Origin of the sequence: Streptomyces mangrovi, assembly GCF_900114215.1 — a bacterium.
GTDB lineage: Bacteria > Actinomycetota > Actinomycetes > Streptomycetales > Streptomycetaceae > Streptomyces > Streptomyces barkulensis.
The window spans coordinates 286186-400835 of record NZ_FOSG01000003.1 but is presented as its reverse complement, the minus strand read 5'-3'; the positions used below and the strand labels follow the sequence as shown (position 1 = coordinate 400835).

Genomic DNA, 114650 nt, shown 5'->3' with positions numbered 1-114650 from the left:
GACGGCGACTACGACGGCTGGAAGCTGGTCGCCGGCGACCGCACCGCCGACTTCACCGGCCGCGACGCCTACGGCGCCTTCGCCTGGGTCAGGCCGGCCGACGGCGAGGGCAGGGTGTCCTTCACCATCACCAAGGACGGGGAGGCGGACGGACCCGAGCGCACCGTCGACCTGGCCAGGACCGGCGAGGTGTGGGTCGAGCAGGGCGGCGACGAGACGCTGTCCGAGCGCCCCGAGGACGTCTACCCGCCGCAGGACGGGAAGAAGGCCGTACTGCACTACCACCGCACGGACGGCGACTACGACGGCTGGGGCCTGCACACCTGGACCGGCGCCGCCGAGCCCACCGACTGGTCCAAGCCCCTGACGCCGGTCGAGGAGGACGCCTTCGGCGTCACCTTCGAGGTGCCGCTGGCCGAGGGCGCGACCTCGCTGAGCTACATCATCCACAAGGGCGACACCAAGGACGAGAACGCCGACCAGTCACTGGACTTCGCCACCCACGGCCGCGAGGTCTGGAAGCTGTCCGCCACCCCCGGCTACCTGCTGCCCACCACCGGCAGCGCGCCCGACCTGGACCTGGGCGGGGCCGAGGCCCAGTGGATCGACCGGGACACCGTCGCCTGGAAGGTCAAGGCCACCGACGCCACCAGCCAGCAGCTCGCCTACGACACCCGCGGCACCATCGCGGTCGAGGACGGCGCACTGAACCACGAGGGCCGCTGGCTGCGGCTGAACCCCGTGCCCGGCGGGCTGAGCGACGCGCAGAAGGAGAAGTACCCGCACCTGAAGGACTACCCGGCCTTCCGTATCGACCCCCGCGACCGCGACCGGGTGCGCACCGCCCTGCGCGGCCAGATCGTCGCCACCCAGCGCAACACCGAGAGCGCGCTGCTGGCGGCGACCGGCGTGCAGATCCCCGGTGTGCTGGACGACCTCTACGGCGCCAGGGCGGCCGGGGCCGACCTCGGCCCGGTCTTCGACCGCAAGGGACGCCCCACCCTGTCGGTGTGGGCGCCCACCGCGCAGCGGGTCTCCCTCGAACTCGACGGCCGCACCGTGCGGATGCGCCGCGACGACGCCACCGGCGTGTGGAGCGTGCGCGGCAACCGGAGCTGGACGGGCAAGCCGTACCGCTACCACGTGACGGTCTGGGCGCCCTCGGTGGGCAAGGTGGTCACCAACAAGGTCACCGACCCCTACTCCACCGCCCTGACCACCGACTCGGAGAAGAGCCTGGTGGTCGACCTGGCCGACCCGAAGCTGGCCCCCAGGGGCTGGAAGAAGCTGGACAAGCCGGCCCCGACGCCGCTGCGCGACGCGCAGATCCAGGAGCTGCACATCCGCGACTTCTCCGTCGCCGACCCCACGGTGAGCGAGAAGCACCGCGGCGGCTACCTGGCCTTCACCGAGGCTTCCGCCGACGGCATGAAGCACCTCGGGAAGCTGGCGGACGCGGGCACCTCCCACGTCCACCTGCTGCCCTCGTACGACATCGCCTCCATTCCCGAGCGCGCCGCCGAGAGGGCCGAACCCGCCTGCGACCTGGCGGCCCTGCCCGCCGACTCCGGCGAGCAGCAGGAGTGCGTCGGGAAGATCCGCGACAAGGACGCCTACAACTGGGGCTACGACCCGCTGCACTACACCGTGCCCGAGGGCTCGTACGCCACCGACGCCGACGGCACCACCCGCACCGTCGAGTACCGCGAGATGGTCAAGAGCCTCAACGAGGCCGGACTGCGGGTCGTGCTGGACGTGGTCTACAACCACACCATGGCCGCCGGGCAGGACGAGCAGTCCGTCCTGGACCGCATCGTGCCCGGCTACTACCACCGCCTGCTGGCCGACGGCACGGTGGCCACCTCCACCTGCTGCGCCAACACCGCGCCCGAGCACACCATGATGGGCAAGCTCACGGTCGACTCCATCGTCACCTGGGCCAGGCAGTACAAGGTGGACGGCTTCCGCTTCGACCTGATGGGCCACCACCCCAAGGCCAACATCCTGGCCGTCCGCGAGGCGCTGGACGCGCTCACGCCCGAGAAGGACGGCGTCGACGGCAGAAGCATCATCCTCTACGGCGAGGGCTGGAACTTCGGCGAGGTCGCCGACGACGCCCGCTTCGTCCAGGCCACGCAGAAGAACATGGCCGGCACCGGCATCGCCACCTTCTCCGACCGGGCCCGCGACGCGGTGCGCGGCGGCGGCCCCTTCGACGCCGACCCCGGTGTCCAGGGCTTCGCCAGCGGCCTGTACACCGACCCCAACTCCTCGGACGCCAACGGCAGCCGGGCCGAGCAGAGGCAGCGGCTGCTGCACTACCAGGACCTGATCAAGGTCGGGCTGTCCGGCAACCTCGCCGACTACACCTTCACCGACACCTCCGGCAGGCGGGTCACCGGCTCGCAGGTCGACTACAACGGCTCACCGGCCGGATACGCCGGCGCCCCCGGCGAGGCGCTCGCCTACGCCGACGCCCACGACAACGAGACCCTCTACGACGCCCTGGCGTTCAAGCTGCCCGAGGACACTCCGGCCGCCGACCGGGCCCGTATGCAGGTGATCGCCATGGCCACCGCCGCCCTCTCCCAGGGACCGGCCCTCAGCCAGGCGGGCAGCGACCTGCTGCGCTCGAAGTCGCTGGACCGCAACTCCTACGACTCCGGCGACTGGTACAACGCCGTCCACTGGAACTGCGAGGCCGGCAACGGCTTCGGCCGCGGACTGCCGCCGGCCTGGGACAACGAGGACAAGTGGCCGTACGCGAAGCCGCTGCTGACCCTGGCCGAGCTCTCCCCGTCCTGCGGGCAGATCCAGGGCGCCTCCGCCGCCTACCGCGATCTGCTGGAGATCCGCTCCACGGAAGAGGTCTTCAGCCAGTCCACGGCGGCCGGGGTCCAGCGGGCGCTGTCCTTCCCGCTGTCGGGGAAGGAGGAGACCCCGGGCGTGATCACCATGCGACTGGCGGACGGCGACCGCGATCTGGTGGTCGTCCTCAACGCCACCCCCGAGCGGCGGACGCAGACCGTCTCCTCGCTCGCCGGCGCCTCCTACGCACTGCACCCGGTACAGGCGAAGGGATCCGACACGGTGGTCCGCGGCGCAGCCTTCGAGAGCGGCAAGGGCGCCTTCACGGTGCCGCCGCGCACGGTGGCGGTGTTCGCCGCACGGTGAACCGCGCGGTGACCCGCGCGGGGCGGTAGACGAAGAACACCTGGGGGCGGGGCCGTCGGCGGACGGCCCCGCCCCCAGGCGCGTCCTACCCGCGATCCCCCACCCGCCGGCCGTCCCGGCCGGTGCTCAGTCCCACCAGAACGACCACAGACTCCGGCCGGTCAGCCATCTGTCCGCGTAGCGCGAGATCGATCCGGCGCCCTGCCGCACCACCGAGGGGCAGAACGCGTAGTGCTCGGCCGCCACCGGCAGGGCCTGGGCCCTGGTGCGGGGCGGGTCCGGCACCGACAGGTGCAGCACGTCCGGCTCCAGCGCCACCACCCGGGTGCCGAAACGCTCCTCCCAGGAGCGCAGCACCGCGCCGTACCCCTCGAAGTCCTCGCCGGACGCCAGGGTGCCCGACCAGCCGATGGCGGCGGGTATGTCCGCGCTCCGTGCCGCCGGGACCAGCGCCGCCCGCGGGCGGCGCAGGGTGCCGCGCGTCACCAGCGCGCGGGCCGCCCCGGCCGCCGCGGCGTCCGGGTCGCCGCCCGCACGCGAGGGGGGCGCGAGCTCGGGCGGGCGTGTACCGTACGGCCGCAGCGCCGGTATCCCCCCGGCCCTGCGGCCGCCCGGCTCCCGCGCGGCGTGCCGCCGCCACCAGGCGGCCAGCACACCGGCGGCGCCCGTCCCGGTGCCGGTCCCGCCGCGACCGCCTCCACGACCGTCCCCGCCCCGCGGCGGGGGAAGCAGATCGTCCTCCACCGCGGTCCCGCGGACGTGCGTGCCCAGCAGCACGGGCCACAGCCCGGTGGCGTCCCGCACCGGGAGCAGCCGCTCCCAGCCGTCCGGCCCGGCGGGCGCGTCGGCGCGCCACAGCAGCGGCTCGGGCAGTCTGCCGAGCACCGTCCGGTCGACCAGCGTGCCCGGCGGCAGCGCCGCCGATGCCGCGAGCGAGCGCAGGTTCGGTGCCTTGGTGCTCGGTCCACGGGTCACATGAGTCACGGCCTCGAAACTACCCGTCGCCGGCCCTCCCGGGAACGAGTGTCAGCAGCCTGGTCACCAGTTCCGCGAACGGGCCGTCGGGGGGTTCCTGATCCACGACGCGGCGGAGCACTCCGGCCGTCTCCTCGTCGAACGCGGCCGTCACCGCGGCCAGCGCCAGCAGATCGTGGACGAGCTGCCGCTCCAGTTCCCGGCGCGGTATCGAGCGGTCGGCCAGCCAGCTGAGCGCCGTGGTCTCGGCGACACCGACCCAGGTGCGGATCACCAGGGCCATGCGGGGCCCGGGGTCGGTGAGTTCCAGGTGGGCCAGGAGCTGCTCGTACGCGACCTGCCGCACCTCCTCGACCACGGCCTCGCTGCGCACCGAACCGCCGCGCAGCAGCGCCGAGAAGCCCGGCGCGTGCTCCTCGGCGAAGTCGAAGTAACGCCCCATCACCAGCAGCAGCCGCAGACTGAACGGGCCCTCGTGCGGTACGTGGAAACGGGCGGACAGCTCGTCGGCCGCCCGCCGTACCGCCGCCTCGTAGAGGCTGTACTTGCCCGGGAAGTAGTGGTAGACCAGCGGCCTCGATATCCCCGCCGCGGTGGCGATGTCGTCGATGGAGACGTCCTCGGGCGGACGGTCGCTGAATAACCTCAGTGCGACGTCGATCAGTTGCTGCCGACGCTCCTCGACACCCATCCTGCGGCGTACCCCGGTGGTCATGGGAACACCCTAGCGAGCGCCGCGCGCCACCGGCCGCTCCGTCCGCCTGCGGAGACGGGCGGGAGGCGGCCGGGAGGCGGCCGGAGGAGGGCCGGCGGGTCCGGCACCCCCGCCGGCCGCCCTGCGTCAGGCCGTGCGCCACCCGGAGAACTCCACCGTGCCGGCCGTGCCGCCCGCCGCGGTCATGCCCGGGCCGACGTCCTGCCGTCCGGCCGCGCCCGGCACCCGCACCGTCGCCACCGTCCGCCAGCTCGCGCCGCCGTCGTCGGACAGCTCGCCGGTGTACCCGTCCCCCGCGCGCCGCAGCCGCAGCAGCACCGGGGCCCTCACCCCGGTGATCCGCCGGTAGGAGTCCAGCGTGCCGTCGCCGTCGGAGTCGTAGGACAGCACCACCCCGTTGGCCGGGGTCACCGACAGGTTGACGAAGCCCGGCGATCCGGCCCGCGACAGGTCGTTGCGGACGAAGATCCCGGCCCTCGCCCACGGCCCGGTCCCCGCCTGGGAGTCGACCCGCAGCGTCACCGAGCCCCGCTCGCCGAGCCCGCCCGGCCGGTACACGGCGCCGAACTCCGCGGTGCCCTTCCACAGGTCGGCGCCCCCGCCGTGCACGGCGTACCGCTCGCCGATCCGGCCGAAGACCGCGTCGTTGGTGGAGACCGTGCGCAGCCCCGACGGCAGCGGCCCGGCCAGGAACAGCGAGCCGCCCAGCTCCGCGCGCACCCGGCGCCCGCCCTCGGGCCCGTACCGCGCCGTCAGGCCGTACGACAGCTCCCGCAGCGGCGCGGTCAGCGGCCGGCCTGGGGCGGTGACCCGCCAGCGGACCCGGGTCCGGCCGCCGGGCGGCACGCGGTCCGCGGTGGTGGGATCCAGCGGCACCGCCCGCAGACCGGTGGAGCCGGTGGACAGGGCGAACTCGACCGGACCCGTGGCCCGCAGCCCGTTGGTGTTGGTGAGGGAGGCGGTCAGCAGCCCGCGCCCGCCCGGCTCCAGCGCCCCCGGCTCCAGTGCGGCCTCCAGCCGCCCCTGGTAGGGCGCGCGGGCGAGGCTGTCGCGCACGCGCTGCGCGGTGGCGTACGGATCGCCCGAGGGCCGCAGCGGGTACTCCCGGCGCTCCCGTGTCCAGGGCTCCTCGACCGCGTACCAGTCGATCTGCGCGGGCGGCCGGCCCGAGGCCAGCGCGGCGTCCAGCTCGTCCAGCAGCCGCCGCCAGCGCGGCAGGTGGAAGTCGCCCGTCAGCCCGTGCCAGTCGCGGTTGGCGTAGTCGTGCAGCTTTCCGGCGTCGGCGGTGGCCCGCTCGCCCCACACCGTGAGCAGGACCCTGGCGGTGCGCTCCAGCTCCGCCGCCTCCCCGGGGGAGGCCGCCATGCGGCGGGCGGCGTCCGTCCACGGGCCCAGCAGGAACATCCGGTGGGTTCCGGCCAGTTCGTCGGTGAGCGTCATCAGCCGCAGCCACAGCGCCGACAGCTCCCGGAAGGCCCCCAGGTCGCCGTCCTCGTAGGCGGTGCGCAGCTGGGGCAGCAGCACCCGGCTGCGGTTGGCCAGGGCCTGCCGGGCCACGTCCACCAGGTCGTGGCGGTAGGCGTCGCCGCCGCGCAGGGCGGGGGCGGTCTCCAGCAGCCCGTCCAGGGCGGCGTCGAAGCGCGCCGGATCGTAGGTCAGCTCGGTGGGGCCGTACTGCCCGGCCCGGGTGGCGGCGAGGTCGGGGCGGGCGGCGAAGAGGCTGTCGTGGGCGAAGCCGTAGAGCCTGGCGTGGTGCCGGTAGGCGGTGTCGTGCAGCGCCCGCCATGCCTCCCGCGCCCGCGGGTCGGCGCCGCCGTAGCGGTACCCGGCGTACCGGGCGAACCAGCCGGGCAGGTCCACCGGGGCGTCGCGCCAGGCCAGTTCGGAGAAGAAGGCGAAGGCGGCCGGGTCGCGGTCGGCGGCCTCCGGCAGGTACGCGGTGCCCGCCAGGGCACTGCCGGGCTTGTCGCGCCAGGCGTGGAAGCGCTCGTTCCACACATGGGTCTTCGCCCCCAGCGTCGTGCGCCCGCCGAAGTTGGGGATCGCGCCGAAGCAGTAGGGGGTCCCGTTCCAGTCGGCCTCGCGGTCGTGGACGGTCTCGGTGCGCTCGGAGATGCCGTCGACGATGAGCATCCGGCTCTTGTCCACCGCGTCCACCAGTTCGCGCCGCGGGTTGTTCTGCCACCCCAGGATCACCCACACCGCCTCCGGGTGGGCCTCGCGCAGCGCCCTCTCCACCCCGCGCGCGGCGTCGGCCACCGGCACGTCCCCCGCGTTCCCGCCCTCGTGCAGCAGGTCCATCTTGAAGTGCGACGCGTCGCCGAACAGCTCCCGCTGGTGCCGGTAGAAGGCGGCGGCGACATCGGCGAACACGGGGGTGCGCGGGTCGAGCCAGTCGGGCCGGGCGAAGCCGTGCCAGGTGCCCTGCGCGACGGTGCGGGCGCCGGGGACGCGCCCGGCGAAGTCCCTGGGCACCGAGCCGTAGTAGCCGGGCAGCACCGGGTGCATGCCCAGCTCCCGCAGCCGGGCGGTGATGCGCCGGCCCAGCTCCACGCGCCGCCCGATCAGCTCCGGGCTCATCGGGCCGCCGTAGCCGCTGAGGTTCTGCAGGTGCCACCAGGGCTGGTGGGAGGGGGCGGGCAGCCATCGGCGGGCCTCGGCGTCGGAGTATCCGAAGTCCTTCAGCAGCCGGTGGTGGACGGCCTCCTGACCGGCGATGACCATCACCTGGTTGCAGCCGTGCAGGGCGAGCACGTCGATCAGCCGCTCCCAGTAGGGCCAGTCGGCGTACGGGTGGGTGTAGCCGTCGTTGGTGTCGTTGAGCGCGAAGCGGTTGGGCAGCGCGGTGGAGCGCTCCAGGGGGCGCTCGGGCGCGGGCAGGGTGGCGGGCAGGTCGAGGTTGCGCCCGGCCCAGGAGATGTGCGCGGAGCAGACCTCCTTGAGGTACCAGTGCACCCCGGTGAGCAGGACGGCCGGGCTGGTGCCGGACACCTCCACCCGCCCGGCCGCGCCCGCGACCCGGAACCGCTCGGCGCCGCCCGGTGCGTCCAGCGCGGTCAGCCGGAACTGCGCGGCGTGCTCCGGCAGCAGCCGGCGCAGCGCCGCGGCGGCGGGCCCGGTGGAGAAGGGCGCCGCGGCCGCCGCCGCACTGCCACCGCCCACCACCGGGCCCGGGCCGACCGCGGCGGCGAGGGACGCCGCCACCGTCCCGGCGCCCAGCACCGTGCGCCGGGTGAGCCCTCTGCCGCCCGTGCCCTCCACCGCCCGCGCCGCCTCGGCCGCTTCCGGCCGTCCCTGATCCAGCAGTTCCATGGAACACCTTTCGGAGAAGGGAATCCGCCTTCGCCCGCCCGCGCCGCCGCGGCCCGCCGGAGCCCTCCGGCAGCCTTCCGGGGCCGTACGCCTGGGGCAGCCGTACCAGGCCGCCGCGCGGCGGAAACGGCTTCCCGGCGAGAACGACACGCACGGCGACCGCCTTCCGCCGCCCGGGCGGCGGAAGGCGGTCGCCCGGGGCCGCCCGGGCGGCGGCCAATCCCCGTCAGCCGCGCGGCAGTACGGTGGACAGCACGGACGGCAGCCGGGTCCAGTCGGAGGTGACCACGCTCGCCCGTTCGGCCGCCAGCAGCGCCACCCGGTCGCGCGCCTGACCCTCCGTCGGAGCGGTGGCGCTGATGGCCGGGGCCACGGCGTGGGCGTCGGTCATGACCAGCAGATAGCCGTTGCGGGCGTACCAGGCTGTGTCGATGCCGCCGGAGACGTAGGCCGAGGCGTCGCCGTCGAAGACCACGAACCAGGGGCGCAGGGAGGCGTCCGCGTAGCGGGTGCGCGGGTCCCCGGCCGCGGCGCGGTGCACGGCGGGGAAGGCGGTGGCCTCGCCCAGCCGCCCGGCGGCGGCGAGGCCGCGCAGATGGGCGGCGTACTCGCGGTCGGTCCACAGGGTGTCGAAGGGATTGGACTCCTCGACGGTGCCGGGGATGAGGTGGATCAGGAACTTCCCCGCCAGCGCGTCCCTGGTGGGCCAGCCCCCGCCGCGTACGGCGTCGTCGAGGGTGGCGTGACCGGCGGCGAGGTCGCCGGGCCGGTAGAGCGCGTCGCCCAGCTCCCGGGACACCAGGGCGTCGAACTGCGCGGGCCCGCGGCCGTGGTCTCCGGCGAAGCCGTCCTTCATCTCGATCTTGATCAGCACCGGCCGGTGCCCGGGGTTGGCGTCGTGCCAGGCCCGCATGTCGGCCAGGCAGCCGGCCAGGCTCTGGTTGCGGGATCTGGAGCGCAGCTCGGCGGGGGAGGAGGCGTTCTCGCAGTTGTTGTCGTTGACCAGCGGGCCGTCGTGGGCCACGCGCCAGCCGCCCGAGTACTTGGCCCACACGTCCAGTTCCAGCAGCGAGGCGCCGGAGTCCAGGGCGTCGGCGAAGTAGGTGTACTTGTCCTTCTCGTAGGCGTTGTGCACGCCGACGGAGGTGGTGCCGGAGTACGGCAGCGCGCCGCCTTCCGCCGCCCCGGCCGGCACGGCCGCCATGAGCACAGTACCGATCCCGGCCGCCGTCACTGCCGCCACCGCCGTTGCCGGCCGGTTTCTCCACCGCTGTGCCATCTGCGCCGCCTTCCGTCCGTGGGGGGAGGTCAAATCGCGCTCACAGTAGGGGAGTTGAGCCGACCGGGGGAGGGGGCGCGGATGGCGCGCGGGCGAACGGCGGGCGTACGGCCGTCCCGTGCCCCGGCAGGCCGCCGGGGCACGGGACGGGAGCCGTCAGCGGCGGAAGGGGCCGGAGACCTCGAAGGTGATGCCGCCCAGCCCGGCCGGGTCGCCCAGGGTGCCGCGCTGGGAGGAGAAGTACAGCCGGGAGCCGTCCGGGGAGAAGGCCGGGCCGGTGATCTCGGAGTCGCCGTGGCCGTCGAGCCGGATCACCGGGGCCACCGCGCCCTCGGACGTGATGACGTTGATCTCCATGTTGCCGCCGTCCTCCGCCACGTACAGGTCGCCGCCGGGGGTGCCGGTGATGTTGTCGACCCCGTCCAGCGGGGAGTCCGCGTCGTAGGCCACCGACAGCTCGTTCCGCCCGGCGTCGTAGGCCCACACCCGGTTGTCGCCCTTGGTGGTGAACCAGCAGGTGCCGCCCGCGTAGTGGCAGCCCTCCCCGCCGTCGAAGTGACGGGCGGCGGCCACCTGGTGGCGCGTCTGCTTCCCGAACAGCGGCGCCGACGGGTCGGGCACCTCGCGCCACTCCACACCGCCGCCGGCCGACTCGCACAGCACGTCCAGCCGGCCGCGCGACAGGTCGCCCCAGACCTCGGGGGTGTAGCGGTAGAAGCAGCCGTCCGACTCGTCCTCGGTCAGGTAGACCACCCGCCGGTCCGGGTCGCAGGCCGCCGCCTCGTGCTTGAAGCGGCCCATCGCCTTGTGCACGACCGCCTCGCGCCGCCCGTACGGGTCGGTCTCGAAGACCCGGCCGCGCCAGGTCTCCTCGCACGAAAGCCAGGTCCGCCAGGGGGTCGCCCCGCCCGCGCAGTTGAGGTTGGTGCCCTCCAGGACACGGTAGGCCCGGTCGACCGAGCCGTCGGCGCGGAAGCGGATCGCCGAGGCGCCGCCGACCAGGGGGACCTCGGAGTTGGAGACGTAGATCCAGCCGTCGCCGTCCGGGTAGCAGGCGCCGCCGTCGGGCGCCGGGTGCCACAGGATTCCGCCGACCGGCAGGCTGGAGCGGGCCACGATCCGGCTGCGGAACCCCTCCGGAAGCGCCACCCCGTTGGCGTCCGGCGCCCGCAGCGGTCCGTACGGGCCGGCCGCCGCGGCGGAGGCGCCGGACGCGGTGGCGGCGCCCTGCCAAAGGGCGCCGGAGAAGGCGACGGCCCCCGCGCCGGCGGAGGCGGTCCTCAGGAAGGTGCGTCGCTGCATGCGGACTCCAGGCGTGTGAGGGAACGTTTGAGGAGCGTGTACACGTCACCATCGCGCGCCGTCGTCGCCGGGCGAAGGGAGCCGGGGGAGAAGATCCGGTGAACAGCCGTTCACACGAGCGCGGCCCCCGGGCGCGGTGGTGCGCCCGGGGGCCGGCGGTCGTGGGTCGCGGTCTCGCCGTTTCGGGGTCAGAAGGAGAAGACCGGGCCCGTGGCGCCCTCCATGACGCAGGAGTTGGCGAAGGTGCGCTCGTAGGAGACCGCACGGCCCTCCCAGGTGCCCTTGGCCGTGATCGTGACCGGGTCCCAGATCATCGGGCAGACCCGGTCGGTGTCGGTCTCGACCAGCGCGCCGACCTCGCCGTCCACCGAGCGCAGCGCGGCGCACGCCCGCTCCGGGGCCGGGTGGGTGCCCCCGGGGCCCGGCGGGCAGGTGAGCACGGCGCTCCGCCGCTCGGGGGCCGTCGCCGGACCCTCGCCCCCGGTGACGGTGAGCACCAGGACCGAGGGCCCGGACGGCCTGTCGGCCCCGGCGGGGGCGGCGGAGGCGGTCGGGGCGGCGGTCGCGGTGGCCGCGGAGCCCGCCAGGCAGGCCGCGGTCAGCACGGCGCCCAGTCCCAGGCCCTTGGTGGCGTACCGCATGTCGAACACTCCCTGAATCTCTCGGGAACAGGTTCCGGGCGAACGACTTACCGAAGTTCATACCGGGACACATCGGGGCGATCGAATCCGGTCACCTTCCGCCTCGCCTCGCTCCGGAACGCCGCGTCCGCCCTGTTCGGGAACGCGCCGACGGATCCGGAGAGGGGTCGGCGGGCGCCCGGGAGCCGGGCGGAGGACGGGCGAGGGCATATGACGGCCCGGTGACGTGCGGGTCCTCGTCCAGCCGCCGCGCGCCTCAGCTCCCGACTCGGCCGGAAGACGACGCCCCGGGCGCCCGGGGCGCGCCCGCCGCGCCCGGGGCGTGCTCCGGGAGGCGTCAGCCGAGGCGGCCCCGCGTCCGCATGGCCGCGCGCTGGGCGGCGGCCTGGGCCGGGCCCGTGACGTAGTGGGCCACGGGGCGGGCGGCGGCCAGGGCCGCGCGGGCCGCGTTGGAGCCGCAGGCGCCGTGGACGCCGCCGCCCGGATGGGCGGAGGCGGAGGCCAGGTAGAGACCGCGCACCGGGGTGGCGGGACGGCCCGTACCGGGGACGGGCCGGAAGAGGAGCTGCTGGTGGACGGCCGCGGTGCCGCCGTTCAGCGCCCCGCCGACCAGGCTCTCGTCGCGCGCCTGGAGGTCCGGCGGGGCCATGACGCGGCGCTCCTTGACCAGTTCGCGGAAGCCCGGGGCCCGGCGCTCCACCTCCTCCTCCATCCGGTCGGCCATGGCCTCCCGCTCGCCCGGCCCCCAGCGGCCCGTGATGCCGTCGCCGCCCGCGTCGCCGCGCACCCGCTGGGGCAGGTGGGTGTAGGCCCAGGCCGACTCGGTGCCCCTCGGGGAGCGGGTGGGGTCGGCGGTGGTCATCTGGCCCAGCAGGCAGAACGGCCGGTCCGGCACCACACCGGTGGCCAGCTGGGCGCTGTGGCGGGTGAGATGGTCCATGCCGTCGGCCAGATGGACGGTGCCCGCGCCCGCGGCCCCGGGGGAGGACCAGGGGATGGGCCCCGACAGCGCCCAGTCCACCTTGAACGTCGAGGTGTCCCACTGGAAGCGGCGGATGTCGTCCTGGAGCCGCGGGGGCAGGTGCTCCCAGTCGACCAGCCCGCCGTACAGCGCCGGGGCGGGGACGTCGGCCAGGACCGCCCGCCGCGCCCGTACGGCGTCCCCGCCGGCGGTCCGCACGCCGAGCGCGCGTCCGCCTTGGACCACCACCCGCACCACCCGGGCGCCGCAGCGCACCGTCCCGCCCCGCGACCGAAGCCGGCCCACCAGGGCCGCGGTCAGGGAGCCGGCGCCGCCGGCGGGCACCGGCCAGCCGTACTGCTGGCCCAGCATCGCCAGCAGCCAGCCGTAGGCCGCGCCTGCGGTGGACTCCGGGAAGAGGTCGGTGTGCAGCGCGCACCCCGCCAGCAGCATCGGCCCGCCCTGGCCGCCGAACTCCTCCTCGCCCAGGCGCCGCACCGGCAGCAGCAGGGTGCGCAGCAGGCGCAGCCCCCCGGCCGCGCGCAGCCGGGCCAGCAGCGACAGCGCGGGGCGTACCGGCGGGAAGGGGTTCAGGAGGGCGTCCAGGAAGTCCGGGCCGAGCCTGTCCCACAGGCGCGTCAGCCGCAGATACGCCTCCCCGTCGCCGGGTGCGAAGGACTCCAGGCTCGCGGCGGTCTCCTCCCGGTCCCGGTGCAGCACGGGGCAGCGCCCGTCGGGCAGGGGATGGGCCAGGACGGACGGCGCGTGGCTCCACCGAAGGCCCCAGCGCTCCAGCTCCAGGGAGCGGATGACGGGCGAGGCGGCGGCCAGCGGGTGGAAGGAGCTGAACAGGTCGCTGACGTAGTCGGGGTGGACGCCGCGGTCGCTGCGCACCGCGCCGCCGGGCTCGGACTGGGACTCCAGGACCAGCACCCGCCAGCCCGCGTCGGACAGCAGGTTCGCGGCCACCAGTCCGTTGGGGCCGGATCCCACCACGACGGCGTCGTACGCCTCGGACATCTGCGGACAGCCTCCTGTGAAACGGCGGGTGTGCGGTGGCGCGGGAGTGCGGGAGCGGGCCGGCGCGGCGGTCAGGACCCGGGCGGGGCGGTGCCGGGGGGTGCGGTGCCGGGAGGCCGGGTGTCGGGGTGTGCGGTGTGGGCGGGATGGCCGTGGGTGCGCCGGGCCTCCTTCATCTCCGCCTCGTACAGATGCTTCAGACCACCCGTCAGCCGGTCGCGCACCCGCTCCTCCAGTCGCGCGAACGGCCTGTAGTAGTGCGAGTCGTAGCCCTCGACGATCTGGAAGGTCCAGTGGCCCGGAATCACGTTGCGGCCCAGCACCTCGGTCTCCAGCAGCTCCGCCTCCTCGGCGTGCCCGGCCCCGCGCAGCAGCTCCACCGCCTCGCCCAGCAGCAGGTCGGAGCGGCCGGTCATCTGGTGGAAGGAGTACAGGTGGCCGCGCGCCCGCTCGGTCGCCTCCAGCGCCTCGGTGACCTTGCCGACGGCCTCGACCGTGGCGTCGTCCACGCCCGGCGGGCGGCGGTGCGCCCGGTCGGGCCGGTCGTCGGGGTCGTCCCCGGGCCTACCGGCGGCACGATCGCCGGTGCGTTTGTCCGTCACGCGTGCCTCCCCGCTTCCCGGTCGGCCCTGCTCCGCCCGGACTCCACCACGTTCCGCAGCCGCGACAGCATCAGCCGGTGCCGCAGCTGGAGCGCCACGTCCATGGGCGCGGTGTGCAGCCGGGCCACCGCGCCGCGCAGGGGATGCTCGTCCATGGCGATCAGCGAGCCCTCGCCCCACGGCTGCACCGAGATGGCGATGCGTGCCGTGCCCAGCCGCCCCGCCGACGCCTCCAGCTCCAGGCGCCCGGGCGGCTCGCAGAGGCGGACGATCGTATGACCGCGCTCGGTCAGCGGCCCCATGCCGATCGTGTAGCGCAGGGTGGTGCCCACCTCGGGCCAGTGGCCCTCCGACTCATGGGTCTCCCGGGTGCCCACGACCCACTTCTGGTACTGCTCGGCGTCGCTGAGGACGCTCCACACCCTCTCGGGCTTCCTGTTCACCCACACATGTCGCACTGCCATGCGGGGCCGGGTACCCGCTTTCGCGCGAAGCACCGCCGGGGCGGGGCGGCCGCCCCCCTTACGGAGGAGCCCGCCCCGCCCGCGTGCCGCCCTCCGCCCGCGTGCCGCCGCCCGCCGGCCGGAGCGGGGTGTCACGCACCGGCGGCCGTCTGGCAGGGTGGGCGGCGCTCCCGCCGGTCTTTACCGGTACAGCGACCGGTACGGCCACCCGCACAGCCAAGGAGACACCGCGACATGAGATTCGGCCTGCTCGGCACCGGCCCCTGGGCACGACTCGCCTACGGCCCCGCACTGCTCGCCCACCCCGACGCCGAGCTGGCGGGGGTGTGGGGCCGCAGGCCACAGGCGGCGGCGGACATCGCCGAACGGTTCGGCGGCCGCCCCTACGACGACGTGGACGCGCTGCTGGAGGACTGCGACGCGGTCGCCGTGGCGCTCCCCCCGGACATACAGGCGCCCCTGGCCGTACGGGCCGCCGAGGCCGGCCGCCATCTGCTGCTGGACAAGCCGGTGGCCACCACCGTCTCCGGCGCCCGCGAGATCGCCCGCGCGGCCGAGGCGGCCAAGGTGGCCTCGGTGGTCTTCTTCACCCTGCGCTTTTGGCCCGAGACGGCGGCATGGCTGGAGGAGCGGAAGCGGACGGGCGGCTGGCAGCTCGGCCGCGCCGACTGGCTCGGCGGCATCCTCGCCGAGGGCGCCGAGCCCAGCCCGTTCGCCGATTCGCCCTGGCGGCGGGAGAAGGGCGGGCTGTGGGACGTCGGCCCGCACGCCCTGTCCATGCTGCTGCCGGTGCTCGGCGACGTGGCCGACCTCGACGGGTCGGTGGCCGCCGTCTCAGGCGCCGGGCAGACCGTCCAGCTCGCCCTGAGCCACGCCTCGGGCGCCTCCAGCACCTGTGCGCTCGGCCTCGCCGTCGCGCCCGCGGCGTCCGTGACCCGGGTGGAACTGCGCGGCACCGCGGGCGCGGCGGAGCTGCCGGAGGGGGAGACGGACGCGGTCGCCGCCCTCGGCCACGCCGTGGACGCCCTGATCGCCTCGGCCCGCACCGGCCGGCCGCACCCGTGCGACATACGGTTCGGGGTGCGGGTGACGGAGATCCTCGCGGCGGCCGAGGCCCGGCTCGACGGGGCTCGGCTCACGCCCGGCCGGGACTGACCCCGTGCGGCCGCCGGCCCCTTTCGCGTCCGTGCTCGACCGGCTCGGCGAGCCGGTGGTCCTCGTCGAGGCCCTCCGCGTCGGTGAGCCCCTCGGCCACACCTCGTGGTCGGAGGCGGTGCCGGGCGAGGAGTTCGGTCTGTGGGACGGGGATGAGGCCGAGGAACTCCTCGGCCTCCTCGCCGCCCTGCCCGCCGGGGAGCGGATGCGCTGCTTCATCCCCCGTTACGGCCTGCGCCTCCACACCGCCGGCGGAGACGCCCGCGACATCGCCTTCTGCTTCCGCTGCCACACCGCCCTGGTCCTCGGACCCGGCGGGGCCCGGGAGTGGCCGGCCTTCGACGGGGAGAGCGCCCCGGCCCGCGAGCTGCTGTGCCGCTTCCGCGCGGCCGGGGCGCAGGCGACCGGGCCCCGGACGGTCTGAGGGCGCGTCACTCCCGGCGCAGGCTCACCCCGCAGCCGGCGCACAGCGTGTACGTCCAGTAGCCGTCGCGCCACAGCTCGGTGCCGGCCGGTCCGGCGCACACCCAGCACACCGGCGGGCCGCCCGGCTCCGGGCGGCCGGGCGGCCGGGCGCACAGCACACGGCGCACCACCACCGGCAGCGGCTCGGCGGGGTGGCGCCGGGGGTCGGGGCAGTAGGCCAGGCTGTGCCACCGGCGCCGCTGTGCCTGCCAGGCCTCGGCGCGGCCGGGCTGCCGCCTGCCCGCGCGCTTCTCGCGCACCCGGCGCCCGGCGTACGCGGCCTCGGCGGCCAGCCACACCTGCCGGGCCGCGTGGAGCTCCTCGACGGCCCGCACCAGCGAATCCGGGTCCCTCTCGGGCCTGCCCGGTATGCCCGCGCTCCCGCGCAGATGGTGATACGTCGCCCGGAAGCCGTACGGAGCGAAGTGCTGCAGGCACGTCCGCAGATCGCTCAGCCGGCGGTGCGCGGGCCGTGCCGCGTCGTGCACACGGGCCCGGTGCGTACCGAAACTGCTCATCCTCGCCCCCCTGTCGTCCCACGGAGAGGGTGACCGCACACTGCCCCATCCGACACCTTCGGCGGGGCCGCTTTCCGTACTTTCCCGCGTTTTCCCGCGCCCCCGGAAGACCGCGGACCGCGCGGCTTTCACCCCGGTGGGTGGGGGAACAGACGTCCTGCTCCGGCCAAGGGATGGCGGGGTGTACACCCGCTCAAAGCGGAACGAAAGCGCAGGCTCGGGCCGTAACGCCCGTGCCATTACCCACTGTGTCGCCGCATGTTCAGAAGGTGTTTGTCAAGTCTCTGCGACGGCTCGCCGGATGCCCCTATGCTCCCTGTCACGCAGCGAGGTGCTCCCGTCACGGGTTGTCGCCGCCGTGTGCGGTGCCTCGGCGCCGACATGCCCCGAAGCGGGGCGGCCAGGGGCCGACGGGGCCGGACCCCCTCTCTCCGCGAGGGGTGTATGCCCGGGGCATGAGCCCCGGGCACATCATCCGCGCCGCGTCCGCCGCCCGGAGCACCGCCCGCCCCACAGTCCGTCCCACCGTCCACCCCAACGCCAGAGGATGCCCATGGAGCCCGCCGGCTCGTTGACGGGAGGCCGACGCCCCTCTCCCGGGGGCTTGTGGCTCGCCTCCCCCGTACTGGTGGCCGCCTGCACGGCCCTGGCCGCGCTCTTCGTCACCGCCCCGGCCCGTGCCGCGGTCGCCTGGTGCGGAGCAGCGGCGACGCTCGCGGTGGCCGCGGCCGCCTGCGAGGTGGTCCGCCGGGGCCGCGAGATCACCGCCGCCCGGCAGCGCGCGGAACGCCAGCTCGCCGACCTGGAGCACTACTGCCTGGAGATCATGCCGCCCGTCGTCGAGGCCGTGCAGCGCGGCGAGGCGCCCGGTGACGTACTGCCCCCCTCGCTGCACCCCGCCGACTCCGACCCGCGGCTGGTGACCGCCCACGAGAAGCTGACCGGCACCGTGGTCAGGGCGGTCCAGGACCGCGAGTTCCAGCGCGACTCCGCCCGCCGCGCGATCGTCAACATCGCCTGCCGCATCCAGGCCGAGATCCACCGCCTCCAGGCCGACCTGCGCAGAATGCAGTTCAAGCACCCGGCCCCCGAGATCCTCGGCGACCTGATGCACCTGGAGCACGGCGTCAACGTCGCCGGCCGCGTGGCCACCAGCCTGGCCGTCCTCGGCGGCGGCAGCCCCGCGCGCCAGTGGCAGAAGCCCGTCTCCCTCTACGACGTGCTGCGCGCGGGCAGCGCCCCCATCGCCGAGTACCTGCGCATCGAACTGCACCGGATCGCCGAGATCGCGGTGCCCGGCCCGGCGGTCGAGCCGCTGAGTCTGGTCTTCAGCGAGCTGATGGACAACGCCACCCGCTACTCGCCGCCCAGCACCAAGGTGGTCGTCAACACCGAGGAGGTGGCCTCGGGCATCGAGGTCTCCATCGAGGACAAGGGGGTGGGCCTGACCGAGGAGACCCGCCGGCACGCCGAGTTCCTGCTCACCCAGGCGCAGAACGGGCTGGACCTGGAGGACCTCGGCGAGACGGCCCGTATGGGCCTGCGCGTGGCGGGCGTCCTGGCGGGCCGCCTGGGGCTGCGGATCTCCCTGCGGCCCTCGACCTGCGACGGGGTGCGCGCGGTCGTCTTCGTCCCGCACGACCTGCTCACCGCGCTGCCCATGGAGGCCTGTGCCCGGGTCGGCGGCCACCCTCCCGGGCCGGTGACCCGGCAGCGGGCCATGGCCGGACCGTCCGCGCCCACGCATCCGGCGGGGCCTCCGCCCGCGCCCCGGCCATGGCCCGCCGCCGGGGCGGACGCGGACGGCGAACCGGCCGTCGTCGAGCGGAACGCCAACGGGCTGCCGCAGCGCCGCCGACGCGCCGCCGTCCCCACGACCGGGGCGGGCGGCACGGGGACCCTGGGCGGCGGGTACGGGGTGTCCGGGGCGCAGGGCGCGGAGGCGGCCGGGAGGTCGCCCCTGGAGACCCACCCCGACACGGGGCTGTGGACGGGCGCGTTCTTCGCCGGGCCCGGCGGCGCCGAACCCGGCGGGAACACGGCCCCGCCTCCGCACCCGACGACCCCGGCGCCCCGGTGGGCACCGGACCGGCCCGCGGCCGGCGACGAGTCGTGAAACCAGTAGTGGAATCAGGTGATCTGCACGTGACGACGCAGCAGCGACTCAGGAACATGGACTGGGTGCTCAAGGACCTGGCCGTCACCGTCCCCCGCACCCGGCACACCGTCCTGCTCTCCGCCGACGGCCTGTGCATGGCCCGGTGGGGCGCCGACAAGGACGCGGCCGACCGGCCGGCCGCGGCGTCCTCCGGTCTCAAGAGCCTGGCGCAGTCGGTGGCCGCCGACGAGGGGGTGGACGCCGGACTGATGAGCCGACGGATGAGGGATCTGGTCATCAGGATCGGTGACCACCTCGCCAGCCCGCCCCGGGCCCCCGAGCGGGCTCCGTGAGCGGGGACGGCCGAGGAGGGGGGCGGGACTGGGAGGAGGGCACGCCCGTTCCCCTGTACATCGTCACCGGCGGGCGCACCGAGGCCGGGGAGGCGCGGGTGCTCGACCTGGTCACGCTGATCGTGGCCTGCTCCGAGCCGCAGCCGGGGATGCGCCCCGAGCACGTCTCCATCCTGCGCATGTGCGCCGGCCCGCTCTCCGTGGCCGAACTGTCCGCGTACCTGGACCTGCCGTTCAGCGCCGTCCAGGTGCTGCTGGCGGACCTGATCGGCGACTGTCTGGTGGAGGCGCGGCAGACCCGCGCGGCGCACACGGCGGCCGCGGACCCCGACGTCGAGATCCTGAAAGCGCTGATCGATGGATTGCGACGACTGTAAAACGCCGCCCGGCCCGCGGCGCGAGGACCTGCTGACGCTGATGCGCCACCTCCACGACTCTGCCACCGCGACCCGGGAGGTCCTGTGAACACACCGCCCTTCCCCGGACCGGCCTGCCGCACGCGGGCCCCCGCCCCGGCCCGTCCACCGACGCGCACGGCGGGGCCCCGGCCGCCGGCGCGGTGCCCCCGCCCGGCTGTCCGGCCCACACGGCGGGCGCCGGCCGGGAACGGCCGCGGGCGCCGGAACCCCGGACGCGCCGTCCGCCCCGGACGGCGCGAACGGGGCGGCGCGTACGGAACCGGGCCGCGGGCCGGCCGGCCTGTGGCGGCGCCTGTGGGGACGCGTTCAGCCGGGATGACGGCCGGGACGGCGGCCCGGGCCGGTGCGGTGTCCGGCGCGGTGTCCGGTGCGGTGTCGGCGCGGCGGGGACGCGGCACTAGCGGGAGAGCGCGTCGCGCACGGCCTCCTCGCTGCGCCCCACGACCGCCGAGCCGTCGTCGGCGGTGATGATCGGACGCTGGATCAGCCGCGGGTGCCCGGCCAGCGCGGCGATCCAGCGGTCCCGCCAGGCGGGCTCCTCCGGCCAGGACTTCAGGCCGAGCTCCTTCGCCTCGGCCTCCTGCGTCCGCGTGATGTCCCACGGCTCCAGGCCGAGCCGCTCCAGCACGGTGCGCAGCTCCTCCTCGGTCGGCGGGTCCTCCAGATAGCGGCGGACGGTGTACTCGGCGCCCTCCGCGTCCAGCAGCTTCACCGCGCCGCGGCACTTCGAGCAGGCGGGATTGATCCAGATCTCCATGCGCCTCACGGTAGCGGCCGCGCGGCGGGCGGCGGGGGAGCGGCGGGGGCGGGCAGGACCCCGGCCCCGTACAGGTGCTCGCGGGCGCCGCGGATCGCCTCGGGGGTGCTGGGCCAGTCCCGGTCCCCGGGGCTGACGGCGTCCAGCGCGCCGACGGACTCCAGGGCGCGGCGCTGTTCGGGGCGGACCCCGGAGAGCAGCACGGTGATGCCGCGCCGGTGCAGCCTGTCGATCGCGTCCTTCAGTACGAGGGCACCGGTGGCGTCCACCGTCGTCACGCGCGACATGCGCAGGATCACCACGCGCACGTCGGCGACCTCCGACAGCTCCAGCAGGAAGCGGTGGGCGGCGGCGAAGAACAGCGGCCCGTCCAGGCGGTAGGCGACGATGTGCTCGGCCAGCAGGGCGCGTTCCTCCTCGTCGTGCCCGCCGGGGATGTCGCCGGTGACGTCAACCTGGTCCAGGCGGGCCTGCCGGGCCACCGCCCGCAGGGCGAGGGCGCCCGCGACGAGCAGGCCGGCGATCACCGCGTACACCAGGTCCAGCACCAGGGTCGTCACCGCGGTCAGGACCAGGACGGCCGCGTCGGAGCGGGTGGCGCGGGTGATCGCCCGCAGCGATCCGACCTCCACCATGCGCACGGCGGTGGCCAGCAGCACACCGGCCAGCGCGGCCAGCGGGATGCGGGAGACCAGCGGGGCCGCGGCCAGGACGACGAGGGCGAGCACACCGGCGTGCGCCAGCGCCGCCAGCCGCGAGCGGGCACCGCCGCGCACGTTGACGGCGGTGCGGGCTATGGCGCCGGTGGCGGGCACCCCGCCGAACAGCGGGGAGGCGATGTTGGCCAGGCCCTGCCCGAACAGCTCCCGGTCCGGGTCGTGCCGCTGACCCACCGTCATGCCGTCGGCCACGGAGGCCGACAGCAGCGACTCCAGGGCGGCCAGCGCGGCGACGGCCACCGCCGGGGCGAGCAGCGAGGACAGCGACGAGAGGTCGAGGAAGGACAGCGAGGGCGCGGGCAGACCGGGCGGCAGGTCACCGATCGGCTCGGCGCCGTCGAGGCGGAGCACCTCGGTCACGGCGGTCGCGGCGGCCACCGCGACGACGGAGAACGGGACGGTGGGCCGCCACCGGGCGCCGGCCAGCATCACGGCGGCCACGGACAGCGCGAGCGCGACGGCCGTCCAGTTCGGCTCCCGGGCGAACTCCACGACCGCCTGCCGGGCGACGGCCGCCACCCGGTCGCCCTCGGGCACGGGCACCCCCAGGGCGCCGGGCACCTGCTGGAGGGCGATCACACAGGCGATGCCGAGGGTGAAGCCCTCCACGACCGGCGCCGGCACGTACCGCATCCAGCGGCCGGCGCGGGCCAGGGCGAGCGCCACCAGGAACAGTCCGGCCAGCAGGCCGACGGTCAGCACGCCCGAGGGGCCGTGCGCGGCGGTGATCGGGACGAGGACGACCGTCATGGCACCGGTGGGCCCGGAGACCTGGAGGTTGGAGCCGCCGAAGAGGGCCGCCAGGGCGCCGGCCACCACGGCGGTGGCCAGTCCGGCCTCGGCGCCGAGCCCGGAGGAGACACCGAAGCCCAGGGCCAGCGGCAGCGCCACGATGGCCACCGTCAGCCCAGCCAGGAGGTCCTGCCGGGGGTGGGCGCGCATGGCGGCGAGGTCGGAGCGGGTGGGCAGCAGGGAGCGGCATGCGGCCAGGGCCGACCGGGCCGGGCCGGAGGCGGTGCTCACTCGGCGCCGCCTTCGCGGGCTTCGGCGGTGGCCCGGGAAGCGGCCGGGGCGACGGCCCGAGAGGCGGCCCGGGGGTCGGCTTGGGGGTCGGCTTGGGGGGTGTCCCGCAGTTCCGCCAGGAGCTCGTTCTGCCCGGCGAGCATCTCGGTCAGGATCCGGCGCGCGGCCCGCATCAGCTCCGCGACGTCCCCGCCGGCCAGCTCGTAGACCACGGTGGAGCCCTCGCGGGTGGCGGTGACGATGCCCGAGCGGCGCAGCACCGCGAGCTGCTGCGAGAGGTTGGGCGGCTCCACCTCGATGGCGGCCAGCAGGTCGCGTACCGGCTTCGGGCCGTCCTGGAGCAGCTCCAGGACGCGGATGCGGACCGGATGCCCCAGCATCCGGAAGAACTCGGCCTTGGCCTGGTACAGCGGAACCGGCACGGGAACCTCGGTCTCCTCGTCGTTCGCCCCGGCCCGGTGGGCCGCGGCGGGTGTCCTCGGGTCCTCGGGCAGAGGACTTGCACTGTGAAGCATCTATCGAATTGCATAATTCTGCAACTCTGCTATCGGCGGGGGCGGTGGCAGACGGGCGGCGGAGGGAGGGTGTCCCCGATCCGACGACCGTCCGTTTCTCCGGCCGCCGACCCGCCGAAAAGGGTCGCTCCCTCCCGTTCCGACCTGCGGGAACGCGCTCGGGTTCGGGTAACCCCGGGTTCTTGACGGCCGGTTGGGGGCTCCCTATGGTCTCCTCGTTCTACCGGAAGAATTCCGGAAGGTTTCTCTCCCCCCACGTTTCCCGCCCCCCACCGCGAGCCGGGCCGGAGCACTCCCGGACGAGGAGAGCCGGGCCCGGCCGCGCACCAGGAAGGAACCCGATGTGAACAGGACGACGAGCACCACCGCGAAGACCGCCGCAGGCCGCCCGAACCGCCCGCGCCGCCCGCGCCGTCTGCGCCGCCTCGCGGCACCCCTGCTGCTCGCCGCCGGCCTCTGCATGAGCTCCCTGGCCACGGCGGGCCCGGTCCAGGCCGTGGACGGCACCGTCATCACCTACACCCAGAGCGGCGGCCGGACCGTCTCGTTCACCTTCGACGACGGCCCCGACCCCACCCACACTCCCCGCCTGCTGGAGGTGCTGCGCAAGCACAACGTCAAGGCGACCTTCTGCCTGTGGGGCGACCATGTGCGGCAGTACCCGTACCTGGTGAGCCGGATCGCCGCCGACGGCCACCGGCTGTGCAACCACTCCATGGCCCACCAGGACATGGGCGGCTGGTCCCAGCAGCAGATACGACAGAACCTGGAGCAGGTCAACAACGCGATCCGCCGGGCCGCTCCGGGCGCGCAGATCACCTACTTCCGCGCCCCGTACGGCAGTTGGGGTCAGTCCCCGCAAGTGGCGGCCTCGATGGGGATGCAGCCGCTGGGCTGGCGGGCGGACATCGGCGACTGGCAGCCGCCGGGCACGGGCGAGCTGGTCAACCGGATCATGCAGCGCGTCACGCCCGGGGCCGTGATGCTGATGCACGACGGCGGCGGCGACCGCGGCCAGACCGTCTCGGCCGTCGACCAGACCATCCCGCGGCTGAAGGCGCAGGGCTACACGTTCGACCAGCCGGCCGTCCGCTGATCCTGCGGCGGCACACGTCCGCGCGCACCCGGACGCACCGGCCCCGGCGGGGATCCCCGCCGGGGCCGGTGCCGTCCCGCCCGCAGGCGTCAGACGGTGGTGCAGGCGGCGCCGTCCAGGGTGAAGGAGGCGGGCTCGCCGGTGTCGCCGGTGTGGCTCGCCTGGAAGCCGATCTGCACACTGGCCCCGGCCGCCAGGGTGGAGTTGTACGAGGCGGGCCTGGCGGTCACCGCACCGCTGCCCGGGCTGTAGCTCGCACCCCAGCCGGCGACGATGGTCTGGCCCGCGGGCAGGCCGAAGGAGAGCGACCAGTCGTTCAGCGGCGCGCTGCCGGTGTTGGTGACGGTGATGGACGCGGTCAGCCCGGTGTTCCAGGCGTTGGTGGTGTAGGCGACCCGGCAGGCCCCCGGCTCGGGCTCGGGATCCGGGTCGGGATCCGGGTCGGGATCCGGGTCGGGATCCGTGGAGCCGGTGCCGTCCAGGCCGAAGAACGCGATGGCCCGGGCCGCCATGCCGCCGACGGGCAGCGAGTGCCCGGCCCCCTGGACGCTGACGGCCTCCACCGGGGCCTGCTCACCGGTGCCGCCGTAGCGGGTGCGGACCCAGTTCGACTGCGGCCGGTCGGTGTACGCGGGCGTCGGGCTCACCCCGTGGACGTTTGTCCACTGCTCGATCTGCTCGTTGAAGTTGGGGTAGCGCAGGGTGCTGTCCTCGGTGCCGTGCCAGATCTGCATCCGGGGCCGCGGGCCGCTGTAGCCGGGGTACGCACCGCGCGCCAGGTCGCCCCACTGCCGAGGCGTCCTGTCCACGGCGCCGTTCGCGCAGGCGCTGTTCCAGCCCGAGCCGTCGGTGGTGGCGAAGCAGGAGTGCGGCACGCCCATGAAGGCCGCGCCGGCCTTGAACACGTCCGGGTAGTTGCCCACCAGGACGTTGGTCATCATCGCCCCCGAGGAGGCGCCGGTGACGTAGACCCGGTCCGGGTCGGCGTTCAGGTGCTGCTGCACATGGCCCACCATCGAGCGGATGCCCACCGGGTCGCTGCCCCCGTCGCGCCGCAGCGCCTGCGGCGAGGAGACGTCGAAGCAGTTGCCGCTGCGGGTCGCCGACGGGTAGACCACGACGAACCCGTAACGGTCGGCCAGCGAGGCGAACTCGGTGCCGGAGTGGAACGCCGGGCCGGAGCCGGTGCAGTAGTGCACCGCCACCAGCACCGGCGGACGCTCCTGGACGCCGTCGGGCACGTACAGGTGCATGCGCAGATTGCTGGGGTTGCTGCCGAAGTTCGTCACCTCGGTCAGCGAAGCGGCGGAGGCCGGGGGCGCGGCGAGGGCCAGAAGAAGGGCCGCCACGATGGGCAGCACCCCTCCCAGCAGTGCCGTCAGGCGTGATCCGGCCGGGCGTCCTCCGGATTCCCGTGCCGCCTTGCACACGGATCTGTCGGTCAAGTCCGTCTCCTTCCTAGACTGCGGAACGTGAAGGGACTGATGTTGCGGCTGTCCGCGCTGGACGCGGACGCCGCCACCGCCGTACGCGTGATCGCCCACTTCGAGGCGCTGCTCGGCGGTGCGCTGGACCCGGTGACCCTGACGCGGTCCACGGCCGGGCTTGCCGGGTGCGCCGCCGGGCTGGAGTTGCCCGACGGCCGCACGGTGCGGTTCGCCCCGGACGGCGCCGCCCTGGCGGGCGCGCCCGGGTGTGTCTCGGGCCGGGTGGATCTGGAGCCGGCCGGTCGAGTGTGGCTGGAACGCCCCGGAGTGCCGGGGCCGTTCGACGAACTGGTGCTGGAGTGGATGGCCATCGCCGCCCGGGTGCTGGCCGGCCGTCCCCGACCGGCCCGCACCCCCCGGGCCGCCGACCCGGCGCTGGTCGAACTGGTGCTGTCCGGCCGGGAGGCCGTCGAGGACCGCGCACGCGCCCTGCGGCTGCTGGGCCTGGAGCCGGGGACACCGCTGCGGGTGATCGCGGTGGCGGCGGACACGGGGGCGGACGCGGGAGCGGGTACGGGGACGGACGCCGGGGTGGAGGCCGTCGCGCTGCTGGGGCGCGGCGCGCTGCGGGGCGCCGTCCGGGTGGCGCGGGTCGGCTCGCTGGGAGCGGTGCTGGTGCAGCGCCGGGGCGGTACGCCCGGCGGGGAGGGGGCGCCGGGCGGGGAGGGGGCGTCCGGCCCGGACGGCACCTGTACCGGCACCGCCTCACCGGCCGCCGAGCTGCGGGCGGCGATGCGCGAACGCGCCCGCGACCGGGGCACGGCCCGCGGGCCGGCCCCGGGCACGCGCGTCGGGATCGGATCCGGCGCCGACCCGCTGGACGCCCACACCTCCTGGGCACAGGCCCGCTCGGCCCTGCGGTTCGCGGTGGCGGGCGCACGGGCGGAGGCGGTGGCCGACCACGACGAACTCGGCCCCCTCGCACTGCTGGCCGACATCCCGGTGGAGCGGCTGCGCGCCCAGGCCGACGTACGGCGGCTGGGGCGGCTGGGGGATCCGGCGCACGGTGAGCGCGGCGGCCCCGCCACCGGGCAGGCCCGGCCGGGCGGTGAGCTGCTGGCGGCCCTGGCCGCGTTCTGCCGCACCGGCTCGCTGCGGCAGGCCGCCGCCGAACTGCACCTGCACCACAGTTCGGTGGCCGCCCGCCTGGCGCGTGTGGAGAAGGAGATGGGCTGGCGGCTGCGCGACCCGCAGGACCGCTTCCGCGCCCAGCTCGCGCTGTACGCCCTGCGGCTGGCCGGTAACGCCGGTAACGCCGACAAGGGGGACGGCTGAGCCCTCACCCCCTCACCGGCCCCACCGGCCCGGGGCCGCCCAGCGCCCCGCGCAGCACCTCGACGGCCTCGGCCGTCGCCCGCCGGATGACGGCGGCGTGCTCCACCGCCCACGCGCCGTGGAAGGTGCCGGGGATCAGGTGCAGTTCGGCGGGCACCCCGGCGGCCAGCAGGGCGCGGGCGTAGTCGACGCCCTCGTCCCGCAACGGGTCGAACTCCATTACCGACACGTACGCGGGCGGCAGGCCCGCCAGCTCGATCACCCCGGCGCGGGCGGGGGCGGCGTACGGGGAGACGCCGGCGGTGTCCCGCATCCCGTGCCCCAGGTACGCGTCCCAGCTGATCGCGGCGTTGCGCCGGTTCCACACGGGCGTGTCGGTGAACCGCCGCGCGCTGGGGGTGGAGAGCCGGTCGTCGAGCGCGGGGGAGCACAGGTGCTGGAAGCGGACGGCCGGACCGCCCCGGTCGCGGGCGAGCAGGGCCAGCCCGGCGGCGAGCCCCGCCCCGGCGCTGTCGCCCCACAGGGCGATCCGCTCGGGCGCCACCTCCAGCTCCCCGGCCCGCTCCACCAGTCCGCACAGCCCGGCGTAGCAGTCCTCCAGGGGCGCGGGGAAGGGGTGCTCGGGCGCCAGCCGGTAGTCGACCGAGGCCACCAGGGCTCCGAGCCGCCGGCACAGCAGCAGGTTCCAGTCGTGGTCGACCTCCGGCGAGCCCAGCATGAAGCCGCCGCCGTGGATGGCGTACACCGCGGGCAGCGGGCCGCGGGCGCCGTGCGGCCGGTACAGCCGCAGCCGCACCGCGGGCGCGCCGGCCGGCCCGGGCACGCGGATCTCCCCGACGTCCACACCGGAGGTGTCGGCCGCCGCCACCGCCTCGGCCACCTGCGCGGCCTGCGAGGCCCGTGCCGCGTCGAGGTCGAGCAGCTCCACCTCGGGGATCAGCGGGAGCGCCGCGGCCAGTTCGGGGTCGAACCGGTGGCGCGGGCCCATCTGCGTCCTCCGATCGTCGGCCCGGGGCGCGGTGGGGCGCGCGCCGGTGTCGTGATGAGACGGTGTCACGGGCTTCCTCCCAGGTCATCAGACGGGTGTCGGGAGTGCGGCCGCCCGGGCCCGACACCCGTGCGTTTTTTCCGCTTTCCCCCCGCGTTCTTTCGGCCGCCGGGCGGCGTATCGGCCCGGCGAGGGCGCCGAAACCCGCCCTGACCAGCGAGAACACCTGTCCGTCGCAGGAAGTGGGCCGCCCTTGACGCCGACGCGGGGTCTCCCTATGGTCTCCCCGCTCGACCGGAAATCTTCCGGAAACCTTGAACCGCAGAACCGCAGAACCGCAGAACCGCACGGGCCGCCGCCCGGCCGCCGACGGAGTCCGGGGCCGGCGGAAGCGCCGGAAAGGGACCAGCCTTGACCACGACCGCCACACCCTCCCCGAGACCCGCAGGCGAAGCGGCAGGTCCACGGCGCGCGCGCCGGCTGCGCCGCCTGGCGATGCCCCTGCTGCTCTCCTGCGGCATGTGCCTGGGCGTCCTGGCCGCGACGGGTCCGGCCCAGGCCCGCCAGGCGAACGACACCGTCGTCGAGACCACCCGCCACGGCGGCAGGACCGTCGCCCTCACCTTCGACGACGGACCCAACCCCGCCGACACCCCGCGCCTGCTGAAGGTGCTGCGCAAGCACCACGTCAAGGCGGTCTTCTGCCTGTGGGGCGACCACGTCGAGGAGCACCCCGAGCTGGTCCGGAAGATCGTCGCCGGCGGCCACACGCTGTGCAACCACACCATGCACCACGACGACATGGCCGCCTGGTCCCCCGAGGACATCCGGGCGGACCTGGCGCGGACCAACGCCGCGATCCGCCGCGCCGCTCCGGGCGCCCGGATCCCCTACTTCCGCGCCCCGTACGGCAGTTGGGGGCAGACGCCGCAGGTGGCGGCCTCGATGGGGATGCAGCCGCTGGGCTGGCGGCTGGTGATCGGCGACTGGGAGCCGCACGGCGCAGACGAGTTCGCCCGCCGCATCACCGAGGGCGTCACACCCGGGGCCGTGGTGCTGCTGCACGACGGCGGCGGCGACCGCAGCGCGACCGTCGAGGCCGTGGATCGGGCCATCCCCCGGCTCAGGGCCGAGGGATGGCGCTTCGACAAGCCCGCCCGCCGCGGCTGAGACCGCCCGTGACCAGCCCGACCAGCCCGACCAGCCTCCGAAGCCACCGGGAGACGCGTATGAGACCGAACACGGCGCGGTTCGCCTTCCTCCGCAACCGCGCGGGACGGGCGGGCGGCTACGTCGTCGCCCTGCTCACCGGAGCCCTGCTCCTGGGCACGGCGCCGGCCACGCCCGCCGCGCCGGGCGCCCTCCCGGCATCCGGCGCGAGCACCACCGGGAGCACCGCCGAGAGCGCCGCGGGCAAGCGGGGCGGCAAGCACCCGGGCCGTGCCCGGGTGGGCACCTGGTCCACCACCCCCACGGCCGTCCCCGCCTCGGACACCACCGTGTTCGAGGACCAGACCATCCGCCAGACCGTCCGTACCAGCATCGGCGGCGACCGGGTGCGCGTCCGGCTGTCGAACGAGTTCGGCGACCGGCCCCTGGTCATCGGCGAGGCCCGCATCGCCCACCGCGCCGGGGACGGCCGGCCCACCGCCGTCGACAAGCGCACCGACCGCGCGCTCACCTTCGGCGGACGCGACTCGGTGACCGTCCCCGCGGGCGCGCCCGTGCTCAGCGACCCGGTCTCCCTGCGGGTGCCGGCGGGCTCCGACCTGGTGGTGAGCATCCACCTGCCCGAGCGCACCCCGGGCTCGACGGTCCACGCGTTCGCCTTCCAGCACAACCACGTCGCCTCCGGCAACGTCACCGGGCACGCGGACATCACACCGACCGCCACCATCGACCGCTGGTACTTCCTGACCGGCGTGAGCGTGAGCACCGACCGCTCCAGGGGGGCCGGGAAGGCCTCGGCCGTCGTCGCCCTCGGCGACTCCATCACCGACGGCTCCGACACCGAGGTGAACGCCAACCACCGCTGGCCCGACTTCCTCGCCCGGCGCCTGGCGAAGGCCCGCGGACCCCACCCGCGGGGTGTGCTCAACCAGGGCGTCAGCGGCAACCGCCTGCTGCACGACCCCAACCCCCCGGCCGGCTCCGGCGCCGAGGACTACGCGGCCTACTTCGGCCAGAGCGCCCTGCGCCGCTTCGACCGCGACGTGGCCGCCCGGCCCGGCGCCGAGCACGTCATCGTCCTGCTGGGCGTCAACGACCTCGGCCACCCGGCCGCCGGCACCGCCCCGCCCTCGGAGAAGGTCACCGCCCGGGACATCATCGACGCCCACCGCCAGCTCATCGCCCGCGCCCACGAGCGGGGACTGAAGATCCACGGCGGCACCATCCTGCCGTTCAAGGGCGACACCTTCGGCTTCCACAGCGCCCAGACGGAGGCCGCCCGCCGGGCCGTCAACCACTGGATCCGCACCAGCGGCGAGTACGACGGGGTGATCGACTTCGACCGGGCCCTGCGCGACCCCGCCGACCCCGAGCGCCTGCTGCCGCGCTACGACAGCGGCGACCACCTCCACCCCAGCGACGCCGGGGCGGAGGCGATGGCGAACGCCGTCCCCCTGCGCCTGCTGCGCTGACCGCGCCCCGCAGCGTCCCGCACCGCGCGGCGCCCGTGCCGGAGGGGAGCACGGGCGCCGCGCCACGTCCGGGGGTCCGGGGACCGCGCTCCGGCGCGCTCACAGCCCGGGCAGCGCCTCCTGCTCGACCTCCCGGCGTCCGGGCGCCGGGGCGGTGCGCACCGCCAGCTTCTCCCGGCACTCCACCCCCAGGCCCCACAGCCGCGCCTGCCGGTCGCGCAGCGGCCGTCCGCACATCCGGCACGTCACACGCGGCCGGCCGCCCTCCCCGGACGGTTCGGGGCTGCCGGGAAGCGGCTCGGCCTCGGGTGCGGATTCGGGGTCAGCGCTCACCCCACCGGTCTACCAGGCCCCGCGCCGACGCGCGAGACAGGCTCCCGGGAACGCGGACGGGCCGCGGGCCGCACACCGTGTGGTCGTGCGGCCCGCGGCCCGTCGGCCGTCCCGAGCGGCGGGGAGCGGCTTCCCGGTGCCGATCAGAGGTCGAAGTACATCTCGAACTCGTGCGGGTGCGGGCGGAGCTGGATCGGGGCGATCTCGTTGGTGCGCTTGTAGTCGATCCAGGTCTCGATCAGGTCGGCGGTGAAGACGCCGCCGGCCTGCAGGTACTCGTTGTCCGCCTCCAGGGCCTCCAGGACGGCCGGCAGGGAGGTCGGCACCTGCGGGACGTTCGCGTGCTCCTCCGGAGCCAGCTCGTAGAGGTCCTTGTCGATCGGCTCGGCCGGCTCGATCTTGTTCTTGACGCCGTCCAGACCGGCCAGCAGCAGGGCCGAGAAGGCCAGGTACGGGTTGGAGGACGGGTCCGGGGCGCGGAACTCCACGCGCTTGGCCTTGGGGTTGGAGCCGGTGATCGGGATGCGCATCGCGGCGGAGCGGTTGCGCTGCGAGTACACCAGGTTCACCGGGGCCTCGAAGCCGGGCACCAGGCGGTGGTAGGAGTTCACCGTCGGGTTGGTGAAGGCCAGCAGCGACGGGGCGTGCTTGAGGATGCCGCCGATGTAGTAACGGGCGGTGTCCGACAGGCCCGCGTAGCCCTGCTCGTCGTAGAACAGCGGATCGCCGCCGGACCACAGCGACTGGTGGACGTGCATGCCCGAGCCGTTGTCACCGAAGATCGGCTTGGGCATGAAGGTGGCGGTCTTGCCGTTGCGCCAGGCGACGTTCTTGATGATGTACTTGAACAGCATCAGGTCGTCGGCGGCCGCGAGCAGCGTGTTGAACCTGTAGTTGATCTCCGCCTGGCCGGCGGTGCCGACCTCGTGGTGCTGGCGCTCGACCTTCAGGCCGACCCGGTCCAGCTCCAGCGACATCTCGGCGCGCAGGTCGGCGAAGTGGTCCACCGGCGGGGTCGGGAAGTAGCCGCCCTTGTAGCGGACCTTGTAGCCGCGGTTGTCCTCCAGCGCACCGGTGTTCCAGGCGCCGGCCTCGGAGTCGATGTGGTAGAAGGACTCGTTCGCGCTGGTCTGGAAGCGGACGCTGTCGAAGACGTAGAACTCGGCCTCGGGCCCGAAGTAGGCGGTGTCCGCGATGCCGGAGGAGGCGAGGTACGCCTCGGCCTTCTTCGCCACGTTGCGCGGGTCGCGGCTGTACTGCTCGCCGGTGATCGGGTCGTGGATGAAGAAGTTGATGTTGAGCGTCTTGTCGCGGCGGAACGGGTCCAGACGGGCGGTGGACAGGTCCGGCAGCAGCGCCATGTCGGACTCGTGGATCGCCTGGAAGCCGCGGATCGAGGACCCGTCGAAGGCCTGCATCTCGGACGGGTCGAACGTCGAGGCCGGGATCGTGAAGTGCTGCATGATGCCCGGCAGGTCGCAGAAGCGGACATCGACGAACTTCACGTCGTTGTCCGCGATGTACTTCTTTGCCTCGTCGGCGTTCTGGAACATCCAAGTCCTCCTAGTCCCGCCGCGAGGGGACGGGGTGGCAGCTCGAGTGGCAGTCCAGTGAGATGTCCTGCTGTCGCCCGACCTTAGATTTGCGGGATTTCTCAAGCATGACCCATTTGTTTCGGTGATGTTAACCGGACGAGTGTGCGGACGGTCGCTCCCGGTACCGTCCCGATGCCGTTCCGGTGACGCCCTCGCGGCCGTGTACGCCCCCGCGGCCCGGCCGGGTACCCGGGAAGGCCGCGCGTTACCGTTGACGGGTGGACAACAGGCAAGCAATCGGATCCTGGCTCTCCGGCCCCAGGGCCGCGGCCGAGCGGATGGGCGCGGACTTCGGCTACCGGGGCGAGAGGCTGGGACTGCCCCAGGACGGGCCGGGGTCGATCGCCCCGCTGGGACGCCGGTTCGGCGCGATCTTCATCGACTGGGGCCTGTGCATGCTGATCGCATACGGTCTGCTCACGGGCGGCGACCTCGGCTCGGCGGGAAACTGGGCCCTGCTGGTCTTCGCGGTGCTCGGCGTCCTCACCGTCGGCACGGTCGGCTTCACCCCGGGCAAGCGGCTGCTGGGGCTGCGGGTGGTCTCCGCGCGCGGCGGGCGGCTCACACTGCCCCGCGCGGTGGTGCGCACGGTGCTGCTGGTGCTCGCCGTGCCGGCGCTCGTGTGGGACCGCGACTCGCGTGGCCTGCACGACCGGCTCTCCGGCGCCGTGCAGGTGCGGATCTGAGCCTCCCGGAACCGAGCCGGCGCAGCGGAAGCCGAACGGACGCCGAACGGATGTGGGTGGGGCCCGGAACTCCTCGGAGTTCCGGGCCCCACCCACATCCGTTCCGCCCGGTGCGCCGGGCACGTGCGCCTCAGCGCCTGGTCGGGCCCTTCGGCATCCGCATGCCGCGGGGCATCGGCCCCTTGGGCATCGGCAGGTTGTTCATCAGGTCGCCCATGGCCCGCAGCCGGTCGTTGGTCTCCGTGACCTGGGGGCCCTGGAGCACCCGGGGGAGCTTCAGCAGCTTGGTGCGGAGCTTCTTCAGCTCCGTCTGGCCCTCGCCGGTGCCCACGATCACGTCATGGACCGGGACGCCGCCGACGATGCGCGCCATGCGCTTCTTCTCGGAGGCGACCAGGGAGCGCACCCGGTTCGGGTTCCCCTCGCCGACGAGCACGATGCCCGCCTTGCCCACGGCCCGGTGGACGACGTCCTGCTGCCGGTTCATGGCGACGGCCGGGGTGACCGTCCAGCCGCGGCCGATGTTGTCCAGGACGGCGGCGGCCGCGCCCGGCTGACCCTCCATCTGACTGAACGCCGCCCGCTCGGCCCGGCGGCCGAAGACGATCGCCATCGCGAGGAAGGCCAGCAGGAAGCCCAGGATGCCCAGGTAGACGGGGTGGCCGACCCAGAAGCCGATCGCGAGGAGAACACCGAAGGTGACGAGCCCCACGCCCGCGAGGACGAAGCCGACCGACTTGTCGGCGCGCCGCGTCATCTTGTACGTCAGGGCGATCTGCTTGAGCCGCCCCGGATTCTCGGATGTTTCCTTCCTCGCCATACAGCGAAGTCTACGTCGCCCGCCCGCACCGGGTCGCCGCGGCCTCCGGGACCGCCGCGGCCCCGTGTCCGTGCCCGGGCGGCCGCCTCGGAGGACGGCCGCCCGGGGCCGTCAGGCCGCGGTGGCGCCCCGGCGCTCGACCGCCTGCCGGTACAGGCGCCCGGCGCGGTAGGAGGAGCGGACCAGCGGGCCGGACATGACACCGGCGAAACCGATCTCGTCCGCCTCGTCCTTCAGCTCCACGAACTCCTGGGGCTTGACCCAGCGCTCCACCGGGTGGTGCCGCGGCGAGGGACGCAGGTACTGGGTGATGGTGATCAGCTCGCAGCCGGCCCCGTGCAGGTCGCGCAGGGCCTGGCTGACCTCCTCGCGGGTCTCGCCGAGCCCGAGGATCAGGTTGGACTTGGTGACCAGCCCCTCCGCGCGGGCCCGGGTGATCACCTCCAGCGACCGCTCGTAGCGGAAGGCGGGGCGGATGCGCTTGAAGATCCGCGGGACCGTCTCGACGTTGTGCGCCAGCACCTCCGGGCGCGAGGAGAAGACCTCGGCGAGCTGCTCGGGCACCGCGTTGAAGTCCGGGATCAGCAGCTCGACACCGGTGTCCGGCATCAGCGCGTGGATCTGGCGGACGGTCTCGGCGTACAGCCAGGCGCCGCCGTCGGGCAGGTCGTCGCGCGCGACGCCGGTGATCGTGGCGTAGCGCAGCTCCATCTGCTGGACGGACTCGGCCACCCGGCGCGGCTCGTCGCGGTCGAACTCGGCGGGCCTGCCGGTGTCGATCTGGCAGAAGTCGCAGCGCCGGGTGCACTGCTCGCCTCCGATGAGGAAGGTGGCCTCGCGGTCCTCCCAGCACTCGAAGATGTTGGGACAGCCGGCCTCCTGGCACACCGTGTGCAGGCCCTCGCGCTTGACCAGGGACTGCAGTGCGTTGTACTCGGGGCCCATCTTCGCCCGGGTCTTGATCCACTCGGGCTTGCGCTCGATGGGGGTCTGGCTGTTCCGGACCTCCAGGCGCAGCAGCTTCCTACCGTCGGGTGCGACAGCGGACACGTCCGGCACTCCCCTTTGTGTTGGTGGCCTTTGAATCTTCGGCGCACACCAGGGTACGCCTTGGCTTGTTCGGGTCAGACGGCACGGGGCAGTGGTTCCGTGGACTCCAGCACCGCGCGCAGATGCTTCTCCACCACGGGCAGCACCTCGGCGACGGTCACCGGTCTGCCCAGCTCCTGCGAGAGCGAGGTGACCCCGGCGTCCCGGATGCCGCACGGCACGATGCGGTCGTACCCGGTGTTGTCGGAGTCGCAGTTCAGCGCGAAGCCGTGCATGGTGACGCCCTTGGCCACCCGGATCCCGATGGCGGCGAGCTTGCGGTCGTCGCCGCGCTGGCCGGCGTTGGAGGGCGCGTACTGGGGCCCGCGCAGTCTCGGGTCGTACTCGTCGTCGTGGAGCGCGGGGTCGAAGTCCAGCTCCAGGCCGCCCGGCACGGTCTCCTCCGCCTGCTTCCCGGGATCGCCCAGCACCCACACCCCGCTGCGCCCCTCGACCCGGGTGGTGGCCAGGCCGAACTCCGCGCAGGTGCGGATCAGCGCCTCCTCCAGCCGCCGCACATGGGCGACGACGTCCACCGGACGGGGCAGCTTCAGGATCGGGTAGCCGACGAGCTGGCCCGGACCGTGCCAGGTGATCTTGCCGCCGCGGTCCACGTCCACCACGGGAGTGCCGTCCAGGGGGCGCTCGCTGTCCTCGGTGCGCCGGCCGGCCGTGTACACCGGCTGGTGCTCCAGCAGCAGGCAGGTGTCGGGGATCTCGTCGGCGAAACGGGCCGCGTGGACCTCGCGCTGCCTGCGCCACGCCTCCAGATACTCCACGGCGTCCCCGCCGAAGCCCAGATGGACAAAGCGCAGCTCGCTCACGGCGGCTCCTCCTCCGGTCGTCTCGGGCCGCGGCCCACATCGTCACGCGTCCCGGCAGCCAACTGTACGGCTCCGGGGCCGCCGGCCGACGGGCCGGTGGCGGGCGGCGGCGGCCGGTGACGGGGCAGTGACCGAGAGGTTCCGCTTTCGGCCGCCACTCACACGTATGGATGAAACCCGTGCTCAGACCCCCGGAGGGGCGGAGCGGACGGCTAAATTCGCGCCGTTCCAGCAGGGCGCCCCGGCGTCTGTCGTACCCCAAGCCGTGAGGCAGGAGACCGCAAAGCCGATGTCGACGGAACGACCTGGGAAATCCTCCCAGCGCACCCTCAACCGCCAGCTCGCCGCGCTCATCGCCGAGGCCGGGTTCTCCAACGCCGGACTCGCCCGGCGGGTCGACCAGCTCGGGCTGGAGCACGGACTGGACCTCCGGTACGACAAGACCTCGGTGACGCGCTGGCTGCGCGGACAGCAGCCGCGCGGCACGACGCCGGCGCTGATCGCCGAGGTCTTCACCCGCCGCCTGGGCCGCAGGCTCACCGCCCAGGACCTGGGCCTGGACGCGTGCGCGCCGGTCTACGCCGGGCTGGAGTTCGCGGCCACACCGGGCGAGGCGGTGGACATCGTCGGCGGCCTGTGGCGCAAGGACACCGGGAACCACGCCGAGCTGCGCAAGATCGCCTTCACCCCGGCCGGGCTGGTGGTGCCCAGCCGGGACTGGCTGATCGGCCGCCCCGACGAGCGCGTGGCGCGCGGCGAGCCCGCGCCGGAGGCGGCGCGGGTGCCCGCCCAGGGCCGCGGGCCCCTGTCACCCGCCGCCGTACCGCCGCCCCGGGTGGGGCAGGCGGCCCGGATCGAGCGGGTGGAGCGGGGCCCGGGACAGCGGGTCACCGCCGGGGACGTCGCCGCCCTGCGCTCGGTCGGCGAACTGTTCCGCGCCCTCGACCACGCCTACGGCGGCGGCCACGCCCGGCAGGCGCTGGTGCGCTACCTGGAGCACGAGGCCGAGCCGATGCTGCGCGGCGCCTACGGGGAGCAGACCGGGCGCCGGCTGTTCGCCGCGGTGGCCGACCTGACCCGCCTGGCGGGGTGGACGGCGTACGACATCGCCGCGCACGGACTGGCGCAGCGCTACTTCGTCCAGGCGCTGCGGCTGGCCCAGGCCGCCGGGGACCGGGCGTACGGCAGCTATGTGCTGGTGACGATGAGCAGGCAGGCGGTGTACCTCGGGCACGGCCGCGAGGCGGTGCAGCTGGCGCGGGTCGCCCAGCAGGGAGTCGGCTCCTCGGTGCCGCCGGTCGTCCAGGCGCTGCTGCACGCGGTGGAGGCGCGCGGGCACGGGGTGCTGGGGGAGGTGCGGGCGTGCACGGCGTCGCTGGCCCGCGCCGAGCGGGCGCTGGGGCAGGCGCGGCCGGGCGACGAGGTGCCGCACTGGGCGCGGTTCTTCGACGAGGCGCAGCTCGCCGACGAGTTCGGGCACTGCCACCGGGACCTCCAGCAGTACCGGGCGGCGGCCCAGCACGCCGAGCGCTCCCTGCAGCTGCGGGGCCCGGGCTATGTGCGCAGCCGGCTGTTCTGCCGGATGGTGCTGGCCACGGCCCGGCTGGGGCTGGGCGACGTGGAGCAGGCGTGCGCCCTGGCCGCGGAGTCGGCGCAGCAGGCGGCGGAGATGCGGTCGGTGCGGGCGCACGAGTACGTCAAGGACTTCGAGCGCCGCCTGGAGCCGTACCGGGACGCCACACCGGTACGCACCTACCGCGAGCGGGTCGCCGCCCTCGTCTGACCCCTCGGGGCCCTCAGACCTCTCAGACTCCTCTGGCCCCTCTGGCCCCTCTGGCCCCTCTGGTCCTTCAGCCCCCCGCGCCACCCGCGGACCGACCGTGCCGCCGCGCGGCGGCACGGTCATGTCCGGGCCGGAGCTCCCCGGCCCGGGGCACCTTCAGGCCGCGGCGGGCAGGAGCGGGCCCCGCTCCCGCGGCCGGATGCCGAAGTCGCGGCGGACGGCGTCCGCCGCGCGGCGGGCCGAGCGCAGCGCGCCCTGGGCGTCGGCGGTGTCGCGGTGGTCGCCGCAGACGTACAGGCCGTACAGCACCCGGACCGGGCGCCGCGGATCGTGCGGCGCGGGTGTGGCGGGCACGGCCAGCGGGTCGTGGTGGACGGCCAGCAGCTCCCAGCGGCCGGTCGGGACGCCGTACAGCCCGGCGAGCTGGGCGCGCGCGGCCCGGTCCAGCGCGGCGGCCGGCTCGGACGCGGCGGAACCCAGCACCACGGAGGTGACCAGCGCGCGGCCCGGCCGGGCGCGCGAGGGGTCCACGGCGCTGGCGACGGCGGTGTACGCCACCGGGCCGCGCCGGTCGGCGTCCAGGACGAGCAGTGGCTCGTCCATCGGCGCCGGGCCGTCCACCGCGTGGTGCAGCACGGTCACCGGGCGGAAGTCCGGCACCCGCAGCCCCGGCAGCAGCTCGGCCGCGTCGCGGGCCCCGGTGGCGATGAGCACCGCGCGGCAGCGGATCGTGCCGTGGTCGCGCGTCACCACGGCGTTGGCGGCCACGGACAGCACGCGCACCCCGGTGCGGACGGTGCCGGGCGGCAGCCCGTCCGCCAGGGCCCGGGGCACGGACGCCGCGCCGCCCGCGGGCAGGCACAGCCCGCCGCGGGCGAAGTCGCGCAGCGCCAGATCGCCGATCCGGCTGGAGGTCGTCAGCTCCGGGTCGCACAGCAGCGCGCCGAGCAGAGGACGCAGCAGACCGTCGGCCGCCCGGGGCGACGGGGCGCGGGCGGCCAGGGCCTGGGCCGCGGACAGCTCGGGACGGGCGCCGAGACGTTCGGCGGGGGTCGAGGCGAGCCGGGCGAGCTGTGCGCGCAGCCGGGCCTGTTCCAGGGTGGTGCCCAGCGTGGCGCGCGCGCCACGCGCGCCGCGGTGCTGCCGGGGGACGTGGGCGGCGCGGGAGCCGCGGGCCGCCCTGGTGGCACGGGGCGCGCCGAGGCGCAGCGTGCGGTCGCCGCTGCGGATCAGCACCCCGGAGGCGAAGGGGCGCAGATCGAGCCCGGCCAGGCCGGGGCAGCGGCGCAGCTCGGACCAGCCGGAGAAAAGCGGCCGGCCGCCGCGGTCCAGCCGGTAGCCGTCGATCTCCTCGGTCGCCATCCGGCCCCCGACGGCGCCTGTGGCCTCCAGCACGGTGACGTGCAGCCCGGCGCCGGTCAGATGGTGTGCGGCGGCCAGGCCCGCCAGGCCCGCGCCGACGACGGCGACGTCGGTGGTCTCCCGGTCTCGGCCGGGGCTGGGACGGAGTGCGCTGCCGGGCATGGGCCCTCCCGTGGTCGACACTGCGGCGCGAACGGACGTCCGGGTGGTTCCTGCCCTCCGAAGACGCGTTCGACGCGTGCTTTCAAGCCGACCCTAGGGAAACGGGCGATCACGGACAGTCGCGCACGCACCGGGCACGGTCGCACATCGGTCGCGCACGGATGTACGGCGGTCGCACACCGGTCGGGTACGGCTCGTGCGTCACCCGCTCACCATCCGCTCACCACCCGCCCGCGCGCCGCCCGCACGGGCGGGCGGACGGAGCGCGTCCCGCGGGAAGGGGCCCGCGGGCGCAGGTCAGCGCAGCGCCGCCCGGACGGCGTCCTCGATACCGGGGAAGGCGAAGACGAAGCCGGACTCCAGCAGCCGCCGGGGCAGCACCCGCTGGCTGCCGAGCACATCCGTGGAGAACTCGCCCAGCACCGCGCGCAGCGCGAACGCGGGCACCGGCAGCACCGCCGGGCGGTGCAGCACCCGGCCCATCGCGGCGGCCACCTCCCGCTGGGTGACCGGCTCGGGCGCGGTCAGGTTGACCGGCCCGGACAGCTCCCCGGTGTCCAGCAGATGCCGCAGCGCGGCGATGTGGTCGTGCAGCGCGATATGGCTCCAGTACTGCCGGCCGCTGCCCAGCGGACCGCCCAGCCCGGCCCTGAAGATCGGGAACAGCCGTCCCCACGCCCCTCCGGTGCGGGAGACCACCAGCCCGGTACGGGCGTACACGGTGCGGACCCCCGCCTCCTCGGCCGGCGCGGCGGCCTCCTCCCACTCCTGGCAGACATCGGCGAGGAAGCCGTGACCGGGCGGCGCGTCCTCGTCCACGGCGCGGTCGCCGGTGTCGCCGTAGTAGCCGACGGCACTGCCGACCACCAGGGTGCGCGGCGGGGTGTCGAGTGAGGCAACGGCCTCGGCGACGGCGGCCGTCCCCAGGACCCGGCTGTCGCGGATCTCCCGCTTGTACGCCTCCGTCCAGCGGTGGTCGCCGACGCCCGCGCCGGCCAGATGCACCACCGCCTCGCAGCCCACCAGCCCGGCCGCGTCCACGTACTGCCGCCCGGGATCCCACTCCACCTCCTCGCCCGTGAGGGCCGGGCGCCGCACCAGGCGCAGCACCTCGTGCCCGTCGGCGCGCAGGGAGTCCACAAGAGCCCGGCCGATGAGGCCGGAGGAGCCGGTGACCGCGATACGCATGGGGCAATCCTGATGGACAGCCGGCCCGATGGCGAGGCACAGTGACCGGCATGTCCGCGTCCCCGTCGTCCCCCGCGTCCTCGGCGAGCCCGTCGTCCCCCGATTCCCCGTCGTCCCCGGAGCCGTCGGGCCCCCTCGTACGCCCCGCCGCCGAGGAGGACGGCGAGGCGCTGGGGGAACTGGACCGGCGCACCTGGTCGCCGGTGCACGCGGTCACCCCGAGGCCGCGGCCGCCGTACGGCCCGTTCTTCCACGACGGCAACCGGCCCCGGGAGTGCCTCGTCGCCGAACTGGAGGGGAAGCCGGTGGGCTACATCAAGCTGGCGCGTCCCACCCCGCTCGAGAGCAACGGCCACGTCCGGCAGATCCAGGGGCTGGCGGTGGACGGCACGGCGCGCGGCCGGGGTGTGGGCAGGGCGCTGCTGCGCGCGGCGATGGCCGAGGCGAGGCGGCAGGGCGCCTCGCGGATCACCCTGCGGGTGCTGGGCCACAACGCGCCCGCGCGGGCACTGTACGCCTCGGAGGGCTTCGCGGTGGAGGGCGTGCTTCCGGGGGAGTTCCTGCTGGAGAGCGGTTACGCGGACGATGTGCTGATGGGGCGCTCGCCGGCGGTCTGACCGCCCCCGGGCCGCCCGCCGGCCCGGATCACCCCGTCGGCGGCCCGAACCGCTCCCACAGCCGGGGGAAGGCCGCGGCCAGGGTTTGGTCGTCCCCGAAGCCGGGCGGTGCGCCCTCCGGCTCCCGGGGCGGGTCGGGCAGACCGAGATCGGGCAGCTCCAGACCGGTGAGCCGCTCGTAGGCCTCGTCCGCGGCGCAGCCGATGTCCTCGCCCTCGCCGTCCACCTCCGGATCGAAGTCCTCCAGCAGACCGGCGAGCGAGTCCGGGTCGTGCAGCGCCCCCTCGAACACCTTCCTGCCCCGGCCGACCAGCCAGCAGCGGAAGGAGTCGAAGGCGTCCTCGTCCGCCCCGTCCAGCAGCACCCGGGCCGCGCCCCACAGATCCCGGCGCCAGGCCCGGTTCACCCGGGCCTCGAAGTGGCGGGCGAAGTCCACGACGGTGTCCGGGTCGAGCCGCGTCAGCCGGTCGACGAGCAGCTCGGCGTGGTCGGCCGGATCGCCCCCGGCCGCCTCGCGGGTGCTGTCGACCAGCTCCCAGAACTCCGTCTCGTGCATCGTCACGGGACCAAGGATCCGCCCTGTCGGCGCCACCCGCACGCGGGACGGCCGGCCGGCGTGGCGCCCGGTCCGAACGGCGGAGAAACCCGACAGAAGATGTCCGGTATCGGTGGCAGCGTGCCCGGTGCGCACAGGGCGCCGGGCAGGCGCCACGGACACACGGAAGGACACACACGTGAACACGGCAGCGGTGTCGGGGAAGAGCCTGGAGGGCAAGGTCGCCCTGGTGGCGGGGGCCACCAGGGGCGCGGGCCGGGCCATGGCCGTGGAGCTGGGCCGGGCGGGCGCGACGGTGTACGCCACCGGCCGCACCACACGCGGACACGTCAGCGAGGTGGGCCGCTCCACCGAGACGATCGAGGAGACCGCGGAGCTGGTCACGGCGGCCGGGGGCACCGGCATCGCGGCGGTGGTCGACCACCTGGAGCCGGAGCAGGTCCGCGCCCTGGTGGAGCGGATCGACCGCGACCACGGGCGCCTGGACATCCTGGTCAACGACGTCTGGGGCGGTGACCACCTGCTCGACTTCGACACGAAGGTGTGGGAGGTCGAGCTGGACAAGGGCCTGCGGATGCTGCGGCTGGGAGTGGAGACCCATCTGGTCACCAGCCATTTCGCCCTGCCCCTGCTGATCCGGCGGCCGGGCGGGCTGGTGGTGGAGGTCACCGACGGCACCGCCGAGTACAACGGCCCCAGGTACCGCGGCAACCTCTTCTTCGACCTGACGAAGAACGCCCCGATCCGTGCGGCCTTCGGCCTCGCCGAGGAGCTGAGGGAGTACGGCTGCACGGCGGTCTGCCTCTCCCCGGGCTTCCTGCGCTCGGAGGAGATGCTCGACACCTTCGGGGTGCGGGAGGAGAACTGGCGCGACGCTCTCGCGCGGGAGCCGCACTTCGCCATCGCCGAGTCGCCCGCCTACATCGGCCGGGCGTTGGCGGCGCTGGCGTGCGACCCGGACGTGGCCCGCTGGAACGGGCAGTCCCTGTCCAGCGGGCAGCTCGCCGTCGAGTACGGCTTCACCGACACCGACGGCTCGCGGCCGGACGGCTGGCGGTACTTCATCGAGGTCGTCCACGGCGGGAAGGAGGCGACCGCCGAGGACTACCGGTAGAGCCCGGCCATCCGCTCGGCCGCCCGCGCCATGCGCTCGCGCAGCCCGGGCGGGCCGAGCACCTCGCACTCGGGGCCGAGGGCGAGCAGCTGGTCGTAGGCGACCTCCAGGGACTCCACGGGCAGGGCGAGGGTGGTCAGTCCCTCCTCGTCGGTCTCCCCCCGCGCCAGCGCCTCCTCGGCCGCCGCCCGGTCGGCGGCGTACCGCAGCGCGCGCACCCCGGCCCGGGTCAGCCGCACCACGGCGGTCTCGCGCAGGATCGAGCGGGCGAAGGCGGCGGCCCGCTCCTCCCAGAAGCCGGGCAGGTCGAAGTCGGCCTCCCGCTCGAACCGCCCCTCCAGCGGGGTGACGGAGTCGAAGCGGTCCACCCGGTAGACGCGCGGGTCGCCGTCGGCGCGGGCGACGAGGTACCACACGCCGGCCTTGAGCACCAGGCCGTACGGTTCCAGCGTCCGCTGTGCCCGGGAGCCGTCCCGGCGGCGGTAGCGCGCGGCGACCGGCCGGTCGTCCCACACGGCCTCGGCCAGCGCCGGCAGCGCCTTCGGCGTCTCGGTGGGCTGCCACCATCCGGGAGCGTCCAGATGGAACCGCTGCGCCGCGCTGCGCGGGGCGTCAGCCAGTTCGGGGGTGAGGGCCGCGGCCACCTTCAGCCGGGCGGCCGAGGCCGCGTCCGCCAGGCCCATCTCCCGCAGCGCGGAGGGAACCCCGGACAGGAACAGCGCCTCCGCCTCGTCGCGCCCCAGACCCGTCAGCCGGGTGCGGTAGCCGCCGACCAGCCGGTAGCCGCCGGTCCGCCCCCGGTCGGCGTAGACGGGGATCCCCGCCTCCGACAGGGCCAGCGCGTCGCGGGCGACGGTGCGCTCGGAGACCTCCAGCCGCTCGGCCAGCTCGGCGGCGGTCATCGACCGCCGAGTCTGGAGCAGCAACACCATCTCGATCAGCCGGGCAGCACGCATGCGCCCATCTTCCCCGCCGGGGCGCGCGGCGCGGCGCGCGCTGTTAACGTGCTGTCAACCCAAAGGGACAAAAGCCGAGGAACGTCGCATATGGCCACCGAATCCAGCAGCACTCCGACGACTCCGCCGCCCCGCGCCCAGTGGGGGACCCGCACGGGCTTCCTGCTGGCGGCGATCGGCTCGGCCATCGGGCTCGGCAACATCTGGCGCTTCCCCTCCGAGGCCTACAAGAACGGCGGCGGAGCGTTCCTGCTGCCCTATCTGATCGCCCTGCTGACGGCGGGGCTCCCGCTGCTGATCCTGGAGTACACGCTCGGCCGCCGCTACCGGAAGTCCCCGCCGGGCGCGTTCCGCCGGCTGTCCGGCCCGGCGCAGGCGATCGGCTGGTGGCAGGTGGCGGTCTCCTTCGTCATCGCCGCCTACTACGCCGTGATCCTGGCCTGGGCCGTGCGGTACGTGGGCTTCTCGGTGGGCGAGCAGTGGGGCGACGACCCGAACGCGTACTTCTTCGGCGACTTCCTGCGCACCGCCGAGCAGCCCGGCTGGATCTCCTCCTACGTCGGCGGCGTGTTCTGGCCGCTGCTGGTCATCTGGATCGCGGTCCTGGCCGTCCTGGCCCTGGGAGTGCGGCGCGGCATCGAGATGGCCAACCGGATCTTCATCCCGCTGCTGGTGGTCTTCTTCGTCGTCCTGGTGGTTCGCGCGGTCACCCTGGACGGCGCCGGGACGGGGCTGGACGCGCTGTTCTCACCCGACTGGGGCGCGCTGGCCGAGGGCGGTGTCTGGGTCGCCGCCTACGGGCAGATCTTCTTCTCCCTCTCGGTCGGCTTCGGCATCATGATCACCTACGCCTCCTACCTGCGCCGCCGCGCCGACCTCACCGGCTCCGCGCTGGTGGCCGGGTTCGCCAACAGCTCCTTCGAACTCCTGGCGGGCATCGGGGTGTTCGCGACCCTCGGCTTCCTCTCCGCCGCCAGCGGCGCACCGGTGGGGGAGACCGTCACCGACGGCATCGGCCTGGCGTTCATCGCCTTCCCGACGATCATCTCCAACATGCCGCTGGGCACCCTGTTCGGCCTGCTGTTCTTCGGTTCCCTGGCGATCGCCGGCTTCACCTCGCTGATCTCCATCGTGGAGGTGGTGGTCGCCTCGGTGCAGGACAAGACCGGCATCGGGCGCCTCCCGGCCGTGCTCGGCGCCGGTGGTCTGACGGCCCTGGTGTCCATCCTGCTCTTCCCCACCGACAGCGGGCTGTACCTGCTGGACTCCGCCGACCACTTCATCAACCGCTACGGCATCGCCCTGGCCTCCCTGGTCGCGGTGATCGTCGTCGCCTGGGTGCTGCGCAGGCTGCCGGCGCTCCAGCGGGACGCGGACGCCACCTCCGCCATCCGGCTGGGCGTGTGGTGGCGCCTGGCCCTGGGGGTCGTCACCCCGCTGGTGCTGGGCTGGATGATGGTGGACAGCCTGCGCGCGGAGTTCGACGAGAACTACGGGGGCTACCCCTCCGGCTTCCTGTTCTGGTCCGGGTGGGCGGTCGCCCTGGGCGCGCTGGCCTTCGGGCTGCTGGCCTCCCTGCTGCCCTGGCCGCGCGGTACGGAGCCGGCGGGTACGGAGCCCTCGGGGCCGGCCGGCCCCGTGGAGAGCGAACCGGGCGCGCCCGGGGAAGGGAGGTACTGATGTCGGCGGACGCCGTTGTGATGATGATCGTCGCCATGGTCGTGGTGTGGGGCGGGCTGCTCGCGGCCATCCTCAAGCTCCGCGGCCACACCGAGGAGTACTGACGTCTTCGGACGGCCGGGCCCCGGCCCGGAGCGGGGCCGGGCGCGCCTCCCGGCAGGTGGGAGGAGACGCGCCCGGCCGGCCGGAGGGCCTCAGGCCAGGCCGTAGCGCCCGGCCGCCTCGCGCACCGTCTCCCGCTTGACCTCGCCGCGCCGGGCCAGCCGGTCCAGGGCCGCCACCGCGACCGACTCGGCGTCCACCCCGAAGTGCCGGCGGGCCGCCTCGCGGGTGTCCGACAGGCCGAACCCGTCGGTGCCCAGCGAGGACCAGTCCTGCTCCACCCACGGGGCGATCTGGTCCGGTACCGCCCGCATCCAGTCGCTGACCGCGAGGACCGGGCCGGGCGCGCCGCACAGCGCGCGGGCGACGTACGGAACGCGGTCCTCGCCGTTGAGCTGCGCCGCGTCGCAGGACAGGGCATCGCGGCGCAGCTCGCTCCAGGAGGTGGCGGACCACACGTCGGCGGTCACGCCCCAGTCGTCGGCGAGGAGGCGCTGGGCGTCCAGCGCCCAGTGGATGGCGGTTCCCGAGGCCAGCAGCTGGATCCGGGGCGCGTCGGGGGAGGAGGGGGTTCCCTCCCGGAAGCGGTACAGACCCTTGAGGATGCCCTCCTCCACGCCCTCGGGCATGGGCGGCTGGACCTTCGGCTCGTTGTAGACGGTCAGGTAGTAGAAGACGTTCTCCTGCTCGGGCCCGTACATCCGGCGCAGGCCGTCGCGCACGATCACCGCGATCTCGTAGGCGAACGCCGGGTCGTAGTTGAGCGAGGCCGGGTTGGTGGCCGCGATCAGGTGGGAGTGGCCGTCGGCGTGCTGCAGGCCCTCGCCGGTGAGCGTGGTGCGGCCGGCGGTGGCGCCGACGACGAAGCCGCGGCCGAGCTGGTCGGCGAGCTGCCAGAACTGGTCGCCGGTGCGCTGCCAGCCGAACATCGAGTAGAAGATGTAGAACGGGATCATCGGCTCGCCGTGCGTGGCGTACGAGGTGGCGGCGGCGATGAAGTCGGCCATGGCGCCGGCCTCGGTGATCCCCTCGTTGAGGATCTGCCCGTCGGCCGCCTCCTTGTAGTACATCAGCTGGTCGCGGTCGACCGGCTCGTACGTCTGCCCCCTGGGCGAGTAGATGCCGGCCGAGGGGAACAGCGACTCCATGCCGAAGGTGCGGGCCTCGTCGGGGACGATCGGCACCCAGCGCCTGCCGGTCCCCGGATCCCGCATCAGGTCCTTGACCAGGCGTACGAAGGCCATGGTCGTGGCCGTCTCCTGCTTGCCCGACCCCTTCTTCAGGGCCTGGAAGGCGCGCTCGGGCGGCTCGGGCAGCGCCGGGACCGGGTGGGTGCGGCGGGCCGGGGCGGGACCGCCGAGGGCGGCGCGGCGCTCGGCGAGGTAGCGCACCTCGGGGGAGTCGGGGCCGGGGTGGCCGTAGGGCACCGGGCCCTCGCCCAGGGCGCTGTCGGGGATGGGCAGGCCGAGCAGGTCGCGCATGTCCCTGAACTCGTCGGCCGTCAGCTTCTTCATCTGGTGGTTGGCGTTCTTGGACTCGAAGCCCCGGCCGAGGGTGTGGCCCTTGACGGTCTGCGCCAGGATCACCGTCGGCGCGCCCCGGTGCGCGAGCGCGGCCCGGTAGGCGGCGTACACCTTGCGGGGCTCGTGGCCGCCGCGCGAGGTGTGGAAGCACTCGATGATCTTGGCGTCGGTCAGCACCCTCGCCATCTCGGCCAGCGCCGGGTCGGCGCCGAAGAAGTGCTCGCGGATGTAGGCGGCGTCGCGGGTGGCGTAGGTCTGGAACTGGGCGTCGGGCACCTCGCGCAGCCGCCTGACCAGGGCGCCGGTGGTGTCCAGGGCGAGCAGGTCGTCCCAGGCCGACCCCCACAGCGACTTGACGACGTGCCAGCCGGCGGCGCGGAACTGGGCCTCCAGCTCCTGTACGACCCGGAAATTGGCGCGGACCGGGCCGTCCAGGCGCTGGAGGTTGCAGTTGACCACGAAGGTGAGGTTGTCCAGCCCCTCGCGCGCGGCGAGGGCGAGGGCGGCGGTCGACTCCGGCTCGTCCATCTCGCCGTCGCCGAGGAAGGCCCACACGTGGCTGCCGGAGGTGTCCTTGATGCCGCGGCCGGTCAGATAGCGGTTGAAACGGGCCTGGTAGATCGCCGAGAGCGGGCCCAGACCCATGGATACGGTCGGGAACTCCCACAGCCAGGGCAGCCGTCGCGGGTGCGGGTAGGAGGGCAGCCCGCCGCCGCCGGCCTCCCGGCGGAAGTTGTCCAGCTGCGCCTCGGTCAGCCGTCCGTCGAGGAAGGCGCGGGCGTAGATGCCGGGGGAGGCGTGGCCCTGGATGTAGAGCTGGTCGCCGGAGCCGGGGGCCTCGGAGGAGGACTTGCCGCGGAAGAAGTGGTTGAAGCCGGTCTCGTAGAGCCAGGCGGCGGAGGCGAAGGTGGCGATGTGGCCGCCGACGCCGAAGCGGGAGCCGCGGGTGACCATGGCGGCGGCGTTCCAGCGGTTCCAGGCGGCGATCCGCCGCTCCATGTCCTCGTCGCCGGGGAAGGCGGGCTCGGCGGCGGTGGGGACGGTGTTGACGTAGTCCGTCTCCGGCAGCGCGGGGAGACCGAGTCCGGTGCGGCCGGCGTGCTCCAGGGTGCGCCGCATCAGGTACGCCGCCCGGTGCGGACCGGCCTCGCGGGCGACGGCGTCCAGGGACGCGGCCCACTCGGCGGTCTCCTCGGGGTCGCGGTCGACGAGCTGGTCGAGCTCGCTGGGGGTGCGTTCGGCGTCGGTCATGGTGTGGCCGCCTTCCGGACAGGACGGGACATGGGGGTGGGGGGTGTCACACCCACTGCCGGACTGTACGCCTACGATCGATGATCGATCAAAGGGTGGGAGCCGAAAAAGTGCCGGGAGAGCGAAATTGGCATTCAGTGCCGCGAATCAGGCACGGGGTGCACACCCCAGGACGTGCTCCTTGACCAGCTCGCCGATGCGCGGATCACGCCTGCGGAACGCCTCCACGACCGCCTCGTGCTCCTCGGCGTACGACTGCTGCCGGGTGCCCAGCCAGCGGATGGCGAGCGTGGTCCACACCCCGATGCCCAGCGACTCCCAGGTGTGCAGCAGCACGCTGTTCCCGGCCGCGCGCACCAGCTCGCGGTGGAAGGCGACCGTGTGCCGCACCTGCGCCTCGCCGTCCCCGGCCCGGTCGGCCTCGTACAGCCGCGCCACATGCTCCTCCAGCGCCGAGGTGTCCCCGGCCAGGCGGTCGGCGGCCAGCTCGGCCGCGATCTGCTCCAGCCCGGCGCGCACCGGGTAGATCTCCTCCAGATCGGCCGCCGTCAGGTTCCGCACCCGTACGCCCTTGTTCGGCGCCGACTCGATCAGCCGCAGCGCCTCCAGCTCGCGCAGCGCCTCGCGCACGGGCGTCTGGCTGACCTCCAGCTCCACGGCGATCCGCCGCTCCACGATGCGCTCGCCCGGCTTCCAGCGCCCGCGGACGATGCCCTCCACGATGTGCTCGCGGATCTGCTCGCGCAGGGAGTGGACGACGGGCGGGGCCATGGGCGCTCCTTGTCTGCCTTCTTCGGGGGAGGACACCGACGATACGGGCACCGCCCGCACGGCGGCGCCCCCGCCCGGAACGGATCCGGTGCGGGGGCGCCGATGCGCGGGGAGCGGTCAGAGACCCAGCTCGCCCTCGAACTCGCCGGCCTCCAGACGGGCCTTGACGTCCGTCAGGTAGCGGGCGGCGTCCGCGCCGTCGACCAGCTGGTGGTCGTAGGACAGGGTCAGGTAGACCATGTCCCGGATGGCGATGGTCTCGCCCAGCTCCGGGTGGTCCACCACGACCGGGCGGCGCACGGTGGCGCCGATGCCCAGCTCGGCCACCTGCGGGTAGTTCACGATGATCGTGTCGAACAGCGCACCGCGCGAGCCGGTGTTGCTGATCGTGAACGTGCCGCCGGACATGTCGTCCGGGCTGAGCTTGCCGGTGCGGACCCTGCCCGCCAGCTCCGCGGTCTTCTTGGCGATGCCGGCCAGGTTCAGGTCGCCCGCGCCCTTGATGACCGGGACCATCAGGCCCTTCTCCGAGTCCACCGCGATGCCGATGTTCTCGACGTCGTGGTAGGTCACGGTCCCGTCGTCGTTGATCTTGGCGTTGACCGACGGGTGGGCCTTCAGCGCCTCGGCGGCGGCCTTGACGAAGAACGGCATCGGGGAGAGCTTGACGCCCTCGCGGGCCAGGAAGTCCTCCTTGGCCCGGGCCCGCAGCCGCATGACCCGTGTGACGTCCACCTCGACCACGGTGGACAGCTGCGCCTGGTTGTGCAGCGCCTTCATCATGTTCTCGGCGATGACCTTGCGGATGCGGGTCATCGGCACCGTCCGGCCGCGCAGCGGCGACGGCTCGGCCTTGGCCGGGCCGCGGCCCGCCGGCGCGGCGGCCGGCGCCTGGGCGGCCTGCGCCCTGGCCGCCTCGGCCGCGGCCACGACGTCCTGCTTGCGGATACGGCCGCCGACGCCGGTGCCCTTGACGGTGGACAGGTCGACGCCGTTCTCGGCGGCGAGCTTGCGCACCAGCGGGGTCACATAGGCGCCCTCGCCGCCGCCCGCCGGGGCCGCCGGCGCCTGCGCGGGGGCCTGAGCGGCGGGCGCCTGCCGGGCGGGGGCGGGCTGCGCCGGAGCCGGGGCCGGCTCGGGCTGGGCCTGCGGCTCGGGAGCCGGGGCGGGTGCCGGAGCCGGGGCGGGCTCGGGCTGGGCCTGCGGCTCGGGCTTCGGTTCCGGCTGGGCCTGCGGCTCGGGCTGCGCCGGAGCGGGAGCCTGGGCCGGAGCGGCACCGGCGGCACCGGCGGCACCGATCACGGCCAGCTTCGCGCCGACCTCCGCCGTCTCGTCCTCGCCCACCACGATCTCCAGCAGGGTGCCGGAGGCGGGGGCCGGGATCTCGGTGTCGACCTTGTCGGTCGAGACCTCCAGCAGCGGCTCGTCGGCCTCGACCTCCTCGCCGACCGACTTCAGCCAGCGGGTGACGGTGCCCTCGGTGACGGACTCGCCGAGCGCCGGCAGCACCACATCGGTGCCCTCCGCCGCACCGCCGGACGGGGCCGCCTGCTGCGGAGCCTGGGCCTGGGCGGGCTCGGGCTGCGCCTGGGGCTCGGGCTGGGCCTGCGCCGGGGCGGCCTGCGGCTCGGGGGCCGGTGCGGGGGCCTCGGCCTGGGCGGGCGCCTCGGCCGGAGCGCCGCTGCCTTCCCCTGCCTGCGGCGGGGATGCCCCATCGTCGATCACGGCCAGCTCGGCGCCGACCTCGACCGTCTCGTCCTCGGCGACCTTGATGGAGGACAGGGTGCCGGAGGCGGGGGAGGGGATCTCGGTGTCGACCTTGTCGGTCGAGACCTCCAGCAGGGGTTCGTCGGCCTCGACGTGCTCACCCTCGGCCTTCAGCCAGCGGGTGACGGTGCCCTCGGTGACGCTCTCGCCGAGCGCCGGCAGGGTTACGGAAACCGCCATGGTTTCGGTTGCTCCTAACGAAAAGTGCGAATGGCGTGGTGCTCTCGCGCCCGGGAGGGTCAGTCGTGGGAGTGCAGCGGCTTGCCGGCCAGGGCCAGGTGGGCCTCGCCGAGGGCCTCGTTCTGCGTCGGGTGCGCGTGGAGGAGCTGCGCGACCTCGGCGGGCAGAGCCTCCCAGTTGTAGACGAGCTGGGCCTCGCCGACCTGCTCGCCCATCCGGTCACCGACCATGTGGACGCCGACCACGGCACCGTCGCGGACCTGGACGAGCTTGATCTCGCCCTGTGTCTTGAGGATCTTGCTCTTGCCGTTGCCGCCGAGGTTGTACTTCAGCGTCACGACCTTGTCCGCGCCGTGGATCTCCTTGGCCTTGGCCTCGGTCAGACCGACGGAGGCGACCTCCGGGTGGCTGTAGGTCACGCGCGGCACGCCGTCGTAGTCGATCGGCACGACGTCCATGCCGGCCAGCCGCTCGGCCACCAGGATGCCCTCGGCGAAGCCGACGTGGGCGAGCTGGAGGGTCGGGATGAGGTCGCCGACGGCCGAGACGGTGGGCACGTTGGTGCGGCAGTACTCGTCCACCAGGACGTAGCCGCGGTCCATGTTCACCCCGGCCTCCTCGTAGCCCAGCCCCTGCGAGACCGGGCCGCGGCCGATGGCGACGAGCAGCAGCTCGGCCTCGTACTCCTTGCCGTTGGCCAGGGAGACCTTCACGCCGTTGTCGGTGTACTCCGCCTTCTCGAAGAAGGAGCCGAGCGAGAACTTGATGCCGCGCTTGCGGAAGGCGCGCTCCAGCAGCTTGGAGCTGTTCTCGTCCTCGGCCGGCACCAGGTGGGGCAGGCCCTCGACGATGGTGACGTCGGCGCCGAAGGACTTCCACGCGGAGGCGAACTCGCAGCCGATGACGCCGCCGCCCAGGATGACGACGGACTGCGGCACGCGGTCCAGCTTCAGCGCGTGGTCGGAGTTGATGATCCGGTTGCCGTCGATCTCCAGACCCGGGATCGACTTGGGCACCGAGCCGGTGGCCAGCAGGATGTGCCGGCCCTCGTAGCGCTGCCCGTTCACGTCCACCGAGGTCGGGGAGGAGAGGCGGCCCTCGCCCTCCACGTAGGTGATCTTGCGGGAGGCGATCAGCCCCTGCAGGCCCTTGTACAGACCCGAGATCACGCCGTCCTTGTACTTGTGGACGGCCGGCATGTCGATGCCCTCGAAGGTGGCCTTGACACCGAAGCCGGCGCTCTCGCGCGCGGAGTCGGCCACCTCGCCGGCGTGCAGCAGGGCCTTCGTCGGGATGCAGCCGTAGTGCAGACAGGTACCGCCGACCTTGTCCTTCTCGATCAGGGCGACGTCCAGACCCAGCTGCGAAGCCCGCAGGGCAGCGGCATAACCGCCGCTACCGCCTCCGAGGATCACTAGGTCGAAAACGGTGCTGGCGTCGTTCGCCACGTCACGTCCTCCATGCATGGGTACGCCGGAGCCGGTCCGTCGGAGACCGGGCGGCTGTATGTTCGGCCGCTTCTTGCTCGGCCCTGTGGGTTGAGCGGGCCCTGTCCTGCCGAGACAACATCTTTGCACTTGTCGGCGGACAGTGGGACGCCGGGCCGGTGTCCCAGCCCCTCATACCCAGATGAACAGGAGGATTGCGAGCGGGTACGCGTGTCTACCGGACAGTAGGCCGATCGGGATCGCTCACAGCGAACGCGCCGGGACGGGAGCGGGCCGGAACCGGACGCGACGCGCGCCGGGGCCCGGAGGCGGAAAGCCTCCGGGCCCCGGCGGTGCGGCCCTCACCGGGGCCGTCGGAGGACCGTCACAGAACGTCCCCCGCCGCGGCGCGCTCGGCGAGGCGGACCAGGGTGCGCACCGCACTGCCGGTGCCGCCCTTGGGGGTGTAGCCGAAGGGGCCGGACTCGTTGAAGGCCGGACCGGCGATGTCCAGGTGCGCCCAGGTGGTGCCCTCGGCGACGAACTCCTTCAGGAACAGGCCGGCCACCAGGCCGCCGCCCATCCGCTCGCCCATGTTGGCGATGTCGGCGATCGGCGAGTCCATGCCCTTGCGCAGATGGCCGGGTAGCGGCATCGGCCACGACGGCTCGCCCACCTCGGTCGCGCTGTCGTGGACGGCCGTGCGGAAGGCGTCGTCGTTGGCCATCACGCCGAACGTGCGGCCGCCCAGCGCCAGCATCATCGCGCCGGTCAGGGTGGCCACGTCCACCACCGCGTCCGGCTTCTCCTCGCACGCCCGGGTCAGGGCGTCGGCCAGCACCAGGCGGCCCTCGGCGTCGGTGTTGAGCACCTCGACCGTCTTGCCGCTGTACATGGTCAGAACGTCGCCCGGCCGGGTCGCGGTGCCCGACGGCATGTTCTCCGCCAGCGCCAGCCAGCCCGTGACGTTCACCCGCAGGCCGAGGCGGGCGGCGGCGACCACGGCGGCGAAGACGGCGGCGGCGCCGCTCATGTCGCACTTCATGGTCTCGTTGTGGCCGGCCGGCTTGAGCGAGATGCCGCCCGAGTCGTAGGTGATGCCCTTGCCGACCAGGGCGAGGGTCTTCTTCGCCTTGGAGTGGGTGTAGGACAGACGCACCAGACGCGGCGGGTTCGCCGAGCCCTGCCCGACGCCGAGGATGCCGCCGTAACCGCCCTTGGCCAGGGCCTTCTCGTCCAGCACCTCCACCGTCAGCCCGTGCTCCTTGGCCGCGCTCTGCACGGCGGCGGCGAAGGACTTCGGGAACAGGCCGTTGGAGGGGGTGTTGACCAGGTCGCGGGCGCGGTTGACCTCCGCGGCCAGCACCTCGGCCCGCTCGGCGGCGGCCTTGTGCGCCTTGTCGCGGGACTTGGCGCCGAGCACGGTGACCTCGGCCAGCGGGGCGCTCTTGTCGCCGCCCCCGCCCTTGCCGTCCTTGCCCTTCTTCCCCTTGGCGTTCCTGGCGTTCTTGTCCTCCTTGCCGCGGTACTCGGTGAAGGAGTAGGCGCCCAGCAGCGCGCCCTCGCAGACGGCGGCCAGGGAGGCCTCGTCCCCGGCCGGCAGGGCGAAACCGGCCTTCTTCCGACCGGCCAGCGCGCGGGCGGCCGCACCGGCCGCGCGGCGCAGCACCTCCGGGTCGTACGGCCCGTCCTCCTCCGGGGCGTCACCGAGTCCGACCGCCAGCACCAGATCGGCCTTCACCCCGTCCGGGGCGGGCAGCTTGGTGACCTCCCCCTCGCCGCCCGACGCGCCGAGGGTCTCCAGGACGCCGGCCAGGGAGCCGCCGAACGCCTGGTCCAGGGGCTCGCCGCCCGGAGCGACCGCGGGCCCGTCAGGGCCCTTGGCCACACCGATGACGACGGCGTCCGCGCGCAGCGTCGCGGCGGACGAGGAACTGAGAGTGAGAGCAGACACAGTGGTGGGAATCCCTCTTCCGATGGGCAAGCCGAGTGGATGTGCACGGCTTCGGGCACGGGCCGAGCCTACGTCGCGGCCCGAAGCGCCCCGCCGTCGGCTCCGGACGGTGGTTTCCGCGAACCGTCCGGAGCCGGTGGCGGGGCGTGACGGAAGCACGGACCGTCCCGCGGAATTCTCCGAGGGGGGTCAACCCAGCGCAAGCACCACCAGGGAGGTGGTGAGAGCGGTTTCGCCCACCGCGCCGAAGACGTCGCCGGTCACCCCGCCCAGTCTGCGGCGGCAGCGGGCCAGCAGCAGGTGCGCCGTGCCCAGCGCCACCACGACCGCCACGGCGCACCGCACGGCCCCGTAAGGCCCCCACAGCGCCCCCGCGCCCGCGGCCGCCGAGACCACCGCCGCGCAGGTCAGGACGGCGGCCCGCGGGGGCACCGCGCCGGCGACCGCCGCGCCCAGCCCCCCGGGACGGGCCGCCGGGACGCCCTCGCGGGCGGCGAGCGTCAGCGCGGCGCGCGCGGCCACCGCCGAGACGGTCACCGCGACCGCGCCCCACGCCCAGCCGGCGGCGTACGCCCCGGCCACCGCGGCCACCTGGGCGAGCAGCACCAGCAGCAGGGTGACCACCCCGAACGGGCCGATGTCGGAGCGCTTCATCACCTCCAGCGCGCCCTCGGCCGGGCGGCCGCTGCCCAGGCCGTCGGCGACGTCCGCGAGCCCGTCCAGATGCAGACCGCGCGTCAGCACGGCCGGTACCGCGACGGTGGCGACCGCCGCGAGCAGCGGCGAGGCGCCCAGCAGCAGCGCGACGCCCCCGGCGGCGGCCGCGCACAGCCCGGCCACCAGGCCCACCAGCGGGGCGCACACCATGCCCGAGCGGGCCGCGGCCCGGTCCCAGCGGGCCCCGGAGACCGGCAGCACGGTGAGCGTGCCGAAGGCGAAGCGCGCCCCGTCCCGTACGCCGGCCGGCGGCGGGGCGGTGGGCGGCGGCGGGGCGGTGGGCGCCGGATGCCGCGGCGGTGGGTCCTGCGGCGGCTGCGGGACGGTGTCCACGGGCTCTCCTGCGTTCTGCCTGCGAGAGGACGGCCGGCCTCGGCCGGCGTACGGGCTCAGGTGGCGTCGAGCATCCGCGCGGCGCCGGTCCGGTCCGCGTCCGGCTCCGCCGCCGCGGAACCCTCCCCTTCCTCCGGTTCCCGGCGCACCGGCAGCTCCGCCGCCAGCGCGGCCGCGGCCCGGACCAGGGGGAGGGCGAGCAGCGCGCCGGTCCCCTCGCCCGCGGTGACGCCGTGGTCCAGCAGCGGGTCGAGCGCCATCCGGTCCAGTGCCTTGGCCTGCGCGGGCTCCCCGCTCGCCGACCCGGCCAGCCACCAGTCCGGCGCCCGGAACGCCACGCGCTGGGCGACCAGCGCGCACGCGGCCCCGACCACGCCGTCGAGGACCACCGGGGTGCGGCGCACGGCCGACTGGAGCAGGAAGCCGGTGATCGCGGTCAGGTCCGCCCCGCCGACGGTCGCCAGCAGCCTCAGCTGGTCCCCCAGGACGGGCCGGGCGCGGCGCAGCCCGTCGCGGATCGCCGCGCACTTGCGCATCCAGGCCAGGTCGTCGATGCGCCCGCCGCCGCGGCCGGTGACCACGGAGGCGTCGGTGCCGCACAGGGCGGCGACCAGCACCCCGGCCGCCGTGGTGCCGCCGACGGAGATGTCGCCCAGGACCACCAGATCGGTCCCGGCGTCGGCTTCCTCGTCGGCGACGGCCATCCCGGCCCGGAAGGCGCGCTCGGCCTCCTCGGCCGTCAGGGCGTCCTCGGTGTCCAGGCGTCCGCCGGAGCGCCGCACCCGGTGGCGGGTGACCTCCGCGGGCAGCTCGTCCGGGTCGCAGTCCAGCGACATGTCGACGATCCGCAGCGGCACGCCGGAACGGCGTGCCAGCACCGCCGCCGGACTCGTGCCGTCCAGGGCGGCGCGCACCAGAGCGTGCGCGCCCCCGGCGGGCCGGGCGGAGACGCCCAGCCGGGCCACCCCGTGGTCCCCGGCGAACAGCACGGCCTTCGGCCGCGAGACGGGCTCCACGGGAACGCGGCCCTGCGCCGCCGCCAGCCACTCGCCCAGTTCGTCCAGCCGCCCCAGCGCCCCGGCCGGCAGGCCGGTTCGGACGCGCCGCTCCTCGGCGTCCCGGCGGACGCCGCTGTCGGGACGTTCGATGAGGTCGCCGAAGTCGTCGAGATTCAGGCTGCCGTCACTCATGGGGGCGACACTACCGTTCCCCGTACGGCTCCCGGCCGGCGCTCAGCCGCGCAGCGGCTGGGCGGTGCCCGCCGTGACCAGCAGGACGTGCTCGCACTCGGCCGCCACCGCCGCGTTCAGCCGGCCCAGCTCGTCGCGGAAGCGGCGGCCCGCGGCGGTGGCGGGCACCACGCCCGAGCCGACCTCGTTGCTGACCGCCACCACCGTGCGGGAGGCGGCGCGGAAGGCCGCGACCAGGGCGCCGGTCCGCCCGGCCAGCGCGCGGGGGGCCTCGCCGCTTCTCCAGCGGTCGTCGTCCCAGGCGCCGGCGCGGTCCATGGCGTCGGTCAACCACAGGGCCAGGCAGTCGACCAGCACCGGCGGGGCGTTCTCGGCGGTGAGCAGCGGCACCAGATCGCAGGTCTCGGCCGTACGCCAGGAGGGCGGGCGGCGCTCCCGGTGGGCGGCCACCCGGGCCGCCCACTCCCGGTCGCCGTCCCGGCCGCCGCCCGTGGCGACGTACAGCACGTCCGGGAAGGCCGCCAGCCGCCGCTCGGCCTCGGCGGACTTGCCCGAGCGCGCGCCGCCCAGGACCAGCGTGCGCCGGGGCAGATCGGGGACCGCCCGGTAGTCGCCGACCACCACCGTGGCGCCGTCCGGCTCGGTACGGGCCCCCGCCGCGGCCAGCCGCCGGTGCAGCTCCGCGCCGGGCGGCACGTCGTGGTCGATGTGGACGGCCAGCACGTCCGTGGTCGGGCCCACGGCGCCGGCCGCCCGCAGCCGGGCGAGGGCGTCGGGACGGCCCAGGACGTCCATCAGCACCAGGGCGTACGGGGTGCGCGAGCCGTCGGACGGCAGGTCCGAGGGCCCGGCCCCCGGCGGCAGGTACAGCAGGCGCTCGCCGTCGGGCCCGCCGATCTCGTACCCGGTGCCCGGCGCGTCCAGCGCCACCGCCCGCACCCGGTGGCCGCTGATCAGCGTCAGCCTCCGCCCGTCGGGCACCCGCACCGGCGCGGGCAGCCCGGCCGGGACCTCCGGCGCCGGCCCCTCGCGGGGCCCCTCGGGGGAGTGGGACAGCAGCACCTGCCGCACACCGTGCAGCGAGCTGCCCGCTCTGGCGGCGGCCAGAGCGGGGCCGGGGGTCAGGTCGAGCAGCAGGACGCCGTCCACGAGCAGCGCGGTCGCCGCCCGCGCCCGGGCGCGGGCGGCGGTGGCGCAGGCCGCGCAGGGACAGCCGGGCCGGGGAAGGCCGGCGGGGGCGCCGGTGCCGAGCAGAGTCAGTTCCACGGCACGATCGTCTCGCGCCCCGCCGGGCCGCCGCGCGAGGGGGGGCCGGGCCGGTCCGCGCGGATCGGCCGGGCAGGGCCTAACCTGCGGACAGCGGGACAGGATCTGTGGAACGTACGGCGGCACCCGGCGCGGTACGGCACGGGGACCGGCCGCGGACAAGGTACGGACAAGGGACAGGGGAGGCGCACATGGCGTGGACGTGGCGGTTCGAGAAGGCCGACGGCACGGAGACGGAACCGGCCGTCCGGCCGGAGGAGTTCTCCACCCAGGGGGACGCGGAGAGCTGGATCGGCGAGACCTGGAGGGAACTGCTGGAGGGCGGTGTCGAGCAGGTGAGGCTGCTGGAGGACGGCACCGAGATCTACGGGCCCATGAGCCTGAGCGCGGCCGAGGAGGCCTGAGGGCCCGGGACCGGCGGGGGCCGGTTCCTTCCGGGACCGGTCCCCGCGTGCCCGGGATCCGCGTGCCCGGGATCCGCGTGCCCGGGATCCGTGCGTCCGGGGCCGGCGCGTCCGGGTACCGCGGGGCCCGTCAGCGCTCGCCGAGGGTGACCGTGACGCTCCGCTCCCCGCCGTCGCGCCGGTAGACGACCTCCACCCTGTCACCCGGCTCGCGGGAGGCCAGCGCCTCCGCCAGCGCGGTGGTGTCCGGGATCTCCTCGCCGCCGAGCCCGACGATCACATCACCCGCCCGGAGCCCGGCCTCGTCCGCCGCGCCGCCCTCCTGGGCCTGCACGATCGCGACCCCGGCGGGCCGGTAGTCCTCGCCCAGGACGGTGCGCACCGTCGCCTCGATCGCCGCCTCGTCGGAGTCGACCACCTCGCCGTGCTCGATCATCTGGTCGGCCAGGTGCCGCACGGTGTCGGAGGGGATGGCGAAGCCCAGACCCGGCGCAGTGCCGCCGTTCCCGCCGGGGGAGCGGGCGGCCAGGGTGGGCACACCGATGACGCGGCCGGAGAGGTCGACCAGCGCACCGCCGCTGTTGCCCGGGTTGATCGGCGCCGAGGTCTGGATCAGGTTGCCGATGGTGGCCTCGGCGCTGCCCTCGCTGATGGCGCGGCCGGTGGCCGAGATGATCCCCTCGGTGACGCTGGAGGACAGCCCCAGCGGGTTGCCCATGGCCAGGACGATCTGGCCGACGTCCACCTCACCGGAGTCCCCGAAGGTCGCCGGGCGCAGGCCGGGGGGCGGATCGGTGAGTTTCACCACCGCCAGGTCCTCCTCCGGGTAGCTGGCGACCAGCTCCGCGTCCAGCTCGTCCCGCCCGGTGGCCATGGTGATCCGGAACCGCTCGGCGTCGCCCACCACATGGGCGTTGGTGACGATGTGGCCCTCGCCGTCGTAGACCACGCCCGAACCCAGTCCCTCCCCGGTGGTGACCTGGACGACGGACGGCAGGACCTGGTCGACCACCTTCTGGAAGGACTCCTGCAGATCGCCGGCCGTGGCCGGCACGGGGACGGTGGCGCTGGGGGAGGGCGAGGCGCCGGCGCCGCCGGAGGAGTCCGAGCCGGTGCAGCCGGTGAACAGCACGGCGGCCGCGCACAGGGCGGCGGCGCCCGCGCGGCGCCCGCCGCGCAGTGGGGAACGGGTCATGGGAACGAGCGCCCCCTCGCTGGTCTTCCGCAGGTCCTGCGCCGGTCTTCCGCCGGACCCCGCGGCCGGAAACGACCGGACCGCGGAGCCTCCGGGTGCCCCCGGGGAGGCCGCCGGAAACCGTGACACGCCCGGCACACGCACGGGGCGCGCGGGCCGCGGGCGGGAGCGGGACGCTCAGCCGCGTACGGCGCACAGGTGCAGCAGCGCCGCCACCGCGCGGTAGGGGTCGGTGCGCCCGGCCCGCTCCTCGGCGGCCAGCAGCCGCTGCCCGGCCTCGCCGCCGGGCAGGGCACCGCCCTCACCGGTGAAGACCCGCACCCCGTACCACCGGTGCACCGGAGTGCTCATCCCGGCCAGGGTGGCGTTCAGCGCCTCGCGGCGCAGTGCGCGCTCGGCCGGGCCGGGCGGGGCGAGGCGGGCCAGGGCACCGGCCCAGTCGCCGGCCAGTCCCGGCCGCATGGCCGCCGCCTCGGTGTTGGGCACCAGCAGCGACAGCAGACCGCCGGGGGCCAGCACCCGGCCCAGCCCGGCCAGCAGCGGTCCCGCCTCGTCACCGGGAGCCAGTACCCCGTGGCAGAGCACCACGTCGAAGGAGCCGGGCAGGAAGTGCGCGCCGGTGCTGCGGCTGTCGCCCGGGACGACGCGCATCCGCTCCCGTATGCCCGCCGGCTCCTCCTCAAGGCCCCGGCGTACGGCGTCCGCCAGTTCGGGGTCGGACTCCAGCCCGGTCACCTCGTGCCCGGCGCGGGCCAGGGCCAGCGCCTGCAGCCCGTGGCGCAGCGCCACGTCCAGGACGCGCAGCCGCCGCCCCACGGGGAAGCGCGAGGCGATCTGCTCGTCCAGCTGCCGGGCGACCAGCGCCTGCCCCACGGCGTCGTCGGGGGGCAGGGCGTCGCGCGGTGGGTGCGCGTGGTGCTCGTCGTGTCGTACGGCTGTGTCCATCGATGGGTCCGCCGGTGGTCCGTCGCTGCTCCGTCGGGACAGGGGCTCGGTTTCGCGCACCGTCAGCGGCGCGGGGCCTCGCCGCGGGCGATCTGCGGCTTGGGCAGCCGCATACGGCGCATCTGGAGGGTGCGCATCAGCGCGTAGGCCACCGCGCCCCGCCGGTTCTCGTCGGGGAAGCGCTCGGCCAGGGCCTTCCTCAGCCGGAAGCCGGTGAGGACGGAGTCGACGACGATCATCACGATGACGCCCAGCCACAGCAGCAGGGAGGCGTTCTTCACCTGCATCGACGGCATCATGCTCAGGATCAGGATGACCACGGCCAGCGGCAGGAAGAACTCCGCGACATGCCACTTGCCGTCGACGAAGTCGCGGGCGTAGCGCCGCACCGGGCCGCGGTCGCGGGCCGGCAGGTAGCGCTCGTCGCCGCCGGCCAGGGCCTCGCGCTGCCGCGCCAGCTCGGCGCGGCGGGCCTCGCGGGCGCGCCTGGAGGCCTCCTTGCGGTCGGCCGGGGGCTTGGCCACGGCACGGCGCAGCGCCTCGGCCTCGCTGCGCTTGGGCGTGGGGCGGCCCTTGGGGGCCTGCGGGTCGCGGCGCTGCTTGGTCAGCTCCGCGGCCTGGCCGGGGGACGCGGTCTGCTCATCACGAGAACGGCTTCGGAACACACAGCCAAGAGTACGGGGCGGTCAGGTGTGACCCCCACCCCCACGGGGAACGATCCGGCAACGGCGGGTCGCCGCGGCCCCTGCTACTTCCTGGGCGGGAGAAACACCGTTCGCCGATCGTCCTGGAGGAGGAGCACATCCGGGCCCGAACAGTGCGGTAATGGAAGCAGGGCCCGTAGGGTGGGACCTGTCGGTGTGCGAGATTCAGTCCGTCTTCGAAGGGGGCGCGCGAAGCCCATGAGCGGTGTCATGAAGCGTATGGGGATGATCTTCCGCGCGAAGACCAACAAGGCCCTGGACCGGGCCGAGGATCCGCGCGAGACACTCGACTACTCGTACCAGAAGCAGCTCGAACTGCTGCAGAAGGTACGCCGCGGGGTCGCCGACGTGGCGACCTCCCGCAAGCGGCTGGAGCTCCAGCTCAACCAGCTCCAGGGCCAGTCCTCCAAGCTCGAGGACCAGGGCCGCAAGGCGCTCGCCCTCGGCCGCGAGGACCTGGCGCGCGAGGCGCTCTCCCGCCGCGCCGCCCTCCAGCAGCAGGTGGCCGATCTGGAGCAGCAGCACCAGACGCTCCAGGGCGAGGAGGAGAAGCTCACCCTCGCCGCCCAGCGCCTCCAGGCCAAGGTGGACGCCTTCCGCACCAAGAAGGAGACCATCAAGGCCACCTACACCGCCGCCCAGGCGCAGACCCGCATCGGCGAGGCCTTCTCCGGCATCTCCGAGGAGATGGGCGACGTCGGCCTGGCCGTCCAGCGGGCCGAGGACAAGACCGCACAGCTCCAGGCCCGGGCCGGGGCGATCGACGAACTGCTCGCCTCCGGGGCCCTGGACGACTCCAGCGGGATGGCCAAGGACGACATCGCGGCCGAGCTGGACCGCATCTCCGGCGGCTCCGACGTGGAGCTGGAGCTCCAGCGCATGAAGGCCGAGCTGGCGGGCGGCACGAGCGGCGACCGGCAGGCCATCGAGGGCGGGCAGGAGCAGGCCGCACAGCCCCAGCAGCAGCCCCAGCAGGCGCCGCGGTCCCAGGACGCCCCGCGCTTCGACAAGCAGTAGAGGCAGTGGTACGCCGGGGAGCATCACCCCCGGCGTACCGGGCACCCGTCCTCCGGGAAGCCCGGAAGGAGGTCGCCGTGATCGTACGGATCATGGGTGAGGGGCAGGTCAGGCTGGACGACAGCCATCTGCCCGGCCTGAACGCACTGGACGACGAGCTGCTCCACGAGATGGAGCACGGTGACGAGGCGGGCTTCCGCCGCACCCTCGAAGCCCTGCTGGACGCCGTGCGCTCGCTGGGCACACCGCTGCCGGACGACGCACTGGAGCCCTCGGACCTGATCCTGCCCGAGCCCGGCGCCACGCTGGAAGAGGTGCGCGCCATGCTGGGCGAGGACGGACTGTTCCCCGCCGACGCCCCCGCCTGAGGCGGCCGGGAGCCCTCCGCGGCGGCGCCCGCTACGGGAACGCGGCGGAGGGGACGTACGGCGACGGCGGCCGCATCCCGCGCAGCCCCACCCAGCCCGCGGTGTCCGGCTCCAGCCCCGCGGCCAGCCCGACGTCCAGCGCCCACTGCTGCTCGGCGGTGAGGCCCTCGATCCGCACCCGGCGGCCCTCACCCGCCGCGCCCAGGGCGGCGGTCAGCAGCCGGGTGGCCAGCCGCCGCGAGGTCGCGCCCAGCAGCTCCACCCGGACCTCGGGGCCTTCGGGACCTCCGGACCGCGCGGAGAGGTAGCAGTAGCCGCTGCCGGCGAAGTCGTCGGTGACCAGCAGCCTGGCGTGGCGCGGCAGCTCCTCGTGGTCCGGCCCGCGGGCGCCGCCGCGCAGCCGCCGGTCCACCGAGTCCATCAGGTCGCGGTCCCCGGGGCCGCCCTCGGCCACCGCGCCGTCGGGTGCGGGCAGTGAGGCGGTCGAGACCCTTCCCGTCAGCCGGGTGGCCGGATGCAGCTCCAGGCCCGCCCGACGGCAGACGCGGGCCGCGACCGGGTGGGGCGGCACCAGGGCGATCCCGCGCAGGCAGCCGCGGCCGTACTCCAGCGTGCGCTTCAGCAGGGCCCCACCCACGCCCCGGCCCCGCGCCTCGGGCAGCACGGCGAGCAGCGAAAGTCCCCAGGTGCCCTCCCGCCGCGCGGACAGCACGACCCCGACGGGCCGTCCGGCGGCGTCCTCGGCCAGCCAGCAGCCGCCGGGGTCGGTACGGGCCAGATGGCGGGGGTGGTGCGGGCGGCGGACGGCCTCGGCGGGCAGCGGCGCGTGACCGGGCGGCGGGGCGCAGGCGGACGGCGGTGCCAGGAGGGCGGCGTCCGCGACGAACCGCACGGCCTGGGCGTCGTCCTCACGGTCGCGTACCGGGCGCAGCAGCATGACGGCCATCCTGGCCGACCGCGCCGCGCCCGGTCACGTGTCTTCCGCGTCCCGGGCGCGATCCCCGGGGATCACGGCAGGGCGAGCATCCGCTCCAGGGCCAGCTTGGCGAACTTCTCGGTCTCCGGGTCGACCTGGATGCGGTTGACGACCTTGCCGTCGGCCAGCGACTCCAGGGCCCACACCAGATGGGGCAGGTCGATCCGGTTCATGGTCGAGCAGAAGCAGACCGTCCGGTCGAGGAAGACGATCTCCTTGCCCTCCTGGGGTTCCCCATGCCGCAGGCCAGGGGCGAAGCGGTTCGCCAGTCGGCGCACCAGGTTGAGCTCGGTGCCGATCGCCCACTTGGAGCCGGCCGGGGCCGCTTCCAGGGTCTTGATGATGTACTCGGTGGAACCCACGTAATCGGCCGCCGCGACGACCTCGTGGCGGCACTCGGGGTGCACCAGCACGTTGACGCCGGGGACGCGCTCGCGCACGTCGCGGACCGAGTCCAGGGTGAAGCGCCCGTGCACCGAGCAGTGGCCGCGCCACAGGATCATCTTCGCCGCCCGCAGCTCCTCGGGGGTCAGACCGCCGTTCGGCTTGTGCGGGTTGTAGACGACGCAGTCCTCCAGGGACATCCCCATGTCCCGCACGGCGGTGTTGCGGCCCAGGTGCTGGTCGGGCAGGAACAGCACCTTCTCCCCCTGCCCGAAGGCCCAGTCCAGCGCCCGCCCGGCGTTGGAGGAGGTGCAGATGGTGCCGCCGTGCCGCCCGGTGAAGGCCTTGATGTCGGCCGAGGAGTTCATGTACGAGACCGGGACGGTGGCGTCGGCGACGCCCGCCTCGGTCAGCACGTCCCAGCACTCGGCGACCTGCTCGGCGGTGGCCATGTCCGCCATGGAGCAGCCCGCCGCCAGGTCGGGCAGGACGACCTGCTGCCGGTCGGAGGTGAGGATGTCGGCGGACTCGGCCATGAAGTGCACGCCGCAGAAGACGATGTACTCCGCCTCCGGGCGGGCGGCGGCGTCCCGGGCGAGCTTGAAGGAGTCGCCGGTGACGTCGGCGAACTGGATGACCTCGTCGCGCTGGTAGTGGTGGCCGAGCACGAAGACCTTCTCGCCCAGCCGCTCCTTGGCCGCGCGGGCGCGCTCGATCAGGCCGGGGTCCGACGGGGAGGGCAGGTCGCCGGGGCACTCCACTCCGCGCTCGCTCCTCGGGTCGGCGTCGCGGCCGAGGAGGAGCAGGGCCAGCGGGGTCGGCTGGACGTCCAGGGCGTCCCCGGGGGTGGCGGGGGCGGAAGGCGGGGCGGTGTTCACGGCACGCACCCTTTCATCGGCTCAGCGGGTCTTTTCGTCGGATTGACGCTATCTATCATAACCCCTTCACGTCATATTGACGATGCCGATCGCGTCAATGTGACGCACCCCCGCCCGCCCGCGCGGGAGTGACCGCCGGGCGCCGGGTATGCGAGCATGAAAGACGCAAGACGCGCCCGGCCTGGAATGAAACCGGGAAGCCGCCTGTTGAGCAGGCGGCAGAGCAGTCCGTACAACCCGGGAGAGAAGCAGATGTCCGTATCGGACGAGACCGCTGTGACGACTGACGGAATCATCCTGTCCGACGCCGCCGCGGCGAAGGTCAAGAGCCTGCTCGAACAGGAGGGCCGCGAGGACCTGGCCCTGCGCGTCGCCGTTCAGCCCGGCGGCTGCTCCGGCCTGCGCTACCAGCTCTTCTTCGACGAGCGGTCGCTGGACGGCGACGTCGTCAAGGAGTTCGACGGTGTCCGCGTCGTGACCGACCGGATGAGCGCCCCGTACCTGGGCGGCGCCTCCATCGACTTCGTCGACACCATCGAGAAGCAGGGCTTCACCATCGACAACCCGAACGCCACGGGTTCCTGCGCCTGCGGTGACTCCTTCAGCTGAGCCGCCCGCCCGACGCGGCGCACACGACACGCCGAAGGCGGCGGTCCCCCGACCGGGGGACCGCCGCCTTCGGCGTGCCGTTCCCCCTCGCTCACTCCTCCGGAGCGCCCTCGGGCAGCCGCTCGCCCTCCTCGTCCAGGATCTCGCGGTCGCCCACCGGCTCGTCGAGCTCCACCTCCACGGTCATGTCCTTGGCGACCAGCACACAGGCCCTGCCCGGCTCCCGCGGCTCGCCGGTGATCCGCACCGTCACCTTCCCGGCGCTCTCCTCGGCGCTCGCGCTGTACTCGTCGCACACCCCGCCCCAGAAGTGGACCGTCAGCGTGCGGTCCCCCGGCCCGTACTCCTCGACGTGGGTGGCGGTCCTGATCCGCTCCTCGGGACGCGGGCCCGGGGCGCCCGGCGCGGAGGTGGAGTCGTCGCCGTCCCCGGCGGAGGGCGGCGCCAGGAACTCCGGCTCCACCGCCGGGTGGGTCACCGTGTGCGTCCCCCCGCCCGCCGGCGCCACCTCGAACAGCCAGGAGGGGACGAGCAGTTCACGTCCCTGCGAGGAGTAAGCCGACAGCCCGAACACCGCCCCCGTCACCTCCACCGGCTCCCTGTCCCCGGCCGGGCCGCAGGGCTCGGGATCGCCCGCACCGCCCGGCCGCTTAGGATCGCCGTCGGCGGGCGGGACGTCTCCCGGCTCCCCGGCCCCCGGCCCGGCGCCCCCCGGCTCCGGCTTCGGGGCGTCCTTCTCCGGCGGACCGGAGCACTTCAGTCCCAGATCCACCCGGCCGCCGCGCTCGTTGAGCGCGGCCAGGGTCTCCTCGGCGTCCATGACCGGGTACTCGGCGCCACCGCCGGCCTTCGTCAGCCCGACCGCCCGTCCGCTGCCGCTCGCCGGCGCGCCTTCGTGGCCGACACCGATCTCGGTCGTCCAGCCGTGGACGGGCAGCCCGTCCTGCCGGGGCTCGACACGGACGATCCGCAGTCCGCCCCGCTCCTGCCCGGCGTCCACCTCGGCGCCCTCCAGGCCGAGGGCCTCCACGACGGGCCGGGCCGCCCTCTTCGCCTCCTTCTCGGAGATCTCCCCGGCCTTCAGCGGCACCGCGCCGGTGAACGACCAGGCGCCCGAGGCGGCGTCCACGGTGAGGTTCCTGTCCTTGCCGCCGACCGTCCAGGAGCCGCCCTCCCCGCGGACCTCGCCGCGCACCTCCAGCGCCTTCGCCAGCTCGGCCACCTCCTGCCGGCCGACCTTTCCGGCGGGCCGGTAGACCGGAGCCGAGTCGGGGCCGTCGGGCAGGGGAGCGGACGCCTTGTAGACCGGGCCGCCGGGGGCGGGCTCGCCGGGCGCGATCCCGCGCTCCGGCGAGGCGGCGCGGGCCTGCCCGTAGCCGTCCAGGACCAGCGGCGCGGGCCTGTCCCGGTCGCTGTGCCCGGCCGCGTCCGAGGCCCCGCCGCTCCCGGCGGTCGAGGCCCAGTACGCGCCGCCGCCTCCGGCCAGCAGGACGGCGAGGGCCACCGAGACGGTCGTCAGCCCGCGTCGCCGGGTTCGGGTGGGTTCCGTGGTGTGGTCGGCGCTCACCGCATCGCTCCTTCGGTTCCGTGCACCGTGCGTCCCCGGTGCCTGTCTTTCCAGCCGTGCGCCGGTGTGACGGGAGCGGGCCGCGGACGGTTCCACCGGGACGGCCGCGGGAGGGACGCAAGGCTCCGGGCGGACGGGAGGAGACGAGGAAGTAGCGTGGTGTGTCCGCAGTCCCCGCCTCCCAGGAGCAGCCCGCCGTGCGTATCGCTGTCACCGGCTCCATCGCCACCGACCATCTGATGACCTTCCCCGGCCGCTTCGCCGACCAGCTCGTCGGCGACCGGCTCCACACGGTGTCGCTGTCCTTCCTGGCCGACACCCTCAACATCCGGCGCGGCGGCGTCGGCGCGAACATCAGCTTCGGCATGGGCCAGCTCGGGGTGCGTCCGATCCTCGTGGGAGCGGCGGGCGCCGACTTCGAGGAGTACCGCGCCTGGCTGGAGCGGCACGGCGTGGACACCGAGTCGGTGCGCATCTCCGAGATCGCGCACACCGCGCGCTTCGTGTGCACCACCGACACCGACCACAACCAGATCGGCACCTTCTACACCGGCGCCATGAGCGAGGCCCGGCTGATCGAGCTCAAGACGGTCGCCGACCGGGTCGGCGGGCTGGACCTGGTCCACATCGGAGCGGACGACCCCGAGGCGATGATGCGCCACACCGAGGAGTGCCGCACCCGCTCCATCCCCTTCGCCGCCGACTACTCCCAGCAGCTCGCCCGGATGGAGGGGGAGGAGATCCGCGGGCTCACCGAGGGCGCGGCCTACCTGTTCACCAACGAGTACGAGGCCGGGCTGGTGGAGTCCAAGACCGGCTGGAGCGCGCAGGACATCCTCGACCGGGTCGGCGCCCGGGTCACCACACTGGGCTCCAAGGGGGTCCGCATCGAGCGGGCGGGCCGCGAGACCCTCACCGTCCCCTGCCCCGATGAGGAGGCCAAGGTCGATCCGACGGGCGTCGGCGACGCCTTCCGCGCCGGTTTCCTGTCGGGCCTGGCCTGGGACCTGGGACTGGAGCGCGCCGCACAGCTCGGCTGCATGCTCGCCACGCTGGTGATCGAGACGCTGGGCACCCAGGAGTACGAGCTGAAGCGCTCCCACTTCCTGGAGCGCTTCACCAAGACCTACGGCGAGGACGCCGCGGCCGAGGTGCGGGCCTGCCTGTCCTGAACACGCGTGCCCCGGCGCCCACCGCCTGACGCCCACCGCCTCCCGGCGGAGGGCGTCAGGCGGTGCGGCGCACCCGGTGGGCGTGGCCCCGCACGCCCAGGTACTCGTGGCCGCGCATCTCGCACCAGGCCGGGACGTCCAGCCGGGCCGCCTCGTCGTCGGCGAGCAGCAGGACCGTGCCGCCCACCGGCACCCGGTCGATCACCTTCGCCAGCTCGATCACCGGGATCGGGCACCGCTTGCCCCGGGAATCGACGGTGAGCGCCGCCTCCCGGCCGGGGTCCGCGGCCTCCGGCCCGTCGTTCTCCCCGCCGTCCGCCGTGTCCGCCGTGTCCGCCGTGTCCGCCGTGTCCGCCGTGTCCGCCGTGTCCGCCGTGTCCGCCGCGTCCGCCCCGTCCGCCGCGGCCGGGGCGGACACGGCGGCGGCCGGGGCCCGGAGCCGGTCGCGCACCTCCCGCACCGCCTCCGGCAGCACCGCCAGGAAGGCGTCGACGTCCGCCCCGGCCGTGCCCGGCGGCAGCGACACCCGGACGTTGCCCTCCGAGAGCACCCCCATCGCGCGCAGCACATGACTGGGGACCAGCGTGCTGGAGGTGCACGAGGAGCCGGAGGAGACCGAGAACCCCGCCCGGTCCAGGGCGTGGAGCAGCGCCTCGCCGTCCACGTACAGACAGGAGAAGGTCACCACGTGCGGCAGCCGGCGCACCGGATCGCCCACCACCTCCACGTCCGGCACCAGCGCGGGTACCTCGGCGCGTACGCGGTCCACCAGGGCGCGCAGCCGGGCAGCCTCGGCGTCCGCCTCCGCCCGTACCGCCCGCAGCGAGGCCGCCGCCGCGACGATCGCGGGGAGGTCGGCGAAGCCGGGGGAGCGACCCGACTCCCGCTCGTCCGCCGGGGGCGGCGGGGCGAACCGCACCCCCTTGCGCACCGCCAGCAGACCGACCCCGCCAGGCCCGCCCCACTTGTGCGCGCTGGCCGCCAGCAGGGACCACCGCCCGGGCACCGGGCCCCACGCCAGCGACTGGGCGGCGTCCACCAGCAGCGGCACCCCGGCCCCGGCGCAGGCTTCGGCCACCTCCTCCACCGGCTGCTCGGTGCCCACCTCGTGGTTGGCGGACTGCAGGCAGGCCAGTGCGGTCCCGCCCTCCGGGGAGCGGCTCTCCCGCAGCGCCGCGCCGAAGGCCGCCGCCTCCACCCGCCCCGTGCGGTCCACCGGCACCCGCACCACCGTCCCGCCGCCCGCCTCATGGGCCTCGGCGGCGTGGAGCACGGCCGAGTGCTCCACGGCGGAGACCACCAGGGCACGTCCGGCCCGCCGCCTCCCGGCGAGCGCGCCCGCGATGCCGGTGTGCAGGGAGCGGGTGCCCGACGGGGTGAAGACCAGCTCGTCCGAGCGGCATCCCACCGCCTCGGACGCCGCCTCGCGCGCCGCGTCCAGCAGCAGCCGGGCCCGCCGGCCCTCGCGGTGCAGCCGGGTGGGGTCGGCCCAGCCCTCGTCGAGCGCGGCGAGCAGCGCCTGGCGGGCGACGGGGTGGAGGGGGAGTGAGGAGGCTGCGTCGAAGTAGGGCACACCGGCACGCTAACGCGGCCGCCGCACCGTGCGGACCGCGGAGGCGGTCGTTCCGTTCCCGCCCTGTCCCGGCCCTGCCCGTTCCCGCCCTGTCCCAGCCCTGCCCGTTCCCGCCCTGTCCCAGCCCCGATTCCACCCCATCGGAGGGCCGCGCGGCGCGTTGGGCACCCTCCCCGCGCGACCCCAAATAGCGTCCAGTAGGGTTTGGTCCGCATAAACATCCAAACCCCTGCCCGCGCCAGGGCCTGCGCCCGACCACACACGGCCGAGCCCGGGCCGAGCGGGCGAGACTCTCGGGAAGGCGCTACGTGAGTCCCAACGGCTCCGACCTCCCCCACCGCCCTGCGGGCGTGGGCGGTACCCCCATGGCGCGGCGCCCGATGCGGCGGAGGCTGCCGCAGGCGCTTGCTGCGGGCGTGGTCCTGGCGACCGCCACCGGTTGCACATACAAGGACTTCCCCCGCCTCGGCATGCCCACCCCGGTCACGGAGGAGGCGCCGCGGATCCTCTCCCTGTGGCAGGGCTCGTGGGCGGCGGCGCTCGCGGTGGGCGTCCTGGTGTGGGGCCTGATCCTGTGGTGCGTCATCGTCTACCGGCGCACCAGGACCAAGGTCGAGGTACCTCCGCAGACCCGGTACAACATGCCCATCGAGGCCTTGTACACGGTGGTTCCGCTCATCATCATCTCGGTGCTCTTCTACTTCACGGCCCGTGACGAGACCAAGCTCCTGGAGCTTTCCGAGAAGCCGGACCACGTGATCAACGTGGTCGGCTACCAGTGGAGCTGGGGCTTCAACTACCTGGAGGACGTGGACGGCGACACCTCCACGTCCAACACGGACGCCGACGAGCTCTCCGGCATCCCCGCCGACATGCTCGAGGCCGTCCCCGAGGGCGCCGAGGGCGTCTACGTGGCGGGCACGCCGGCCGACAAGAACCCCCAGACCGGCAACCCCGGCCCGACCCTGTGGCTGCCCAAGGGCGAGAAGGTCCGGTTCATCCTGACCTCGCGCGACGTCATCCACTCCTTCTGGGTCGTGCCGTTCCTGTTCAAGCAGGACGTCATCCCCGGTCACACCAACCAGTTCGAGGTGACCCCCGAGAAGGAGGGCACCTTCCTGGGCAAGTGCGCCGAGCTGTGCGGCGTCGACCACGCCCGGATGCTGTTCAACGTGAAGGTCGTCTCCCCGGAGCGCTACCAGCAGCACCTGGAGGAACTGGCGGAGAAGGGCCAGACCGGCTACATCCCGGCGGGCGGAGCCCGCCAAGAGCGAGAAGGCCAGTAACCCGTGAGCATCCTCAACGAATCCCGGGGTGCCGCCGCGACGTCGGATCAGCCGGCGGCGACCCCCGCGTCCCTGCGCCGCGACCGGCGCGGCAACCGTGTGATCCAGTGGCTGACCACCACCGACCACAAGACGATCGGCACGCTCTACCTGGTCACCTCGTTCTTCTTCTTCTGCGTCGGCGGCGTGCTGGCACTGGTCATGCGTGCCGAGCTGGCCCGTCCGGGCCTGCAGGTCATGTCGAACGAGCAGTTCAACCAGGCGTTCACCATGCATGGCACGATCATGCTGCTGATGTTCGCCACCCCGCTGTTCGCCGGCTTCGCGAACTGGATCATGCCGCTGCAGATCGGCGCGCCCGACGTGGCGTTCCCGCGGCTGAACATGTTCGCCTACTGGCTCTACCTCTTCGGCTCGCTGATCGCGGTGGGCGGCTTCCTGACCCCCGACGGCGCCGCGAGCTTCGGCTGGTTCGCCTACACCCCGCTGAGCGACGTGGTCCACAGCCCCGGTGTCGGCGGCGACATGTGGATCATGGGTCTGACCTTCTCCGGTTTCGGCACGATCCTGGGCGCGGTCAACTTCATCACCACGATCATCTGCATGCGCGCGCCCGGCATGACGATGTTCCGGATGCCGATCTTCACCTGGAACGTGCTGCTGACCGGTGTGCTGGTCCTGCTGGCCTTCCCGGTGCTGGCGGCGGCGCTGTTCGCGCTGGAGTCGGACCGGGTGTTCGGGTCGCACATCTTCGACCCGTCCAACGGCGGGGCGCTGCTGTGGCAGCACCTGTTCTGGTTCTTCGGCCACCCCGAGGTCTACATCATCGCGCTGCCGTTCTTCGGCATCGTCTCCGAGGTCATCCCGGTCTTCAGCCGCAAGCCGATCTTCGGCTACATCGGTCTGGTGGGCGCGACGATCGCGATCGCGGGTCTGTCGATCACCGTGTGGGCGCACCACATGTACGTCACCGGCGGTGTGCTGCTGCCGTTCTTCGCCTTCATGACGTTCCTGATCGCGGTGCCCACCGGCGTGAAGTTCTTCAACTGGCTGGGCACGATGTGGAAGGGCTCGCTGAGCTTCGAGACGCCGATGCTGTGGACGATCGGCTTCCTGGTCACCTTCCTCTTCGGCGGTCTGACCGGTGTCCTGCTGGCCTCCCCGCCGCTGGACTTCCACGTCTCCGACAGCTACTTCGTGGTGGCGCACTTCCACTACGTGGTCTTCGGCACGGTCGTCTTCGCGATGTTCGCCGGCTTCCACTTCTGGTGGCCGAAGTTCACCGGCAAGATGCTCGACGAGCGGCTCGGCAAGATCACCTTCTGGACGCTGTTCATCGGCTTCCACGGCACCTTCCTGGTCCAGCACTGGCTGGGCGCGGAGGGCATGCCGCGCCGGTACTCCGACTACCTGGCGGCCGACGGCTACACCGCGCTGAACACCTTCTCGACGATCAGCTCGTTCCTGCTGGGCATGTCGATCCTGCCGTTCTTCTACAACGTCTGGAAGACGGCGAAGTACGCGCCGAAGATCACCGTGGACGACCCGTGGGGCTACGGCCGCTCGCTGGAGTGGGCGACCTCCTGCCCGCCGCCGCGGCACAACTTCGTCTCCCTGCCGCGGATCCGCTCCGAGTCCCCGGCGTTCGACCTGCACCACCCGGAGATCGCGGCCCTCGACCAGCTCGAGAACACCGGGGGTCCCGAGGGCCCGGCCCTCTCCGGTGCCAAGGAGGCCGGCAAGTGAAGATCCAGGGACGCATGTTCATCTGGCTGTCGGTCTTCATCCTGGCCGTCGCCGTCATCTACGGCTTCTGGGCCAAGGAGCCGGTCGGTACCACCGCGCTCTTCATGGCCTTCGGCCTGTCGATCATGGTCGGCTACTACCTGGCCTTCACCGCCCGGCGGGTGGACACCGGGGCGCAGGACAACAAGGACGCGGACGTCGCCGACGACGCCGGCGAGCTGGGTTTCTTCAGCCCGCACAGCTGGCAGCCGCTCGTTCTGGCCGTGGGCGGGGCGTTCGCCTTCCTCGGCGTGGCCATCGGCTGGTGGCTGGTCTACATCTCCGCGCCGCTGCTGGTCATCGGTCTGTTCGGCTGGGTCCTCGAGTACTACCACGGTGAGAACCAGAACCAGTGAACCGGTAGGGAACCAGTAGCCCTACCCCCTTACGAACGGGTCATCTCCGGACACACTCCGGAGATGACCCGTTCGTACGTATCCGGCTCGTCCGTTCCGAGCAGCGTTCCTACCGTGGCAGCATGAGTCGTGGATCACGCAGGACGGCAATGATCTGCTTCCTGATACTCGCGCCGCTCGCGGTGGGACCCACCGCATGCAGCAGCGGTGAGCGGCCTCAGGACGCGGCCCCCTACGACGCCACCGCGCACGTCTCGCTGAACACCGGCGGGAAAGGCCGTGCCGCGGACCCGGACCAGCCCCTGGAGATCACCGCCCGCGACGGCAACCGCATCACGGACGTCCGCGCGGTCGACACGGCGGGCCGCCGCCTGGAGGGCGCGTTGACCGCCGACGGAACCCGCTGGCGCAGCGACACCCCGCCGGCCGGTGCCATGCGCTACACCGTCGTCGTCAGCACCGAGCGCGGCGACGGCTCCCCGGGCCGCCGCACCGCCGAAGTCACCACCCGGCCGGCGACCGGTGGCAGGAGGCTGGAGGTGGACCTCGGGCCGGACAGCGGCACCTACGGTGTCGGCCAGCCCATCACCGCCGAACTCAGCAGGCCGGTCAAGGACGTCCGGCAGCGCGCGATCGTGGAACGCGCGCTGACGGTCCGCTCCTCGCCCGCCGTGGAGGGCTCCTGGCGCTGGATGGACGACCACACGCTCCACTACCGCCCGCGCTCCTACTGGCCCGCGCACGCCACCGTCGAGGTGCGCGGCAGCCTGGAGGGCGTGTGGATCAGGGACGGGCTGCGCGGCGGGAAGGCGGAGCCGGTGCGCATCAGGACCGGCGACCGCGTCGAGGCCGTCGTCGACATCGACGAGACGGAGATGACCGTCCGGAAGAACGGCGAGGTCGTCCGGACCGTCCCGGTCACCACCGGCAAGCCGGGGTTCCGCACCCGCGAGGGCGTCAAGGTGGTGCTCGGCCGGCAGGCCGCCGTACGCATGACCGGCACCAGCATCGGCATCCCGGCGGGGAGCGCCGAGTCCTACGACCTGAACGTCCAGTGGGCCGTGCGGCTCACCGACAGCGGTGAGTTCGTCCACGCCGCGCCCTGGTCGGCGGCGCACCACGGCAGGGAGAACGTCAGCCACGGCTGCACGGGCATGAGTACCGAGAACGCCCGATGGTTCTTCGACAACGTCCGCCGGGGCGACATCGTCCGGCATGTGGGAGGGGACGGGCCGAGGATGCCGGCCTTCGGCAACGGCCTCGGCGACTGGAACCTCTCCTGGGAGCAGTGGCGCGAGGGCAGCGCCCTGAGCTGACCGGCCGGAAGGACCCGGGGGCCCGGGGCCCAGGGAGCCCGGAAGGACCTGGAATGACCCGGAAGGAGCAGAGCTCACCCGAAAGAGGCAAGGGCCGCCGCCGACACCCCGGGTGCCGGCGGCGGCCCTTCGCCCGCGGGCGGACTCTCAGGCGGCCGCGTGCGTGTCGCGGCGCAGCAGTCCGGCCAGGGCGTCGGCCAGGAGCACCGGGTCCACCGGGTGCGGAACGGCGGCCTCCGCCCGGCTCCAGGTCGCCAGCCAGGCGTCCTGCGGGCGGCCGATCAGCAGCAGGACGGGCGGGCAGTCGAAGATCTCGTCCTTGATCTGGCGGCACACGCCCATCCCGCCGGCGGGCACCGCCTCGCCGTCCAGGACGCAGACGTCGATGCCGCCCTCCTCCAGGGCGGTGAGCACGGCGGGAAGCGTGGCGCACTCCACGTACTCGACCGGCGGCACGTCGGCGGCCGGTCGGCGCCCGGCGGCCAGCCGCACCTGCTCGCGGGTGTTGGCGTCGTCGCTGTAGACCAGCACCGTGGCGGTCGGCTGCATGGTTCCTCCGTGTCCTCGGGGACGTCCCTCGGGGGCGTCTCGGGGTGGCTCGGGGTGGCTCAGAGGTCCACGGGCCCGTGGAGCCACGGACCTGCGGGCCGCGTATGCCGTCGTTGGCGGATGCTACTCCGTCCCGGCCTGTCGCGTCAGGGATCCGGAAGGCCCGGGGATGGGCCGTCTGAGCAGGACATGGGCGGTTGACACACCGAACAGGACCCCCCGAGGTGAGGGCCGGATAAGCGACCGACATAATGTCGGCGTGGCGACAGCAACAGCAGTAGATACCGGGCACGCGCACCCGTCGGTCAACAGGCCGAACCTCACCAGCGTCGGGACCATCATCTGGTTGAGTTCCGAGCTGATGTTCTTCGCGGCCCTCTTCGCGATGTACTTCACCCTCCGGTCGGTGACGGGAGCCGAATACTGGACGGAACGGGCGGACATCCTGAACCTCCCGTTCGCGGCGACGAACACCACGATTCTGGTGCTCTCCTCCCTGACCTGCCAGCTCGGCGTCTTCGCGGCCGAGCGCGGTGACGTGAAGAGGCTGCGCCTGTGGTTCGTGATCACGTTCATCATGGGTGCGATCTTCATCGGCGGCCAGGTCTTCGAGTACACCGAGCTGGTCCACGAGGGCGTCTCCATCTCCTCGGGGCCGTACGGGTCGGCGTTCTACCTGACCACCGGCTTCCACGGCCTCCACGTGACGGGCGGCCTGATCGCCTTCCTGTTCGTCCTCGGCAGGACGTACATGGCACGGCGCTTCACGCACCACCAGGCCACCGCGGCCATCGTGGTGTCCTATTACTGGCACTTCGTCGATGTCGTCTGGATCGGCCTCTTCGCCACCATCTACCTGATCAAGTGATCAGGCAGTACAGCCAGAAGCATCGACGCAGAAGATCCTGACACCGGGGTAATCCGTGAAAAAGCTCTCCGCACGACGGCGCCATCCGCTGGCGGCGCTCGTCGTCCTACTCTTCGCGCTGGCGGCCACCGGGGGGCTGTACGCCGCGTTCGCCCCCGCGGACGAGGCGAAGGCCGACACATCGGCCGCGTCCTCGCAGTCTCTCGCCATCGAGGAGGGCGAGAAGCTCTACGCCACCGGCTGCTCCAGTTGCCACGGAACCGGTGGCCAGGGCACGAGTGACGGTCCCAGCCTCGTGGGCGTCGGCGCCGCGGCCGTGGACTTCCAGGTGGGCACCGGCCGCATGCCGGCCCAGTCCCCGGGCGCCCAGGCGCCCAAGAAGCCGCAGGTCTACACGCAGGCGCAGATCGACCAGCTCGCGGCGTACGTCGCCTCGCTGGGCCCCGGTCCGAGCATCCCGACCGAGGAGCAGTACGACCCCGCGGGCGCGGACAGCGCCGCGGGCGGCGAACTGTTCCGCACCAACTGCGCGCAGTGCCACAACTTCACCGGTGAGGGCGGCGCCCTCACCAACGGCAAGTACGCTCCCTCGCTCGACGGTGTCTCCGACAAGCACATCTACGAGGCGATGCTGACCGGCCCGCAGAACATGCCCGCCTTCCCCGACTCGGTGCTGCCGGAGAAGGAGAAGAGGGAGATCATCGCCTACGTCAACGACGTCCAGGGCGAGGACGAGAAGTCCCCCGGCGGCTTCAAGCTGGGCGGTTTCGGCCCGGTCGCCGAAGGCATGTTCGCGTGGACGATCGTCCTCGCTCTTCTGATCGGCGTCGCCGTGTGGGTCGCGGCGCGTACCGCCAAGGCCAGGAAGTCATGAGTAGCCACACCGGATCCCACGACGTGCCAGACGAGAACCTGCCGGCAGGGCGCGAGGGCGCCCACGGCGAGGCGGCCAGGGCGGAGAACCCGTTCGCCGACCCCGGGCTGCCGCCCCACGAGCCGCGTGTCCAGGACATCGACGAGCGGGCCGCCAAGCGTTCCGAGCGCACCGTCGCCCTGCTGTTCACGGTCTCGATCCTGGCCACCATCGGCTTCATCGCCTCCTATGTGATCTTCCCGATCGACCAGTACGTCTTCATCTGGCCGCTCGGCGAGATCAGCGCCCTGAACTTCTCGCTGGGCATGACGCTGGGCATCGCCCTGTTCTGCATCGGCGCCGGCGCGGTCCACTGGGCCCGCACGCTGATGTCGGACCACGAGCTGATCGGCGAGCGCCACCCGATCGAGGCGGACGAGCCGACCCGTACGCAGGTCCTCGCCGACTTCGGCCAGGGCGCCAAGGAGTCGCAGCTCGGCCGCCGCAAGCTGATCCGCAACACCATGTTCGGCGCGCTGGCCGTGGTGCCGCTGTCCGGCGTGGTGCTGCTGCGCGACCTCGGCCCGCTGCCCGAGGACAAGCTGCGCCACACCGCCTGGGAGCGGGGCAAGCTGCTGGTCAACCAGAACACCGACGAGCCGCTGCGTCCCGAGGACATCACCGTCGGCTCCCTGGTCTTCGCCAAGCCCGAGGGCCTGGAGGAGGGCACCCACGAGTTCATGGCGGAGATCGCCAAGGCCGCGGTGATGCTGGTGCGCCTGGAGCCGAAGGACATCAAGGACAAGCAGGAGCTGGACTGGTCCCACGAGGGCATCGTGGCCTACTCCAGGATCTGCACCCACGTCGGCTGCCCGGTCACCCTGTACGAGCAGCAGACCCACCACGTGCTGTGCCCGTGCCACCAGTCGACGTTCGACCTGGCCGACGGCGCGCGTGTGATCTTCGGCCCGGCCGGCCACCCCCTGCCGCAGCTGCGGATCAGTGTCAACGAAGACGGCTACCTCGAGGCGCAGGGCGACTTCGCGGAGCCCGTCGGCCCGAGCTTCTGGGAGCGCGGATGAGTACTGCAGGCGACGCCCCGAAGCGCCGGGGCAAGGCGCCCGCCGGCGAGCGGGTCGCGGACTGGGCCGACGGCCGGCTGGGCATCTACAGCCTGGCCAAGGCCAACATGCGGAAGATCTTCCCGGACCACTGGTCCTTCATGCTCGGAGAGATCTGCCTCTACAGCTTCATCATCATCATCCTGACCGGTGTCTACCTGACGCTGTTCTTCAACCCGAGCATGGGCGAGGTGGAGTACCACGGCGCCTACGTGCCCATGCAGGGTGTGCACATGTCGCAGGCGTACGCCTCGACCCTGGACATCAGCTTCGACGTCCGCGGCGGTCTGCTCATGCGGCAGATCCACCACTGGGCCGCGCTGGTGTTCCTGGTGGGCATGTTCGTCCACATGATGCGCGTCTTCTTCACCGGCGCGTTCCGCAAGCCGCGCGAGATCAACTGGCTGTTCGGCTTCCTGCTGCTGGTGCTGGGCATGTTCACCGGCTTCACCGGCTACTCCCTGCCGGACGACCTGCTCTCGGGCACCGGCGTCCGGTTCATGGAGGGCGCGGTCCTGTCCGTGCCGGTGGTCGGCACCTACATCGCCTTCTTCCTCTTCGGCGGTGAGTTCCCGGGAACGGACATCATCCCGCGGTTCTTCGTGGCCCACGTCCTGCTGCTGCCCGGCATCATGCTGGGCCTGGTGGTGGCCCACCTGATCCTGGTCTTCTACCACAAGCACACCCAGTTCGCCGGTCCCGGACGGACCGAGAAGAACGTCGTCGGCATGCCGCTGCTGCCGGTCTACATGGCCAAGGCCGGAGGCTTCTTCTTCCTGGTCTTCGGTGTCATCTCGGTCATCGCCGCGACGTTCACCATCAACCCGATCTGGGTGCTGGGCCCGTACCGGCCGGACCAGGTGTCCACCAACGCGCAGCCCGACTGGTACATGGGCTTCTCCGAGGGGCTGATCCGCGCGATGCCCGCGTGGGAGATGGTGCTGCCCGGCGGCTACACCCTCAACCTGGGCGTGGCCATCCCGCTGGTGGTCATCTTCCCGCTGGTCCTCACCTCGATCGCGGTGTACCCGTTCATCGAGTCCTGGATCACCGGCGACAAGCGCGAGCACCACATCCTGGACCGCCCGCGCAACGCCCCGACACGCACCGCGTTCGGCGCGGCCTGGATCAGCCTGTACTTCCTGCTGCTGGTCGGTGGCGGCAACGACCTGTGGGCGACCCACTTCAACCTGTCGATCAACGCCATCACCTGGTTCGTCCGGATCGGCTTCTTCGTGGTGCCCGTGGTCGTCTTCATCGTCACCAAGCGGATCTGCCTGGGTCTGCAGCGGCGCGACCGCGAGAAGGTGCTGCACGGCCGCGAGAGCGGCATCATCAAGCGGCTGCCGCACGGTGAGTTCGTCGAGGTGCACGAGCCGCTCTCCCGGGAGCAGCTGCACACCCTCACCGCGCACGAGCAGTACGAGCCGCTGGAGATCGGCCCGGAGACGGACGAGAACGGCGTGCGGCGCAAGGTCGGTCCCGTCCAGAAGCTCCGCGCCAGGCTCAGCCGGGGCTACTACGGGGAGGGCAGCCAGATCCCCAAGCCGACCGCGGAGGAGTTCAAGGAGCTCACCAGCGGCCACAGCCACGGCCACTGATCCACGGCCGCCGAGTCCGGTAGCGGGTGTCGCCACACCCCGGGCCCCGGTCCTCCCCCGGGAGGGCCGGGGCCCTCGGCGTTCCCGGGGCTGTCCGGACTGCGGGCAGCGGCCGTGGACGCCGCGGCGCGCCGTTAGGCTGGCCGCGGGCCGCCGAGCCGATCCGGCCGCCTTCGCATCCGACCACGCCAGGAGTGATTCCCATGAGCGCTGCTACGACCACCGGAGGCGACACCGTGGCGGCGCGCACCTGGCCGGACGTGCTGAGCGCCCTGCTGGCCGGCGAGGACCTGCCGGCCGGGAGCACCGCCTGGGCGATGGACCAGATCATGCGCGGCGAGGCGACCGACGCCCAGATCGCCGGGTTCGCGGTGGCGCTGCGCGCCAAGGGCGAGACGGTCGACGAGGTCACCGGACTGGTCCGCGCGATGTACGGGCACGCCAACGTGATCGAGGTGCCCGGCCCGTCCGTCGACATCGTCGGCACCGGCGGCGACCGGGCCAGAACGGTCAACATCTCGACGATGTCCGCGATCGTGGTGGCCGGGACGGGCGTGCGCGTCGTCAAGCACGGCAACCGCGCGGCCTCCAGCGCGTCCGGCTCCTCGGACGTCCTGGAGAAGCTGGGCGTCAACCTGGACCTCACCCCCGAGCGGGTCGCCGAGGTCGCGGGCGAGGCCGGGATCACCTTCTGCTTCGCGGTGAGGTTCCACCCCGCGCTGCGCCATGTGGCCGCGGCCCGCAAGGAGCTGGGCGTCGCGACCACCTTCAACTTCCTCGGCCCCCTGACCAACCCGGCCCGGGTGAAGGCCCAGGCCACCGGTGTCGCCGATGCCCGGATGGCGCCGATCATGGCGGGTGTGCTCGCCGAGCGGGGGACGTCCGCGCTGGTCTTCCGCGGCGACGACGGCCTGGACGAGCTGACGGTGACGGGCACCTCGACGGTGTGGGTGGTCCGGGGCGGCGAGGTCCGCACCGAGACCTTCGACCCGCGTGACGTCGGCGTCTCCCTGGTCCCGCTGGAGGCGCTGCGCGGTGCGGACGCCGCCCACAACGCGGACGTGGCCCGGCGGCTGCTGGAGGGGGAGAGGGGGCCGGTGCGGGACGCCGTCCTGCTGAACTCCGCGGCCGCGCTGGCCGCCCTGGAGCCCACCGGGGCGCCGCTGACCGAGCAGATCGCCGCGGGCATGGAGCGGGCCGCCCACTCCATCGACTCCGGCGCGGCCAGGGCGGCGCTGGACCGCTGGGTGGCGGCCAGCAACGCCTGAGGCCGTCCCCCGGCCCCCGGAGCGCGGGACGGCGTGAGCCCGCAGGGAGCCCGTACGGGGCCGTACGGGCTCCCTGCGGCCCGCGGGTCTCAGGAATCGAGCCCGATGGCGAAGGCGGCCTCCAGGTCGTGCTGGGAGTAGGTCCGGAAGGCGATGTGGGTCTCGGTGGACTCCACACCGGGGACCTTGCTGATGCGGCCCGGGATGACCTCCGCGAGATCGTCGTGCCGGGCCACGCGCACCATGGCGATCAGGTCGTGGGCGCCGGTCACCGAGTAGACCTCGCTGACCCCCTCCAGCGCGGCGATCTGCTCGGCGATCTCCGGGATGCGGTCGGTGCTGGTCCTGATGAGCACGATCGAGGTGATCACGGTTTTCCCTTCTTCGGGGGAGGGGCCGCGGCGGCGCCTCGGCGGGCCTTTCGCTCTCGTGGTCCCACCACAGGCGGAACTGGCCCGCTCACTGTAGCCGCCGCCCGCGGCGGGCCCACGGGCGCGGGGGACAGGGGGCGGACCGGTTCCGCGGACGGTACCGGTCCGGATACGGGCCCCCGCCGCGGCGCGCCCGGTGGCCGCCAGGCCGTAGGGTTGCGGGGATACCCCCGGCCGGGCGCCCGGGGTACACGCACCACGCGAGCATCTTCCGGGGTCCGGGGCACCCGGGTACCGGAGAACGCCGGAACACGGCGGAGCGGCAGCACGACGGCAGGACCGAAGGCAGGACGACGGCAGGACCGAAGGAAGACGCGGCAGTGGACGCGCCGCCGGCGCCGGCGGCGCGGGAAGACCGAGGAGAGGACAGGATGATGCCGGTTCCCCGACCGAACGAAGGATCGCGGTGGCGCTGCACGATGTGCGGCAACCTCACCCGCTTCGATGTGACGCGCTCCAGCAAGGTGGTGGAGTACGTCCATCTGGACCTGGCCGGGGAACCGAGGGTCGAGGAGCGCGAGGTGCTCAGTGAGACGATCGAGTCGGTGCGCTGTCGCTGGTGCAACGCGGTGGACCAGGTCGAGCTGGTGGACCGCCCCAGCTCCGGCGCGCAGGTGTGACGACGGGCAGGTGTGAACCGTGGTGGAACGGACGGGTGGTGAGCGCGGACCGGATGAGCCCGGCGAGGAGGCGCTCGACCGCCCGCTGCCCGAGAAGGTGCGCCGCCGGGTGGTGGCGCTGACGGGTGACGCGCTCGGTGGCCTCACCGTCGCCGAACTCCCCGTCCCCCTGCGGCAGTACGCCCGTTTCACCCCCCAGCGGCGGGTCCGGTTCGCGGGCAACGCGATGGCCGCCGCTCTGGAGAGCGATCCGGCCTTCCGGCAGCGCATCGCCGACCGGCTGTGCGAGGCGCTGCCGGAACTGGCCGCCTCCGTCCGGGGCGGTACGTTCCCGGCCGCCGCCGATCCCGTGGACGTGGCCGCGGTCGCCTATGTGCTGCGGCCTCAGGGCTGGGCCAAGCTCGTCACCGCCGCGACCGAGGAGGCCCAGCGGACGCAGGCCGAACGCGCCGGAGAGGAGGCGGAGCGGGAACTGGCCCGGCTCCGTGAGGAACTGGCGCAGGCCCGGGCCGCCGAGCGCGCCCACACCGAGGGGCTCCGCGCGGAACTGGACGCCGCCCGCAAGGAGACCGACTCCCTGCACCGCAGGCTGCGCAGCGCGCTCAGCGACGTCAAGCGCGGCGAGGCGGCGGTGCGCAAGGCGCGGGCCGAACTGGAGGAGGCGCGGGCCGCGGCCGCCGCGGAGAAGGCCGCGGCCGAGAGCGAGGCGCGTCGGCTGCGGTCGCGGCTGGCGGAGGCGGAGGCGGCCCTGGAGGCCGGCCGCCGCGCGGTGCGCGAGGGGCGCAGTGTGGAGGACATGCGCCTGCGGCTGCTGCTGGACACGGTGCTGGACGCCGCCCAGGGGCTGCGGCGCGAACTCGCCCTGCCGCCTCTCACACACCGTCCGGCCGAGACCGTGGACGCGGTCGAGCCGGGCCGGATGACACCGAAGGACATCGCCCGGCGCGCCCTGTCCGAGGAGGACCCCGCGCTGCTGGACCAGTTGCTGGCACTGCCTCAGGCGCATCTGGTGGTGGACGGCTACAACGTCACCAAGACCGGCTATCCGTCGCTGCCCCTGGAGAAGCAGCGGCTGCGGCTGCTGGGCGGACTGGCGGGGCTGGCGGCCCAGACCGGCGCCGAGGTGACCTGTGTCTTCGACGGGGCGGAGCTGGCGGCTCCGGTGCTGCTGGCGCCGCCGCGGGGGGTGCGGGTGCTGTTCAGCAAACCCGGGCAGACCGCCGACGAGCTGATCCGGCGTCTGGTGCGAGCGGAGCCGCCCGGCCGTCCGGTGGTCGTCGTCTCCGCCGACCGCGAGGTGGCCGACGGGGTGGCGGCGGCCGGAGCCCGCCCGGTGGCGTCGGTGCTGCTGCTGCGCAGGCTCGGCCGCACCTGAGCCGCACCCGCCCGGTGTACCGCCCGGTGCCGTGTCCGACGCCGCGTCATCTTCCCGCACGTGCCCGGAATGTCCGCCGAGAGCGGCACTCAGCGTCAGGCCGCGGTAGCCCACGGTGGAGCGATGGTAAAGGATGTGGCCGACGGGCGAGATTTTTCCTATGAGGATTTGAAGCGATCACCCCGCATGGCTAGTGTCTGGCCCGAACCTCTGCGCAGTTGATCACCCAACCGGGGTGACAGCGGAGGAACCGCCGAATCCGCGGCGCTCATCGCGGAGCCGGGTGGCCCCGGTCACTCCCGGCAGGCGGCTGAGGAAGAAGGAGCTCGCCCCAGTGGCGTCCCACCGTCGACCCAAGCAGCCGAACCGCGCACGTGTGACCGTGCTCACCGCGACCGCAGCGGCGGCGGTCGCACTGACATCCCAGACGGCCCAGGCCGACCCCAAGCCGACCAAGGACGAGGTCAAGGCCAAGGTCGACAAGCTCTACGAAGAGGCCGAGCACGCCACGGAGAAGTACAACGGCGCGAAGGAGAAGCAGGAGAAGCTGCAGAAGCAGGTCGGCAACCTCCAGGACAGCGTCGCAAGCGGTCAGGGGGAGCTGAACGACCTGCGCGACAGCCTCGGTTCGATGGCCACGGCCCAGTACCGCAGCGGCGGCCTCGACCCCTCCCTGCAGCTGTTCCTCTCCTCCGACCCGGACAGCTACCTGGCCAAGGCCTCCGCGCTCGACCAGCTCAGCAGCAAGCAGGCCGGCGCGCTGAAGAAGATCCAGGCCAAGCAGCGGACCCTCTCGCAGCAGCGCGAGGAGGCATCCGAGAAGCTGAAGGACCTGGAGGACACCCGCAAGGAACTCGGCGACAAGAAGAAGAAGATCCAGGGCAAGCTCGCCGAGGCCCGGCGGCTGCTGAACACCCTCACCGCCGAGGAGCGCGCCGAGCTCGCCAGGCAGGAGGAGCGCGCCAACCGCGCCTCCTCGGCCCGCGTGGACCTCGGCAGCTCGGCCTCCGCCACGCAGCGCGCCTCGGCCGCCCTCAACGCGGCCAAGTCCAAGCTGGGTTCCCCCTACGTCTGGGGCGCGACCGGCCCGAGTTCCTTCGACTGCTCCGGGCTGACCTCCTGGGCCTACAGCCAGGCCGGCGTCTCCCTGCCGCGCACCTCGCAGTCCCAGGCCAACGCGGGCACCCGCATCTCCCGGAGCCAGCTCACCCCCGGCGACCTGGTCTTCTTCTACAACGACCTGCACCACGTCGGCCTCTACGCGGGCAACGGGCAGATCCTGCACGCCCCGAAGCCCGGCGCCAACGTGCGCTACGAGTCGATCAACAACATGCCGTTCATGTTCGGCGTGCGCGTCTGACCGGCTGTCACCTCCGCTTTCCAGCCTCCTCCGTACGGGTGAATCCCGGCGGGGGAGGCTTTTCGCCGTCCTCTTCCGCCTCCCGCCGCCGGCCGGGCCCGACCCGGCCCCAACCTGCCTCTGACCTGCCTGTGAACCGGTCCCGGCCCGCGCCGCGGTTCCGCGCCGGGGGAGGAGCGCCGCGCGATGGGCGGTGCGGCGGTCCGTGAACGGAGTGTGTCCGTGCCGCTACTGTCGGCGGCCACCGTCCTCGAAGCGGAAGGGAGAGCGGTTCCGCCGTGGTCTCGCAGCCTTCGCCCCGACACGCCCCCCGCCGTTCCGGATCCCGCCGGCACGCCTCCTCCTTTGGCCTGTCCGGGCTGGGCACCCGGGTCACCGCGCTGTCCGCCGCCGCGGGCGCGGCGGCGGTGCTGACGGCGGCCCCGGCGGGGGCCGACCCCGCGGACGGCGCGGCCCCGGCCGCGCTGAGCGCGCGAGTGGACCGGCTCTACGCCGACGCGGAGCGGGCCACCGAGCGCTACAACACCGTTTCCGAACGCGTGGAGGACCTGCGCGAGCAGGTCGAGAGGGCCCAGGACGGGGCCGCCCGCGACCAGGCCAGGGTCAACCGGATGCGCGGGGACCTGGGCTCCCTGGCGAGCGCGCAGTACCGCTCCGGCGGCATCGACCCGGCCCTCGCGCTGCTCCTGTCCGAGGGGCCGGAGGAGTACCTCGCCAAGGCCGCCACCCTCGACCGGATCAACAGCCGCCAGGCGGCCAAGCTCAAGGCGTTCCGCGGCGCGGTGCGCGCGCTGGAGCAGCAGCGCACCGAGGCCGGCGGGAAACTCGCCGAACTGCGGCGCCGGCGCGCGGCCCTGGGCGAGCACCGCGAGACCGTGCAGCGCAAACTCGCGGCCGCACAGCGGCTGCTCAACCGGCTCCCGCCCGAGGAGCGCGCCGCCCGCGGGCACGCCTCGCGCGACGGCGGACATCCCGGCGCGCCGATGGAGCCGGCCCCCTCGTCGCGGGCCGCCGCGGCGGTCGCCGCGGCCCGCGGGGCGGTCGGCGCGCCGTACGCCTGGGGCCAGGCCGGCCCTCACGCCTTCGACTGCTCGGGCCTGACCTCCTGGGCGTACGCCCGGGCCGGGGTCTTCCTGCCGCGCACCTCGCAGGGACAGTTGCACGCCGGGCGGCACGTACCGCTGGAGCGGGCCCTCCCCGGCGATCTGGTCGTCTACCGGTCGGACGCCAGCCACGTGGGGATGTACGTCGGCGGCGGACAGGTCGTCCACGCCCCGCGCCCTGGGGCACGGGTGCGGTACGACCCGGTCGGGATGATGCCGGTCGCCGCCGTGGTCCGGCCCTGACCTCGTCCCCGGTGCCGGCCTCGGCCCTGGCCCCGGCCCTGAGCCCGATCCTCCGCGCGCCCCGGGACGGGACCGTACGATCAGCGGTGTGACACACAGGTGGCGGAGGGCGTCGGCGGTGCCGGCCGTACTGGTGGCCGGGCTGCTGGCGTTCCAGTCGGGCTGTGTGGAGCGGGACCGGGACGGCGCCGCGGAGCGCGGACTGTTCCAGGCGGTGCTGGACCGCCAGGCCGAGGCGGTGCTCGCCGGCGACCGCGAGGCGTACCTGTCCACCGTCGATCCGCGCGCGGACGGCTACCGGGACGCCCAGCGCACGGTGTTCGGCAACCTCGCGCGGCTGCCGGTCGACCACTGGTCCTACCGCGTCACCGCCACCGGCGACGACGCCTTCCCGCTTCCGGAGGACGGGGGCGCCGGCCCCCGGCGGGTCGCGGTCCGGGCCGAACTGCGCTACCGGTTCGAAGGCTACGACCCCGCACCGGTGCGGGACGTGGAGTACCTGACCCTCACCGAGCGGAAGGGCCGCTGGTACGTCTCCTCCGACGGCGACGGCGACGGCGACGGCGGCGACGGTGACGGTGACGGCGACGGTGACGGCGGCCGTCGCGGCACCCAGCAGCTCTGGGAACAGGGCGAGATGACCGTCGTACGCGGCGAGCGGAGCCTGGTGCTGGGGGTGGGCCGCCCGGAGTTCGACCTGCGCGCCCTGGCGGACGACGCCGACCGCGCGGTCCCCGGCGCCGGCGAGGCCTGGCCGCGCGACTGGCCGCGCCGGGTGCTGGTCCAGGCCCCCGCCACACTGGAGCGGATGGCCGGCCTCCTGGGCGGCCCGCCCTCCTCCTACCGCGGCATCGCCGCCGTCACCACCGGAGAGGCGGGCGGAGGGGGCGGGGCGCCCGCCGAGCGGATCGTGGTCAACCCGGAGGCCTACTGGCTGCTGGGCGAGGAGGGGCGGCGGATCGTCATGACCCACGAGGTCACCCATGTGGCCACCCGTGAACACACCACCGAGTCCACCCCGCTGTGGCTGTCGGAGGGCTTCGCCGACTGGGCCGCCTACCGGGGAGTGGACCGGTCGCCCGCCCGGATCGCCCCCCTGCTGGCCGACGCCGTCCGCGACGGCGAGGTGCCCCGCAGACTGCCTACGGACGAGGAGTTCGCCTTCGACGGGGACGCCGACCGGCTCGCCCGCTCCTACGAGAGCGGCTGGCTGCTGTGCCGGATGGTGGCGCAGCGGTGGGGCGAGGAGAAGCTGGTCGAGCTGTACCTGGCGGCGGGCGAGTCCGGGGGCGGCATGGACCCGGTGGTCCGCGAGGTGCTCGGCACCGGCATGGACCAGCTCACCGAGCGCTGGCGCGAGTACGTACGGCGGGAGCTGGGCGGGCGGTAGCGCCCGCGGCCGCACCGGCGCGACACCGTGCGGGGCGCCTCACCGGGAGACCAGTCCGCCCTCCGGCTCCGGCGCCTCCGCGCCCCTGCCGCGCTCGTCCCCGTCCTCCCCGTCCCCGGCGCCCCCGGGGGCCCCCTCCGTACGGCGCAGGGGCTCGGTCACCGTCGTGCGCCACAGCCGGGCGCAGGCCAGCACCGCGGCGGCGACCAGCAGTCCGTTGCGCACCACCAGCAGCGTGACGCCCAGGGCGTCGCTCGCCACCACACTGCCGAAGTTGAGGGGGAACTCCAGCAGCGTCACCCCCGTCGCCACGACCACCAGCACGGCGGGCAGCCCCTGCCGACCGGTGCGCAGCGTCACGCACACCGCCGCCAGGCCCACCAGCCAGACCATGTACTGCGGGCTGATGACCCGGCTGGTGACGGTGAACAGCAGCACCGCGGCGAACGCGGCGTCCGCCGCGGTGGACGCCGTCCACTCCACCGCGCGCAGCCGCCACCGCAGCATCCAGCCGAAGGCGGCGGCGGTGCACAGCAGCGCCGCGGTGCTCACCAGGTCCACGTACGGGCCCAGGAACTCCACCGAGCCGTAGTTCAGCAGCACCTGGCCCTCCCAGCCGAAGTGCCGCGCCACGTGGAAGACCAGGGCGCCCACCGACTCGACCTCGGTGCCGCGGTCGCGCTGGTGGGTGAGGAAGTCCAGCGCGCCGGGCATGGCGGCGGCGAACGCGGTGGTCAGCACCAGGGCCGCCGCCACGGCCGCGCCCCACACGGCGCGGGTGACGCGCCCGCGCGGCGTGCCCACCAGCAGCAGCGCGGGCCACACCTTCAGCAGCGCCCCGAAGGCCGCCAGCGCCCCGGCCGTGCGCGGGCTGCGGGACAGCGCCAGCAGCGCGGCGACCGCGACGGCGGTGACCATCAGGTCGTAGCGGGCGTACACCGTCGGGCCCAGCAGCGGCACCCCGGCCACCCACACCCACGCTCCCGCACGGCTGCGGCCACGGCCGCGGCCCCGCTCCGGCCCGGTACCGCGCCGTGAGGCGTACAGCAGCAGCGCGAACGCGGCGGCGTCGGCGGCGCAGGCCAGTACGTAGAACGCGGCCGGGTACTCCAGGAAGGGCAGCAGCGCGGGGGAGAGGATCGCCAGCGCCGCGGCGGGCGGGTACTGCCAGGTGACGTCGTCCGGCGGGAAGACACCGGTGCTCAGCACCCGGTACCAGCCCTGGTAGATCACCGAGACGTCGCTGGTGACGTCCGGCCCCGGCACCGTGATCACCTTGAACACGCACAGGAGCAGCACGGTCCGGGTGGCGGCCCAGGCCGCGATCAGGAGGCGCATGGACCGACCGTACCGGGTGCCGACACGGCGCCCCGAGGGGCAGCGGGTACTGTCGGCGGCGATGGACAAGACCCTGATCGTCACCAACGACTTCCCGCCCCGGCCCGGCGGCATCCAGGCCTTCCTGCACAGCATGGCGCTGCGGCTGGACCCGGAGCGGGTCGTCGTCTACGCCTCGACCTGGAAGCGCGGCCGGGAGGGCGCCGAGGCCACCGCGCGCTTCGACGCGGAGCAGCCCTTCACCGTCGTGCGCGACTCCACCACCATGCTGCTGCCGACCCCGCGCGTGACGCGCCGTGCGGCCTCGCTCCTGCGCGAACACGGATGTGCGTCGGTGTGGTTCGGGGCGGCGGCGCCGCTGGGGCTGATGGCCCCCGCGCTGCGCCGGGCGGGGGCGCGGCGGCTGGTGGCGACCACCCACGGCCACGAGGCCGGCTGGGCCGGGCTGCCGGCCGCCCGGCAGTTGCTGCGGCGCATCGGCGAGGGCACCGACACCCTCACCTACCTCGGCGAGTACACCCGCTCCCGGATAGCCGCCGCGCTCACCGGCGAGGCGGCGGCGCGGATGGTCCATCTGCCGCCGGGCGTCGACGAGAAGACCTTCCACCCCGGCTCCGGCGGCGACGCGGTGCGCGAGCGGCTGGGCCTGGCCGGCCGCCCGGTCGTGGTGTGCGTCTCGCGGCTGGTGCCGCGCAAGGGCCAGGACACCCTCGTCCGCGCCATGCCGCGGATCCTGGCCGAGGTGCCCGAGGCGGTGCTGCTGATCGTCGGCGGGGGGCCGTACGGGCAGGCGCTGCGGAAGCTGGCCGAGGAGACCGGTGTGGCCGGCTCGGTCCGCTTCACCGGCGCGGTGCCGTGGGAGGAGCTGCCCGCCCACTACGGCGCGGGCGACGTCTTCGCCATGCCCTGCCGCACCCGCCGCGGCGGGCTCGACGTGGAGGGGCTCGGCATCGTCTACCTGGAGGCGTCGGCGACCGGGCTGCCGGTCGTCGCCGGCGACTCCGGCGGCGCTCCCGACGCCGTGCTGGACGGGGAGACCGGCTGGGTGGTGCGTGGCGGCGCCCCGGGCGGCGAGGCGGCCGCCGAGACGGCCGACCGCATCGTGAATCTGCTCAAGGACCCCGCGCTGCGCCGCCGGATGGGCGAGCGCGGCCGTGCGTGGGTCGAGGAGCGCTGGCGCTGGGACCTGCTGGCCGAGCGGCTGCGGGCACTGCTCTAGCGCGCCGCCGCGCCGCCGCGCCGCCGCGCCGCCCGGCTCTCCGGACGAGGACCGGCCCGGTGGCCCTGGAAGGTGGAGGGCAGGCCTCGCCCTGATCCCGCCGCCGGACCGACGCGGGCGGGGGGCGGCCCACGGATCCTCCTGCCCGCACCCGGCCCTCCTCCGCGAGCCTGCTGTGCCGGCAGCGGCACCGGGCACGGCCGTCTCGACCCGCCCGGCCGCGCGCCCGTGGCGGTGGAGAGGAAACGTCCGGCGTACGACCGGACGAGGGGCGTCGAAGAGTTTCCGGCCGCCGACCGCATCGGGGCCGGGCCCCGCCTGCCCTGTGCGTCACCGCGCGGTACTCTCCCCGGCCGCGGCGGCCGGGGCCCGCTTCCGGGCTCCCCCGCTTCCGGGCGCGCGCGGAAGGCGCTGCCTCCCGGCCGGACGGGCCCACCCCGGAGAGGACGGCGAACGCCAAACCGCCCCGGTCCGGACGGAAGGACTTCCGTCCGGACCGGGGCGGTCCGTGTGTCCCGGGGCGTTACGCGCAGCCGCGCGAAACGCGCGCGGCGGACGCCGCGTTACGCGTACAGCGCCTCGATCTCCTGCGCGAAGTCCTTGGCGACCACACCGCGCTTGAGCTTCATCGAGGGCGTCAGATGGCCGGAGTCCTCGGTGAACTGGGCCGCCAGGAGGCGGAACTTGCGCACCGACTCCGCACGGGAGACGGCCGCGTTGCCGTCGTCCACCGCCTGCTGGACGGCCGCCAGCAGCTCGGGGTCCTCCAGCAACCGCTCCCCGGACAGGCCGGACTTGCCGTGCTCCTCGGCCCAGCGGGGCAGGAACTCCTCGTCCAGCGTGATCAGCGCGGCGACGAACGGGCGGCCGTCGCCGACCACCATGCATTCGGCGACCAGGGCGTGGGCCCGGATGCGGTCCTCGATGACGGCCGGGGCGACGTTCTTGCCGCCCGCCGTCACCAGGATCTCCTTCTTGCGGCCGGTGATGGTGAGGTAGCCGTCCTCGTCGAGGGTGCCGATGTCGCCGGTGTGGAACCAGCCGTCCTCCATCGCCTCGGCGGTGGCGGCCTCGTTGTTCCAGTAGCCGCTGAACAGGTGCTCGCCGCGCAGCAGCACCTCGCCGTCGTCGCCGATGCGGACCGTCGAGCCCGGCAGCGGCTGCCCGACCGTGCCGACCTTCGGACGGTCGTAGGGGTTGAAGGCGGTGGGCGCGCAGGACTCGGTCAGGCCGTAGCCCTCCAGCACGGTGAAGCCGATGCCGCGGTAGAAGTGCCCCAGCCGCTCGCCCAGCGCCGCGCCGCCGGAGATGGCATGGGTGGCCCGGCCGCCGAGGACCGCGCGCAGCTTGCCGTAGACCAGCTTGTCGAAGAGTCTGTGCCTCAGCTTCAGGCCCAGCGAGGGGCCGGAGGCGGTGTCCAGCGCGCGGCTGTAGGCGATCGCGGTGTCGGCGGCCCGGTCGAAGATCCGCCCCTTGCCCTCGCCCTGGGCCTTGGCCCGCGCCGAGTTGTAGACCTTCTCGAACACCCGCGGCACGCCCAGGATCAGCGTCGGGCGGAAACCCGCGAGGTCGTCGGTGAGCTGCTTGATGTCGGGGCTCAGGCCGAGCCGGATCGGCGCCATGACGGCGGCGATCTGCACCATGCGGCCGAAGACGTGGGCGACCGGCAGGAAGAGCAGCACCGAGCCCTCGCCGGGGACGAACAGCGGCTTGAGCCGCTCGACCACGTTGCCGCAGTCGGCGAAGAACGCCCGGTGGGACAGGACGCAGCCCTTGGGACGGCCGGTGGTGCCGGAGGTGTAGACGATGGTGGCCGGGGCGTCGGCGCCGGCGGCGCCGCTGTGCTCGTCCAGGACCGCGTCGGTGATCTGCGTGCCGGAGTCGGCCAGTTTCCGCACCGCGCCGTCGTCGATGATCCACAGGTCCGCCAGCCGGGGCAGCCGGTCGCGCACGGACTCCACAGCGGCGGCGTGGGCGCCGCTCTCCACGACGCAGCCGACCGCGCCGGAGTCGGACAGGATCCACTGGATCTGCTCGGGAGAGCTGGTCTCGTAGATGGGCACGGTCACCGCGCCGGCGCTCCAGACGGCGAAGTCCAGCAGCGTCCACTCGTAGCGGGTGCGCGACATCAGGCCGATCCGGTCACCGGGGCGCACGCCCGCCGCGATCAGGCCCTTGGCGGCGGCCCGCACCTCCGCCAGGAACTCCCGGGCGGTCAGGTCCTCCCAGCCGCCCTTGGCGTCCTTGCGGGCGATGACCGGGAGGTCGGGGTGCTGTGCGGCGTTGCGGCGGATGAGATCGGTCAGATTTCCGTCCGCGGGCACCTCGTACAGGGCCGGAAGGCTGAACTCGCGCAAAACTGATGCTCCTCATCGGCGCCGCCGCGGATCCGCCGGGAAACGGAACCTCCGTCGGCTCTGGCCCAAGACGTAGCGTCTTGAGGGTGGACGGCCACGGACGTTACCCACCGGTACGGGGCTCGGGATAGGGGGTGGCGCCGAGATGTTCGGTGCGTCACACACCACGGGACTGTCACCAGCAGGGTAGTCCACCCACCCGGCGGCAACGAGGGAGCCGCAGGTCCAAGGGGGTGCGCGCGGGCCCTCCGCGCGCCGGGGCGCGGGTTCTGGCGCGGGTTCTAGGGTGGCCTCATGCGAGTCCATGTGGTGAGCGACGTACACGGCAACAGCCGGGACCTGGCCGCGGCCGGCGAGGGCGCGGACGCACTGGTCTGCCTGGGCGATCTCGTGCTGTTCATCGACTACGCCGACCACACCCGCGGCATCTTCCCCGACCTCTTCGGCGCGGAGAACACCACCCGGTACGTCGGGCTGCGCACCGCGCGCCGCTTCGACGAGGCCCGCGAGCTGTCGGCCCGGCTCTGGGCCGACGTGGACAAGGCGGGGGCGGTGGAGGCGGCCGTGCGCCGCCAGTACGCCGAGCTGTTCGCGGCCTTCCCCGCCCCCACCTACGCCACCTACGGCAACGTGGACCTCCCCGCGCTGTGGCCCGAGTACGCCCGTGAGGGCACCACCGTCCTGGACGGGCGGACGGCCGACATCGGCGGCCTGCGCTTCGGCTTCGTCGGCGGCGGGCTGCCCAGCCCGATGCGCACGCCCTTCGAGGTCGACGAGGAGACGTACGCGGCCAAGGTCGCCGCCCTCGGCGAGGTCGACGTGCTGTGCTCCCACATCCCGCCCCTGGTGCCCGAGCTGTGCTACGACACCGTCGCCCGCCGTTTCGAGCGCGGCAGCGAGGCGCTGCTGGAGGCCGTCCACGCGGTGCGGCCCCGGTACGCCCTCTTCGGCCACGTCCACCAGCCCCTGGTGCGGCGCACGCGGATCGGCCGGACCGAATGCGTGAACGTCGGCCACTTCAACGCCACCGGCAGGCCCTGGGTCCTGGAGTGGTGACGGCGCCGGGCGGACGGGAACGCGGACGGGAGGGGAAGCGCGCGGGGAGGCGGGGGCGGGCGGTCCGCCGCGTCCGCGCGCGATAGCCTTCCCCCGCAGACGGCGGCGGACCACGAGCCGGGCGCAGCAACGCGGAGGAGCCACAGGGATGGCCGAGCACACCAGGTCGAGCATCATCGTCGAGGCGGCACCGGCCGAGGTGATGGAGGTGATCGCCGACTTCGAGCGCTACCCGGAGTGGACCGGCGAGGTCAAGGAGGCCGAGGTGCTCTCCACCGACGACCGCGGCCGGGCCGAGCGGGTACGGCTGCTGCTCGACGCCGGGGCCATCCGGGACGAGCACACCCTCGCCTACGAGTGGGCCGGTCCCGAGGAGGTCCGCTGGTCCCTGGTGAGGTCGCAGATGCTGCGCACCCTGGACGGCGTGTACCGCCTGCGGGCCCTCGACGGCGGCAGCCGCACCGAGGTGACCTACCAGCTCACCGTGGACGTGAAGATCCCCATGCTCGGCATGATCAAGCGCAAGGCCGAGAAGGTCATCATCGACCGCGCTCTGGACGGGCTGAAGAAGCGCGTCGAGAGCGGCGCCAAGTCCTGAGCGTGGAGGGCACCCGGACGCGCACGGTCCTGGTCACCGGCGGCGGGGGCGGCGGACGCACCACCGTCGCCGCCGCCACCGCGCTGGCGGCGGCCGGAAGCGGCCGCCGCACCCTGCTGCTCAGCGCCGAGGACCCGGCGCTGCTGGGGGCGCTGTTCGGCACGGACGGTACGGGCGGCGCGGACGGCGTGTGCGGGGAGGGAGCCTCCCGCGAGGTCGCGCCCGGCCTGGTCCTGTCCCGTCTCGACTCCGGCGCCGACTTCCGGGCCCGCGCCGTGGCCCTCCAGGAACGCGCCCGCTCCGCCCTGGACCTACTGGGCGCCGAGCCGCTGGAGGACGACGAGCTGGCCGAGCCGCCCGGAGCCGACGCCTTCGCCCTGCTGCGCGCCCTGCGCTCGGCGCACGACCCGGCCGCGCACGACCCCGCCGGGGGCGGCCCGTACGACCTGGTCGTGGCCGACATGCCGCCGGTCGGGCCGGCCGTGCGCACCCTGGCGCTGCCCGAGCACACCCGGCGCTGGCTGCGGCGGCTGCTGCCGCCCGAGCGGCAGGCCGCCCGAGCGCTGCGGCCGGTGCTGGCCCAGCTCGCCGGGGTGCCGATGCCCGCCCGCTCGCTCTACGAGGCCGCAGGCCGGCTGGACCGCGAACTCGCCGCCGTACAGGCGGTGGTCGAGTCGCCGGGGACGACCGTGCGGCTGGTCGTCGAGCCCGGCCCCGCCGCCGTCCGCGCGCTGCGCGCCGCCCGGGCCGGACTCGCGCTGCACGGCCTGGTGCCGGACGCCGTGGTCGCCAACCGGCTGCTGCCCACCGCCTCGCCCGACCCCTGGCTGGCGGGCCTGGCGTCCCGCCAGCAGGAGGCGCTCAAGGATCTGCTGGACGACTGCCCGTCCGGCCCGGCGGCCGTGTGCGAGCTGCCGCACCTGGGGCGGGAGCCGCAGGGCGCGGCCGACCTCGGCGAACTGGCGGAGCGGCTCCCGCCCGTCCCACCGCCCGGCCCCTCGTCCGGAGCCGCCCCGGGCGGGGACCGGGCCGAGGACCCGTGGACGGTGGAGGACCGGCTGGCGGACGAGGGCGTCCTGCTGTGGCGGCTGCTGCTGCCCGGCGCCGTCCGCGAGACGCTGTCCCTGGTGCGCCGCGGCGACGAGGTCGTCGTCACCACCGGGCCGTTCCGCCGGGTGCTGCCGCTGCCCGCCGCGCTGTGCCGCTGCGCGGTGGCCGGTGCCCGGCTGGCCGACGGCGAGCTGACGGTGCGCTTCGAGCCCGAACCCGGGCTGTGGCCCGCGCGGGACTGACCGAGGGAGCCCGTCCGACGCCCCGGGCGCCGCCGGGGCGTTCGGGTAACGTCGAGGAGGAGGGACCGCCCGCCGGGCGCCCCTCCGCCACACGCCGCGGACCGCCGCGGCCCCGCCGCAGCCACCGCCCCAGGAGCCCGCCATGAGTGATGCCACCGAGCGCCCCTCCCACGACGCGGACCCGGGCGCCGATTCCGACGCCTGGGCCACCGCCTGCGAGGAGGACCTCGCCGCCGAGCGCGAGCGCCGCCGCGAGCGGTACGGAACCCCGCCCGGGAGCGCCGCCGAGGAGCTGCTCAAGCTGGCCGAGGCGGTCACGGGGAAGCTCGCCGAACTCGGGGGGCCGCTGGCCGGCCCCGCCGCCCGGGGCGCGGTGCGGCAGTTCGCCCACTTCGCCGACCGCGCCAGAGCGGCGGTGGAACCCGTCGTCGAACGCAACCCGGAGGTCTTCGACCACCTCGCCGCCGCGGGCGGCGAGTTGCTGGCCGCCTACCGCGCCGCGGTGACGGACCAGGAGGGGCGCTGGACCCGGGCGGGAGCGGGCGGCGGCGCGGCGGAGGACGGCGGCGAAGCCCGGGGCGAGAAGGACGAGAAGACGGACGAGAAGGACGAGAAGGGCCGGGACGAGAAGGGCCGGGGCGGCGAGGGGGAGGGCCCCGCCGGATCCCAGCGGATCGACCTCGACTGACCTCCGCTCCGGCTCCCGCCCCGGCCGGAAGCCGGCCGGAAGCCGGCCGGAACCAGGCCGGGGAACCCTTCGGATGCCGTTCGGACGGTGTTCAGGCCTTGTACGGACCGGGTTGGGTTTCGCAGTCGGTCCGTTCAAGCCTCCGCCCTCCGGTACGGTTGTGCACAGCGGGGATCGACCGAGTAACTGAGGGACACATGGGACTCACCATCGGCGTCGACATCGGCGGTACGAAGATCGCGGCCGGCGTGGTCGACGAAGAGGGCGCGATCCTCGAAACCAGCACGGTGCCCACCCCGCCCACCGCCGAGGGCGTCATCGACGCCATCGCGGAGGCGGTCCGCACCGTCAGCACCGGGCACGAGATCGAGGCGGTCGGCATCGGCGCCGCCGGCTACGTCGACGACAAGCGGGCCACCGTCCTGTTCGCCCCCAACATCAAGTGGCGCAACGAGCCGCTCAAGGACAAGGTCGAGCAGCGCGTCGGCCTCCCGGTCGTCGTCGAGAACGACGCCAACGCCGCGGCCTGGGGCGAGTACCGCTTCGGCGCCGGCCACGGCCACGACGACGTCGTGTGCATCACGCTCGGCACCGGACTGGGCGGCGGCATCATCATCGGCGGGAAGCTCCACCGCGGACGGTTCGGCGTCGCGGCGGAGTTCGGCCACGTCCGGGTCGTGCCCGACGGCCTGCTGTGCGGCTGCGGCAGCCAGGGCTGCTGGGAGCAGTACGCCTCGGGCCGTGCCCTGGTCCGCTACGCCCGCCAGCGCGCCAACGCCACCCCCGAGAACGCGAAGATCCTGCTCGCCCTGGGCGACGGGACCCCGGAGGGCATCGAGGGCCGGCACATCAGCCAGGCCGCCCGGCAGGGCTGCCCGGTGGCCGTCGACTCCTTCCGCGAGCTGGCCCGCTGGGCCGGAGCGGGGCTGGCCGACCTGGCCTCCCTCTTCGACCCCTCCGCGTTCATCGTCGGCGGCGGCGTCTCGGACGAGGGCGACCTCGTCCTCGAACCGATCCGCAAGTCCTTCCGCCGCTGGCTGGTGGGCAGCCAGTGGCGCCCGCACGCCCAGGTGCTCGCCGCCCAGCTCGGCGGCAGGGCCGGTCTGGTGGGCGCGGCCGACCTGGCCCGCCAGGGCTGACGGCGCAAGGGGGACGCGGGTGAGCGAGGCCGCCGGAAACGGGGACTCCCCCGGGAACGGAACCGGACCCGAGCCCGAGCCCGGGTCCGGGCAGGTCCCCGGACGCACGGCGCCCGGGGACCTGCCCGCGTCCCGCACCGAGCCCGACAGCTCGGCCGTCGTCCGGCTGATGAGCTACAACATCCGCTCCATGCGCGACGACACGGACGCGCTGGCCCGGGTCGTCCGGGCCTGCGCGCCCGACGTCCTCTGCGTCCAGGAGGCGCCCCGCTTCTTCCGCTGGCGCAAGTACGCGGCCCGCCTCGCCCGGGAGACGGGCCTGGTCCACGTCACGGGCGGGGCGACCGCCACCGGGCCGATGATCCTGTCCTCGCTCCGCGCCCATGTGGAGCGCAGCGAGGACGTACTGCTGCCGCGCACCCCCGGCCTGCACCGCCGCGGCCTGGCCACGGCGGTGCTGCGCTTCGGTCCCGCCGCCCGGCTGGCGGTGGTCTGCTGCCACCTCAGCCTGGCCGAGAAGGAGCGGTACGCCCAGGCCGGGATGGTCCTGGACCACCTGGCGGGCATGGGGGCGGACGCCGCGGTGGTGGCCGGCGACCTCAACGACGAGCCCGACGGCCGGGCCTTCCGCCGTCTGGCCGCCGATCTCCAGGACGGCTGGACCACCGGAGCGTGGGGCGGCGAACTCACCTCGACCGCGGCCGAGCCCCGCAAGCGCATCGACGCCGTGCTGGCCACCGGGGCGGTGGAGGTGCTGGGCTGCGGTGTGCCCGCCGGCCTCCCGGGCGTCACCGACGCGGACCTGAAGGCGGCCACCGACCATCTGCCGGTCCTGGCCGCCCTGCGCGTACCCGCCGCGTAGCCCGGGCCCACCCGCACGGCCCGGGCCCACCACCGGTCCGGCCGGCCCGTCAGACCACGGCGCCGCGCCCCGGATCCTCGAAGTCGTCGTCCTCGTCGTCGCGCATCCGCGTCACCAGCGCCGCGAAACCGCCCAGGAACCCGCCGATGCCCAGGGTGGCGATCCACCACGTCACCGGCTGCTGGAACAGGATGGTCAGCATCAGCAGCAGCGGGCCGCCCAGGACCGCCAGCCAGGCGAAGCGGCTCGCGGGGTCCCCCTTGGGCAGCGGAGGGGGCTCGGGCGGCACGAAGTGGCCCTCGTCGTCCTCGCCGAGGTCGTCGTCGGACGGCTCGGCCGGGCTCCAGTCGCGCGGTCCGGAGCCGGCCGCGTACACGGTGAAGCCGCGTACCGGGAGGCCGCCGGCCTCCGGCCCGGAGCGCTCGCCGCCCCCCTCGCCGGTCCCGCCGGGGCCTTCGGTCCCGTCTTCCCCGCCGGGTACGCCGGTTCCGCCGGCCTTGTCCTCCTCGCCGGTTCCGCCGGCTCCGCCGGTCCCGCCGGGTCCGCCGCCGCGCCGCTCCTCCTCCGGAGGGCTCGCGGGTTCCTCCCCGTAGGCGGCCACGATCTGGGCCCAGGCGGCCTCCTCGTCCAGGGGCTCCGGGCCCTCGCCGCGGCCCTGCTCACGCTCCGTCACGTGCCGTCTTCCTCGCTGTGAGGCGGGTGATGAATCCGTAGGAGTCCGCGAAGATCCGCTCCGCGTCGTGGTCCAGCGTGGCCACGTGCAGGCTCCGCTCCAGCACCGTCTCGGTGACGTCGCGGGAGGAGACCCGCTCCAGGATCAGCGCCGAGTCCGAGGGGGACACGACGTGGTCCACGCGGCTGTGCAGGAGCAGCAGCGGCCGGGTGACCCGGGGCAGCTCCCCGCGCACCGTCCGCAGCAGGTCGTACAGGGAGTGGGCGGCGTGCAGCGGCACCCGGTCGTAGCCGACCTCGACCGCGCCCTCCCTGGCGATGTCGCCGGTGACGCCCCGGGTGGAGGGGAGCAGATGACGCAGGACGGGCAGCGCGTACCCCTGGATCCGCGGGAGGGTGGCGGCCGGGTTGACCGCCACGACCCCGCTGACCGCGTCGCCGTGCAGGGCGGCCAGCCGCAGCGCGAGCGCCCCGCCCATCGACAGACCGCAGACGAAGACCTGCTCGCAGCGCTCGCGCAGCCGGCGCAGTTCGAGCTCGACGGTCGCGTACCAGTCCTGCCAGCCGGTGACCGCCAGGTCCTGCCAGCGCGTGCCGTGGCCGGGCAGCAGCGGCAGCGAGACGGTCAGGCCCTGGTCGGCCAGATAGCGGGCCCAGGGGCGCATCGACTGCGGACAGCCGGTGAAACCGTGACACAGCAGGACGCCGACCTCGCCGCCGTCATGGCGCAGCGGTTCGGCACCGGGGAGCAGGGGCACCGTGGATCTCCGTTCGGTGGTCGACTCGGTGGGGCGCCCGGCACGGGCGGGGGTGCTGCCACCCTACGCGTGCGCGCGGTGACCGGGTAGGCCGGACGGCCCGCGCGGGAGCGGAAGCGGGAGGGAAGCCGGCGCCGGCGGGATATGGTCTTACCGGCAGACACAGGAGGTTCCTCGGTTGTTGTACGGCGTCATGAAGCTCTCCCTCGGGAACGGGCTCAGGCTCGCGTTCCGTCCCTGGGTGGAGGGCCTGGAGAACATCCCGGCCGAGGGGCCGGCCATCCTCGCGAGCAACCACCTGTCGTTCTCCGACTCCTTCTTCCTGCCCGCCGTCCTGGAACGCAAGGTCACCTTCATCGCCAAGGCGGAGTACTTCACCACTCCGGGCGTCAAGGGCCGGCTGACGGCGGCGTTCTTCAAGGGCATCGGCCAGCTCCCGGTGGACCGCTCGGGCGGACGGGGCGCGGGCGAGGCCGCGGTCCGCAGCGGCATCCAGGTGCTGGAGCGCGGCGAGCTGTTCGGCATCTACCCCGAGGGCACCCGGTCCCCGGACGGCCGCCTCTACCGCGGCAAGCCGGGCGGACTGGCCCGGGTGGCGCTGGCCACCGGCGCGCCCGTCATCCCCATCGCGATGATCGACACCGAGAAGATCCAGCCGCCGGGCAAGGTCGTCCCGAAGCTGATGCGGCCCGGCATCCGGATCGGCAGGCCCCTGGACTTCAGCCGCTACCAGGGCATGGACGGCGACCGCTTCGTCCTGCGGTCGATCACCGACGAGGTCATGTACGAGATCATGAAACTGTCCGGCCAGGAGTACGTCGACATGTACGCCACGGCCGCCAAGCGGCAGATCGCGGAGCGGGAGAAGGCGGAGAAGGCCGAGCGGGCCGCGCGGCACAGGGCCGGGAAGGCGCACGGGGACAGCGGGGGCGACGGCGCCCGGGAGAACGGGGAGCCCGGGGGAGCCGGGGGGCCCGGTAAGGCCGCCGGCGACGGCGGGGGCGACGACAGAGCGGCCTAGGAGCCGCCGGGGGAGGTACGGGGGCGTGGCGATGGCCGCGGGGATGTCCGTCGAGCAGCCGCTGTGGAGGGCGCTGACGGCCTATCGGGTGCTCACCATGGGGTACGCGCTGGCGCTGTACGCCCACGCGTACGGCGAGTACGTCCATCCGCTGGGTGCGGGCGCCTACCTCGCCGTCCTGGCGGTGTGGACGCTGGCGACCGTCCGCCGGGTCTCCTCGGCCGAGCGCTGCACACCGCCCTTCCTGGCGGTGGAGCTGGCCGTCGCGCTCGCCGGCATCCTGCTGACACCGGTGGTGGACACCCAGGCGCGCATCGACGCCGGCGGCCCCACCCTGCCGTCGATATGGACGGCCGGCGCGGTGCTCGGCTTCGCGATCAAGAAGGGCTGGCGCTGGGCCGCGGCGGCCTCGCTGCTGGTCGGCGCCGCCAATGTGGCCGCCGCGGGCGGCTTCGCGCAGGACACCGTGCACAACGTGCTGCTGGTGTGTATCGCGAGCGTCGCCATCGGCTACGTCGTCGAGGTGGCCCGCGCCAGTGAGCGCACCCTGGCGCGTGCGCTCCGGATCGAGGCGGCCACCCGCGAGCGGGAGCGTCTGGCCCGGGACATCCACGACAGCGTGCTCCAGGTGCTGGCCATGGTGCAGCGCCGCGGCACCGCCATCGGCGGGGAGGCGGCCGAACTGGGACGGCTGGCGGGGGAGCAGGAGGCGGCGCTGCGCACGCTGGTGTCCAGTGGTGTGGTGCCCGAGGCCTCCGCGTCCCGCGCCGCGGGGGGCCCCGCTCCGGGCTCCCCGGCTGCTCCGGGCTCCCCGGTCCCCGCGGCCGCCGTGCCGCCGCAGGGCAGGGGCGCAGGGGACGGGGAGGACGGCGGGGAGTGCGATGTGCGCGCGCTGCTGTCCGCGTACGCCGGGAGCAGGGTCTCCTTCGCCGAGCCCGGTGCGCCGGTGCGGCTGCCCGCGGCGGCCGCCCGGGAACTGGCCGCGGCGGTCGGCGCCGCCCTGGACAATGTGCGCACACACGCACAGGGGCCGTCGGGCGAGGAGGCGCAGGCGTGGATCCTGCTGGAGGACGAGCCGGACGCCGTGGTGGTGACCGTACGGGACGACGGACCCGGCATCCCGCCCGGACGGCTGGAGGACGCGGAGGCCGAGGGCCGCATGGGCGTGGCGCTGTCCATCCGCGGCCGGCTGCGGGACCTGGGCGGCAGCGCGGAGCTGCTGTCGGTGCCGGGACAGGGGACGGAAGTCGAGCTGAGGGTGCCCAAGCGATGACGAGTACGACCGATGGCAGCGGCGGACGCGGCGAGGGGGCCGTACGGGTGATGGTCGTCGACGACCACCCGATGTGGCGGGACGCGGTCGCCCGCGACCTGGCCGAGGCGGGCTTCGACGTGGTGGCCACGGCCGGGGACGGCCCCCAGGCGGTGCGCCGGGCGCGGGCCGTCGGGCCGGACGTCCTCGTCCTCGACCTCAACCTGCCCGGACTGCCGGGCGTCGAGGTGTGCCGACAGCTCGTCGGCTCCGGGCCCGGGGGCGAGCCCGCCGGACCCCGGGTCCTGGTGCTCTCCGCCAGCGGCGAGCACGCGGACGTGCTGGAGGCGGTGAAGTCCGGTGCGACGGGCTATCTGGTGAAGTCGGCGAGCACGCGGGAGCTGCTGGAGGCCGTACGCCGCACGGCGGAGGGGGATCCGGTGTTCACGCCGGGGCTGGCCGGGCTGGTGCTCGGCGAGTACCGGCGGCTGGCCGGCGACCCCGCGCCGCGCGGGCGCGACGAGCCCGGCGCGCCCCGGCTGACCGAGCGGGAGACCGAGGTGCTGCGGCTGGTCGCCAAGGGGCTGTCGTACAAGCAGATCGCCGAGCGGCTGGTCATCTCGCACCGCACCGTGCAGAACCATGTGCAGAACACCCTGGGCAAGCTCCAGCTCCACAACCGGGTGGAGCTGGTGCGCTACGCGATCGAGCGCGGCCTGGACGACGCCTGAGCCCGCCGCACTCGCCGTCCGCCGCCGGGCCACCGCCCGCCGTCCGTTCCGGCGTTCCGCCGCTCCCGCCGCCCGTACCACCGCTAGCGTGGCCGGAGCGGCCGGCCGGTGGTTCCGCCGGATCGGGGAACCCGCCGCAGGAGGCCGGAAACCGGGAAACCGGGCGGAGAAGGGAGACTCATGCGGGTCGGAGTGCTGACCGGCGGCAGCGACTGCCCCGGACTCAACGCGGTGCTGCGCGCGATCGTCCGCAAGGGGGTGCAGGAGTACGGCGACGAGTTCACCGGGTTCCGCGACGGCTGGCGCGGTGTGCTGCGGGACGAGACCGTGCCGCTCGACATCCGGGCCGTGCGCGGCACCCTGCCGCGCGGCGGCACCATCCTCGGCTCCTCGCGCACCAACCCCCTGGCACAGGAGGACGGGGCCGACAGGGTGCTGGGCACCCTCGCCCGGCACCGGCTGGACGCCCTGATCGTGATCGGCGGGACCGCCACGCTCGGCGCCGCGGCCCGACTCGCCGAGGACCACGGCGTCCCCCTGGTGGGCGTGCCCAAGACCATCGACAACGACATCCCCCTCACCGACTACACCGTCGGCTTCGACACCGCCGTCGGCGTCGCCACCCAGGCCATCGACCGGCTGCACACCACCGCCGAGTCCCACAAACGGGTGCTGGTGGTGGAGGTGATGGGGCGCAGCGCCGGATGGATCGCCCTCCACTCGGGCCTGGCGGGCGGGGCCAACTGCATCCTCATCCCCGAGCAGCCCTTCAACGTGGAGCAGGTGTGCGAGTGGGTCGAGTCCCGCTTCCGGGCCACCTACGCCCCGATCGTCGTCATCGCCGACAGCGCCCTGCCCGAGTCGGGCGAGATCACCCTGCACCGCGGCACCACGCCGCTGCCGAGCGCGGATCCCCGCGCCCGGCTCTCCGGGGTGGGCGAGTGGCTGGGCAGGGAGATCGAGCGGCGCACCGGAAAGGAGTCCCGCACCACCGTGCTCGGCCACATCCAGCGCGGCGGCGCTCCCAGCCCGTTCGACCGCTGGCTGGCCACCCGCTTCGGCCTGCACGCGATCGACGCGGTGCACCAGGGCGACTGGGGCTCGATGACGGCGCTGCAGGGCACCCGGATCACCCGCGTACGGCTGGCGGAGGCGACCTCCACGCTGAAGACGGTCGACCCGTCGCTGTACGAGGAGGTCGGCGTCTTCTTCGGCTGACCCCTGGACGGCCCGGCCCGGCGGACGCACCGCGCCGGGCCGGGCCGCGGATCCCTCAGACCAGGACGGCGGCCAGCAGATCGGCCGTGATCCGCACCCCCTCCAGCGTCAGCACCGACTCGGGGTGGAACTGCACTCCGGCGAAGTGCGGCCCGCGCAGCGCGTGGACGTCCCCGCGGGCCGGATCGCGGCTGAGCTCCACTCCGTCCGCGGCCAGCTCCCGCTCCCGCTCCGCGCCGCAGCGGGCGGTGTAGGAGTTGTAGAAGCCGACGGTCCGCTCCGTTCCGAACAGGTCGATCCGCTCCTGCGCGCCCTGGTACGGCTCGTCCTTGCGGAGCAGTTCCAGCCCCAGCCCGGCGGCGATCAGCTCGTGTCCCAGGCAGACCCCCAGCAGCCCGTGGCGGTGGCCGTGCAGCAGTTCGGCGGCGAGCGGGCGCAGCATCCGCATCTTCGGGTCGGCGGCGTCGCGCGGATCGCCGGGGCCGGGGCCGAGCACCACCGGGCCCGGGTGGGCGAGCACCGCCTCGCGCAGGCCCGGCTCGTCGTACCGCCGCACCGTCACCTCCAGGCCGGTGGAGCGCAGCAGATGGGCCAGCATCGCGGTGAAGGAGTCCTCGCCGTCCACCACCAGCGCCCGGCCGCGCACCGCGCCGTACCCGGCGCCGGGGGCGGACGTGCGCATCCGCAGCCAGAACGGGGCCAGGTCCGCGCGCCGCGCGTCGAGCGCGGCCCGCACCCGCGGGTCGTCCGCCAGGCGGGGCCGGCCGGCCGTTCCCGCGGTCCCGGCCGTTCCCGCGGTCCCGGCCAGTCCCGCCGGACGGGTCGGTCCGGTCCGCACCCCCAGCGCGGCCAGCACCCCGGCGGCCTTGGCATGGGTCTCGGCGACCTCGCCCGCCGGGTTCGAGGCGCGCACCAGCGTGGCGCCCACCGGAACCCGCACCTCGCCGGTGGCCGCGTCGATGTCGGCGGTGCGGATGAGGATGGGGGAGTCCAGCGTCTGCGCGCCGCCGCCGTCCCGGCCGATCAGCGCCAGCGCCCCCGCGTAGTAGCCGCGCCCGCCCTCCTCGTGGCGCCGGATCACCCGGCACGCGTTCTCCACCGGGCTGCCGGTGACGGTCGCGGCGAACATCGTCTCGCGCAGCACCTCGCGGACGTCCCAGGTGCTGCGGCCGCGCAGCTCGTACTCGGTGTGCGCCAGATGGGCCATCTCCCGCAGCCGCGGCCCGACCACCACACCGCCCATGTCGCCGACGGCGCACATCATCTTCAGCTCCTCGTCGACCACCATCGACAGCTCCTCGGTCTCCTTGCGGTCGCCGAGGAACTCCAGCAGACCCTCCGCGGACGGGCCGCCGGCCGGATAGCGGTAGGTGCCGCTGATCGGGTTCATCACCACCGTCCCGCCGCTCATCCGGACGTGGACCTCGGGGCTGGCCCCCACCAGGGTGCGCTCGCCGGTGTGCACGGCGTACGTCCAGTACGCGCCGCGCTCCCCGGCCAGCAGCCGCCGGAACAGCGCCAGCGCGTCGGCCCTGCCGTAGCCCTCGACCACGCCCCGGTAGGTGCGGCGGACGACGAAGTTGGCGCCCTCGCCGGAGCCGATCTCGTCCTCGACCACCCGGCGCACGATCTCCTCGTACGCGCCGTCGCCCACATCGAAGCCCCCGCCGGTGACGCGGACCGCGTAGCCGGGCAGCGCGGCCGCCAGCGCGTCCAGGGGCACCTCGTGGATCTCGTCGGGGACGAGCACCGACAGCGGAGTGCCGTCGTCGGTCGCCTCGAAGCCGCGTTCGCGGATCTGCCGGAACGGCACCAGGGCGAGGGCGGCCGGCCCGTCGGCGGGGATGTCGGCCAGCCGCTCCACCTCGCCGACCGGCCCGATCAGCACCTCTACGGTGCGCCCGTCCCGGCCGGGGGTGCGGCGCAGCAGCAGGGCGAAGGGCGGGCAGTCGTCGGCCAGCAGGCGCTCCACCAGGGCGCTCGCGGTGACGGTGCCGGGGGTCTCGGGGGTGCCGGTGCGGTCTCTCACAGCGGGTCCGTTCCTTCCTGTCGGGAGAGGGAACGGCCCGCGCGCCGACTGCCGGCGCGAACGCGGAAGGCCGCCCCTCGGGCGGCCTTCGCGTCGTACGGATTCAGTGCACGCGCCGGCGGGCCGCCGAAGAGGCGGGCCACCACCAGGCTGCGGCCGTCACGGCCGAAACCGTCGTCTGCGTGTGCATGCCCCGCACCCTACCCCCGCCCCGATCGTCCCCGCAGGTTCCGTCTCACCCATCGGTCAGGCGCGCGGAGCGGCCGGCCCCACCCCGTAACCTGGACGCGTGACCGTGAACGCCAAACCCGACGCCGGTGCCCGCACCTGGCGAGACCTGCCCGCGGCGCAGCAGCCCGAATGGCCGGACCTTGAGGCTCTGCGCGATGTGATCGCCGAGCTCGAGTCCTATCCGCCGCTCGTCTTCGCGGGCGAGTGCGACCAGCTGCGCGCCCGCCTGGCGTCCGTGGCCAAGGGCGAGGCGTTCCTGCTCCAGGGGGGAGACTGCGCCGAGGCCTTCGACGCCGTCTCCGCCGAGCAGATCAGGAACAAGCTCAAGACGCTGCTCCAGATGGGGGCCGTGCTCACCTACGCCGGGTCCGTCCCGGTGGTGAAGGTGGGCCGGATCGCCGGGCAGTACAGCAAGCCGCGCTCGAAGCCGACCGAGACCCGCGACGGGGTGACCCTGCCCTCCTACCGGGGCGACTCCGTCAACGGCTTCGAGTTCACCCCCGAGGCCCGCACCCCGGACCCGCAGCGGCTCAAGCGGATGTACCACGCGTCCTCGGCGACGCTGAACCTGGTGCGCGCCTTCACCACCGGCGGTTACGCCGACCTGCGCCAGGTGCACGCCTGGAACCAGGACTTCGTGAAGAACTCCCCCTCCGGCCAGCGCTACGAGGCACTGGCCCGGGAGATCGACCGGGCGCTGAACTTCATGAACGCCTGCGGGGTGGACCCGGAGGAGTTCAAGACGGTGGAGTTCTACGCCTCGCACGAGGCGCTGGTCCTCGACTACGAGTCGGCGCTGACCCGGGTGGACTCCCGCACGGGGAACCTGTACGACGTCTCCGGCCACATGGTGTGGATCGGTGAGCGGACCCGCCAGCTGGACGGCGCGCACATCGAGTTCGCCTCCCGCATCCGCAACCCGATCGGGGTCAAGCTCGGCCCCACCACCACGCCCGAGGACGCCCTGACGCTGATCGACCGGCTGGACCCGGACCGCGAGCCGGGCCGGCTGACCTTCATCACCCGGATGGGGGCCGACAAGATCCGCGACAGGCTCCCCACCCTGGTGGAGAAGGTCACGGCCTCCGGCGCGCAGCCGGTGTGGGTGTGCGACCCGATGCACGGCAACACCTTCGAGGCCGCCAGCGGGCACAAGACGCGGCGCTTCGACGACGTGCTGGACGAGGTCAAGGGCTTCTTCGAGGTCCACAAGAGCCTGGGCACCCACCCGGGCGGCATCCACGTGGAGCTGACCGGCGACGACGTCACCGAGTGCGTGGGCGGCGGCGACGAGATCTTCGTCGACGACCTGCACCAGCGCTACGAGACCGCCTGCGACCCGCGGCTGAACCGCAGCCAGTCGCTGGACCTGGCGTTCCTGGTGGCGGAGATGTACCGGGACCAGTGAACGGCGGGCACTCCGGCGCACCGGCGGGTACCGGCACGCGCCGATGAGCACCGGCACACAGCGGCGCCGTGGGGCGCGGATCACAGCGATCCGCGCCCCACGGCGCCTTTCGCGTGCCCGGCCCGCTCTCCCGTGCGGACCGGGGCGCGGTCACGGGCACGGCCGTGGTCTGTCACCATGGAGACATGGTTCAGCCGGAAAGCCGCGAAGGGGAGCTACTGGATCTTCCGCCGGGGCAGCGGCTCCAGCGCGGCTGGCCGGTGACGCACTACGGCCCGGTGCCCAGGTTCCGGCCCGAGCGCTGGGAGTTCCGCGTCTTCGGGGCCACCGCCGACGGGGGCACGCACCGCTGGAAGCACGAGGAGTTCTCGGCGCTGCCCCACGAGACCGTGGTCGCCGACCTGCACTGTGTCACCCGGTTCAGCATGCTGGGCGTCGAATGGGGCGGGGTGCGCACCCGCACCCTCCTCGAACTCGTGCCGCCCGCGCCGGAGGTCGCCCATGTGATGGTGTGGGCCGAGTACGGCTACAGCGCCAACCTGCGGCTGGCGGACTTCACCGCCGACCACACGCTCTTCGCCACCCACCGCGCCGGCGAGCCGCTCACGGCCGAGCACGGCTTCCCGGTGCGGCTGGTCGTACCCCATCTGTACGCCTGGAAGGGGCCCAAGTGGGTGCGGGGCGTGGAGTACATGACCGCCGACCGCCGGGGCTTCTGGGAGGAGCGGGGCTACCACAACATCGGCGACCCCTGGCACGAGCAGCGCTACTCGTACCAGGAGGAGCCGGGCGACGGCCCCGGGCTGTGACCGGGCCCGCGGCCCGTCCGCGCGGCCCCTTCGCACGGTCCCTTCGCGCAGCCCCCGCGCATTCCTTCGCGCGGCCCCTCCCGCCGTCCGGGAGCCGCGTCAGCCCCTGAGCTCCTTCAGCCGGGCCACGTCCGCCGCGTGCCCCTCCCTGCCGCCCGGGGTCTCGATGACCAGGGGCACGCCCCCGGTCGCCGGATGGCGCAGCAGCTCGCGGAACGGCCCGGCGCCGATGTGGCCCGCGCCGATGTTCGCGTGGCGGTCCTTGCGGGCGCCGGCGACGTCCTTGGAGTCGTTGGCGTGGACCAGCCGCAGCCGCCCCTCGCCGGCCACCGCCACCACCTCGTCCAGCAGCGCCTTCATGCCGCCCTCGGCCGCCATGTCGTGCCCGGCGGCGAAGGCGTGGCAGGTGTCCAGGCAGATCCCGAGCCGGGGATGGCGCTCCAGGGCGTCGAGGTAGGGGCCCAGGTCCGCGGCCCGCGCGCACAGCGAGGCGCCCTGGCCGGCCGTCGGCTCCAGCAGCAGCCACGGGTCCTGCGACCCCTCGCCGGGGTCCAGTTCCTCCAGCAGCGGCAGCATCCGCTCGCGCACCTGGGCCAGCGCCGTGGCGCGGTCCCGTCCGCCGGTGGCCGAGCCGGTGTGGACGACCACGCCCAGGGCGCCGATGTGCCGGGCGCGCCGCAGCGAGTGGCGCAGGGAGGCCACGGACCGCTCGGCCGTGGCCTCGGTGTGCGAGCCGAAGTTGATCAGGTAGGGCGCGTGGACGTAGGCGGGGATCCCCTCGTCCGCGCAGGCCGTGCGGAAGGCCTCGTCCTGTCTCGGGTCGCCCGCCGGGGTGGCCCAGCCGCGCGGGTTGGCGACGAAGACCTGCACGGCCTCGGCGCCGATCTCACGGGCGTACGCCAGGCCCTTGGCGGCGAGTCCGCCGGCGACGGCGACATGGCTGCCGACGGGGTTGCGGGCGCGGCGGGAGGCGGGGGCGGCCCCGCCCGCGTCCGCGGAGGAAGGGGAGGGGGAGGGTGGGGCGTCGTGCGGGGAAGGTGCGGTGCTCACACGTCGAGGGTGCCAGGCCCCCGCGGCGCACGGCCCGGCGGCCCGCTCGTGGTGAACGGGCCGCCGGGCCGTGTGGGGGGGGTCGCCTTCGGGCCGGTCAGTAGGCCGAGTCGACGTTGTCCATGGAGCCGTACCGGTCGGCGGCGTAGTTGCACGCGGCGACGATGTTGGCCACCGGGTCGTACAGGTCGTACTTGGTGCCCTCGACGTGGTAGGCGTCGAAGGTGGGCTGGATCACCTGGAGCAGCCCCTTGGAGGGTATGCCGTTGCGGGCGTTGACGTCCCAGTCGTTGACGGCCCGCGGGTCGCCGCTGGACTCGCGCATGATGTTGCGGTGGATGCCCTCGTAGGTGCCGGGGATGCCCTCGCGCTCCATGATGGCCAGGGCCTGGCGGATCCACCCGTCGAGGTTGTCCGGGTACGAGGCGGCCTCGCGCCGCTCGCGCTCGTATGCCCGCTCCAGGGACCCCCTGTCGCGCTCGCCCCAGTTGCCGCCGTCGCCCCAGCCGCCGCGGTCGTGCGAGCGGTCGGCGGCGGCCTCGCGTTCGGCCTTCCCTGCCTTGCGCTCCTCCTCGGCGGCGGCCTCGCGGGCGTCGGCCTGGGCCTGCTGGTAGGAGCCGGAGAACTGCGCCCGCAGGCCGCCCTGCCCGGCGGCGATGTCCTCGGCCTGGGCGGCCGGCTCCACCGGGAGCGAGACCGGTGCGGGGGCGGGCTTCGGCTCGGCCGAGGGGGCGGCCTGCTCGGCGCCCGCCGGGGCGAGGCCGAGCGCCAGGGTGGCGGCGCCGGTGGCCGCGGCGACACCGATGGCGGAGAACCTGTGGGTGCCGGTCATACGGGCGGTGCCGGACACGCGGAACTGGTCGAGAACGCGGAACACAGACATGGGGGAGGAGAACCTCTTCCGATCGCTTGCGTCGCGGAGCCGGATCAGCCGGGCCGGCCATGGGGCCGAGCGAGGTTGCGCCGGGTTCCTCTCCTCGGCGCTGGCGACCGTTGCATTGTTAGCGGCCGGAACTTATGAGGACAAAGGCGTGACATACGACCCGATATAGTAGATATCCGGCGGAAGTGATCTCCGGAAGGCGATCGGAGCCGCTCGGGGCCGTCCGGGCCGCCGCGATGTCCACTATGCGGCTACGTAGGTGACCTGGGTCCTATGGGGCGCTTCACAACGGCTGCCCGCTCAAGCGACCCTCCGCACCCGGACGGTGACGCACGATTCGGTCCGGCCGGGCCGGCGAGCTCCGGTCAGCGCACCCAGACGGTGATCTCCGAGCCGCGCGGGGCCCGTTCGCCGGCCGCGACGGACTGGTCGAAGACGGTGCCGGTGAAGAAGACCCTGCGGATCTTCACCTCGAAGCCCGCGTCCTCCAGGGCCCGCCTGGCCTCGTCCTCCGCCAGCCCCTCCACGTCCGGGACCTCGATCATCTCCGGGCCCTTGGAGACGGTCAGCGTGACGGTGTCGCCCTCGGCGGCGACCGCGCCCTCACGGGGCGACTGCCGGGCGATCGTGCCCTCCTCCTCCTGGGAGAAGACCCGCTCCGGGGCCGTGCGGACCTTCAGCCCGGCCTCCTCCAGCCGCTGCCGGGCCGTTCCCTCGTCCTCACCGACGACACCGGGCACCTCGACCCGCGCGCCCTTGGAGAGCACGAGCGCCACGGCCGTGCCCGGACGGCGCACGCTGCCCGCCCCGGGCTCGGTGCGGGCCACCGAGCCCCGCTCCACCTTCCCGGAGAACTCCCTGGTCACCATGCCTGGCTCCAGCCCCGCGGCCTTGATCTTCCGGCGGGCCTCGTCCGGTGTGTCGCCCGTCACGTCGGGGACCTCGACCCGCTCCGGGCCCTGGGAGACGGTGATGGTCACCGTGCCGTTGCCGCGGATGCGCTCACCGCGGTCGGGGTCGGTGCCGATGACATGGCCCCGCTCCACGGTGTCGCTGTAGTCCCGGACGATCCGCCACTCCAGCCCGGCCTCCTCGACCGTCCGCTTGGCCCGGTCCTCGGTCATGTCGAGCACCCCGGGTGTCCTGGTGAACTGTCCGGAGTTGATGTACCAGACGCCCAGCACCGCGCCGAGGACCAGCAGGGCGGCGGTGACCAGCGCCGGCACCGAACGCATGGGCCCGCGGCCCGCCCCCCGCCGCCGGCGCGCGCCCGGCCCGGGCGGACCCGCCTCCCCCGGCTCCGCCCGTACGGCGGCCGGCCGGGGCAGGACGGAGGTGCGGTTCAGCGCCTCCCCGCCCTCCTTTGGGCCGGCGCCGCCGGCGGGCGCTCCCGGCGTACCGCCGCGCGGGAGGACGGTGGTGCTCTCCTCGGAGCCGGCGGGGACGGAGGAGGCGGAGAAGGCTGAGGAGCCGTTCCGGCCGGCGGCGGCCGGGGGCGGCGCGTCCAGCTGCTCGCCGGTCAGCGTCTCCTTCACGGCTTTGACCTCGGCGAGCAGTTCCACGGCGTCGGCCGGCCGCCGTCCGGGGTCGCGGGCGGCGGTACGGGCCACCAGGTCGTCCAGGGCGGGGGCGAGATCGGGCACGGCGGCCGAGGGGGCCGGGACGTCCTGGTGGAGGTGCTGGTGGAGCACCTGGGCCGGGGTGCCGCCGGCGTGCGGCTTGGAGCCGGTCAGCATCTCGTACAGCACCACGCCGCAGGCGTAGACGTCCGCGCGGGCGTCGGCGGTGCCGTGCTCGATCTGCTCGGGCGCCAGGTAGGAGACGGTGCCCAGCACCGAGCCGGTGGAGGCGGACGTCTGGGAGCCCACGGCCCGCACCAGGCCGAAGTCGGCCACCTTGACCCGCCCGTCGTCCCCTATCAGGACGTTCTCCGGCTTCACGTCGCGGTGCACCAGACCGGCCAGATGGGCGGCGCCCAGCGCGGCGAGCACGGCCTCCAGGACGTCCAGCGCGGCGCGCGGCTGGAGCGCACCGCGCTCGCGCAGCACGTCGCGCAGCGTGCAGCCCTGGACGTACTCCATGGCGAGGTAGACGTAGCCGCCGTCCTCGCCCTGGTCGAAGACCCCCACCACGTTCGGGTGGGACAGACGGGCCGCGGACTTGGCCTCCCGGATGAACCGGTCGACGAACGAGGCGTCGGCCGCGAGGGAGGGGTGCATCACCTTCAGGGCGAGCTCCCGGTCCAGCCGGGTGTCCATCGCCCGGTAGACCGTGGCCATGCCGCCGACGGCGATCCGCGCCTCCACGCGGTACCGGCCGTCGAGCACGTGCCCGATCAACGGGTCCCGAAGGGTCGTGTCCACGGCGCAGAGTCTACGAGCCGCCGTGCGCACGGCCGACCGCACCGGCGCAGGCGCACCGGAGTGCGGCACAACGGTGACGAAACCGCCGCCGCGCCGCGACATCGGTACGAAAGCCCGCGGACGGCCGCCCGAAGACCGCTCGCCCGAAGCCCGCTCACCCGAAGGCCGGCCGCTCCGGGTCGAGATCCGCCATCCCCTCCGCCGGCGAGGAGGCCAGCGCGAAGTGGCGGCGCGGGATCCGGCCCGCACGGTACGCCAGCCGCCCCGCCTCCACCGCGTGCCGCATCGCCTCGGCCATCAGCACCGGCTCCTGGGCGCGGGTGACGGCGGAGGCCAGCATCACCGCCGCGCAGCCCAGTTCCATGGCGAGGGCGGCGTCCGAGGCGGTGCCCGCGCCCGCGTCCAGGACGACCGGGACGGACGCCCGCTCGGTGATCAGCTGGAAGTTGTGCGGGTTGCGGATGCCCAGGCCCGAGCCGATGGGTGAGCCCAGCGGCATGATCGCCGCGCAGCCCACGTCCTCCAGCCGCCGCGCCAGCACCGGATCGTCGCTGGTGTACGGCAGGACTGTGAAGCCGTCGTCGACCAGCGTCTCGGCGGCCTCCAGCAACTCCACCGGGTCGGGCAGCAGGGTGCGCTCGTCGGCGACCACCTCCAGTTTGATCCAGTCGGTGCCCAGCGCCTCGCGGGCCAGCCGGGCGGTGAGCACGGCCTCCCCGGCGGTGAAGCAGCCGGCGGTGTTGGGCAGCACGCGGATGCCGTGCCGCCTGAGCACCGACAGCACCGAGCCGGAGACGGTCGGGTCCAGGCGCCGCATGGCCACAGTGGTCAGCTCGGTGCCCGAGGCGAGCAGCGCCCGCTCCAGCACCTCCAGACTGGGCGCGCCGCCCGTGCCCATGATGAGGCGGGAGGAGAAGGCGGTGCCGCCGATGGTGAGGGTGTCGTCAGCCATGGCCGCCGTCAGCCCCCCTGCACCGCGGTCAGGACCTCGACCCGGTCGCCGTCGCTCAGCTGTGTCGCCGGCCACTGTCCGCGCGGCACGACGGTCTCGTTGACGGCCGCGGCGACGCCGGCCGGGGCGGTGGTCAGGGACGCCACGACCGCGTCGAGGGCGAGGCCGGCCGCGATCTCGCGCGGCTCGCCGTTGACATGGACGGTGACGGTGGCGATGGCGGCGGTACGGGGTGCGCCGGTGTTCATACGGGGCTCTCCTGAAGCGTGCGGTCGAAGCGCCGGGGGGTGAACGGGCGTGCCTCCTCGGGGAGTTCGCCGGTGGTCAGAACCTGGGCCAGGACATCGCCGGTGACCGGGGCGAGCAGTACCCCGTTGCGGTGGTGGCCGGTGGCCAGATGCAGGCCGGGCAGGGCGGTCGGACCGAGCAGCGGTGCGTTGTCCGGGGAGCCGGGGCGCAGCCCCGCGCGGGTCTCCACCAGCGGCAGCTCGGTGATGCCGGGCACCAGCTCGTGCGCGTCGCGCAGCAGCTCGTAGACGCCGCCGGCCGTCACGGTGGTGTCCCAGCCCTGCTCCTCGCTGGTCGCGCCCAGCACCAGCTCGCCGTCGGCCCGCGGCACCAGATAGACATGGCCGCCGCGCACCAGGGCCCGCACGGTGCGCGAGAGGAACGGGGCGTACGCGCCGGGGATCCGCAGCCGCAGGATCTGGCCCTTGACCGGGCGCACCGGCGGCAGGACCTCCTCGGGCACCCCCGCCAGCCGGCCGCTGTCGCCGCCCGCCGCCAGCACCACCAGGTCGGCCCCGACCGCGGTGCCGTCGGCCAGCCGTGCCCCGGCCGCCCGGTCGCCGGACAGGGACAGCCGCCCGGCCCGCTGCCGCACGAAGCGGACCCCGGCCCGCTCGCAGGCCGCCAGCAGCGCGGCCGTCAGCCGGCGCGGATCGGTCTGGTGGTCGCCGTCCACGCGCAGCCCGCCGCGCACCCCGGGGGCGAGCATCGGCTCCAGGCGGCGGCACTCGCGGCCGGTCAGCCACGCCGACTCCAGCCCGCAGCGCCGGTGCAGCGCGTGCAGTTCCCGCAGATGGGCCCGGTCGTCGGCGTCCAGCGCGACGGCCAGCGTGCCGCAGGCGCGGTAGCCGGTCCCCAGGCCCGAGGCCTCCTCCAGTTCGGCCGTGAAGGCCGGATAGCGGCGCGCCGAGGCCAGATTGAGGGCGAGCAGGGACTCCTCGCCGTAGTGCAGCTCGGTGACGGCCGCCAGCATCCCGGCCGCCACTTCGGCGGCGCCGCCGCCCGGCGCCGGGTCGACGACCGTGACCCGCGCCCCCCGCTGCGCGGTCCGCCAGGCCGTGACCAGCCCGATGACACCACCGCCGATGATCAGCACGTGCATGGGTGCGGTGCTCCTCCCTTCGCCGGAATGACCCGGATCAGGTTCGTACGGTCGGAGGCCGCGCAAGCCTCCCTCTCAGCCCGGTGCGCCGGGCTCCCGCGCTTGTCGTTCGCCGGTTCGTCCCGGGGCCTTCCCGTCCCCCGGACGCCGACCACCCTATCCGCGCGCCCGCCGGGGCTGAAGGGGAGCCGGGCCCCGGCCCCCCCTTCGGCCCCGGCGGCTGTGGCGGGGCTCTCACCGGGCCGGGCCGCCGGGCCGCCCGGCGGCCCGCCCCGACCTCCTACAGTGAGCGCGTGAGCGTGCGAACCGAGCAGCAGAGCAGGCAGCGGATCCTCGTCGTCGGCGCCGGGATGGCCGGGGTGCAGACCGCCGTACAGCTGCGCGAGCAGGGCTGGCCGGGGCGGATCGCCCTGGTCGGCGAGGAGTCCCACCGGCCGTACGACCGGCCGCCGCTGTCCAAGGCCGTGCTGCTGGGCAGGGCGGCCGGATCCGCCTTCGACGTCGACTTCCGGGCCCTGGAGGTGGACCTGCGCCTGGGCACGGCCGCCACCGGGCTGCGCACCGGCGACCGGGAGGCGGACACGGACGCCGGCCCGCTGCCCTACGACCGTCTGGTCCTCGCCACCGGCGCCGAGCCGGTCCCCCTGCCCGGCGCCGAGGGCGTCCCCGGGGTGTATCTGCTGCGCACCCTCGACGACGCCGAGCGGCTGCGGCCGGTGCTCGCCGGGCGCCGGGAGGTGGTGGTCGTCGGAGCGGGCTGGATCGGCGCGGAGTTCGCCACCGCGGCCCGCGAGGCCGGGTGCCGGGTGACCGTGG

101 protein-coding genes and 1 riboswitch (2 of these 102 only partly in view) are annotated in these 114650 nt (G+C 74.3%); of the genes, 49 read left to right on the top strand and 52 right to left on the bottom strand.

Features of this window, described 5'->3' with window-relative positions:
• On the top strand, positions 1-3174 hold the 3' portion of the coding sequence (pulA, locus tag BM237_RS06445; RefSeq protein WP_093848514.1) for a pullulanase-type alpha-1,6-glucosidase. The gene continues 2226 nt to the left of window position 1, outside the view; 3174 of the gene's 5400 nt are visible here — the last part of the coding sequence; its start codon lies beyond the left edge, outside the window; it ends in the stop codon at positions 3172-3174.
• A gap of 126 nt (positions 3175-3300) precedes the next feature.
• On the opposite strand, the gene BM237_RS06440 is transcribed toward pulA, so the two are convergent.
• From BM237_RS06440 to BM237_RS06400, 9 genes are all read right to left on the bottom strand, one after another.
• On the bottom strand, positions 3301-4158 hold the full coding sequence (locus BM237_RS06440) for a DUF4253 domain-containing protein (RefSeq protein ID WP_093848513.1): 858 nt from the start codon (positions 4156-4158) through the stop codon (positions 3301-3303).
• Between the two features lie 10 nt (positions 4159-4168).
• Positions 4169-4864, bottom strand: a complete 696-nt coding sequence (locus BM237_RS06435; RefSeq protein WP_093848512.1) for a TetR/AcrR family transcriptional regulator — start codon at positions 4862-4864, stop codon at positions 4169-4171.
• Between the two features lie 126 nt (positions 4865-4990).
• On the bottom strand, positions 4991-8176 hold the full coding sequence (locus BM237_RS06430) for an alpha-N-acetylglucosaminidase (protein WP_093848511.1): 3186 nt from the start codon (positions 8174-8176) through the stop codon (positions 4991-4993).
• A gap of 226 nt (positions 8177-8402) precedes the next feature.
• Positions 8403-9380, bottom strand: a complete 978-nt coding sequence (locus tag BM237_RS06425) for a phosphatidylinositol-specific phospholipase C domain-containing protein (protein WP_245793435.1) — start codon at positions 9378-9380, stop codon at positions 8403-8405.
• 231 nt (positions 9381-9611) lie between these two features.
• On the bottom strand, positions 9612-10757 hold the full coding sequence (locus tag BM237_RS06420; protein WP_093848509.1) for an alkaline phosphatase PhoX: 1146 nt from the start codon (positions 10755-10757) through the stop codon (positions 9612-9614).
• Positions 10758-10945: 188 nt separating this feature from the next.
• A complete protein-coding gene (locus BM237_RS06415; protein WP_139238064.1) occupies positions 10946-11398 on the bottom strand; it encodes a subtilase-type protease inhibitor in 453 nt (150 codons plus the stop codon).
• Positions 11399-11735: 337 nt separating this feature from the next.
• On the bottom strand, positions 11736-13379 hold the full coding sequence (locus tag BM237_RS06410; protein ID WP_093848507.1) for a phytoene desaturase family protein: 1644 nt from the start codon (positions 13377-13379) through the stop codon (positions 11736-11738).
• A 71-nt stretch (positions 13380-13450) separates the two neighbouring features.
• On the bottom strand, positions 13451-13981 hold the full coding sequence (locus tag BM237_RS06405; RefSeq protein WP_093848506.1) for a hypothetical protein: 531 nt from the start codon (positions 13979-13981) through the stop codon (positions 13451-13453).
• Positions 13978-14445 carry an SRPBCC family protein gene (locus BM237_RS06400; RefSeq protein ID WP_093848505.1) on the bottom strand — a complete coding sequence of 156 codons (468 nt, stop codon included), beginning with the start codon at positions 14443-14445 and terminating at the stop codon, positions 13978-13980. The genes BM237_RS06405 and BM237_RS06400 overlap by 4 nt, the downstream gene beginning before the upstream one ends.
• A gap of 234 nt (positions 14446-14679) precedes the next feature.
• On the opposite strand from BM237_RS06400, the gene BM237_RS06395 reads away from it, so the two are divergent.
• Together BM237_RS06395 and BM237_RS06390 are read left to right on the top strand one after the other, a co-directional pair.
• Entirely contained in the window at positions 14680-15600 is a 921-nt protein-coding gene (locus BM237_RS06395) for a Gfo/Idh/MocA family protein (RefSeq protein WP_093848504.1), read from the top strand.
• Positions 15601-15631: 31 nt separating this feature from the next.
• A complete protein-coding gene (locus tag BM237_RS06390; protein WP_139238063.1) occupies positions 15632-16024 on the top strand; it encodes a hypothetical protein in 393 nt (130 codons plus the stop codon).
• Between the two features lie 7 nt (positions 16025-16031).
• Here BM237_RS06390 and BM237_RS06385 read toward each other — a convergent pair whose 3' ends face one another.
• Positions 16032-16583 (bottom strand): hypothetical protein, encoded by a 552-nt coding sequence (locus tag BM237_RS06385; protein WP_139238062.1) that lies wholly within the window; start codon positions 16581-16583, stop codon positions 16032-16034.
• A 604-nt stretch (positions 16584-17187) separates the two neighbouring features.
• On the opposite strand from BM237_RS06385, the gene BM237_RS06380 reads away from it, so the two are divergent.
• The 3 genes from BM237_RS06380 to BM237_RS06370 are packed head-to-tail and all read left to right on the top strand — an operon-like array spanning position 17188 to position 19411.
• Positions 17188-18699 (top strand): ATP-binding protein, encoded by a 1512-nt coding sequence (locus BM237_RS06380; protein WP_093848501.1) that lies wholly within the window; start codon positions 17188-17190, stop codon positions 18697-18699.
• A 56-nt stretch (positions 18700-18755) separates the two neighbouring features.
• Positions 18756-19034, top strand: a complete 279-nt coding sequence (locus BM237_RS06375) for a roadblock/LC7 domain-containing protein (RefSeq protein ID WP_093848500.1) — start codon at positions 18756-18758, stop codon at positions 19032-19034.
• Entirely contained in the window at positions 19031-19411 is a 381-nt protein-coding gene (locus BM237_RS06370; RefSeq protein ID WP_093848499.1) for a DUF742 domain-containing protein, read from the top strand. Before BM237_RS06375 ends, BM237_RS06370 begins: the two co-directional genes overlap by 4 nt.
• A 439-nt stretch (positions 19412-19850) precedes the next feature.
• Here the strand turns inward: BM237_RS06370 and BM237_RS06365 are convergent, their stop codons facing one another.
• From BM237_RS06365 to BM237_RS06355, 3 genes are all read right to left on the bottom strand, one after another.
• The gene (locus BM237_RS06365; protein WP_093848498.1) at positions 19851-20210 is read right to left on the bottom strand and encodes an arsenate reductase family protein; all 360 of its coding nucleotides are present in this window, start codon (positions 20208-20210) and stop codon (positions 19851-19853) included.
• A gap of 5 nt (positions 20211-20215) precedes the next feature.
• Positions 20216-21871, bottom strand: coding sequence for a SulP family inorganic anion transporter (locus tag BM237_RS06360; RefSeq protein WP_093848584.1), 1656 nt, complete (start codon positions 21869-21871; stop codon positions 20216-20218).
• Positions 21872-21948: 77 nt separating this feature from the next.
• Positions 21949-22374, bottom strand: a complete 426-nt coding sequence (locus tag BM237_RS06355; RefSeq protein WP_245793448.1) for an ArsR/SmtB family transcription factor — start codon at positions 22372-22374, stop codon at positions 21949-21951.
• 436 nt (positions 22375-22810) lie between these two features.
• Here BM237_RS06355 and BM237_RS06350 point away from each other — a divergent pair, with 436 nt between their 5' ends.
• On the top strand, positions 22811-23563 hold the full coding sequence (locus tag BM237_RS06350) for a polysaccharide deacetylase family protein (protein WP_217655798.1): 753 nt from the start codon (positions 22811-22813) through the stop codon (positions 23561-23563).
• Positions 23564-23652: 89 nt separating this feature from the next.
• Here BM237_RS06350 and BM237_RS06345 read toward each other — a convergent pair whose 3' ends face one another.
• Entirely contained in the window at positions 23653-24936 is a 1284-nt protein-coding gene (locus BM237_RS06345; RefSeq protein ID WP_217655805.1) for an extracellular catalytic domain type 1 short-chain-length polyhydroxyalkanoate depolymerase, read from the bottom strand.
• A gap of 99 nt (positions 24937-25035) precedes the next feature.
• Between BM237_RS06345 and BM237_RS06340 the strand changes: the two genes are divergently transcribed.
• Positions 25036-26325 (top strand): PucR family transcriptional regulator, encoded by a 1290-nt coding sequence (locus BM237_RS06340; protein ID WP_093848497.1) that lies wholly within the window; start codon positions 25036-25038, stop codon positions 26323-26325.
• Positions 26326-26329: 4 nt separating this feature from the next.
• Here BM237_RS06340 and BM237_RS06335 read toward each other — a convergent pair whose 3' ends face one another.
• The gene (locus BM237_RS06335; protein ID WP_093848496.1) at positions 26330-27313 is read right to left on the bottom strand and encodes an alpha/beta hydrolase; all 984 of its coding nucleotides are present in this window, start codon (positions 27311-27313) and stop codon (positions 26330-26332) included.
• A 411-nt stretch (positions 27314-27724) separates the two neighbouring features.
• Between BM237_RS06335 and BM237_RS06330 the strand changes: the two genes are divergently transcribed.
• Positions 27725-28483, top strand: a complete 759-nt coding sequence (locus tag BM237_RS06330) for a polysaccharide deacetylase family protein (protein ID WP_217655797.1) — start codon at positions 27725-27727, stop codon at positions 28481-28483.
• Between the two features lie 59 nt (positions 28484-28542).
• Positions 28543-29955: an SGNH/GDSL hydrolase family protein gene (locus tag BM237_RS06325; RefSeq protein WP_093848494.1), complete on the top strand. Its 1413-nt coding sequence runs from the start codon at positions 28543-28545 to the stop codon at positions 29953-29955.
• A gap of 99 nt (positions 29956-30054) precedes the next feature.
• Here BM237_RS06325 and BM237_RS28935 read toward each other — a convergent pair whose 3' ends face one another.
• Positions 30055-30288, bottom strand: coding sequence for a DUF6011 domain-containing protein (locus BM237_RS28935; RefSeq protein ID WP_139238061.1), 234 nt, complete (start codon positions 30286-30288; stop codon positions 30055-30057).
• Between the two features lie 143 nt (positions 30289-30431).
• Positions 30432-31841, bottom strand: coding sequence for a type I glutamate--ammonia ligase (glnA, locus tag BM237_RS06320; protein ID WP_093848493.1), 1410 nt, complete (start codon positions 31839-31841; stop codon positions 30432-30434).
• A gap of 260 nt (positions 31842-32101) precedes the next feature.
• Here glnA and BM237_RS06315 point away from each other — a divergent pair, with 260 nt between their 5' ends.
• Positions 32102-32569 (top strand): RDD family protein, encoded by a 468-nt coding sequence (locus BM237_RS06315; RefSeq protein ID WP_093848492.1) that lies wholly within the window; start codon positions 32102-32104, stop codon positions 32567-32569.
• A 130-nt stretch (positions 32570-32699) separates the two neighbouring features.
• Here the strand turns inward: BM237_RS06315 and BM237_RS06310 are convergent, their stop codons facing one another.
• The 3 genes from BM237_RS06310 to lipB form a co-directional block, all read right to left on the bottom strand.
• Positions 32700-33389, bottom strand: coding sequence for a DUF4191 domain-containing protein (locus tag BM237_RS06310; RefSeq protein WP_093848491.1), 690 nt, complete (start codon positions 33387-33389; stop codon positions 32700-32702).
• Between the two features lie 111 nt (positions 33390-33500).
• Entirely contained in the window at positions 33501-34439 is a 939-nt protein-coding gene (lipA, locus tag BM237_RS06305) for a lipoyl synthase (protein ID WP_093848490.1), read from the bottom strand.
• 74 nt (positions 34440-34513) lie between these two features.
• Positions 34514-35302 (bottom strand): lipoyl(octanoyl) transferase LipB, encoded by a 789-nt coding sequence (lipB, locus tag BM237_RS06300; RefSeq protein WP_093848489.1) that lies wholly within the window; start codon positions 35300-35302, stop codon positions 34514-34516.
• Positions 35303-35591: 289 nt separating this feature from the next.
• Between lipB and BM237_RS06295 the strand changes: the two genes are divergently transcribed.
• The gene (locus BM237_RS06295; RefSeq protein WP_093848488.1) at positions 35592-37085 is read left to right on the top strand and encodes an NsdA family TPR-like regulatory protein; all 1494 of its coding nucleotides are present in this window, start codon (positions 35592-35594) and stop codon (positions 37083-37085) included.
• 156 nt (positions 37086-37241) lie between these two features.
• Here the strand turns inward: BM237_RS06295 and BM237_RS06290 are convergent, their stop codons facing one another.
• On the bottom strand, positions 37242-38609 hold the full coding sequence (locus BM237_RS06290) for an FAD-dependent oxidoreductase (RefSeq protein ID WP_093848487.1): 1368 nt from the start codon (positions 38607-38609) through the stop codon (positions 37242-37244).
• 297 nt (positions 38610-38906) lie between these two features.
• The gene (locus BM237_RS06285) at positions 38907-39797 is read right to left on the bottom strand and encodes a TIGR01777 family oxidoreductase (protein ID WP_093848486.1); all 891 of its coding nucleotides are present in this window, start codon (positions 39795-39797) and stop codon (positions 38907-38909) included.
• Between the two features lie 50 nt (positions 39798-39847).
• Here BM237_RS06285 and BM237_RS06280 point away from each other — a divergent pair, with 50 nt between their 5' ends.
• The gene (locus tag BM237_RS06280; protein WP_093848581.1) at positions 39848-40414 is read left to right on the top strand and encodes a GNAT family N-acetyltransferase; all 567 of its coding nucleotides are present in this window, start codon (positions 39848-39850) and stop codon (positions 40412-40414) included.
• Between the two features lie 28 nt (positions 40415-40442).
• Here BM237_RS06280 and BM237_RS06275 read toward each other — a convergent pair whose 3' ends face one another.
• The gene (locus BM237_RS06275) at positions 40443-40970 is read right to left on the bottom strand and encodes a DUF4240 domain-containing protein (protein ID WP_093848580.1); all 528 of its coding nucleotides are present in this window, start codon (positions 40968-40970) and stop codon (positions 40443-40445) included.
• Between the two features lie 178 nt (positions 40971-41148).
• On the opposite strand from BM237_RS06275, the gene BM237_RS06270 reads away from it, so the two are divergent.
• Entirely contained in the window at positions 41149-42084 is a 936-nt protein-coding gene (locus BM237_RS06270; RefSeq protein ID WP_245793434.1) for an SDR family oxidoreductase, read from the top strand.
• Here the strand turns inward: BM237_RS06270 and BM237_RS06265 are convergent.
• Positions 42075-43040: a helix-turn-helix transcriptional regulator gene (locus BM237_RS06265; RefSeq protein ID WP_093848485.1), complete on the bottom strand. Its 966-nt coding sequence runs from the start codon at positions 43038-43040 to the stop codon at positions 42075-42077. The genes BM237_RS06270 and BM237_RS06265 overlap by 10 nt on opposite strands.
• A 90-nt stretch (positions 43041-43130) precedes the next feature.
• Here BM237_RS06265 and BM237_RS06260 point away from each other — a divergent pair, with 90 nt between their 5' ends.
• On the top strand, positions 43131-44720 hold the full coding sequence (locus BM237_RS06260) for a sodium-dependent transporter (RefSeq protein ID WP_093848484.1): 1590 nt from the start codon (positions 43131-43133) through the stop codon (positions 44718-44720).
• Positions 44720-44824: a methionine/alanine import family NSS transporter small subunit gene (locus BM237_RS28670; protein ID WP_107415205.1), complete on the top strand. Its 105-nt coding sequence runs from the start codon at positions 44720-44722 to the stop codon at positions 44822-44824. Before BM237_RS06260 ends, BM237_RS28670 begins: the two co-directional genes overlap by 1 nt.
• Positions 44825-44914: 90 nt before the next feature.
• Here BM237_RS28670 and aceE read toward each other — a convergent pair whose 3' ends face one another.
• The 8 genes from aceE to BM237_RS06220 all read right to left on the bottom strand — a co-directional run bounded on the left by aceE (position 44915) and on the right by BM237_RS06220 (position 57201).
• Positions 44915-47596, bottom strand: coding sequence for a pyruvate dehydrogenase (acetyl-transferring), homodimeric type (gene aceE, locus BM237_RS06255; RefSeq protein WP_093848483.1), 2682 nt, complete (start codon positions 47594-47596; stop codon positions 44915-44917).
• A 147-nt stretch (positions 47597-47743) separates the two neighbouring features.
• Positions 47744-48367, bottom strand: coding sequence for a GntR family transcriptional regulator (locus BM237_RS06250; protein WP_093848482.1), 624 nt, complete (start codon positions 48365-48367; stop codon positions 47744-47746).
• Between the two features lie 117 nt (positions 48368-48484).
• Complete coding sequence (gene sucB, locus BM237_RS06245; protein ID WP_093848481.1) at positions 48485-50314, bottom strand: 2-oxoglutarate dehydrogenase, E2 component, dihydrolipoamide succinyltransferase; 1830 nt, start codon at positions 50312-50314, stop codon at positions 48485-48487.
• Between the two features lie 59 nt (positions 50315-50373).
• The gene (gene lpdA, locus BM237_RS06240) at positions 50374-51762 is read right to left on the bottom strand and encodes a dihydrolipoyl dehydrogenase (RefSeq protein ID WP_175540901.1); all 1389 of its coding nucleotides are present in this window, start codon (positions 51760-51762) and stop codon (positions 50374-50376) included.
• 364 nt (positions 51763-52126) lie between these two features.
• Positions 52127-53695: a leucyl aminopeptidase gene (locus BM237_RS06235; protein WP_093848479.1), complete on the bottom strand. Its 1569-nt coding sequence runs from the start codon at positions 53693-53695 to the stop codon at positions 52127-52129.
• Positions 53696-53884: 189 nt separating this feature from the next.
• Complete coding sequence (locus tag BM237_RS06230) at positions 53885-54745, bottom strand: adenosylcobinamide-GDP ribazoletransferase (protein WP_093848478.1); 861 nt, start codon at positions 54743-54745, stop codon at positions 53885-53887.
• Between the two features lie 56 nt (positions 54746-54801).
• Complete coding sequence (locus tag BM237_RS06225; protein WP_093848477.1) at positions 54802-55935, bottom strand: nicotinate-nucleotide--dimethylbenzimidazole phosphoribosyltransferase; 1134 nt, start codon at positions 55933-55935, stop codon at positions 54802-54804.
• 42 nt (positions 55936-55977) lie between these two features.
• Entirely contained in the window at positions 55978-57201 is a 1224-nt protein-coding gene (locus BM237_RS06220; RefSeq protein WP_093848476.1) for a bifunctional adenosylcobinamide kinase/adenosylcobinamide-phosphate guanylyltransferase, read from the bottom strand.
• 191 nt (positions 57202-57392) lie between these two features.
• On the opposite strand from BM237_RS06220, the gene BM237_RS06215 reads away from it, so the two are divergent.
• Positions 57393-57605 carry a hypothetical protein gene (locus BM237_RS06215; RefSeq protein ID WP_093848475.1) on the top strand — a complete coding sequence of 71 codons (213 nt, stop codon included), beginning with the start codon at positions 57393-57395 and terminating at the stop codon, positions 57603-57605.
• 130 nt (positions 57606-57735) lie between these two features.
• Here the strand turns inward: BM237_RS06215 and BM237_RS06210 are convergent, their stop codons facing one another.
• The 3 genes from BM237_RS06210 to BM237_RS06200 all read right to left on the bottom strand — a co-directional run bounded on the left by BM237_RS06210 (position 57736) and on the right by BM237_RS06200 (position 60410).
• Positions 57736-58800, bottom strand: coding sequence for a S1C family serine protease (locus BM237_RS06210; RefSeq protein WP_093848474.1), 1065 nt, complete (start codon positions 58798-58800; stop codon positions 57736-57738).
• Positions 58801-58977: 177 nt separating this feature from the next.
• A complete protein-coding gene (locus BM237_RS06205) occupies positions 58978-59745 on the bottom strand; it encodes a class I SAM-dependent methyltransferase (protein WP_093848473.1) in 768 nt (255 codons plus the stop codon).
• A 62-nt stretch (positions 59746-59807) separates the two neighbouring features.
• The gene (locus BM237_RS06200) at positions 59808-60410 is read right to left on the bottom strand and encodes a DUF3043 domain-containing protein (RefSeq protein ID WP_093848472.1); all 603 of its coding nucleotides are present in this window, start codon (positions 60408-60410) and stop codon (positions 59808-59810) included.
• Between the two features lie 249 nt (positions 60411-60659).
• On the opposite strand from BM237_RS06200, the gene BM237_RS06195 reads away from it, so the two are divergent.
• Both BM237_RS06195 and pspAA read left to right on the top strand, forming a co-directional pair.
• Positions 60660-61466, top strand: a complete 807-nt coding sequence (locus BM237_RS06195; protein ID WP_093848471.1) for a PspA/IM30 family protein — start codon at positions 60660-60662, stop codon at positions 61464-61466.
• A gap of 77 nt (positions 61467-61543) precedes the next feature.
• The gene (gene pspAA, locus BM237_RS06190; protein WP_093848470.1) at positions 61544-61834 is read left to right on the top strand and encodes a PspA-associated protein PspAA; all 291 of its coding nucleotides are present in this window, start codon (positions 61544-61546) and stop codon (positions 61832-61834) included.
• 31 nt (positions 61835-61865) lie between these two features.
• On the opposite strand, the gene BM237_RS06185 is transcribed toward pspAA, so the two are convergent.
• Together BM237_RS06185 and nadA are read right to left on the bottom strand one after the other, a co-directional pair.
• On the bottom strand, positions 61866-62771 hold the full coding sequence (locus BM237_RS06185) for a GNAT family N-acetyltransferase (RefSeq protein ID WP_093848578.1): 906 nt from the start codon (positions 62769-62771) through the stop codon (positions 61866-61868).
• A gap of 71 nt (positions 62772-62842) precedes the next feature.
• Entirely contained in the window at positions 62843-64081 is a 1239-nt protein-coding gene (gene nadA, locus BM237_RS06180; protein ID WP_093848469.1) for a quinolinate synthase NadA, read from the bottom strand.
• A 243-nt stretch (positions 64082-64324) separates the two neighbouring features.
• On the opposite strand from nadA, the gene erpA reads away from it, so the two are divergent.
• Positions 64325-64681, top strand: coding sequence for an iron-sulfur cluster insertion protein ErpA (gene erpA / locus BM237_RS06175; RefSeq protein ID WP_093655108.1), 357 nt, complete (start codon positions 64325-64327; stop codon positions 64679-64681).
• A gap of 91 nt (positions 64682-64772) precedes the next feature.
• On the opposite strand, the gene BM237_RS06170 is transcribed toward erpA, so the two are convergent.
• Entirely contained in the window at positions 64773-66248 is a 1476-nt protein-coding gene (locus BM237_RS06170; RefSeq protein WP_245793433.1) for a hypothetical protein, read from the bottom strand.
• A gap of 197 nt (positions 66249-66445) precedes the next feature.
• Between BM237_RS06170 and BM237_RS06165 the strand changes: the two genes are divergently transcribed.
• Positions 66446-67420, top strand: coding sequence for a carbohydrate kinase family protein (locus tag BM237_RS06165; protein WP_175540903.1), 975 nt, complete (start codon positions 66446-66448; stop codon positions 67418-67420).
• 55 nt (positions 67421-67475) lie between these two features.
• Here the strand turns inward: BM237_RS06165 and BM237_RS06160 are convergent, their stop codons facing one another.
• Positions 67476-68993, bottom strand: coding sequence for a cysteine desulfurase/sulfurtransferase TusA family protein (locus BM237_RS06160; protein ID WP_093848467.1), 1518 nt, complete (start codon positions 68991-68993; stop codon positions 67476-67478).
• 308 nt (positions 68994-69301) lie between these two features.
• Between BM237_RS06160 and ctaC the strand changes: the two genes are divergently transcribed.
• The 4 genes from ctaC (at position 69302) to BM237_RS06140 (ending at position 73736) form a co-directional block, all read left to right on the top strand.
• Positions 69302-70279 carry an aa3-type cytochrome oxidase subunit II gene (ctaC, locus tag BM237_RS06155; RefSeq protein WP_175540900.1) on the top strand — a complete coding sequence of 326 codons (978 nt, stop codon included), beginning with the start codon at positions 69302-69304 and terminating at the stop codon, positions 70277-70279.
• 3 nt (positions 70280-70282) lie between these two features.
• The gene (ctaD, locus tag BM237_RS06150) at positions 70283-72025 is read left to right on the top strand and encodes an aa3-type cytochrome oxidase subunit I (protein ID WP_093848465.1); all 1743 of its coding nucleotides are present in this window, start codon (positions 70283-70285) and stop codon (positions 72023-72025) included.
• On the top strand, positions 72022-72420 hold the full coding sequence (locus BM237_RS06145; RefSeq protein WP_093848464.1) for a cytochrome c oxidase subunit 4: 399 nt from the start codon (positions 72022-72024) through the stop codon (positions 72418-72420). Before ctaD ends, BM237_RS06145 begins: the two co-directional genes overlap by 4 nt.
• A 122-nt stretch (positions 72421-72542) precedes the next feature.
• Positions 72543-73736 (top strand): L,D-transpeptidase, encoded by a 1194-nt coding sequence (locus BM237_RS06140; RefSeq protein WP_093848463.1) that lies wholly within the window; start codon positions 72543-72545, stop codon positions 73734-73736.
• A 147-nt stretch (positions 73737-73883) separates the two neighbouring features.
• Here BM237_RS06140 and BM237_RS06135 read toward each other — a convergent pair whose 3' ends face one another.
• Positions 73884-74285, bottom strand: coding sequence for a response regulator transcription factor (locus tag BM237_RS06135; protein WP_093848462.1), 402 nt, complete (start codon positions 74283-74285; stop codon positions 73884-73886).
• Positions 74286-74544: 259 nt separating this feature from the next.
• Between BM237_RS06135 and ctaE the strand changes: the two genes are divergently transcribed.
• The 5 genes from ctaE to trpD all read left to right on the top strand — a co-directional run bounded on the left by ctaE (position 74545) and on the right by trpD (position 79996).
• Entirely contained in the window at positions 74545-75153 is a 609-nt protein-coding gene (gene ctaE / locus BM237_RS06130) for an aa3-type cytochrome oxidase subunit III (protein WP_093848461.1), read from the top strand.
• Positions 75154-75208: 55 nt separating this feature from the next.
• On the top strand, positions 75209-76027 hold the full coding sequence (gene qcrC / locus BM237_RS06125; RefSeq protein ID WP_093848460.1) for a cytochrome bc1 complex diheme cytochrome c subunit: 819 nt from the start codon (positions 75209-75211) through the stop codon (positions 76025-76027).
• On the top strand, positions 76024-77088 hold the full coding sequence (qcrA, locus tag BM237_RS06120) for a cytochrome bc1 complex Rieske iron-sulfur subunit (protein WP_093848459.1): 1065 nt from the start codon (positions 76024-76026) through the stop codon (positions 77086-77088). Before qcrC ends, qcrA begins: the two co-directional genes overlap by 4 nt.
• Complete coding sequence (qcrB, locus tag BM237_RS06115) at positions 77085-78728, top strand: cytochrome bc1 complex cytochrome b subunit (RefSeq protein WP_093848458.1); 1644 nt, start codon at positions 77085-77087, stop codon at positions 78726-78728. Before qcrA ends, qcrB begins: the two co-directional genes overlap by 4 nt.
• 203 nt (positions 78729-78931) lie before the next feature.
• Positions 78932-79996 carry an anthranilate phosphoribosyltransferase gene (trpD, locus tag BM237_RS06110; protein ID WP_093848457.1) on the top strand — a complete coding sequence of 355 codons (1065 nt, stop codon included), beginning with the start codon at positions 78932-78934 and terminating at the stop codon, positions 79994-79996.
• Positions 79997-80085: 89 nt separating this feature from the next.
• On the opposite strand, the gene BM237_RS06105 is transcribed toward trpD, so the two are convergent.
• Complete coding sequence (locus tag BM237_RS06105) at positions 80086-80367, bottom strand: Lrp/AsnC family transcriptional regulator (protein WP_093848456.1); 282 nt, start codon at positions 80365-80367, stop codon at positions 80086-80088.
• A 434-nt stretch (positions 80368-80801) separates the two neighbouring features.
• Between BM237_RS06105 and BM237_RS06100 the strand changes: the two genes are divergently transcribed.
• The 5 genes from BM237_RS06100 to BM237_RS06080 all read left to right on the top strand — a co-directional run bounded on the left by BM237_RS06100 (position 80802) and on the right by BM237_RS06080 (position 86518).
• Positions 80802-81047 (top strand): hypothetical protein, encoded by a 246-nt coding sequence (locus BM237_RS06100; RefSeq protein ID WP_093848576.1) that lies wholly within the window; start codon positions 80802-80804, stop codon positions 81045-81047.
• A 22-nt stretch (positions 81048-81069) separates the two neighbouring features.
• Positions 81070-82422, top strand: coding sequence for an NYN domain-containing protein (locus BM237_RS06095; protein ID WP_093848575.1), 1353 nt, complete (start codon positions 81070-81072; stop codon positions 82420-82422).
• A 334-nt stretch (positions 82423-82756) separates the two neighbouring features.
• Entirely contained in the window at positions 82757-83782 is a 1026-nt protein-coding gene (locus BM237_RS06090) for a C40 family peptidase (RefSeq protein ID WP_093848455.1), read from the top strand.
• A gap of 278 nt (positions 83783-84060) precedes the next feature.
• Positions 84061-85128 carry a C40 family peptidase gene (locus tag BM237_RS06085; protein WP_425443657.1) on the top strand — a complete coding sequence of 356 codons (1068 nt, stop codon included), beginning with the start codon at positions 84061-84063 and terminating at the stop codon, positions 85126-85128.
• Positions 85129-85216: 88 nt separating this feature from the next.
• Positions 85217-86518 carry a hypothetical protein gene (locus BM237_RS06080; RefSeq protein WP_139238060.1) on the top strand — a complete coding sequence of 434 codons (1302 nt, stop codon included), beginning with the start codon at positions 85217-85219 and terminating at the stop codon, positions 86516-86518.
• Positions 86519-86557: 39 nt separating this feature from the next.
• Here BM237_RS06080 and BM237_RS06075 read toward each other — a convergent pair whose 3' ends face one another.
• The gene (locus BM237_RS06075; RefSeq protein ID WP_093848453.1) at positions 86558-87856 is read right to left on the bottom strand and encodes a glycosyltransferase 87 family protein; all 1299 of its coding nucleotides are present in this window, start codon (positions 87854-87856) and stop codon (positions 86558-86560) included.
• 61 nt (positions 87857-87917) lie between these two features.
• On the opposite strand from BM237_RS06075, the gene BM237_RS06070 reads away from it, so the two are divergent.
• On the top strand, positions 87918-89075 hold the full coding sequence (locus BM237_RS06070) for a glycosyltransferase family 4 protein (RefSeq protein ID WP_093848573.1): 1158 nt from the start codon (positions 87918-87920) through the stop codon (positions 89073-89075).
• Between the two features lie 563 nt (positions 89076-89638).
• On the opposite strand, the gene BM237_RS06065 is transcribed toward BM237_RS06070, so the two are convergent.
• The gene (locus tag BM237_RS06065) at positions 89639-91432 is read right to left on the bottom strand and encodes an AMP-dependent synthetase/ligase (protein WP_093848452.1); all 1794 of its coding nucleotides are present in this window, start codon (positions 91430-91432) and stop codon (positions 89639-89641) included.
• Positions 91433-91726: 294 nt separating this feature from the next.
• On the opposite strand from BM237_RS06065, the gene BM237_RS06060 reads away from it, so the two are divergent.
• From BM237_RS06060 to BM237_RS06035, 6 genes are all read left to right on the top strand, one after another.
• On the top strand, positions 91727-92488 hold the full coding sequence (locus BM237_RS06060) for a metallophosphoesterase family protein (RefSeq protein WP_093848451.1): 762 nt from the start codon (positions 91727-91729) through the stop codon (positions 92486-92488).
• Positions 92489-92636: 148 nt separating this feature from the next.
• Positions 92637-93086, top strand: coding sequence for an SRPBCC family protein (locus BM237_RS06055; protein WP_093848450.1), 450 nt, complete (start codon positions 92637-92639; stop codon positions 93084-93086).
• A gap of 2 nt (positions 93087-93088) precedes the next feature.
• Entirely contained in the window at positions 93089-94378 is a 1290-nt protein-coding gene (locus BM237_RS06050; protein WP_093848449.1) for an ArsA family ATPase, read from the top strand.
• 142 nt (positions 94379-94520) lie between these two features.
• Complete coding sequence (locus BM237_RS06045) at positions 94521-95066, top strand: DUF5304 family protein (RefSeq protein WP_093848448.1); 546 nt, start codon at positions 94521-94523, stop codon at positions 95064-95066.
• 197 nt (positions 95067-95263) lie between these two features.
• The gene (locus BM237_RS06040; protein WP_093848447.1) at positions 95264-96205 is read left to right on the top strand and encodes an ROK family glucokinase; all 942 of its coding nucleotides are present in this window, start codon (positions 95264-95266) and stop codon (positions 96203-96205) included.
• 169 nt (positions 96206-96374) lie between these two features.
• Complete coding sequence (locus BM237_RS06035; RefSeq protein ID WP_093848572.1) at positions 96375-97067, top strand: endonuclease/exonuclease/phosphatase family protein; 693 nt, start codon at positions 96375-96377, stop codon at positions 97065-97067.
• Positions 97068-97116: 49 nt separating this feature from the next.
• Here BM237_RS06035 and BM237_RS06030 read toward each other — a convergent pair whose 3' ends face one another.
• The gene (locus BM237_RS06030; protein ID WP_093848446.1) at positions 97117-97740 is read right to left on the bottom strand and encodes a hypothetical protein; all 624 of its coding nucleotides are present in this window, start codon (positions 97738-97740) and stop codon (positions 97117-97119) included.
• Positions 97727-98497, bottom strand: a complete 771-nt coding sequence (locus BM237_RS06025; protein ID WP_093848445.1) for an alpha/beta hydrolase — start codon at positions 98495-98497, stop codon at positions 97727-97729. The genes BM237_RS06030 and BM237_RS06025 overlap by 14 nt, the downstream gene beginning before the upstream one ends.
• Before the next feature lie 193 nt (positions 98498-98690).
• Here BM237_RS06025 and BM237_RS06020 point away from each other — a divergent pair, with 193 nt between their 5' ends.
• From BM237_RS06020 to BM237_RS06005, 4 genes are all read left to right on the top strand, one after another.
• Positions 98691-99518, top strand: a complete 828-nt coding sequence (locus BM237_RS06020; RefSeq protein ID WP_093848571.1) for a lysophospholipid acyltransferase family protein — start codon at positions 98691-98693, stop codon at positions 99516-99518.
• A 31-nt stretch (positions 99519-99549) separates the two neighbouring features.
• Positions 99550-100791 (top strand): MacS family sensor histidine kinase, encoded by a 1242-nt coding sequence (gene macS / locus BM237_RS06015; protein ID WP_245793447.1) that lies wholly within the window; start codon positions 99550-99552, stop codon positions 100789-100791.
• Positions 100788-101501, top strand: a complete 714-nt coding sequence (locus BM237_RS06010; RefSeq protein WP_093848444.1) for a response regulator — start codon at positions 100788-100790, stop codon at positions 101499-101501. The genes macS and BM237_RS06010 overlap by 4 nt, the downstream gene beginning before the upstream one ends.
• Positions 101502-101681: 180 nt before the next feature.
• Positions 101682-102719: a 6-phosphofructokinase gene (locus BM237_RS06005; RefSeq protein WP_093848443.1), complete on the top strand. Its 1038-nt coding sequence runs from the start codon at positions 101682-101684 to the stop codon at positions 102717-102719.
• A gap of 55 nt (positions 102720-102774) precedes the next feature.
• Here the strand turns inward: BM237_RS06005 and BM237_RS06000 are convergent, their stop codons facing one another.
• Positions 102775-104748, bottom strand: coding sequence for an anthranilate synthase family protein (locus tag BM237_RS06000; RefSeq protein ID WP_175540899.1), 1974 nt, complete (start codon positions 104746-104748; stop codon positions 102775-102777).
• A 289-nt stretch (positions 104749-105037) separates the two neighbouring features.
• Here BM237_RS06000 and BM237_RS05995 point away from each other — a divergent pair, with 289 nt between their 5' ends.
• Entirely contained in the window at positions 105038-106387 is a 1350-nt protein-coding gene (locus tag BM237_RS05995) for a class II 3-deoxy-7-phosphoheptulonate synthase (protein WP_093848442.1), read from the top strand.
• Positions 106388-106572: 185 nt separating this feature from the next.
• Complete coding sequence (locus tag BM237_RS05990; protein ID WP_093848441.1) at positions 106573-107196, top strand: sulfite oxidase-like oxidoreductase; 624 nt, start codon at positions 106573-106575, stop codon at positions 107194-107196.
• Positions 107197-107295: 99 nt separating this feature from the next.
• Here BM237_RS05990 and BM237_RS05985 read toward each other — a convergent pair whose 3' ends face one another.
• From BM237_RS05985 to thiO, 6 genes are all read right to left on the bottom strand, one after another.
• Positions 107296-108246 carry a deoxyribonuclease IV gene (locus BM237_RS05985; RefSeq protein WP_093848440.1) on the bottom strand — a complete coding sequence of 317 codons (951 nt, stop codon included), beginning with the start codon at positions 108244-108246 and terminating at the stop codon, positions 107296-107298.
• 97 nt (positions 108247-108343) lie between these two features.
• The gene (locus BM237_RS05980; RefSeq protein WP_245793432.1) at positions 108344-109129 is read right to left on the bottom strand and encodes a transglycosylase SLT domain-containing protein; all 786 of its coding nucleotides are present in this window, start codon (positions 109127-109129) and stop codon (positions 108344-108346) included.
• A 365-nt stretch (positions 109130-109494) separates the two neighbouring features.
• Complete coding sequence (gene pknB, locus BM237_RS05975; protein WP_217655796.1) at positions 109495-111492, bottom strand: Stk1 family PASTA domain-containing Ser/Thr kinase; 1998 nt, start codon at positions 111490-111492, stop codon at positions 109495-109497.
• A 154-nt stretch (positions 111493-111646) separates the two neighbouring features.
• Positions 111647-112444: a thiazole synthase gene (locus BM237_RS05970; RefSeq protein ID WP_093848438.1), complete on the bottom strand. Its 798-nt coding sequence runs from the start codon at positions 112442-112444 to the stop codon at positions 111647-111649.
• A gap of 8 nt (positions 112445-112452) precedes the next feature.
• The gene (gene thiS / locus BM237_RS05965) at positions 112453-112692 is read right to left on the bottom strand and encodes a sulfur carrier protein ThiS (RefSeq protein WP_093848437.1); all 240 of its coding nucleotides are present in this window, start codon (positions 112690-112692) and stop codon (positions 112453-112455) included.
• Positions 112689-113834, bottom strand: a complete 1146-nt coding sequence (gene thiO, locus BM237_RS05960; protein ID WP_093848436.1) for a glycine oxidase ThiO — start codon at positions 113832-113834, stop codon at positions 112689-112691. Before thiO ends, thiS begins: the two co-directional genes overlap by 4 nt.
• Positions 113832-113944, bottom strand: a riboswitch (TPP riboswitch). It overlaps the preceding gene by 3 nt.
• 183 nt (positions 113945-114127) lie before the next feature.
• Between thiO and BM237_RS05955 the strand changes: the two genes are divergently transcribed.
• On the top strand, positions 114128-114650 hold the 5' end (the start) of the coding sequence (locus BM237_RS05955) for an NAD(P)/FAD-dependent oxidoreductase (RefSeq protein WP_093848435.1). Its footprint extends 728 nt past the window's final position; the window shows 523 of its 1251 coding nt (coding positions 1-523); it begins with the start codon at positions 114128-114130; the stop codon falls past the right edge of the window.

Bases quoted from the DNA above. Each gene is read 5' to 3' on its own strand.
- BM237_RS06435 (WP_093848512.1), bottom strand. From the start codon at position 4,864: ATGACCACCGGGGTACGCCGCAGGATGGGTGTCGAGGAGCGTCGGCAG.
- BM237_RS06430 (WP_093848511.1), bottom strand. From the start codon at position 8,176: ATGGAACTGCTGGATCAGGGACGGCCGGAAGCGGCCGAGGCGGCGCGG.
- BM237_RS06425 (WP_245793435.1), bottom strand. From the start codon at position 9,380: ATGGCGGCCGTGCCGGCCGGGGCGGCGGAAGGCGGCGCGCTGCCGTAC.
- BM237_RS06420 (WP_093848509.1), bottom strand. From the start codon at position 10,757: ATGCAGCGACGCACCTTCCTGAGGACCGCCTCCGCCGGCGCGGGGGCC.
- BM237_RS06415 (WP_139238064.1), bottom strand. From the start codon at position 11,398: ATGCGGTACGCCACCAAGGGCCTGGGACTGGGCGCCGTGCTGACCGCG.
- BM237_RS06410 (WP_093848507.1), bottom strand. From the start codon at position 13,379: ATGTCCGAGGCGTACGACGCCGTCGTGGTGGGATCCGGCCCCAACGGA.
- BM237_RS06400 (WP_093848505.1), bottom strand. From the start codon at position 14,445: ATGGCAGTGCGACATGTGTGGGTGAACAGGAAGCCCGAGAGGGTGTGG.
- BM237_RS06395 (WP_093848504.1), top strand. From the start codon at position 14,680: ATGAGATTCGGCCTGCTCGGCACCGGCCCCTGGGCACGACTCGCCTAC.
- BM237_RS06385 (WP_139238062.1), bottom strand. From the start codon at position 16,583: ATGAGCAGTTTCGGTACGCACCGGGCCCGTGTGCACGACGCGGCACGG.
- BM237_RS06375 (WP_093848500.1), top strand. From the start codon at position 18,756: ATGGACTGGGTGCTCAAGGACCTGGCCGTCACCGTCCCCCGCACCCGG.
- BM237_RS06365 (WP_093848498.1), bottom strand. From the start codon at position 20,210: ATGGAGATCTGGATCAATCCCGCCTGCTCGAAGTGCCGCGGCGCGGTG.
- BM237_RS06360 (WP_093848584.1), bottom strand. From the start codon at position 21,871: ATGCGCGCCCACCCCCGGCAGGACCTCCTGGCTGGGCTGACGGTGGCC.
- BM237_RS06335 (WP_093848496.1), bottom strand. From the start codon at position 27,313: ATGGGCCCGCGCCACCGGTTCGACCCCGAACTGGCCGCGGCGCTCCCG.
- BM237_RS06325 (WP_093848494.1), top strand. From the start codon at position 28,543: ATGAGACCGAACACGGCGCGGTTCGCCTTCCTCCGCAACCGCGCGGGA.
- glnA (WP_093848493.1), bottom strand. From the start codon at position 31,841: ATGTTCCAGAACGCCGACGAGGCAAAGAAGTACATCGCGGACAACGAC.
- BM237_RS06310 (WP_093848491.1), bottom strand. From the start codon at position 33,389: ATGGCGAGGAAGGAAACATCCGAGAATCCGGGGCGGCTCAAGCAGATC.
- BM237_RS06295 (WP_093848488.1), top strand. From the start codon at position 35,592: ATGTCGACGGAACGACCTGGGAAATCCTCCCAGCGCACCCTCAACCGC.
- BM237_RS06290 (WP_093848487.1), bottom strand. From the start codon at position 38,609: ATGCCCGGCAGCGCACTCCGTCCCAGCCCCGGCCGAGACCGGGAGACC.
- BM237_RS06285 (WP_093848486.1), bottom strand. From the start codon at position 39,797: ATGCGTATCGCGGTCACCGGCTCCTCCGGCCTCATCGGCCGGGCTCTT.
- BM237_RS06280 (WP_093848581.1), top strand. From the start codon at position 39,848: ATGTCCGCGTCCCCGTCGTCCCCCGCGTCCTCGGCGAGCCCGTCGTCC.
- BM237_RS06275 (WP_093848580.1), bottom strand. From the start codon at position 40,970: ATGCACGAGACGGAGTTCTGGGAGCTGGTCGACAGCACCCGCGAGGCG.
- BM237_RS06265 (WP_093848485.1), bottom strand. From the start codon at position 43,040: ATGCGTGCTGCCCGGCTGATCGAGATGGTGTTGCTGCTCCAGACTCGG.
- BM237_RS06260 (WP_093848484.1), top strand. From the start codon at position 43,131: ATGGCCACCGAATCCAGCAGCACTCCGACGACTCCGCCGCCCCGCGCC.
- BM237_RS28670 (WP_107415205.1), top strand. From the start codon at position 44,720: ATGTCGGCGGACGCCGTTGTGATGATGATCGTCGCCATGGTCGTGGTG.
- aceE (WP_093848483.1), bottom strand. From the start codon at position 47,596: ATGACCGACGCCGAACGCACCCCCAGCGAGCTCGACCAGCTCGTCGAC.
- BM237_RS06250 (WP_093848482.1), bottom strand. From the start codon at position 48,367: ATGGCCCCGCCCGTCGTCCACTCCCTGCGCGAGCAGATCCGCGAGCAC.
- sucB (WP_093848481.1), bottom strand. From the start codon at position 50,314: ATGGCGGTTTCCGTAACCCTGCCGGCGCTCGGCGAGAGCGTCACCGAG.
- BM237_RS06225 (WP_093848477.1), bottom strand. From the start codon at position 55,935: ATGAGTGACGGCAGCCTGAATCTCGACGACTTCGGCGACCTCATCGAA.
- BM237_RS06215 (WP_093848475.1), top strand. From the start codon at position 57,393: ATGGCGTGGACGTGGCGGTTCGAGAAGGCCGACGGCACGGAGACGGAA.
- BM237_RS06210 (WP_093848474.1), bottom strand. From the start codon at position 58,800: ATGACCCGTTCCCCACTGCGCGGCGGGCGCCGCGCGGGCGCCGCCGCC.
- BM237_RS06205 (WP_093848473.1), bottom strand. From the start codon at position 59,745: ATGGACACAGCCGTACGACACGACGAGCACCACGCGCACCCACCGCGC.
- BM237_RS06195 (WP_093848471.1), top strand. From the start codon at position 60,660: ATGAAGCGTATGGGGATGATCTTCCGCGCGAAGACCAACAAGGCCCTG.
- BM237_RS06185 (WP_093848578.1), bottom strand. From the start codon at position 62,771: ATGCTGCTGCGCCCGGTACGCGACCGTGAGGACGACGCCCAGGCCGTG.
- erpA (WP_093655108.1), top strand. From the start codon at position 64,325: ATGTCCGTATCGGACGAGACCGCTGTGACGACTGACGGAATCATCCTG.
- BM237_RS06140 (WP_093848463.1), top strand. From the start codon at position 72,543: ATGAGTCGTGGATCACGCAGGACGGCAATGATCTGCTTCCTGATACTC.
- BM237_RS06135 (WP_093848462.1), bottom strand. From the start codon at position 74,285: ATGCAGCCGACCGCCACGGTGCTGGTCTACAGCGACGACGCCAACACC.
- qcrA (WP_093848459.1), top strand. From the start codon at position 76,024: ATGAGTAGCCACACCGGATCCCACGACGTGCCAGACGAGAACCTGCCG.
- qcrB (WP_093848458.1), top strand. From the start codon at position 77,085: ATGAGTACTGCAGGCGACGCCCCGAAGCGCCGGGGCAAGGCGCCCGCC.
- trpD (WP_093848457.1), top strand. From the start codon at position 78,932: ATGAGCGCTGCTACGACCACCGGAGGCGACACCGTGGCGGCGCGCACC.
- BM237_RS06100 (WP_093848576.1), top strand. From the start codon at position 80,802: ATGCCGGTTCCCCGACCGAACGAAGGATCGCGGTGGCGCTGCACGATG.
- BM237_RS06075 (WP_093848453.1), bottom strand. From the start codon at position 87,856: ATGCGCCTCCTGATCGCGGCCTGGGCCGCCACCCGGACCGTGCTGCTC.
- BM237_RS06070 (WP_093848573.1), top strand. From the start codon at position 87,918: ATGGACAAGACCCTGATCGTCACCAACGACTTCCCGCCCCGGCCCGGC.
- BM237_RS06060 (WP_093848451.1), top strand. From the start codon at position 91,727: ATGCGAGTCCATGTGGTGAGCGACGTACACGGCAACAGCCGGGACCTG.
- BM237_RS06055 (WP_093848450.1), top strand. From the start codon at position 92,637: ATGGCCGAGCACACCAGGTCGAGCATCATCGTCGAGGCGGCACCGGCC.
- BM237_RS06045 (WP_093848448.1), top strand. From the start codon at position 94,521: ATGAGTGATGCCACCGAGCGCCCCTCCCACGACGCGGACCCGGGCGCC.
- BM237_RS06040 (WP_093848447.1), top strand. From the start codon at position 95,264: ATGGGACTCACCATCGGCGTCGACATCGGCGGTACGAAGATCGCGGCC.
- BM237_RS06035 (WP_093848572.1), top strand. From the start codon at position 96,375: ATGAGCTACAACATCCGCTCCATGCGCGACGACACGGACGCGCTGGCC.
- BM237_RS06020 (WP_093848571.1), top strand. From the start codon at position 98,691: ATGAAGCTCTCCCTCGGGAACGGGCTCAGGCTCGCGTTCCGTCCCTGG.
- macS (WP_245793447.1), top strand. From the start codon at position 99,550: ATGGCCGCGGGGATGTCCGTCGAGCAGCCGCTGTGGAGGGCGCTGACG.
- BM237_RS06010 (WP_093848444.1), top strand. From the start codon at position 100,788: ATGACGAGTACGACCGATGGCAGCGGCGGACGCGGCGAGGGGGCCGTA.
- BM237_RS06005 (WP_093848443.1), top strand. From the start codon at position 101,682: ATGCGGGTCGGAGTGCTGACCGGCGGCAGCGACTGCCCCGGACTCAAC.
- BM237_RS05990 (WP_093848441.1), top strand. From the start codon at position 106,573: ATGGTTCAGCCGGAAAGCCGCGAAGGGGAGCTACTGGATCTTCCGCCG.
- BM237_RS05980 (WP_245793432.1), bottom strand. From the start codon at position 109,129: ATGTCTGTGTTCCGCGTTCTCGACCAGTTCCGCGTGTCCGGCACCGCC.
- BM237_RS05970 (WP_093848438.1), bottom strand. From the start codon at position 112,444: ATGGCTGACGACACCCTCACCATCGGCGGCACCGCCTTCTCCTCCCGC.
- thiS (WP_093848437.1), bottom strand. From the start codon at position 112,692: ATGAACACCGGCGCACCCCGTACCGCCGCCATCGCCACCGTCACCGTC.
- thiO (WP_093848436.1), bottom strand. From the start codon at position 113,834: ATGCACGTGCTGATCATCGGCGGTGGTGTCATCGGGCTGGTCACGGCC.